At 39.5% G+C, this 115,343-nt stretch carries 103 protein-coding genes, 1 pseudogene and 1 riboswitch (1 of these 105 running past the window's edge); of the genes and pseudogenes, 46 read left to right on the top strand and 58 right to left on the bottom strand.

The genetic code is table 11. The annotated features are described in order from the left end of the window. Positions 1–584 carry the 3' portion of a D-alanine--D-alanine ligase family protein gene (locus V6C71_26945; GenBank protein HEY9772099.1) on the top strand. It extends 535 nt beyond the left edge of the window, so only the last 584 of its 1,119 coding nucleotides appear in the window; the start codon falls outside the window, past its left edge; the stop codon is at positions 582–584. Between the two features lie 86 nt (positions 585–670). Continuing rightward, positions 671–1,120 (top strand): nucleoside-diphosphate kinase, encoded by a 450-nt coding sequence (ndk, locus tag V6C71_26940; protein ID HEY9772098.1) that lies wholly within the window; start codon positions 671–673, stop codon positions 1,118–1,120. Positions 1,121–1,203: 83 nt separating this feature from the next. On the opposite strand, the gene V6C71_26935 is transcribed toward ndk, so the two are convergent. After that, entirely contained in the window at positions 1,204–1,602 is a 399-nt protein-coding gene (locus V6C71_26935) for a hypothetical protein (GenBank protein ID HEY9772097.1), read from the bottom strand. A 353-nt stretch (positions 1,603–1,955) separates the two neighbouring features. Here V6C71_26935 and V6C71_26930 point away from each other — a divergent pair, with 353 nt between their 5' ends. Next, entirely contained in the window at positions 1,956–2,588 is a 633-nt protein-coding gene (locus tag V6C71_26930; GenBank protein ID HEY9772096.1) for a M23 family metallopeptidase, read from the top strand. 81 nt (positions 2,589–2,669) lie between these two features. On the opposite strand, the gene V6C71_26925 is transcribed toward V6C71_26930, so the two are convergent. Both V6C71_26925 and rph read right to left on the bottom strand, forming a co-directional pair. Continuing rightward, positions 2,670–2,921, bottom strand: coding sequence for a DUF6737 family protein (locus V6C71_26925; GenBank protein ID HEY9772095.1), 252 nt, complete (start codon positions 2,919–2,921; stop codon positions 2,670–2,672). Between the two features lie 44 nt (positions 2,922–2,965). After that, on the bottom strand, positions 2,966–3,691 hold the full coding sequence (gene rph, locus V6C71_26920) for a ribonuclease PH (GenBank protein HEY9772094.1): 726 nt from the start codon (positions 3,689–3,691) through the stop codon (positions 2,966–2,968). Positions 3,692–4,042: 351 nt separating this feature from the next. Here rph and V6C71_26915 point away from each other — a divergent pair, with 351 nt between their 5' ends. Both V6C71_26915 and V6C71_26910 read left to right on the top strand, forming a co-directional pair. Next, positions 4,043–4,336, top strand: a complete 294-nt coding sequence (locus V6C71_26915; GenBank protein HEY9772093.1) for a hypothetical protein — start codon at positions 4,043–4,045, stop codon at positions 4,334–4,336. 138 nt (positions 4,337–4,474) lie between these two features. Next, positions 4,475–5,416 (top strand): methyltransferase domain-containing protein, encoded by a 942-nt coding sequence (locus V6C71_26910; GenBank protein ID HEY9772092.1) that lies wholly within the window; start codon positions 4,475–4,477, stop codon positions 5,414–5,416. Between the two features lie 218 nt (positions 5,417–5,634). Here the strand turns inward: V6C71_26910 and bamD are convergent, their stop codons facing one another. Next, positions 5,635–6,153 carry an outer membrane protein assembly factor BamD gene (gene bamD, locus V6C71_26905; protein ID HEY9772091.1) on the bottom strand — a complete coding sequence of 173 codons (519 nt, stop codon included), beginning with the start codon at positions 6,151–6,153 and terminating at the stop codon, positions 5,635–5,637. A gap of 85 nt (positions 6,154–6,238) precedes the next feature. Between bamD and V6C71_26900 the strand changes: the two genes are divergently transcribed. Further along, positions 6,239–6,652: a hypothetical protein gene (locus V6C71_26900; GenBank protein HEY9772090.1), complete on the top strand. Its 414-nt coding sequence runs from the start codon at positions 6,239–6,241 to the stop codon at positions 6,650–6,652. Between the two features lie 66 nt (positions 6,653–6,718). Here V6C71_26900 and argB read toward each other — a convergent pair whose 3' ends face one another. Then, entirely contained in the window at positions 6,719–7,612 is an 894-nt protein-coding gene (gene argB, locus V6C71_26895) for an acetylglutamate kinase (GenBank protein ID HEY9772089.1), read from the bottom strand. 75 nt (positions 7,613–7,687) lie between these two features. Beyond that, positions 7,688–8,209 carry a shikimate kinase gene (locus tag V6C71_26890; protein HEY9772088.1) on the bottom strand — a complete coding sequence of 174 codons (522 nt, stop codon included), beginning with the start codon at positions 8,207–8,209 and terminating at the stop codon, positions 7,688–7,690. Positions 8,210–8,839: 630 nt separating this feature from the next. On the opposite strand from V6C71_26890, the gene V6C71_26885 reads away from it, so the two are divergent. Further along, a complete protein-coding gene (locus tag V6C71_26885) occupies positions 8,840–9,043 on the top strand; it encodes a hypothetical protein (GenBank protein HEY9772087.1) in 204 nt (67 codons plus the stop codon). An 8-nt stretch (positions 9,044–9,051) separates the two neighbouring features. Here V6C71_26885 and V6C71_26880 read toward each other — a convergent pair whose 3' ends face one another. Beyond that, the gene (locus V6C71_26880; protein HEY9772086.1) at positions 9,052–9,609 is read right to left on the bottom strand and encodes a hypothetical protein; all 558 of its coding nucleotides are present in this window, start codon (positions 9,607–9,609) and stop codon (positions 9,052–9,054) included. Between the two features lie 121 nt (positions 9,610–9,730). Here V6C71_26880 and V6C71_26875 point away from each other — a divergent pair, with 121 nt between their 5' ends. Next, complete coding sequence (locus V6C71_26875; protein HEY9772085.1) at positions 9,731–10,576, top strand: metallophosphoesterase; 846 nt, start codon at positions 9,731–9,733, stop codon at positions 10,574–10,576. Between the two features lie 44 nt (positions 10,577–10,620). Here the strand turns inward: V6C71_26875 and V6C71_26870 are convergent, their stop codons facing one another. After that, entirely contained in the window at positions 10,621–12,072 is a 1,452-nt protein-coding gene (locus V6C71_26870) for a glycoside hydrolase family 13 protein (protein HEY9772084.1), read from the bottom strand. 89 nt (positions 12,073–12,161) lie between these two features. Next, positions 12,162–13,415 (bottom strand): ATP-binding cassette domain-containing protein, encoded by a 1,254-nt coding sequence (locus tag V6C71_26865; GenBank protein HEY9772083.1) that lies wholly within the window; start codon positions 13,413–13,415, stop codon positions 12,162–12,164. Between the two features lie 369 nt (positions 13,416–13,784). On the opposite strand from V6C71_26865, the gene V6C71_26860 reads away from it, so the two are divergent. After that, positions 13,785–14,960 (top strand): pyridoxal phosphate-dependent aminotransferase, encoded by a 1,176-nt coding sequence (locus V6C71_26860; GenBank protein ID HEY9772082.1) that lies wholly within the window; start codon positions 13,785–13,787, stop codon positions 14,958–14,960. 328 nt (positions 14,961–15,288) lie between these two features. On the opposite strand, the gene ilvB is transcribed toward V6C71_26860, so the two are convergent. The 3 genes from ilvB to thrS all read right to left on the bottom strand — a co-directional run bounded on the left by ilvB (position 15,289) and on the right by thrS (position 19,851). Next, complete coding sequence (gene ilvB, locus V6C71_26855; GenBank protein HEY9772081.1) at positions 15,289–17,142, bottom strand: biosynthetic-type acetolactate synthase large subunit; 1,854 nt, start codon at positions 17,140–17,142, stop codon at positions 15,289–15,291. A 214-nt stretch (positions 17,143–17,356) separates the two neighbouring features. After that, positions 17,357–17,887 (bottom strand): hypothetical protein, encoded by a 531-nt coding sequence (locus V6C71_26850; GenBank protein ID HEY9772080.1) that lies wholly within the window; start codon positions 17,885–17,887, stop codon positions 17,357–17,359. Between the two features lie 152 nt (positions 17,888–18,039). Then, complete coding sequence (gene thrS / locus V6C71_26845) at positions 18,040–19,851, bottom strand: threonine--tRNA ligase (GenBank protein ID HEY9772079.1); 1,812 nt, start codon at positions 19,849–19,851, stop codon at positions 18,040–18,042. Between the two features lie 243 nt (positions 19,852–20,094). Here thrS and V6C71_26840 point away from each other — a divergent pair, with 243 nt between their 5' ends. Together V6C71_26840 and V6C71_26835 are read left to right on the top strand one after the other, a co-directional pair. Continuing rightward, positions 20,095–20,436 (top strand): DUF2605 domain-containing protein, encoded by a 342-nt coding sequence (locus V6C71_26840; protein HEY9772078.1) that lies wholly within the window; start codon positions 20,095–20,097, stop codon positions 20,434–20,436. Between the two features lie 63 nt (positions 20,437–20,499). Continuing rightward, entirely contained in the window at positions 20,500–20,808 is a 309-nt protein-coding gene (locus V6C71_26835) for a DUF2973 domain-containing protein (protein ID HEY9772077.1), read from the top strand. A gap of 90 nt (positions 20,809–20,898) precedes the next feature. Here the strand turns inward: V6C71_26835 and V6C71_26830 are convergent, their stop codons facing one another. Both V6C71_26830 and V6C71_26825 read right to left on the bottom strand, forming a co-directional pair. After that, positions 20,899–22,293: a serine/threonine-protein kinase gene (locus tag V6C71_26830; GenBank protein ID HEY9772076.1), complete on the bottom strand. Its 1,395-nt coding sequence runs from the start codon at positions 22,291–22,293 to the stop codon at positions 20,899–20,901. Positions 22,294–22,491: 198 nt separating this feature from the next. Next, complete coding sequence (locus V6C71_26825) at positions 22,492–22,722, bottom strand: hypothetical protein (protein HEY9772075.1); 231 nt, start codon at positions 22,720–22,722, stop codon at positions 22,492–22,494. 123 nt (positions 22,723–22,845) lie between these two features. Between V6C71_26825 and V6C71_26820 the strand changes: the two genes are divergently transcribed. Both V6C71_26820 and V6C71_26815 read left to right on the top strand, forming a co-directional pair. Then, positions 22,846–23,940 (top strand): ABC transporter ATP-binding protein, encoded by a 1,095-nt coding sequence (locus tag V6C71_26820; protein ID HEY9772074.1) that lies wholly within the window; start codon positions 22,846–22,848, stop codon positions 23,938–23,940. 11 nt (positions 23,941–23,951) lie between these two features. Continuing rightward, on the top strand, positions 23,952–25,367 hold the full coding sequence (locus V6C71_26815; GenBank protein ID HEY9772073.1) for an amidase: 1,416 nt from the start codon (positions 23,952–23,954) through the stop codon (positions 25,365–25,367). Positions 25,368–25,404: 37 nt separating this feature from the next. Here V6C71_26815 and V6C71_26810 read toward each other — a convergent pair whose 3' ends face one another. Then, the gene (locus V6C71_26810) at positions 25,405–25,758 is read right to left on the bottom strand and encodes a phenylpyruvate tautomerase MIF-related protein (GenBank protein ID HEY9772072.1); all 354 of its coding nucleotides are present in this window, start codon (positions 25,756–25,758) and stop codon (positions 25,405–25,407) included. A gap of 117 nt (positions 25,759–25,875) precedes the next feature. Here V6C71_26810 and V6C71_26805 point away from each other — a divergent pair, with 117 nt between their 5' ends. Continuing rightward, on the top strand, positions 25,876–27,429 hold the full coding sequence (locus V6C71_26805; GenBank protein ID HEY9772071.1) for a phosphomannomutase/phosphoglucomutase: 1,554 nt from the start codon (positions 25,876–25,878) through the stop codon (positions 27,427–27,429). 473 nt (positions 27,430–27,902) lie between these two features. Here the strand turns inward: V6C71_26805 and V6C71_26800 are convergent, their stop codons facing one another. Then, on the bottom strand, positions 27,903–30,419 hold the full coding sequence (locus V6C71_26800) for an EAL domain-containing protein (GenBank protein HEY9772070.1): 2,517 nt from the start codon (positions 30,417–30,419) through the stop codon (positions 27,903–27,905). A 389-nt stretch (positions 30,420–30,808) separates the two neighbouring features. Here V6C71_26800 and V6C71_26795 point away from each other — a divergent pair, with 389 nt between their 5' ends. Both V6C71_26795 and V6C71_26790 read left to right on the top strand, forming a co-directional pair. After that, entirely contained in the window at positions 30,809–31,507 is a 699-nt protein-coding gene (locus V6C71_26795) for a DUF928 domain-containing protein (GenBank protein ID HEY9772069.1), read from the top strand. Between the two features lie 116 nt (positions 31,508–31,623). Continuing rightward, positions 31,624–33,000: pseudogene (locus V6C71_26790) on the top strand (CHAT domain-containing protein). A gap of 56 nt (positions 33,001–33,056) precedes the next feature. On the opposite strand, the gene glmU reads toward V6C71_26790, so the two are convergent. From glmU to V6C71_26760, 6 genes are all read right to left on the bottom strand, one after another. Continuing rightward, positions 33,057–34,406, bottom strand: a complete 1,350-nt coding sequence (glmU, locus tag V6C71_26785; protein HEY9772068.1) for a bifunctional UDP-N-acetylglucosamine diphosphorylase/glucosamine-1-phosphate N-acetyltransferase GlmU — start codon at positions 34,404–34,406, stop codon at positions 33,057–33,059. Between the two features lie 86 nt (positions 34,407–34,492). Continuing rightward, entirely contained in the window at positions 34,493–34,798 is a 306-nt protein-coding gene (locus V6C71_26780; GenBank protein ID HEY9772067.1) for a hypothetical protein, read from the bottom strand. A 186-nt stretch (positions 34,799–34,984) separates the two neighbouring features. Continuing rightward, on the bottom strand, positions 34,985–35,167 hold the full coding sequence (locus tag V6C71_26775) for a hypothetical protein (protein ID HEY9772066.1): 183 nt from the start codon (positions 35,165–35,167) through the stop codon (positions 34,985–34,987). A gap of 158 nt (positions 35,168–35,325) precedes the next feature. Then, entirely contained in the window at positions 35,326–35,610 is a 285-nt protein-coding gene (locus V6C71_26770) for an RNA-binding protein (GenBank protein HEY9772065.1), read from the bottom strand. 801 nt (positions 35,611–36,411) lie between these two features. Next, positions 36,412–36,843, bottom strand: coding sequence for a hypothetical protein (locus V6C71_26765; protein ID HEY9772064.1), 432 nt, complete (start codon positions 36,841–36,843; stop codon positions 36,412–36,414). 206 nt (positions 36,844–37,049) lie between these two features. Then, entirely contained in the window at positions 37,050–37,616 is a 567-nt protein-coding gene (locus V6C71_26760; protein ID HEY9772063.1) for a thioredoxin family protein, read from the bottom strand. 78 nt (positions 37,617–37,694) lie between these two features. Here V6C71_26760 and V6C71_26755 point away from each other — a divergent pair, with 78 nt between their 5' ends. Continuing rightward, positions 37,695–38,099 (top strand): NIL domain-containing protein, encoded by a 405-nt coding sequence (locus V6C71_26755; protein ID HEY9772062.1) that lies wholly within the window; start codon positions 37,695–37,697, stop codon positions 38,097–38,099. A gap of 46 nt (positions 38,100–38,145) precedes the next feature. Here V6C71_26755 and V6C71_26750 read toward each other — a convergent pair whose 3' ends face one another. After that, positions 38,146–39,456, bottom strand: a complete 1,311-nt coding sequence (locus V6C71_26750; GenBank protein ID HEY9772061.1) for a sorbosone dehydrogenase family protein — start codon at positions 39,454–39,456, stop codon at positions 38,146–38,148. 173 nt (positions 39,457–39,629) lie between these two features. On the opposite strand from V6C71_26750, the gene lysS reads away from it, so the two are divergent. After that, positions 39,630–41,354, top strand: a complete 1,725-nt coding sequence (gene lysS, locus V6C71_26745) for a lysine--tRNA ligase (GenBank protein ID HEY9772060.1) — start codon at positions 39,630–39,632, stop codon at positions 41,352–41,354. 218 nt (positions 41,355–41,572) lie between these two features. After that, positions 41,573–42,949 (top strand): MATE family efflux transporter, encoded by a 1,377-nt coding sequence (locus V6C71_26740; protein HEY9772059.1) that lies wholly within the window; start codon positions 41,573–41,575, stop codon positions 42,947–42,949. Positions 42,950–43,007: 58 nt separating this feature from the next. On the opposite strand, the gene V6C71_26735 is transcribed toward V6C71_26740, so the two are convergent. The 6 genes from V6C71_26735 to V6C71_26710 all read right to left on the bottom strand — a co-directional run bounded on the left by V6C71_26735 (position 43,008) and on the right by V6C71_26710 (position 48,445). After that, positions 43,008–44,084, bottom strand: a complete 1,077-nt coding sequence (locus tag V6C71_26735) for a glycosyltransferase family 2 protein (protein HEY9772058.1) — start codon at positions 44,082–44,084, stop codon at positions 43,008–43,010. Between the two features lie 363 nt (positions 44,085–44,447). Continuing rightward, positions 44,448–45,719: a GAF domain-containing protein gene (locus tag V6C71_26730; protein HEY9772057.1), complete on the bottom strand. Its 1,272-nt coding sequence runs from the start codon at positions 45,717–45,719 to the stop codon at positions 44,448–44,450. Between the two features lies 1 nt (position 45,720). Then, positions 45,721–45,900 (bottom strand): hypothetical protein, encoded by a 180-nt coding sequence (locus V6C71_26725; GenBank protein HEY9772056.1) that lies wholly within the window; start codon positions 45,898–45,900, stop codon positions 45,721–45,723. Continuing rightward, on the bottom strand, positions 45,897–46,715 hold the full coding sequence (menH, locus tag V6C71_26720; protein ID HEY9772055.1) for a 2-succinyl-6-hydroxy-2,4-cyclohexadiene-1-carboxylate synthase: 819 nt from the start codon (positions 46,713–46,715) through the stop codon (positions 45,897–45,899). The genes V6C71_26725 and menH overlap by 4 nt, the downstream gene beginning before the upstream one ends. A 72-nt stretch (positions 46,716–46,787) precedes the next feature. Next, on the bottom strand, positions 46,788–47,921 hold the full coding sequence (locus V6C71_26715) for a glycosyltransferase (GenBank protein HEY9772054.1): 1,134 nt from the start codon (positions 47,919–47,921) through the stop codon (positions 46,788–46,790). Between the two features lie 149 nt (positions 47,922–48,070). After that, entirely contained in the window at positions 48,071–48,445 is a 375-nt protein-coding gene (locus V6C71_26710; GenBank protein HEY9772053.1) for a DUF423 domain-containing protein, read from the bottom strand. Positions 48,446–48,580: 135 nt separating this feature from the next. On the opposite strand from V6C71_26710, the gene V6C71_26705 reads away from it, so the two are divergent. The 5 genes from V6C71_26705 to V6C71_26685 all read left to right on the top strand — a co-directional run bounded on the left by V6C71_26705 (position 48,581) and on the right by V6C71_26685 (position 51,148). Beyond that, positions 48,581–49,486 (top strand): amino acid ABC transporter substrate-binding protein, encoded by a 906-nt coding sequence (locus V6C71_26705; GenBank protein ID HEY9772052.1) that lies wholly within the window; start codon positions 48,581–48,583, stop codon positions 49,484–49,486. A gap of 272 nt (positions 49,487–49,758) precedes the next feature. Further along, positions 49,759–50,151 carry a response regulator gene (locus V6C71_26700; protein HEY9772051.1) on the top strand — a complete coding sequence of 131 codons (393 nt, stop codon included), beginning with the start codon at positions 49,759–49,761 and terminating at the stop codon, positions 50,149–50,151. Between the two features lie 227 nt (positions 50,152–50,378). Next, positions 50,379–50,621, top strand: coding sequence for a hypothetical protein (locus tag V6C71_26695; protein ID HEY9772050.1), 243 nt, complete (start codon positions 50,379–50,381; stop codon positions 50,619–50,621). A gap of 96 nt (positions 50,622–50,717) precedes the next feature. Next, entirely contained in the window at positions 50,718–50,921 is a 204-nt protein-coding gene (locus V6C71_26690; GenBank protein ID HEY9772049.1) for a hypothetical protein, read from the top strand. A gap of 2 nt (positions 50,922–50,923) precedes the next feature. Then, complete coding sequence (locus V6C71_26685; protein HEY9772048.1) at positions 50,924–51,148, top strand: hypothetical protein; 225 nt, start codon at positions 50,924–50,926, stop codon at positions 51,146–51,148. On the opposite strand, the gene V6C71_26680 is transcribed toward V6C71_26685, so the two are convergent. From V6C71_26680 to V6C71_26660, 5 genes are all read right to left on the bottom strand, one after another. Next, positions 51,141–52,043 (bottom strand): hypothetical protein, encoded by a 903-nt coding sequence (locus tag V6C71_26680; protein HEY9772047.1) that lies wholly within the window; start codon positions 52,041–52,043, stop codon positions 51,141–51,143. The two genes, V6C71_26685 and V6C71_26680, sit on opposite strands and share 8 nt — an antisense overlap. 2 nt (positions 52,044–52,045) lie before the next feature. Further along, the gene (locus V6C71_26675; GenBank protein HEY9772046.1) at positions 52,046–52,264 is read right to left on the bottom strand and encodes a hypothetical protein; all 219 of its coding nucleotides are present in this window, start codon (positions 52,262–52,264) and stop codon (positions 52,046–52,048) included. Between the two features lie 643 nt (positions 52,265–52,907). Next, the gene (locus V6C71_26670; GenBank protein HEY9772045.1) at positions 52,908–53,828 is read right to left on the bottom strand and encodes a CHAD domain-containing protein; all 921 of its coding nucleotides are present in this window, start codon (positions 53,826–53,828) and stop codon (positions 52,908–52,910) included. Positions 53,829–53,909: 81 nt separating this feature from the next. Further along, positions 53,910–54,047 carry a hypothetical protein gene (locus V6C71_26665; GenBank protein HEY9772044.1) on the bottom strand — a complete coding sequence of 46 codons (138 nt, stop codon included), beginning with the start codon at positions 54,045–54,047 and terminating at the stop codon, positions 53,910–53,912. A 258-nt stretch (positions 54,048–54,305) separates the two neighbouring features. Beyond that, a complete protein-coding gene (locus V6C71_26660; protein HEY9772043.1) occupies positions 54,306–54,557 on the bottom strand; it encodes a DUF4278 domain-containing protein in 252 nt (83 codons plus the stop codon). Between the two features lie 37 nt (positions 54,558–54,594). Continuing rightward, a riboswitch (Glutamine riboswitch) is annotated at positions 54,595–54,661 on the bottom strand. A gap of 311 nt (positions 54,662–54,972) precedes the next feature. Here V6C71_26660 and V6C71_26655 point away from each other — a divergent pair. Together V6C71_26655 and V6C71_26650 are read left to right on the top strand one after the other, a co-directional pair. Further along, on the top strand, positions 54,973–56,292 hold the full coding sequence (locus tag V6C71_26655) for a glycosyltransferase family 1 protein (protein HEY9772042.1): 1,320 nt from the start codon (positions 54,973–54,975) through the stop codon (positions 56,290–56,292). A gap of 100 nt (positions 56,293–56,392) precedes the next feature. Beyond that, positions 56,393–56,908: a hypothetical protein gene (locus V6C71_26650; protein ID HEY9772041.1), complete on the top strand. Its 516-nt coding sequence runs from the start codon at positions 56,393–56,395 to the stop codon at positions 56,906–56,908. Between the two features lie 35 nt (positions 56,909–56,943). On the opposite strand, the gene V6C71_26645 is transcribed toward V6C71_26650, so the two are convergent. Both V6C71_26645 and V6C71_26640 read right to left on the bottom strand, forming a co-directional pair. Beyond that, positions 56,944–57,582 (bottom strand): hypothetical protein, encoded by a 639-nt coding sequence (locus V6C71_26645; GenBank protein HEY9772040.1) that lies wholly within the window; start codon positions 57,580–57,582, stop codon positions 56,944–56,946. A gap of 142 nt (positions 57,583–57,724) precedes the next feature. Next, a complete protein-coding gene (locus V6C71_26640) occupies positions 57,725–58,243 on the bottom strand; it encodes a hypothetical protein (protein ID HEY9772039.1) in 519 nt (172 codons plus the stop codon). Positions 58,244–58,638: 395 nt separating this feature from the next. Between V6C71_26640 and V6C71_26635 the strand changes: the two genes are divergently transcribed. Both V6C71_26635 and V6C71_26630 read left to right on the top strand, forming a co-directional pair. Further along, the gene (locus V6C71_26635) at positions 58,639–59,175 is read left to right on the top strand and encodes a DUF2294 domain-containing protein (protein ID HEY9772038.1); all 537 of its coding nucleotides are present in this window, start codon (positions 58,639–58,641) and stop codon (positions 59,173–59,175) included. Positions 59,176–59,257: 82 nt separating this feature from the next. After that, complete coding sequence (locus tag V6C71_26630) at positions 59,258–59,929, top strand: hypothetical protein (GenBank protein ID HEY9772037.1); 672 nt, start codon at positions 59,258–59,260, stop codon at positions 59,927–59,929. Between the two features lie 131 nt (positions 59,930–60,060). Here the strand turns inward: V6C71_26630 and V6C71_26625 are convergent, their stop codons facing one another. The 6 genes from V6C71_26625 to V6C71_26600 form a co-directional block, all read right to left on the bottom strand. Next, the gene (locus V6C71_26625) at positions 60,061–62,013 is read right to left on the bottom strand and encodes a response regulator (GenBank protein HEY9772036.1); all 1,953 of its coding nucleotides are present in this window, start codon (positions 62,011–62,013) and stop codon (positions 60,061–60,063) included. A gap of 32 nt (positions 62,014–62,045) precedes the next feature. Next, positions 62,046–63,560: a circadian clock protein KaiC gene (gene kaiC / locus V6C71_26620; GenBank protein HEY9772035.1), complete on the bottom strand. Its 1,515-nt coding sequence runs from the start codon at positions 63,558–63,560 to the stop codon at positions 62,046–62,048. 383 nt (positions 63,561–63,943) lie between these two features. Next, complete coding sequence (locus tag V6C71_26615) at positions 63,944–64,237, bottom strand: circadian clock KaiB family protein (GenBank protein ID HEY9772034.1); 294 nt, start codon at positions 64,235–64,237, stop codon at positions 63,944–63,946. 847 nt (positions 64,238–65,084) lie between these two features. After that, the gene (locus V6C71_26610) at positions 65,085–68,573 is read right to left on the bottom strand and encodes a PAS domain-containing protein (protein HEY9772033.1); all 3,489 of its coding nucleotides are present in this window, start codon (positions 68,571–68,573) and stop codon (positions 65,085–65,087) included. Positions 68,574–68,941: 368 nt separating this feature from the next. Next, positions 68,942–70,588 carry an alpha-amylase family glycosyl hydrolase gene (locus V6C71_26605; GenBank protein ID HEY9772032.1) on the bottom strand — a complete coding sequence of 549 codons (1,647 nt, stop codon included), beginning with the start codon at positions 70,586–70,588 and terminating at the stop codon, positions 68,942–68,944. A gap of 489 nt (positions 70,589–71,077) precedes the next feature. Continuing rightward, positions 71,078–72,346, bottom strand: a complete 1,269-nt coding sequence (locus V6C71_26600) for an inorganic phosphate transporter (protein ID HEY9772031.1) — start codon at positions 72,344–72,346, stop codon at positions 71,078–71,080. A 563-nt stretch (positions 72,347–72,909) separates the two neighbouring features. On the opposite strand from V6C71_26600, the gene hemC reads away from it, so the two are divergent. The 5 genes from hemC to V6C71_26575 all read left to right on the top strand — a co-directional run bounded on the left by hemC (position 72,910) and on the right by V6C71_26575 (position 80,039). Continuing rightward, complete coding sequence (gene hemC / locus V6C71_26595) at positions 72,910–73,887, top strand: hydroxymethylbilane synthase (protein HEY9772030.1); 978 nt, start codon at positions 72,910–72,912, stop codon at positions 73,885–73,887. 163 nt (positions 73,888–74,050) lie between these two features. Further along, positions 74,051–74,311: a hypothetical protein gene (locus V6C71_26590; protein ID HEY9772029.1), complete on the top strand. Its 261-nt coding sequence runs from the start codon at positions 74,051–74,053 to the stop codon at positions 74,309–74,311. A gap of 163 nt (positions 74,312–74,474) precedes the next feature. Continuing rightward, on the top strand, positions 74,475–74,975 hold the full coding sequence (locus tag V6C71_26585) for a Ycf51 family protein (protein HEY9772028.1): 501 nt from the start codon (positions 74,475–74,477) through the stop codon (positions 74,973–74,975). Between the two features lie 38 nt (positions 74,976–75,013). Further along, positions 75,014–76,156: an iron-containing alcohol dehydrogenase family protein gene (locus V6C71_26580; GenBank protein HEY9772027.1), complete on the top strand. Its 1,143-nt coding sequence runs from the start codon at positions 75,014–75,016 to the stop codon at positions 76,154–76,156. Between the two features lie 508 nt (positions 76,157–76,664). Beyond that, positions 76,665–80,039 carry a substrate-binding domain-containing protein gene (locus V6C71_26575; GenBank protein HEY9772026.1) on the top strand — a complete coding sequence of 1,125 codons (3,375 nt, stop codon included), beginning with the start codon at positions 76,665–76,667 and terminating at the stop codon, positions 80,037–80,039. 73 nt (positions 80,040–80,112) lie between these two features. On the opposite strand, the gene V6C71_26570 is transcribed toward V6C71_26575, so the two are convergent. Further along, positions 80,113–81,801, bottom strand: a complete 1,689-nt coding sequence (locus tag V6C71_26570) for a DUF3685 domain-containing protein (GenBank protein HEY9772025.1) — start codon at positions 81,799–81,801, stop codon at positions 80,113–80,115. Between the two features lie 168 nt (positions 81,802–81,969). Here V6C71_26570 and V6C71_26565 point away from each other — a divergent pair, with 168 nt between their 5' ends. After that, on the top strand, positions 81,970–83,796 hold the full coding sequence (locus V6C71_26565; protein HEY9772024.1) for a tetratricopeptide repeat protein: 1,827 nt from the start codon (positions 81,970–81,972) through the stop codon (positions 83,794–83,796). Between the two features lie 62 nt (positions 83,797–83,858). Here the strand turns inward: V6C71_26565 and V6C71_26560 are convergent, their stop codons facing one another. Beyond that, positions 83,859–84,029, bottom strand: a complete 171-nt coding sequence (locus tag V6C71_26560; GenBank protein ID HEY9772023.1) for a hypothetical protein — start codon at positions 84,027–84,029, stop codon at positions 83,859–83,861. Positions 84,030–84,130: 101 nt separating this feature from the next. After that, complete coding sequence (locus V6C71_26555) at positions 84,131–84,952, bottom strand: thermonuclease family protein (protein ID HEY9772022.1); 822 nt, start codon at positions 84,950–84,952, stop codon at positions 84,131–84,133. Positions 84,953–85,731: 779 nt separating this feature from the next. Here V6C71_26555 and V6C71_26550 point away from each other — a divergent pair. The 3 genes from V6C71_26550 to V6C71_26540 all read left to right on the top strand — a co-directional run bounded on the left by V6C71_26550 (position 85,732) and on the right by V6C71_26540 (position 87,347). After that, positions 85,732–86,175, top strand: a complete 444-nt coding sequence (locus V6C71_26550) for a hypothetical protein (GenBank protein HEY9772021.1) — start codon at positions 85,732–85,734, stop codon at positions 86,173–86,175. 345 nt (positions 86,176–86,520) lie between these two features. Beyond that, on the top strand, positions 86,521–86,898 hold the full coding sequence (locus V6C71_26545; protein ID HEY9772020.1) for a hypothetical protein: 378 nt from the start codon (positions 86,521–86,523) through the stop codon (positions 86,896–86,898). Beyond that, a complete protein-coding gene (locus tag V6C71_26540) occupies positions 86,805–87,347 on the top strand; it encodes a DMT family transporter (protein ID HEY9772019.1) in 543 nt (180 codons plus the stop codon). Before V6C71_26545 ends, V6C71_26540 begins: the two co-directional genes overlap by 94 nt. Before the next feature lie 283 nt (positions 87,348–87,630). On the opposite strand, the gene V6C71_26535 is transcribed toward V6C71_26540, so the two are convergent. From V6C71_26535 to V6C71_26515, 5 genes are all read right to left on the bottom strand, one after another. Beyond that, entirely contained in the window at positions 87,631–88,221 is a 591-nt protein-coding gene (locus V6C71_26535) for a hypothetical protein (protein ID HEY9772018.1), read from the bottom strand. Positions 88,222–88,333: 112 nt separating this feature from the next. Further along, on the bottom strand, positions 88,334–88,813 hold the full coding sequence (coaD, locus tag V6C71_26530; GenBank protein ID HEY9772017.1) for a pantetheine-phosphate adenylyltransferase: 480 nt from the start codon (positions 88,811–88,813) through the stop codon (positions 88,334–88,336). Positions 88,814–88,842: 29 nt separating this feature from the next. Next, a complete protein-coding gene (locus tag V6C71_26525; GenBank protein HEY9772016.1) occupies positions 88,843–89,904 on the bottom strand; it encodes an AI-2E family transporter in 1,062 nt (353 codons plus the stop codon). 245 nt (positions 89,905–90,149) lie between these two features. Further along, positions 90,150–90,401: a LuxR C-terminal-related transcriptional regulator gene (locus V6C71_26520; protein ID HEY9772015.1), complete on the bottom strand. Its 252-nt coding sequence runs from the start codon at positions 90,399–90,401 to the stop codon at positions 90,150–90,152. 1 nt (position 90,402) lies between these two features. After that, positions 90,403–90,645 carry a response regulator transcription factor gene (locus V6C71_26515; protein HEY9772014.1) on the bottom strand — a complete coding sequence of 81 codons (243 nt, stop codon included), beginning with the start codon at positions 90,643–90,645 and terminating at the stop codon, positions 90,403–90,405. A 277-nt stretch (positions 90,646–90,922) separates the two neighbouring features. Here V6C71_26515 and V6C71_26510 point away from each other — a divergent pair, with 277 nt between their 5' ends. Together V6C71_26510 and V6C71_26505 are read left to right on the top strand one after the other, a co-directional pair. Then, the gene (locus tag V6C71_26510; protein HEY9772013.1) at positions 90,923–91,216 is read left to right on the top strand and encodes a hypothetical protein; all 294 of its coding nucleotides are present in this window, start codon (positions 90,923–90,925) and stop codon (positions 91,214–91,216) included. 105 nt (positions 91,217–91,321) lie between these two features. After that, positions 91,322–91,465: a hypothetical protein gene (locus V6C71_26505; GenBank protein HEY9772012.1), complete on the top strand. Its 144-nt coding sequence runs from the start codon at positions 91,322–91,324 to the stop codon at positions 91,463–91,465. Position 91,466: 1 nt separating this feature from the next. On the opposite strand, the gene V6C71_26500 is transcribed toward V6C71_26505, so the two are convergent. Then, a complete protein-coding gene (locus tag V6C71_26500; GenBank protein HEY9772011.1) occupies positions 91,467–91,613 on the bottom strand; it encodes a hypothetical protein in 147 nt (48 codons plus the stop codon). Between the two features lie 235 nt (positions 91,614–91,848). Between V6C71_26500 and V6C71_26495 the strand changes: the two genes are divergently transcribed. Further along, a complete protein-coding gene (locus V6C71_26495; protein HEY9772010.1) occupies positions 91,849–92,877 on the top strand; it encodes a bestrophin family ion channel in 1,029 nt (342 codons plus the stop codon). Between the two features lie 304 nt (positions 92,878–93,181). On the opposite strand, the gene V6C71_26490 is transcribed toward V6C71_26495, so the two are convergent. Together V6C71_26490 and V6C71_26485 are read right to left on the bottom strand one after the other, a co-directional pair. Continuing rightward, a complete protein-coding gene (locus V6C71_26490; GenBank protein HEY9772009.1) occupies positions 93,182–95,404 on the bottom strand; it encodes a glycosyltransferase in 2,223 nt (740 codons plus the stop codon). Positions 95,405–95,921: 517 nt separating this feature from the next. Then, positions 95,922–96,518 carry an ACP phosphodiesterase gene (locus tag V6C71_26485; GenBank protein HEY9772008.1) on the bottom strand — a complete coding sequence of 199 codons (597 nt, stop codon included), beginning with the start codon at positions 96,516–96,518 and terminating at the stop codon, positions 95,922–95,924. A gap of 344 nt (positions 96,519–96,862) precedes the next feature. On the opposite strand from V6C71_26485, the gene V6C71_26480 reads away from it, so the two are divergent. Then, the gene (locus V6C71_26480) at positions 96,863–96,988 is read left to right on the top strand and encodes a hypothetical protein (protein ID HEY9772007.1); all 126 of its coding nucleotides are present in this window, start codon (positions 96,863–96,865) and stop codon (positions 96,986–96,988) included. Between the two features lie 157 nt (positions 96,989–97,145). On the opposite strand, the gene V6C71_26475 is transcribed toward V6C71_26480, so the two are convergent. The 3 genes from V6C71_26475 to clpB form a co-directional block, all read right to left on the bottom strand. After that, on the bottom strand, positions 97,146–101,090 hold the full coding sequence (locus V6C71_26475) for an esterase-like activity of phytase family protein (protein ID HEY9772006.1): 3,945 nt from the start codon (positions 101,088–101,090) through the stop codon (positions 97,146–97,148). 117 nt (positions 101,091–101,207) lie between these two features. Next, positions 101,208–101,390, bottom strand: coding sequence for a hypothetical protein (locus V6C71_26470; protein HEY9772005.1), 183 nt, complete (start codon positions 101,388–101,390; stop codon positions 101,208–101,210). 369 nt (positions 101,391–101,759) lie between these two features. Beyond that, positions 101,760–104,378, bottom strand: coding sequence for an ATP-dependent chaperone ClpB (gene clpB, locus V6C71_26465; GenBank protein HEY9772004.1), 2,619 nt, complete (start codon positions 104,376–104,378; stop codon positions 101,760–101,762). A gap of 654 nt (positions 104,379–105,032) precedes the next feature. Here clpB and V6C71_26460 point away from each other — a divergent pair. From V6C71_26460 to V6C71_26445, 4 genes are all read left to right on the top strand, one after another. Further along, positions 105,033–105,737 (top strand): response regulator, encoded by a 705-nt coding sequence (locus V6C71_26460; GenBank protein HEY9772003.1) that lies wholly within the window; start codon positions 105,033–105,035, stop codon positions 105,735–105,737. Positions 105,738–106,183: 446 nt separating this feature from the next. Further along, positions 106,184–110,161, top strand: a complete 3,978-nt coding sequence (locus V6C71_26455) for a magnesium chelatase subunit H (GenBank protein HEY9772002.1) — start codon at positions 106,184–106,186, stop codon at positions 110,159–110,161. A 320-nt stretch (positions 110,162–110,481) separates the two neighbouring features. Continuing rightward, positions 110,482–110,958: a hypothetical protein gene (locus tag V6C71_26450; protein HEY9772001.1), complete on the top strand. Its 477-nt coding sequence runs from the start codon at positions 110,482–110,484 to the stop codon at positions 110,956–110,958. Between the two features lie 151 nt (positions 110,959–111,109). Then, complete coding sequence (locus V6C71_26445) at positions 111,110–111,703, top strand: transposase (protein HEY9772000.1); 594 nt, start codon at positions 111,110–111,112, stop codon at positions 111,701–111,703. A gap of 49 nt (positions 111,704–111,752) precedes the next feature. Here the strand turns inward: V6C71_26445 and V6C71_26440 are convergent, their stop codons facing one another. Further along, on the bottom strand, positions 111,753–113,180 hold the full coding sequence (locus V6C71_26440) for an HlyD family efflux transporter periplasmic adaptor subunit (protein HEY9771999.1): 1,428 nt from the start codon (positions 113,178–113,180) through the stop codon (positions 111,753–111,755). Positions 113,181–113,500: 320 nt separating this feature from the next. Continuing rightward, complete coding sequence (locus V6C71_26435) at positions 113,501–114,340, bottom strand: methyltransferase domain-containing protein (GenBank protein ID HEY9771998.1); 840 nt, start codon at positions 114,338–114,340, stop codon at positions 113,501–113,503. Between the two features lie 716 nt (positions 114,341–115,056). On the opposite strand from V6C71_26435, the gene V6C71_26430 reads away from it, so the two are divergent. Next, positions 115,057–115,343, top strand: a 287-nt coding sequence (locus tag V6C71_26430) for a hypothetical protein (protein ID HEY9771997.1), incomplete at its 3' end; no start/stop codon positions are given.

Raw genomic sequence — 115,343 nt, 5'->3', positions numbered from 1 at the left:
TTTACCCCAAACTCTGCGATGATCTAGAGGCAAAATTAGGCTATCCCTGTTTTGTCAAACCCGCTAATTTAGGTTCGTCGGTGGGAATTGCCAAGGTGAGATCGCGTGCTGAATTAGAATCAGCTTTAGATAATGCGGCTAGCTATGACCGTCGTATAGTAGTCGAAGCAGGAATTAATGCCAGAGAAATTGAATGTGCTGTACTAGGTAACGAGCATCCCCAGGCTTCTGTTGTGGGAGAAATCACCTTTGCCAGCGACTTTTATGATTACGAAACCAAGTACACCGAAGGCGCAGCCCAGCTACATATTCCCGCCAATGTTCCTCAAGCGATCGCCGATCGCATTCAAGAAATGGCAATTGAAGCGTTTATGGCGGTAGACGCAGCAGGATTAGCTAGAGTTGACTTCTTTTATCTCGAAGACACAGCAGAAATTTTTATCAATGAAATTAATACCTTACCAGGCTTTACTGCTACCAGTATGTATCCCCGACTTTGGGCGCACAGCGGAGTTTCCTTTCCCGAACTAGTTGACCGCTTAGTTGAATTAGCCATAGAACGTTATCGCGCGAACAATAATTAACCACCGATCAAACTAAAAGATAAAACAGCAGCAATCTGGGGTAATCTGAAGTTTGTGATTTTTTGTAACCAAATACCAAGGAGATTATGGAACGCACTTTTATTATGATCAAGCCTGATGGCGTACAGCGTCATCTGACAGGAAAAATTATTCATCGTTTTGAATCCAAAGGTTTTACCTTAGTGGGACTAAAAATGATGCAAGTTTCCCGTGAACTAGCAGAAAAACACTACGATGTTCATCGAGAAAGACCCTTTTTTCAAGGCTTGGTTGAATTTATCACCTCCGCTCCCGTAATTGCGATGGTTTGGGAAGGTGACGCGGTAATTGCTGCTGCCAGAAACATTATTGGCGCAACTAACCCTGTCTCCGCCGCCCCTGGTTCAATTCGTGGCGATCTTGGAGTTAGCATCGGGCGTAATTTAATTCATGGCTCTGATGCGCTGGAAACTGCTCAGACAGAAGTTGCGCTTTGGTTTGATGAATCAGAATTAATCAACTGGGAACCTGTAAGAAAATCCTGGCTCTACGAATAAGATAACTGTTGATCCAGCGATTTTCAATTAAGGTTTTTGCTGAATGGGGATTAGGAAACTAAAGAAAGTACAACTCTTGATTCTTAATCCTCGTCTTCATAATCGTCATAATCTTGATTAGCTAAAGCAAATAAGCTACAAATCGCACAGGTCATAATTCCTAAAGCGATCGCCCAACTACTGCCCCCAAAGCTAATATCAGTTAACCAATTAGTTAACACCCCTGCAACCAAAAAAGGCACAATGCTAAACACCGAAGCATAAAACGCATTCTGTGATTCTCTGGCAGGACGAGTTGCCTCAAATTCTTCTGTAGACGTGTATAGCCATCCCTCTGCGAAGTTAAACCATCGCTCCAATTGGTTACTAATCCATTTTTTGGTTGAATCTAAACCGATATAAAGAGCTAATGACCAAATACAGCTACCTGCTAAGCTTACCGTGTCTAGTTCAAAAGAAAAAGGGATAATATTTATTCGCATAATATTTATAGCTACCTATTCTAAATGTATCTTAATTAGTCTGAAGAATTTTAAACAATTTAAACAAAACTTTATTAATTGAGTTACCTGAAAAGCTGGACTACTTTTCTAGTATAAATACTTAGTTTTATCTTGCTAGTCTAAAAATTTCACAGTATATTTGGTTGAGGCAATTAAATTTAACTAGAAAACTGTTAACTTGAGTGATTTGTTTACCAGTTATTACTTAAAAATTATCTATTTTTTGCTAATTAATAGATGGAAACTTTTAAATTTCAATTCCATCAATAGGACGAGTAATCAAACATTAAAGCTAATAAGCGTAAATTGTTATATTAATTGAGCCAAAATACATGATCTACAGATTTAAAGTTCGATGGAGTCGCTGGTTAGCTTTTATTGCTACGACTTTATTAATTTCTCTGATAATTAATCATTGGGGAAATTTTCAATTACAGGCATCAAATGTACCAAAAGAGAATCTAATCGCCCAGGAGGTTTCAGCTATTTGGGATAAAGGTTCTTTTCCCGTAGAAAATTTTCAATCTTACACCTCTGGTTTCGGCTATCGCACTTCTCCCGTGACGGGAGAACGCCAGTTTCATAACGGCTTAGATCTAGCAGCTCCTCGTGGTAGCTATATTCGTAGCTGGTGGGGCGGAAAGGTTCTCGAAGTATCTGACAATACGGCGTGTGGCACATCAATCGCGATTCAGTCTGGTGAATGGCAGCACGTTTACTGTCATTTGGAAGGCTACGTTGAAGATTCTAGCAGCGGCACATTTTTACTCGATCGAGATGGAGGAATTCAGATTGCCGCAGGACAAAACATTCCCGTAGGTGCCAGAATAGGTCGTATTGGAATGAGTGGGCGCACTACTGGACCACACTTACATTGGGTACTCAAGCACAACGGTGGTTATGTAGATCCTGCTTTGGTACTTAAGGAGATGTTCAAGCGTCAAACCGTTTCTTCTACATCATAATTGTTGATTTTCCGTGCTTGGTAGCTGTTAGCTTAAGAATTGCTAACTAGATAAATTTTTATCATCTAGAAGTTTATCTAGTTAGCGCTCTAAATTCACTTTAGTTTGCTTAGTTGCTATGTATTCGGCAAATGCCTTGGGGTAAAGAATTAAAAAGTATACCCACCAGGTAATAATCGCCAAAGAAATAGCAATAGTCAGCCAAATAGTGTGTAACACTAGCCAGCTACCAGCAATGATTGTGATCCCGGTGAGCATAATTGACCAAGGTTGACACCATCGGGGTTTATAATCCCAAACGTTAGTTGACTCGGTATTAAATTCGAGCTTCATGATTATTGTTACCTCTATAGGGACGTTCGATTGAACGAACGTTTCTACCGTTTACTTAATAATGCAGTCTCTTGTGCTTGGAGTAATTCTTTAATTCCTTTCTCTGCCAAATCTAGCATCTTGTTTAATTGCGATCGCGTCATACTATTAGACTCAGCTGTACCTTGAATTTCAATCAGTTCTAGTTTGCCATTCATCACCACGTTTAAATCTACATCCGCTGCCACGTCTTCTGAATAGTCTAAATCCAAAAACGCTTCTCCATCAATTAATCCTACCGATACCGCCGCCACAGGTTCGATTAAGGAAGATTTTTTAATCTTTCCTGCGGCAATCAATTTATTAATTCCATGGGCTAACGCTACATAGCTTCCCGTAATCGATGCGGTGCGTGTTCCTGCATCAGCCTGAAGAACATCAGCATCAATCGTAATCGTTTTTTCTCCCAACCCTTGAAGATTTATTGCGGCTCTCAAACTGCGCCCAATTAACCTTTGGATTTCTTGGGTACGCCCTGAAAGCTTCATCAGTTCCCGTGAATGGCGCGTGTTAGTCGCTCCTGGTAGCATCCTGTATTCGGCAGTAAGCCATGCCTGACCACTATTGAGCAAAAATTTGGGAACTCGGTCCTCAACGCTTACAGTGCAGAGAACCTTAGTCTTGCCACATTCAATAATTACGGATGACAAGGGATTTTCGATAAAATCCAACTGAAAACTATGACTGCGAAGTTGACTTGGTTGGCGAGCATCTAGACGTTTCCAGGACAAAATACGGCTCCTAAACTGATCGATACTCAAGTCTGACAAATAGTGGTGAAGTTTAAATCGATAGTGTTGCAAGTTGAGACAGTTCTTAACCAATTTCATAATTAGATTAAAAATTACTTCTAGTCTGACTGAAAATAGCTAATAATCATTAGATTATTTAATGTATTTTTGGCTACAAAGCTTAAGAATAGTAAAGCTTACTCTGAACTAGTAATGATTATTTAAGATTTTTGAAATTCCCTGATAAAGACAATTTTTACTTATATTGTGTAAGTAAGTAGGTAGGTAGGGCATGAGCTCAAACCAGCCTTTGTTTGACAGATACTTTCATCAAAATCATTTATATAAGTTGTGTCAAATTTATTTCTTTCTTTGTTTTTAACTACTTTGATCAGCTTTGCTGCGCCAGTACTCGTGATTGGCAGTTTACTTGGACTTTTAATTTTAACTAGCTATGTTCCAGGATTTTTGTTGGTAAGCGAACAAGGAATGCTTCATATTTTAAATTTTTTAGCAGTATTTGGTGACGGGAAGCCAGTTCAGGGCGTATTAACTCTAGGCATTACCGTAAGCATTGTTGGCATTTTACTGGATATTTTGAATTTTTATCGCTATCAAAGCCTTCAAGACAAGGATTTTAGCTAAAGACTTTTAAGTTAAAATTAATCAGTTTTACCTGGTTAAGCCAGGCAGTATAAAACAGAAATGAGATAGCAAACGGGCATTACTATACATTTGCTATGCTTATTTATTCATCATCCTTTATTGTTCATTCTTTTATATATGTCTGGTAGCCAACTTAAAGCAGATCTATGGATCAACGAATATATAACTCCTTGGGACATCTACACTCATGGAGTGAGTAAGGTTCTGGCATATCAACAGACACCTTATCAAGAAATGTACATCGTCGAGACGGGGGCTTTTGGCAAAGGACTAGTTTTAGATGGCAAATGGCAGTCCTGTACCGTGGACGAGTTTATTTATCATGAATCTTTAGTACATCCAGGCTTAATTGCCCATCAAAATCCACAAAGAATTTTAGTTTTGGGCGGTGGCGAAGGTGCAACTATCCGTGAAGTTTTAAGGTGGCAAAGTGTTGAGCAAGTGACAATGATTGATATTGATGGAGAAGTAGTAGAAGCCTGCAAGCAGCACCTCCCTGAAATGCACCAAAACGCTTTTGCCGATCCTCGTGTGAACCTGATGATTGCCGATGCGCTTGAGGTTTTAGACACTACTACCGAAACCTGGGATCTGATTATTTCCGATCTCAGCGATCCGATTGAATCCGGGCCATCGTTTGCCCTGTTTACCAAGGAATATTTTACCAAATTAAAAAGAGTACTCAACCCTGGCGGTTTTGTTATGGTTCAAGCTGGCCCAATATCTCCGCCAGAAGTTAAGGATCATGCTCGTCTGATTAATACTCTCAAATCAGTATTTAGTAATGTAACTTCTCTATCGGCACCGACTCCTTCTTATGGTCGTGCTTGGGGATTTGCGCTTTGTTCTGACGAGCCGATCGATGGTCAACCCCAGCCAGAATTAGTAGATCGTTTACTTGAAACAAAAACCATTGGAGGTTATCGTTTTATCGACGGGATGACTCTTTTAGGTATTATGCAAACCCCTTTATATATTCGTCAAGCGATCGCAGCAGAAACAACTGTTTATACCCTAGATGAACCACCCAAGTTTTTTGGCACAGGGGTTGCCAGTTAGAAGTCAGCCAATATCGGGTATCGCTTCGCGACGCGTTTGCGAAGCGGTGACGCGAGGTAAGGAGCTAATCAGGCACGGAATCCGTAATAGACTAGCCCGTGCATGATTCCCGTGCATGGTATATCCGTAAGTGTATCCGTAATAGACAAGGGGATAACATCAGAAGAGTTATAGCTACTTTAAGTCAACAGTACTCGATCAATCGGATTTAGTGTTAATTAAACTTTACTTAGCCAGACCAAACTGCCAATAATTAAAATCACTAAGATTAAGGCAAACCAAACAAACTGATTATCTGGAGCATCAGTGGGAGAGGGTTCAAGATCCTCAAGTTCTAGTTCAACAGGTTGGGACGAGAGTTTCTGTTTGGCTGCAACATAACGAGATGCGCCTTCGTCTGCTTTGGCTAAATCGGGAATTTCGCTCATCCATTCTTTAGGTCGCTCCAGTACAGGAGCTTTAATAATATAAAGGATCTGCTTTGCCTGTTCGCGGGTTTGGGTGTCAGGATGAGTAATTAAGTCTTGAGCTAAAGCGATCGCCTCATCGATTTTATTGGCTGCTTGATAAGCGGTAACTAACCAAATTTTGGCTTTTCCACCCCGACGAGAATTAGGTGCAACTAATTCTTGGGCAGCTTCTAAATTTTCAATACTGAGGCGATATTGTCCTCTTTCTAAAGCTTGTTTTCCCGCTTGGTATTTTTGCTGAAACTTTTCTTGGTTATCTGCCGTCACGTTAATATATCAATATACTGTGGTAATTACTTAAATTCATTATTAAATAATTTACTTCTAGTATTCAAGATCAAAGCAACAGATTATGGGTAAACAATATCGAAATAAATTTAACTGGCGATCGCTTTTAGGTGCTTTAGCTATTTCTCTAGGAGCATTTAGCATCATAGAATCCTCAGCAGCACAGGCAACACCAGAGCTTATTCAGGGTAGCTTTGAGCTAGCTCAAGTCGGTGTCCGTAGCCAGATCGATGGGCCAACTCCTCTAAATCTCCGCCCCCGAACTCATATTCCTCTTCCTGAAAGCAGATACGATCGACGTGGTTATTATGGCGATCGAGAATATAGAGATCACGAATATAAATACGGTCACGACCATTACCATCCTCATCCTCGTGGAGATCGCCACAGAAGAGGTACTGTAATCATCATCAACCCATCAAACTATTCCGAAAGCTACCGCAACTCCGATAACTATATTCGAGTTATTCGTAAATAGTTTAATTAATAGTTTAATTAGCTCATGGTCTATCAACTGGCTGGGTTAACTGTTGAATAATAATTTTTAGTTCATCAATTCCGATGCTACGATCATCGAACCAATTCCTTCATCGGTAAGAATTTCTAGCAGTAATGAATGAGGTAAACGACCATCGAGAATGTGAGCTGCCTTAACTCCTTGTGCCAGCGATCGCACACAGCAAGAAACTTTGGGAATCATCCCTCCTGAGACAATTCCCTGTTGAATTAACTCTCTTGCTTTTTGGATATCTAATTTTTTGATTAGGGTTGATGGCTCGTGATAGTCATACAATATCCCTGAAGTATCAGTTAAGAGGATTAGCTTTTCTGCCTGTAAAGCTGCGGCAATTTCCCCCGCTACTGTATCGGCATTAATGTTATACGCCTGTCCATTTTCGTCCGCAGCAACGCTAGAAATTACTGGAACATAACCACTGCTAACTAATGTTTCAATTAATCCTGTATTAATGTTAGTAACTTCCCCCACAAAGCCGACTCCTTCTTTGCCAACTGGACGGGCTTGAATTAAATTACCATCTTTACCACACAGACCTACTGCCAAAGCTCCCGCACGATTAATTAGTGATACTAGATCTTTGTTTACTCTACCTGCTAGAACCATTTCTACTACATCCATGGTTGCAGCATCAGTGACCCGTAATCCATCCTTAAACAAGGGCTGAATATTTATTTTCTGTAGCCAGGTATTGATTTCAGGTCCTCCTCCGTGAATGACTACGGGGCGCACTCCGATACAGGAAAGAAAAACCACATCGTTGATTACCTTCGTCTTGAGGCTACTATCTTTCATTGCTGCACCACCATATTTAATCACAATGGTTCGCTTAGCAAATTTTTGAATATAGGGCAGGGCTTCACTAAGAATCCGAACGCGAGTCGCTGCTGCTTCTTGAAAATATTCGCTGTCGTTAAGCATAAAATTTAAGTCTTGAGAATCAGATTTCTAGTTTGAATGTCGGCACTGCACTAATTTTTAATTTTAATCGGCAGACTAAACTTGAGACTTGAGAACAGTTGGAATAATCTTAATGATTTGGGTAGATACTTCTTGGGGGGCTTCTTCTGGCTTAGTTGAGATGTGGATGTCTGCTTGAGCATACAAAGGACGACGAGTTTCTAGCAATAATTCTAGTTTCTCAGCCAATGGTCTAGTTCGATCTTGGGCTACTCTTTTTTTTAATGTCTCTAAATCTACATCGAGCCAGACAATTAAACCCTGTCTGAGATAACTCCAGTTAATTTGTTCTTGAATAATTCCGCCTCCGGTGGAAATTACTGAGCGAGTATAAACCGATAATTCGGCTAATACTTTAGTCTCTAGATCCCGAAAATATGCTTCTCCTTCTTGTTCAAAAATTGCCGAAATCGGTTTTTTGGCGATCGCTTCTATGGTTCGATCTGTATCTATAAAGCGATAGTCAAGACTTTGAGCCAGATGTTTACTAACTGTCGTCTTTCCTGAACCCATCATGCCAATTAAATAGATATTTAAACCTTGTAGTAAATTACTCATTATCGATATTATTTTCTGTAACTTAAGAATCTTATATTAATTAATCTGCGATCGCATAGACTAAGTGCTGCGCCCGCATCTACTTGTCGGCAGGCAGGCGACGGGAAATGTTATTTCAGATGTTCGCCAAAAAATGCGACGGTGTAACGTTGACCACAAACAAAATTGTCAGCTATTTAAATGCTCAATTTTGTAGTATGCTGAAAAATTTTTTCCTGACATAATCCTCACTAATATTACTGATGGCAAACTAACGCTATAATATTTAGATTTTAAATCTTTTTGAGTATTTATACGTATGTCGTTCGGATGGATACAGGCTTTTGCTGACTTTTGCACCAGAATTGCTGGTAAATTGTCTATCGTTAATAAAAGAGAACGCAGTAGAAATAGCTTTCTTTCATTTATGGCTCGAATTTTTAAATCGCTTTACCAAAACATTATATTTATGAGCTGACCACTGAAGCGAGGGTGATTTAAATTACAGAAAACATACACAAACTTAACTAAACTTTAATAATTAATCGGCAAATTTTTTGGGCAAGAACTCTGAATATTGAGGATTTTACTCACGCTCGCTCAGAATTCTTAAAGGAAACTTTATAATAATTAGAGGTCAATAAATCAATTATGAAATTAATTCGCGAAATAGTACACCAAGCTTTGACCACAGGGTATTTGAGCTTAGAGGCAGAAGAGAAGCTGAGAATGATGTTGAGAAATAAATACGAGCTTGAAGATTTAGAAGCATTTATCCATCTTCAACAAGCTACTATGGTTGGTATAGTAAAGCAAGAATCAAGAGAGATATTTACTGCTAATCACTATTCTTAAATCCAGTCTTAAATCCATTCTTCGTCATTTTGTTCCTGAGTAACGTTGGAATTAATCTCAGATTTAGCTGATGTTTTTTGAGAATTATCTTGAGTGGTTTCAGGGCGATCGCTAGCTTCTCGATATTTATAAGAATAAGTAGAACCCGAATGCTCTACATTTTGTGGCTCTTGCTTAACTTCATAAGTAGTAACATCAGAGAAACGACCTCGCTCTTTAACTGAAAAATCATCAATTTCAGCCGATTTTGAATATTTATTGCTACTATTTCTAGTGTTCCAGTTCTTTTCATTGGGATACAAATCATCGTCTAAAGGATACTTTTGCCTATTAGAGTTAGAGTAACCATAAGCACTGAGAAACTGTACCAGTAAATTAATGATCGCTCCGTTTAAAGTAAATAGACCAATCCAAATCGCCAGAGGTAATTGAGCAGTTTGATATAAACATGAGCTGGCATTATCAGGACAAAGCAGCTTGAGGGCAATTGGCTCTCGGTTTTGAATAAAGACAATACTTAATGCAGCGATAATCAATAGCAGTAAGAATATTTTGATTCGGCTCATAAATGCCTCACAGTATGATATAAACTCAAATTCTGGTGATAGTTAGCAAAACAAATACATGTTGTCATTCTACTTTGCCGTTCTCAAATCCGTAATTTTTTTTAATCAATAAGATTTGCTTTTGGATCTTAATAAACACAGCATGATTATTACCGAACCGATCAAAGTCGAGAAAATAGCGATCGCCATCAATAATTTATCGCCTCATTTATCGGGTATTAAAATAGTACAGCTATCGGATCTACATTACGATGGAATACGTTTAACCGCGCCAACTCTCCTAAGAGCGATCGCTCTTAGCAATGAGGTTAACCCAGATTTAGTTCTAATTACGGGAGACTTTGTTACCGATAATCCTCAACCGATTGACGAGTTGGCAACTCACCTGCAAAACCTCAAGAGTAAATATGGAGTCTATGGTTGTTTAGGAAATCATGACCTCATTCCTAAGAGCGCAGGGCAACAGATCATTCGGGCTTTAGGTAAAATTAAGCTCAAAATACTTTGGAATGAAGTTGCTTATCCTTTAGGAGAGGATTTGGCGATCGCTGGTTTACCTGATTTCGGGTCACGGGAATTTAAACCAGCACCAGTACTAGAACAAATTCCCCTAGATACACCTCGTATTGTTTTATCCCATAATCCAGACTCAGCTAGCGTACTCAAAAACTGGAGAGTAGATTTACAGCTTTCAGGACACACTCACGGCGGACAAATCGTCATTCCTAATTATGGTTCAGTAGTTTCGATTTTACCCAAAATCAGACAGTATGTACCAAAATCGCTACGCGATCGCCTACCGTACATCAAAGACTGTGCGAAAATTACTCAGCATTGGAATTGGTCGCAAGGTTGGCATCAAGTAGGCACTAATCAGCTATACATCAATCGTGGTTTAGGCTCTTATTTGCCTGGACGTTTTAATTGTCCGCCAGAAGTAACCGTAATTACCTTAGAATGCCGCTAAAATGGCAAACAATCGCCCTGCACCAGCCAACCCCTCCGCCAAAATTAAGCTACTATCATGCTGCTTTTAGCAGGAACAACAATTTCTAACTTTTGCTCACCACCAGTATGATGCCAGTCTAATCTACCTGAACCATAAATCAGTTCTTGAGGTTGAGACTGAATTCCTGTAATCGTCGAAATAGCTTTAGCCGTTTCTGTTCCAGTATTAACCGCTACTAAAACTTCTTGCTCGTCGAGAATACGAGCAAAAACATATAAATGTCGATCGGCGTAAAGAGTTTTATACTTTCCCGTACGCAATGCTGGATATTGGTGGCGCAACGCAATTAACGTTTTATGTTCTTTTAAAATCTCTACGTCCCAATTTTCAGGTTCAGGAAAAACGCGACGACAATCGGGATCTTTTCCCCCAGGCAAACCAACCTCATCGCCATAGAAAATGCTCGGCGCACCAGGGAAAGTCATCAGCAGCACTGTAGCCAACAGAAAGCTTTTTTTATCTTCACCCACAGTTGTGATCATTCTGGGAGTGTCATGACTATCGAGTAAGTTAAGTTGAGTCTGCTGTATTTCCCAATCATACTGCTTGAGCAAAGCCTCAATGCGGATGGCATATTCCACGCCAGAAATAGGCGGATATGGTCTGAGTTCACCCTGACAAAATTCAGGAATATAATTTTCTCCACCAGCAAAAGCAATAGTCGGTTCAGTAAAGCGATAGTTCATTACGCCATCAAACTGCGTCCCGTCTAGCCACTGACTGGCATCGCCCCAAATTTCACCGACGATATAGGCTTCGGGGTTGACCGCTTTGACGCGATCGCGAAATTCCTGCCAAAATCCTGGGGTATCTACTTCGTTCGGCACATCCAACCGCCAGCCATCAATACCTTGATACAGCCAATATTCAGCCACCTGCATAATATATTCCTTGACCTGGGGATTGTCGTGATTAAACTCAGGTAAAGCGCGATCGCCAATCCAGCTTTCATAGTTAGCTGGTTTACTGCCGTCATAAGCAGACAAAGGCCAATCGTGAATCTTGAACCAGTCTAACCAAGGAGAGTTAGGGCCATTTTCCAAAATATCGCTAAAGAAGAAAAAGCCTCGACTGGCATGGTTGAATACTCCATCCAGCACCAATTTAATATCTTTCTGGTGAGCAGCTTTAATTAAGGCATCAAATGCCACATTTCCTCCTAACATCGGATCTATCTCATAATAATCGTGGGTATGGTAGCGATGATTAGAAGCCGACTGAAAAATTGGGGTGAAGTAGATCGCATTTGCACCTAAATCTTTGATGTAATCTAGTTTTTCAATTACGCCCCATAAGTTGCCTCCCTTATATCCTTTAAAGGTAGGAGTAGCATCCCAACCCTCATAGGTAGAAGCTTGCCATTGTCCTTTAATAGTGGATTCACCTCTGGCAAAGCGATCGGGAAATATTTGATAAAAAACGGCGTTTTTGACCCAATCTGGTGTTTTAATCATCGTTAATAGTTATTTCGTTATTTCGTTATCAGTTAATGGTGCAACTCGATAATTGCGAACACACCAGAAAATATTGATTTTAACTGTTATTAGAGAGTGAGCGCTCGTCCATCATCAACTGTAAAAAGATGGATTTTATCAAGATCTACAGCCAACCAAAGGCGATCGCCAACTCGAACAAATGTATTTGGTAGCAGAGATACCGTTAGGGTAATATCAGGCTGTCTGATTAAATGAGCAGATATGTAGGTTTCATTTCCCAATGCTTCTACTAAATCTACCTCAATTTGAATACTGGATTTACTTTCTGTACCGATAAATAAATGTTGGGGACGAATACCCAAAGTTAATGACTTTGCTTGACTAGATTGCAGCGATTTTGTCCACGATTCAGGCAGATCGAGAATAAAGTCTTGATTAACTAGCTTGAGAGCAACTAAATCTACTGGTAAAAAATTCATGGGTGGAGAACCAATAAACTCAGCTACAAAGCGGTTTGCTGGTCGCTCATAAATCTCTAAAGGTGGGGCAATTTGTTGAATCTGACCGTTGTTCATCACCGCAATGCGATCGCCCATGGTCATTGCCTCTGTCTGATCGTGGGTGACATAGATCGTAGTTGTGTTTAACTGTCGTTGAAGCTTGACAATTTGAGCGCGAGTTTGCGTCCGCAATTTAGCATCCAGGTTAGATAAAGGCTCATCCATCAAAAAAACTTGAGGGTTACGAGCGATCGCTCTACCCAATGCTACCCGTTGTTTTTGTCCTCCAGATAGTTCTTTCGGTAAACGATACAGTAAAGATTCGATCTGCAATAAACTAGCCACGTATCTAACCCGATCACGCACGGCTTGCTCTTTAGCAGAAGTATAGCGCAGACTTCGGGGCAACCTGCGGGTTGTTGAAGTTAAAACATTCGCCAACAAACCAGAGTTAACTTTCTCTTTGCTGCCATTACCCGAATTTCTTCTTAAGCCAAAGGCAATATTGTCGTAAATATTCAGATGAGGATAAAGCGCGTAATTTTGGAACACCATCGCAATATCTCTGGCTTTAGGCGGGAGATCGTTGACGAGGCGATCGCCAATTTTAATATTTCCTCCCGTCAATTCTTCTAATCCCGCCAATAAACGCAGTAGGGTACTCTTTCCGCAACCAGAAGGACCAACTAAGACCAAAAATTCTCCATCTTTCGCGGTAAAATTAATATCCCGCAAGACACTAACCTGCTTAGATTTATCTTTGATGGGAGCGAGATCTGTTTTGCCTTCAGATGTGCGATCGTGTTCTACCTTCCCGCGAGAGTAGCTTTTATAGACGTTTTCGACTACAACCTTTGCCACTATTCAACCTAAATAAAGTGGATATATTTGAGCTTTGCTTAGTAATGTTACCATCAGGTTTAAATATTGGCTTATGCGAGTCAAGCGTAACTTAGCAACCAAAAACCAAGATCATCAAAAAACAATTCATCATCAAACCCACAGACAAATCCATCTGCGTTCATTTGTTTCAAATTCGATTCGCTGATACCTAATTCGCCAATGTATTGCCAATTCTAAATTAACGTTACTGTGCCTAGAATTTTGGGCAACTAAATCATCTTTTGCTGACAATTGAGCCAAATGTAAAGAAAAGTGCCAGGATATCAGTTAAGCTAATTACTCTTTGCGACACTATAGATTAACCTACTGGGTGCAACACAGAATATCTTGGGTTTGAATGAAATGGAACTAGCAGCAAGAGTCAATCGAGTATCACCATCTATTACCTTAGCAATTTCCGCGAAAGCGAAAGCGATGAAAGCACAGGGAATTGATGTTTGTAGCTTTAGTGCAGGAGAACCAGATTTTCCGACACCCAAACATATTTGTGAAGCTGCCAAAACTGCCCTAGATGAAGGAAAAACCCGTTATGGTGCTGCGGTAGGAGAATTAAAGTTAAGAGAAGCGATCTCCAATAAGCTCAAGAAAGATAATCATCTTAACTACCAGGCGGAAAATATTATTGTTACCAATGGCGGTAAATTTTCCCTGTTTAACCTGATGCAAGCTTTAATTGAGTCAGGGGACGAGGTAATTATTCCTGCACCCTATTGGTTGAGTTATCCAGAAATGGTTAAGCTGGCTGGCGGTACTTCCATAATTGTGGATACAACAGCCGAAAATAACTATAAAATTACGCCTCAACAGTTAGAGCAAGCTATTACCCCTAAGACGAAGCTGTTGGTGTTTAACTCTCCTTCTAACCCTACAGGAACAGTTTATGCACCTGATGAAGTTCGAGCTTTAGCCAAGGTAATCGTCGAACAAAATATTTTAGTAGTTTCTGATGAAATCTATGAAAAAATTCTTTATGATGATGCTCAACATCTAAGTATAGGTTCAATAGACGCAGATATCTTTGCCCGCACTATTACTAGCAACGGTTTTGCCAAAAGCCATTCGATGACTGGTTGGCGAGTCGGTTACGCAGCAGCACCTTCAAAAATATTACAGGCGATGGCGACAATTCAGGGACATAGTACCTCTAATGTCTGCACCTTCGCTCAGTATGGCGCGATCGCAGCTTTGGAATCTTCTCAAGAATGTGTCCAGGAAATGCTGAGTGCGTTTACTCAACGTAGAGCCTATATGCATCAAGCAATCAACGATATTCCTCAGTTAAGCTGTCCTAAACCTTACGGTGCTTTCTATCTCTTTGTGGATATATCTAAAACAGGTCAAAAATCTCTGGAATTCTGTAAAGATTTATTAGACACTAAACAGGTTGCAGCCATTCCTGGTGTCGCTTTCGGTATGGACAATTGCATCCGCTTTTCTTATGCCACAGATATGGATACCATCAAAGAAGGAGTTAAAAGATTATCAGAGTTTGTAGCTCGGTAATAGAAATAAGGGCTTTTTATAATTTCTGTCTGTTTCTGTGACTCGACCTACATTAGTTTTAGTCTATTTTTATTAGACCTCTGGCACGAATCAAGCGATCGCTATCTATCGGTGCAATTGATAGTTCTATATCGGATTTAAACACTGCAACATCCGTACTACGATCGCTTCCCAATAAAGTAACCGGTAATGGATCGGTATCGAATAAACTGGAAAACTAAAAAGCGATCGCCCTACCTAGAGCGATCGCTTGCCAGAAATATCAGTTACAGCAGGCTCGCGTGGAATATGCTGCATTTGCGCCCACTAAACCCCACTGAAACAAGAATTACAGTTGATTACCACATTCAGGACAGAACTTGTTGGCAATAGGATTAGTTGTACCGCACTCACGACAGTTAACAAACTCAGCCGAAGGCTGTTCTTTTTGGGGTAAACCCAACATATGAGCATTGCTTTTACCAGGGGCAATCATTGGATAGCAGTTTTCGTTTTTGGTAACACGCACGTCCATTAATACTGGCCCTTCATGAGCTAACATTTCGGCAATAGCACTGGATAATTCAGCGCGATCGCGCACGATCATGCCTTTGATACCATAAGCCTGAGCTAACATGACAAAATCTGGCGCACCCACTTCCATATTGGAGGAAGAATATCGCTCTCCAAAAAAGTTTTCTTGCCACTGACGCACCATTCCCTGCCAACCGTTATTAATAATTACGGTTTTGACGTTAATATTAAACTGCGCCAAAGTTCCCAACTCTTGAGGATTCATTTGGAAACTGGCATCACCACTGATACAAATAGTTTCTTCATCGGGAATAGCTACCTTAACACCCATGGCAGACGGCAAACCGTAGCCCATAGTGCCTAAAGCTGCGCTGGAAATCCAACGACGAGGACCATTTTTCAAAAACTGAGCTGCCCACATCTGGTGTTGACCAACATCAGTAGTATAAAAAGCCTGCGGTGCTTGGTTACTTATTTCGACAATTACTTCTTGGGGTGACAAACCCTGTTCGGGATGAGGTGCGGTCAAAGGATATTCTGCGCGCCAGTGATTTATCTGCTCTAACCAAGATTTAGTCATGCCAAAACTTGCGTCAAAGTCTTCTTCTTTGGCTCTTTTAAGAATCTGTTCTAGCACTTTACGTACGTCGCCCACAATTGGGACCTCAGGAATACGATTTTTGCCCACTTCAGCAGGATCGATGTCAATGTGGATTACTTTAGAACGACTGGCAAACTCATCTAACTTACCCGTAACGCGATCGTCAAATCTTGCACCAACAGCAATTAGTAAATCACATTCACTTACGGCAAAGTTAGCATAGGCTGTCCCGTGCATTCCCAACATTCCTAACGCTAGAGGATTATGTTCATCAAAAGCTCCTATGCCCATTAAAGTTGTGGTTACAGGAATCTGAAATTTTTCCGCTAATTCTTTAATCTGAGCATGAGCATCTGAAGCAACTGCACCACCGCCAACATACATTAGGGGCTTCTCTGACTGGGTAATTAGCCTAAGAGCGGCATTAATTTGACGTGGGTTGCCCTTAACTGTAGGCTTGTATCCCCTGAGATTAACTTTTCCTGGCGGTACGGGTAGATAATCAAATTCTTCATTACCAACGTCTTTAGGAACATCAATTAAAACTGGTCCAGGACGACCAGTACTGGCGATATGAAAAGCTTCAGCCACAATTCTTGCCATGTCTTTAGCATGACGCACCACATAAGAATTTTTGACTATGGGAGTGGTTATTCCAAAAATATCTATTTCCTGAAAAGCGTCAGTGCCAATTGCCGCGCGAGGTACCTGACCTGTAATTATTACCATCGGAATCGAATCCAGATGAGCCGTAGCAATACCTGTAACTAGGTTAGTAGCCCCTGGCCCCGAAGTAGCAAAACAAACTCCTACCTTTCCTGTAGCGCGAGCATAGCCATCTGCTGCGTGGGATGCAGCCTGTTCATGACGTACTAGAATATGCTGGACTTCTCCCCTGGCTTCAGAACGATATAACTCGTCATAAATTGGGAGTATTGCCCCACCAGGATAGCCAAAGATATGCTTGACACCATGACAGCGCAGGCTGTCCATTAAAGCATACGCGCCTGTGCGACGTTGGGGGATTTGGATCGATTGTGAGCTTTTGGAAATACTTGTAAATACCACGCTTGCTATCCGTCTAACTTGCTTATTCTTTCATTGTAAAATTTACTGTCTAATATGCAACAAAAATCAGCAGTAATTTTTAGGCTAAAGTTCTTAACTATAAAGTTAAATTGCTCTGGGTGTCGATAAACAGTTGCGAAAAACACACTAAAATATATAGTTTAGAAGATTTAGTGTCAGTTTTATCTGTAGCCATTATTATTCAGAGTTAATGTTAAGAATTTAAGACATTAGTTAAATAGTTGGTCAATGTATTACGAATTTTCCAACCTGAACTAATTATCTGCCATCCTGAACAATTTTCAGGCGATCGCCATAAGTCTAAATGTTCCACTAAAGGATCGGCGTAAAAGCCTCTTTGTCCTGCACCTAAGATTCCTGAACTCCAATGAGTAAAGTAATCATGACTAACGCGATAAATGGGAAAATCACCTAGCAAAGGCATTCCCCAACCGTCAAAAGCAATAAAGTGATTAATCTTGCCACCCTGCAACTGCCATCTTTTAGCTGCACCAATTCCCCCGACAACACCCGCACTAAAGGCAATAAAAGATAATGGTTGAGTTTTAGATAGCTGTTGTTGGTTTAACCATCGATTAATGGCGATCGCCGAATAGGGAAGATATCGCTCGGTTGGTAAAATTAAATAATTTTTTTGTCCAACACTGTTTTCGATTGCTCGAACAAAGCTTTCCGTTAATTGTGGGGAATGAATACCAGGACAAATTACGATCGACATAGTCATGGCAATTTTGAACAGCGGATTTAGGTTGTTTTTGATTAGTTTCTATTATTCTGGCTATCAGCCATCAGCTATTGGCAAATAAATAAAAGCTGATAGCTATTAGCTAATAGCTATCAGCTCTTCTAGTAATTAAATACGCAACAACCATGAAGCTAAAAATTGCTATGTTCTGAGATGGCTGTAGTTAACTTGTCGATCGCTTCTGATATGGCGATCGCTCCTAACTCCCCAGAAGCGCGGGTACGGATACTCAAAGTATTGTTTTCTACCTCTTGATCGCCTACTACCGACATCACAGGAATTTTTTGTTTTTCAGCATTACGAATCATCTTACCCAGACGCTCGCCACTAGTATCAGCTTCGGCACGAATGCCTGCTGCCTGCATTTTGGCTGCGACTTCTTTGACATAATCAAAATGAGCATCCCTGACGGGCAATAAGCGCACCTGCACAGGTGCTAACCACAGCGGAAAGTCTCCTGCGTATTCTTCAATCAAGATGCCGATCAGCCTTTCTAAAGAGCCAAAAGGAGCGCGGTGAATCATAATGGGACGCTGGCGAGAACCATCTTCGGCAACATACTCCAACCCAAAGCGTTCAGGTAGATTATAGTCTACTTGTACTGTTCCTAGCTGCCATTCTCTACCCAAAGCATCTTCAAAGATAAAGTCGAGCTTTGGCCCATAAAAAGCAGCTTCGCCTATACCTTCAAAATGATTCATCTCCATCTGTTCTACCGCCCGACGGATGGCACTCTGGGCTTTATCCCAAGCTTCGTCTGAACCCATGTATTTATCTGATTCTGGATCGCGGAAGCTAAGACGGGCTTTAAAGTTGGTAAGCTGCAAACTTTTGAAGACAGACAGGATTAGATCGACTACCTTCATAAACTCATCGTCTAACTGTTCTGGGGTAACAAATAAGTGAGAGTCATCGACGGTAAAGCCTCTAACTCTAGTTAATCCGCCTAATTCCCCTGACTGCTCATAACGATACACTGTGCCAAACTCAGCATAGCGTATGGGTAACTCTTTATAGGAACGTAACTCACTTTGATAAATCTGAATATGAAACGGGCAGTTCATCGGCTTGAGGACAAAACCCTGTTCTGCTGCTGCTGCGACCTCATCTTCCGCCATCATTGGGAACATATCTTCTTTGTAGTTTTGCCAGTGTCCTGAGATTTTAAATAAATCGACTTTACCCAAGTGAGGCGTAACTACTGGAAGATAACCCCGTTTAATTTGTTCTTGCTTGAGATAATCTTCTAATTGCGATCGCAAAATAGTTCCTTTTGGAGTCCATAAGGGTAAACCAGGACCAACGGGATCGGCAAAGATAAATAGACCTAGTTCTTTACCTAATTTACGATGGTCGCGTTTTAAGGCTTCTTCTTTACGGCGTTGATATTCGGCTAGCTGTTCGGGTGTCTCCCAGGCAGTACCGTAGATACGCTGTAGCTGGGCTTTAGTTTCGTCCCCGCGCCAATATGCCCCTGCCACGCTTTCAAGAGCGAGCGCTTGAGGATCGATCTCGGCAGTGTTTTCCAAGTGAGGTCCGGCACAAAGATCCCACCACTGTTCTCCTAAATGATAAATAGTTATAGGCTCTTGAATACTGTCTAAGACTTCTAGCTTATAAGGTTCGTTTTGGGCTTCAATCCGACTTTTAGCTTCTTCTCGGCTAACCTCTTCTCGCACTACGGGCAGCTTGCGATTAATAATCTTGATCATTTCTTTACGGATTTTTTTCAAATCCTTGTCAGTGAAGGGATCGGGATTATCAAAATCGTAATAAAAGCCATTTTCTGTCCATGGTCCAATCGTTACCTGTGCTTTAGGAAACAGCTTTTGCACCGCCATTGCCATGATGTGAGACGCGGTGTGACGGATTTTTTGTAACGATTTGGATTCACTAGTGCGGAGTAGTTTAATCGGTTGTTGTGCTTGTTCTGCTTCGGGCATCGGCTGTTATATAGAGAGGCAAGTAATATCGTTATATTTTAGATCGGTATTGGTATTCGGTTATCACATCAAGACTTTTGGCACAAACAAGAAATATTTAAAAAATATTGATTCAATAGGTTAATCCGATCGCAGCCAAATTTATCGATTCAATATAAAAAAAATGAAATCTATATTAATTTTTGTAAGAAACGCTAAGATAAATATTGAGATAATAAGCTGATTTTAAAATAATTATAATTAATGTCTACCGAACAACCTACTGAGAAGGAGCTGCTAAAAACGGTTCTAGAGCCACTCTTAGAAGATTTTCAATATTGGTTCGGGCGATCGCGCTCTTTATTAGAATCAGAGTCAATGTCTTTCTTTTCTGCTCAAGAGCAGGCTCAACTGTTGGAGAGAATCATTCATAGCCAACAGGAGGTTCAAACGGCTCAAATGCTTTTTAAGGCTACTGATGGTTTAGCAGGAATAGACTCGAAAATGTTACTTCCCTGGCATCAGCTAGTTGCGGAGTGCTGGAACGTAGCTCAGAAATGGCGGGAAATTAAAAATCAAGCAAATCAAAATCCTAAACAACAGTAAAAAAACTTGTGATGTTCGAGTTAACGATTATTGTGATGAGTTTATGAGGGAAAATTAGACCATATGTTGCATTTAATTTACATTCTAGTATTTACGGCTATTGCTCTTTTGGCAGTTAGTAATCTAATTAGGAGCTTAGTTACCTTGAGTGCAGAAACTCAAAAGTTATATCCTCCAAATTACAACAATTCAACGAAAAATCAATCTCGCTTTGACCAAAAAACAGTTCATCCTGAGTTGCTAGATGAGCAGGGTAAAGTGATTGATGAACCCTTGTTGGTAATGCGTTCAGTATCGGTAGATGATGCCCGTTCTAAATTAGACGCGCTGTATGATGCTTCTCCAAGTAAAACTATCGATCCTGAAGACTAGTAAGGCTTGGCAATAGTAAGTTTTGCTGACAACAAATCGCTTAGTATATTAATCAAAAAGTTAGTTAACTGAGCTAGGGTCGAGGCGTAACTATCGTCTTCTCTCCTGTTCTTTTAACAAGGTATTAGCGATTTGGTACCAAACTTTTCGATAGGGTTGATGTTCAGATTTTTCAGTTAACTGCACTCCTTTTAGCTGAGGGTGTTGCTCATGAAAAGCAAAATCTACTTGTTTATAAAACGCTCCAGCATTAAGGTTTAAAGATTTAACTCTTCGATATATTTTTTGTTGAAGATATTGCTCGTTCTGGCTTAAAACAGAATTGTTAGAATTGCGCTTTAAATCGAAAACAACTGTGGCAGCAATTCTACTTTTAATGATGGCAAAGCTAACCAAGCCAGGAATTAAGAGAACTCCTGCGGTAATTAGGCCCCATTGCCAAGGTCTAGCTTTTCTAAAATCAGCCCGAGATGGAATAAGCGTAATTTGTCGAGAAATACGCTTTGGCTCGCCAATAAAGCGAGAAACATGACTACTTATTATAGAAGAAAAGCTGCTCGGCTGGTAATCAGCTTGGCGATCGCCTGGTGCGACGATTAAAGTACGAAAATGAGAGATCAAGCTGTTCAAGCCTGAATTTCTCTCTTTGGATAACACCTGACGTACTCGGTCAGCCGACTGATAGCGATCGCATGGCTTATATGCCAGCATTTTGTTTAATAATTTTTTTAAACTAGGACTTACTTTTGCCTGAGACTCCCAGTCCCAGCGACCTTGATGACTATCATATAGTTCGTCTGGTTGCTTGCCAGTTAGTAAAACTATGGCAGTTGCTGCTAATGAATAGAGATCGCTACAGGCAAAAGCCTGACCACGGCGAATTTGCTCATCAGGGGAATAGCCTTTCTTGCCAATAATGGTAATTGAATGCCCTGTCGTTTTAGAAACCGCATTAGCAGCAATTTTAACGCAGCCAAAATCAATTAAAACAGTCTGATCATCTAGATTTCGACGAATCAAATTATCTGGAGAAATATCCCGATGGATTAATTTGGAAGCATGAATATAATCTAAGACAGGAAGTAATTCCCAGATCATCTTGGTAACTTCTGTCTCGGTGAGTTTACCCTGACGCTTCAGCAGTTGCCAATAGCTTTGTCCCTCAACATATTCTTGAACCAAAAAAAGCGATCGCCTACCATCAATGCGAGTTCTCAGCAGTGCCTCAAACTTAGGAATTTGCTTGTGGCTGAGCTTATATAGTATTCCCGCTTCGCGTTCAAACAAATCTTCTGCCTGACGTAATTCGCGATCGCTTTCTACTTGAGGAGCAAATTCTTTGAGAACGCATAATTCTCGATAGCGATGAGTATCTTCGGCTAAATAGGCTCTACCAAAACCACCTCGACCAATCTGCTTAACAATTCGGTAGCGATTGTTTAGAATAACTCCATCTCGTAAGGCAGAAACAGAAGTTCTAGACATCAGCAAATCTTGTATTTCCAGAAAACAAGGCTATTCTAACAACGGTGTTCTTAAATCAACAAGATTAACTTATATTTTTGAGCTTAATTGGCTTCGCTGGCGTTAACTGGTTATAATCTTTATGCCTGAGTATTTAGATGATTTTTATCATCTCTGTCGCTATTTTTTGAGTCTAGTCTCTTCACTTAATAATTAAAGCTAAAACATTTCATCCCAAAAATGCTCCCATTGTCGATCAGAACATAAGACACTCATCAACATTAAAATAATCAGCAGGGGAAAAGCTAAGATAATAGCTAGAATACGGAACAATAAATTTGGTTTAGCAGTATGAAGTAAGATTTGGTTTTTTTTATTTAACTTACTTTTCTCTACCTGAACCAAGAAGGCAGATTTTTGGTCAAACTGTATCTTCTCGGGAAAATTCATCGGCTTTAGAAAATGATAATTACCTCTTAGGAAATCAAGCCAACAATTAGCAACTTATTAGTACAACGTATCTTTAATTGACAGGCTGTAAAATCAGTCTAATGGTAGAAGTTTAAATAGTTTATGGCTCAAGTCAGTCTACAGGGAATTACGCGTCAATTCGATCGGGTTACAGCAATTGAAGATATTACTTTTAAAATTCCCGATGGCGCTTTTTGGGTACTAGTTGGCCCTTCAGGATGTGGTAAGTCAACTGTTCTGAGAACGATCGCTGGATTAGAATCTATTACTCGCGGTGAACTTTATATTGGCAATAAATTAGTCAACGACATACCGGCACGGCAAAGAGATGTGGCAATGGTGTTTCAAAATTATGCTCTCTATCCTCATCTAACCGTCGCTGATAATCTGGCTTTTGGTTTAAAAATGCGGCGAAAAAGCCAGCAAGAGATCGCCAGTAAAGTAGAAGAAGTAGCTCGTGCTTTAGATATTGAACATTTACTCAAGCGCAAACCAAAGCAGCTATCAGGAGGACAACAACAGCGAGTAGCTTTGGGTAGAGCGATCGCCCGCCAGCCTCAGGTATTCTTATTAGACGAACCTCTATCTAATTTGGACGCTCAGCTACGGGATGATACGAGAGCCGAATTAAAACACCTACATCAACGGGTTGGGATTACTACAGTTTATGTTACTCACGATCAGGTAGAGGCAATGACCTTAGCAGATCGCCTAGTAGTTTTAGCTGATGGCAGAGTGCAGCAGATTGGCAGTCCCCAGACGATTTATGCCAATCCTGTAAATAGCATGGTAGCTGGGTTTATCGGTAATCCACCGATGAATATTCTACCCGCAGCTTACGATGGCGAAAGGTTAATTATGTTCAACAATCAATCGATTAAACTTAATTCTACGCTAAAACAGCGGTTGCAGTTAGTTCCAGGGTCATTTGACCTGGGCATTCGTCCCGAACATATTACGCTGGAAAGTGATTCCGCGGAAGATAATGAAGACTGTTTATTGCTAAAGGTTGATTTAATTGAACCTTTAGGCAGAGAAACTTTAGTTAAAGCTATTGCCCTAGAAGGCAATTTTGGGCTTAATCTGCTTACAGATGCTGATTGGCAAGGTAAGAAAGGCGATCGCCTCAAGGTAAAATTCGATTTAGAACAACTATTTATCTTTGATTCTAATAGCGGACTAACTCTTAACACTTAATTAGCTACTTTATGTCTTTGAACAACTTAACCGCTCTAGCTTTTACTTCAGCATTAGAACAAGCCAGGCTGATTAAAGATCGACAAGTTACTCCTTTAGAGTTAACCGAACTATATTTATCTCGTATTGAACAATATAACTCCCGCTTAAACTGTTTTTATTATGTGGCAAGACAAAGCGCGATCGCCGATGCCCACCAAAAAACTGCTCAGCTAGCCCAGACTTTAGATACCAACTATCTGCCCACTTTTTTTGGTGTTCCGATTGGCATTAAGGATCTAAAATCCGTCGCTAATATGCCTATTACTTACGGTATACCAGCACTCAAGGATCAGATCGCTAAATATGATGAAGGAGTGGTGACAAAAATTAGACAGGCAGGTTTTATTGTGCTGGGTAAAACGGCAACTTCCCAGTTAGGTTCTTTTCCCTATACCGAACCCGAAGGGTTTGCGCCGACTCGTAATCCTTGGAATTTAGATTATACTCCTGGTGGCTCTAGTGGAGGTTCTGCCTCGGCAGTAGCGGCGGGATTATGTTCGATTGCTCTAGGTGGAGATGCTGGTGGTTCAATTAGGGGGCCGGCTGCTTGCTGTGGCTTGGTCGGAATGAAACCCAGTCGGGGACGAATTTCTTTTGCGCCTGTAGGCGATCGCCTTAGTGGATTGGGAACTCATGGCATCCTAACTCGAACTGTGGCCGATGCAGCTGCATTCTTAGATATTGCTTCTGGCTATATGACTGGCGATCCTTATTGGCTGTCAAAACCTAAAACTCTTTTTTTGGCAGCAGCTAAACAGCCATTACCAGCTTTAAAAATTGGCTTTATTACTTCTTTGCTGCCCGTAGGAGAACCTGCCCAAGAATGTCAGCAAAGTGTGGCAAGCATTGTTGAGCGACTAAAAAACATGGGTCATCAGACTATTCCTCAGGCGATCGACTTAACTCCTCTAATAGAACCTTTTAAAATCGTTTGGTCAAGTGCCGTTGCTGCTTCAGAAATTCCAGCCGAAGCCCTAAGTCCTATGAATCAGTGGGTACTAGCTCAATCTGGTACTGCGGGCGAATATGTACAGGCGGTAACTCAAATGCAGTTATTTGCACGACAGTTGGTTAGTATATTTGCTCAAATAGATGTGTTAATCGTTCCTACCTATATGCACCCGGCAATTAAAATTGGCGATTGGGCAAATCTAGAGCCAGAAAATACGTTTCAACGCATTGTTAATTGGATTCTTCCTTGTCCACCGTTTAACGTTACAGGACAACCTGTAATTAATATTCCTCAAGGATTTGACAACAATGGCATTCCTCTAGGAGTCCAGTTGGTAGGCAAACCAAATTCTGAAGCAACAATTATTGCACTAGCGGCTCAGTTAGAGCAGATTCAATCTTGGAGTCAACTTCGTCCTGATGAATTTGCTTAGAAATAGGCAATAAACTCTAAACTAGGGAAACTTTTGACTAGCCAAAAGTAGACTCGTTCCAGCCCCACATATAGCCTTTAGCATCAGCAAACTCGATGTAGATGCGATTGGCAGGTACATCTAATTTTTCGCTAATTTGACTACAAAAATCTTGGCTCATTGATTTAGTTTGCTCGGAACTCATATTGCCAACGCTTTTAATTTCAACATAGCAAACAGGATCAAACGTGCCAGCAAATGTCATGGGTACATCAGATTCAAAAGCCGTCATTACATAGGATTCTGGCTTGCCTAGATGCTTGGCTAAATTAGCAGATAGATTAGTTAGTAAACTTTCGACTGCTGCTGTTTCGGGTTGAGAGACAGAGGATTGAACTTTAATTAAAGGCATAACTGTTTTTTAATTTGATTGTAGATTTTAATCTCGCCATATCTATTAATATATGGTGTTGGCGTTTAGATATACTTCTGTGTACAGTTTTACTGATTTAATTATTTAGTTTCAGATATGAAAGCAATCAATAATATTGACGTTAAAAAACTACAAAATGGTTCTGATATACGCGGTGTGGCTCTAGAAGGTGTTCCCGATGAGCCAGTTAATTTGACTCCTGATGTAGTTAAAACTTTGGGAAATGCTTTTGTGGATTGGCTTACACAGCAGACAGCTAAATCGACTACGGACTTAACTATTGCTATTGGGCGAGATAGTCGTTTATCGGGAGAAACTCTAAGTCAGTCAGCAATCGAGGGAATTGCGATCGCAGGCTGCCAAGTCTACAACTTCGATCTTGCTTCGACTCCCGCCATGTTTATGAGTACCGTAACGGATGGGTTTAACTGCGATGGAGCAATTATGCTGACTGCTAGTCATTTGCCTTTTAATCGTAATGGTTTAAAGTTTTTTACGCCTCAAGGTGGTTTAGGTAAGTCAGATATTAGCGAAATTTTAAATATTGCTGAAGCTGGAAATCTAATTACTAATGCTGTCAAAGGAGAAATTAACCGCCAAGACTTTATCTCTATTTATGCAGCCAGGTTAGTGGCAACTATTCGTCAGGGGGTAAATCATCCTAATAATTTTGAACAACCTTTAACAGGTTTAAAAATAGTTGTGGATGCGGGTAATGGTGCAGGAGGCTTTTATGCCGATCGAGTGTTAAAACCTCTGGGTGCAGACACCACAGGTAGTCAATTTCTCGCTCCTGATGGAATGTTTCCCAATCATATACCCAATCCTGAAAATAAAGAGGCGATGGAGGCAATTTGCCAAGCGGTGATTAATAACCACGCTGATTTTGGCATTATTTTTGATACTGATGTCGATCGCGTTGCAGCCGTAGATCATTTAGGAAACGAGCTGAATCGCAATCGGATGATCGCCTTGGTTTCGGCAATAGTTTTAGCAGAACATCCAGGTTCTACTATAGTTACAGACTCAATTACTTCTGATGGTTTGACTCAATTTATTGAGCAAAATTTAAACGGTAAACATCATCGTTTCCAACGAGGCTATAAAAACGTGATTAATGAATCAATCAGGCTTAATAACTCTGGCGTAGCATCGTGGCTGGCGATCGAAACCTCTGGACATGGAGCAATGAAAGAAAACTACTTTCTTGATGACGGAGCATATTTGGCTACTAAGTTATTAATTGAATTGGCTAAAGCCAAGCTAGAGGGAAAGCTGTTAAGCGATCTAATTAGTGATTTACAAGAGCCAGTAGAAAGTGAAGAATTTCGTTTAAAAATTAAGACAGATGACTTTAAAGCCTATGGCAATAAAGCGATCGAGCAACTAGAAAAATTGGCAGTTTCCCAAACTGACTGGAAAATTGTTTCTAATAACTACGAAGGGGTCAGAATATCTTGTACATCTCCTGCTGAGGATGGCTGGTTTTTGTTGCGTTTGTCCCTCCACGATCCAGTGATTCCGCTAAACATTGAATCTAATGTTGCCCAAGGAGTAAGCCAAATAGCCACTCGATTGTTAGGGTTTTTTCAAGACTGGGAATTTTTAGATTTATCTACTTTGAGAAATTATCTTGAAGGTGATGTTTAGTAAATTGAAGATTTAGTAGTGGAGAGATCCGTCTGAGATCTTGCTGTATAAAAGTCCCCTAAAGGATATGCCCTTGCATGATTTGCGACGCGAAGCGGTATGAAGTAAGCATTTGCCAATCGCGGATTCACGGATAAACCGCACTCCGCCCTTCGGTCTCGGAGCGGTATGCTTTAGCACTAGCTTCGCATATCGCACAGATGAACGCAGATAATTGCAGATGATTGAATTTGCTTACCAACCACGTCTCAATATTTCTCGCTTAACAATTGCGCTCGGTAAATCTCAGCAAAGCGCAATGAGTAAGGAGGTTTAGCTATTGTTAGTTACTTACTACTTGCTACTTGAACAAAGCAAATGACGAAAAGTATTGAACCACGTTTAAGTTTTTGTAAGTTATCGATCGCGCTCTTTTAAGCTTTATCTCTCCAGCTAATGCGCGAGAATTAATATTATTAATTGATTAATTGAGTTCAAAATTGCCAATTGGTTGATCTCGAAGAACTATCGGCACGATTGGGAGCAAACTGCCGTGCCAAAAGATCTGTAGCAGCTTCGCTTTTTAAGGGTTTGGCAAAAAGATAGCCTTGACCATATTCGCAGTTTAAAGTTTTTAAAATCTGTAGATGGTTGTTAGTTTCAATACCTTCTGCAACTACATCCATATTCAGCTTATGAGCTAGAGTAACTATAATATCGACGATCGCCTTATTTTTGGAAGATGATTCAAGCTCACGCACAAACGACTGGTCTATTTTTAGGGTATCAGCGCAAAACTGCTGAAGATAGCTAAGAGAGGAGTAGCCAGTGCCAAAGTCATCGATGCTCAGTTTGATCCCTAAGGTTTTAAGTTGCTTTAGTAGTGCGATCGCTGCTTCTACATCATCCATCATTGCACTTTCGGTAATTTCTAATTTTAAACATTCAGAAGCAAGTTCGGTTTGCTCCAGAATCCGTGCTACCTGTTCGACTAAATCTGATTTAAACTGATGACTCGAAAGATTAATGCTGATAGTTATGGTTTGGCGGTTAAACTGTTGCTGCCACTGGTGCATTTGCCGACAGGCTTCGCGCAAAATCCAGTCTCCTAAAGGAATAATTAATCCTGTAGTTTCTGATACAGGAATAAACTCTCCAGGAGAGACAAACCCTCTAGTGGGTGATATCCACCGTACTAAAGCTTCAAATCCTGCAATGCGATCAGTTTTAAGATTAATAATAGGTTGGTAGTATAACTGAAACTGATTATGTTCAATTGCGTGACGCAGATCGCTTTCTAACCGCCATTGAGCCACCGTTTCTGAATGCATCCTTGGAGTAAATACCGCATACTGATTTTTGCCCAAAATTCGAGCGCGCTCTTGGGCTAGGTTACTGTTTCTGAGCAGTTCTTCGGCCTGAATTTTTACTCCAGGCTGATAAAAAGCAACACCCACATTGGTAGTAATAACGATTTCTTGCCCTTTGATATTAAATGGTTGAATCAGTTCTTGTTGAATTCGTTTGGCGATCGCGATCGCGTAATCTTGATTTTCGAGAGTAAATAAAACCAGAGAAAATTCTGCTATGCCTACTCTTGCTAGCTTGTCCTGGGAGCGAATACAGTTTTGAATTCTTTGACTTGCTAAAATTAATAGGCGATCGCCGATGGAATTACCTAAGCTATCGTTGACGGTTTTGAATCGAGCCAGATCGATTGCTAATACTGCGATCGCCGAACTTTTTGATTTAGCTACAGATTGTTGCAGCAGCCTAACAATTTGCTCCCGATTAGCCAAGCCTGTTAATTCATCAACTACAGAACTGTAAAATGTTTTATAGGCTAAAATTACGCCAGTTGTAGATAACAAGCCGATGATAGCTGGAATGGCAGGAATCCAAATCGGGATTGAGAAACTGACAAAACAAATTCCTGACAGTAATCCGACGGCAATGACAAAGCTTCCGCCCAAAATTAAGGGATGCTCGATCCGCCAAACTATAACTGCTCCAGCGATCGACCACAGCCAAATCCAGATAAATTCGCCCCACTCAGGCAAAAACTTAAACAAAGGTTTTCCATCCAGCACCGTACTCAAAATTTGACTCAACATCTGGGCATGAATTACTACTCCAGGCATTTTTTCGACATCAAAGGGAGTAGAAAAGATATCTTTTTTGCTGGGTGCAGTGTAGCCAATAATAATTACCTTGCCCTCAATCCAATCAGGATCGAAATCACCGTTCAAAATTTGGCTAAATGATAGCTGTCTCGCTGCTTTGTCTGGCGAGCGATAATTCAGCAATATTTGCGAACCTCTTACATCTGATGCAGACAATTGATAGCCACCTGAATTAGCTTTTAAAGCAGGGAAAACGGTTTGCTCTAGCTTTAAAAACTCTGGCTGCACCTCTAAAGATCCCGCAGCCAAATAACTCTTGCTTAATTGCAGCGCGAATGAATACATCAGTTGCTCTCCCATCTGAAACGACATCAAGTTGCGTCTAACTTTGCCATCACTATCCAGCAAAAGGTTATTGAAACCAACTCTTTCAGGAGGAACATTTGATGGACTAGGAACACCACCATTTTGCTCGATATTTCTAATTACAAATACGTTTTCGGCTTCTAGTTGTTTTAATAACTCAACATTTCCTGGCAGCAGAGGTAAATCGCGATAGATATCTAAACCAATAACGGCGGGATTGTGCTGCTGTATTTCTTGGAGCAATTGGGCAATCAAACGATCTGAAAAAGTAGATTGCTGCCAGGTTTGAATATCTGATTCGCCAATGCCAATTACAGTTATGCGAGAATCGAGTTCAGTTTCTGGGCGCGATCGCATTATTAAATCGAATACAGCTAATTCTAAAAATTCTAGGTTGACTAGCTGTTTAATACTACAAATAACCAGAACTATCAAACTAGTAATAAATATAGTAGAACGACAAGTTGAGCGTAAATTAAAAGCTTTGAAAAAAAGATTTACTAGCTGCTTGGATTTGACCATTTGACAGTAGGTATCGCCAATTTAATTTGATATGCGTACACCTGTTTTTTAGAGAATTAAATTTGATAATTCAACTAATAATTGCAATTAATTTTGATTAATATACTTGCTATTTGGTCAATAAATACGGGTTGTCAACTAAATAGATAGTCTCACGATCACAAATACTCCAGTAATCGCTCAATTAATCACAATTTCAATTGCTCATATGTATTAAAGAATAGTAAAGCGAGCGCAACTTGTAAATCAGTAAAACAACGGATAACATCTTAGTAAGCAATAAGTTATACAGGTAAATATAAGCAAAATTATTATTTAAAAGTGTTTTATTGTCTTACCGAAGATATGATTAAAACTAATTTTTCAAAACTGGCTAATATTCTCAGTTTATCTTTACTTTTAGTTCAGCAATTTCTAGTTCAGCTATTGCTAACGAAACAGATTACTTTAACTTTCCTACTGGAAGACATGAAGGAGGAGGCACTAGAGGTGAAATAAACAGTTGCGCTGTTGAAGCCCAAAATCCGATACCACTTATTTCTAAAGATACTTCTACTCTAACTGTATCAGATTCCCCTGAGCTGTTTTTTCATGTACCTGATGTAATACAAGCTTCGACTTTAAATATTGTTTTACTTAATCAAGACGATGAAGTAGTGTATCAAAATGAATTCGATCCTGGCTACAAACCAGGTCTTGTTAGCGTACATTTAACTGACAATAATAATTCTAATGTTCTAAAAATCAATGATTTATATCACTGGTATCTAGTTCAAGAATGTGATGATGTATCCACGCCTAAAATAGTTGCTGATGGTTCGTTACAACGTATAGAACTAAATCTAAATCTAGCTAGTAAACTAAAAAATGCTTCACCGTTAGAGAAAGTAAAGTTATACCGTGAAGCGAATATTGGGCATGATGCGATCGCAAATTTGGCTAATTTAAAATGTAATATTGCTGACCAAAGTATGATAGCCGAACAATTGATGCAGCTTGATAATTTGAACGATAATACTAATTTATTCTCGCAATTTTTAAATATCTGTCCCAGTGCTTCAGAAACAGACTCGATCGTAATCCAGTAAAAATTAGTTTTTCCATTTTGTTAATACCTAAGTAAATAATTTTAATTCAAAAAATATACTTAGGTATTTTTCAGTAGATATTAACTATTAGTTTGATTGTATTATCCTCGAAAAATATGATTAGTATTTTCAAAACTAGATTCAACCACTCAATTAATAAATTTAGGCTAATTCTTCTAGCTTTATTAAGTATTACAACTATAATTAGCTGGAACTTAATTTCAGCTCCTGCAATTTCGGAAAATGCGGTCAAACAAAATTTAACCCCTCAGCAGCTTGGTAAAATTATTAACAAGACAGAAAAATCTTGGGAATATGACTATGAAGAATATTTCCAGCAAGATTTTACTAACTATTCCCAAACCGAGAAGCAAATATCCCAGCAGCTAACCAAGCTTAGCAAAGCTACTGGAAGTAATTCTGGGGTTATGTGGGCTGTTCCCACGCCTCAACAGCTATATCTGCTTTTAATTACTCCAGGTTCAGATCCGATAATCAAAAGTGTTAAAAGTGCTAGAGGTGAAGCCTTAGCGGAAGTCGTAGATAACTTTAATCAGAACATTCGTAGTTCGCTTAAATATAACTCCAAATCTTATTTACCCTCAGCCAAACTGCTTCATAAATGGCTGATCGAACCGATTGAACCAGAGTTAAAAGCTGCTAATATTGATACGTTGATGCTCTGTTCGGGATCTGGTTTACGTACTTTTCCCTTCGCTGCACTCTACGATGGCGAGCAATTTTTAATTGAAAAATATAGTTTGGTTCGTCTACCTGGATTAAACCTGACCAACATTAGCTACGAACCTGACGAAAATGATGAGTTAAATGTTTTGGCGATGGGGGCATCAGAATTTATTGATTTACCGCCCTTACCAGGAGTAGAGGTTGAGGTGCCGACAATTACGCCAAAAATCTTGCCAGGAAAAGCGATGCTCAATCAAGACTTTACGGTCAAAAATCTTCAGGCGTAACATCAAGCAAGCAACTACGATTTAATTCACTTAGCAACTCATGCTGAATTTAATTTAGGTAAGGCTAAAAACTCCTATATCCAATTTGGCGATACTAAAGTTAGTTTGGATGAGATCGACCAATTAGGTTTGGATAATCCACCTGTAGATTTACTTGTATTAAGTGCCTGCAAAACAGCAGTGGGCAATAAACAGGCAGAATTTGGCTTCGCAGGATTAGCTCTTCAGGCAGGAGTCAAATCGACTTTAGCTAGTCTGTGGTCGATTGATGATGCGGGAACAGTAGCCTTGATGAGTGAATTTTACCAAAATTTGAAATCTGGTTCGATGAAAGCCCAAGCTTTAAGAGAGTCTCAAATAGCAATGCTGCAAGGCAAGGTTTATGTGGAAAAAGGTCAATTAAGAAACACCAGAGGAACAACAGTCGATCTACCTCAAGCTTTAACTACAAAGCAATACAATAATCTATCTCATCCTTTTTATTGGGCGGGATTTTCTTTGGTGGGCAATCCTTGGTAAAAAAAAAGACGCTGTATGTAGCGTCTCTTTCAATCATTAATTAATAATTAATTTATTTATCCCTGACTATGCCAGTCAGGGATTTCTTTTTGACGCGATCGCGCCACCACTAAAGCATTATCGTTAACATCTTGAGTAACCACAGAACCAGCTGCTACGGTAACATTTTCACCCAAGGTAACAGGAGCAACCAAGACGCTATTAGAGCCTGTTTTAGTACCCTGCTTGATGGTTGTGGGGTGTTTCTGCTTACCATCATAGTTAGCGGTAATTGTACCCGCGCCGATATTAACGCGATCGCCCAAAGTAGCATCCCCTAAATAAGACAGGTGAGCTATATTAGTATTTGAACCTACAGTAGTCTTCTTGATTTCAACAAAGTTACCGACGCGACAGCTTTCACCCAATTTTACCTCACCACGCACATGGGAATAAGGGCCAACTCTAGTATTAGCAGCTATTTCCGAATCAGTAACTACTGAATATAAAACAGTCACGTTTGAACCAATCAAGCTATTGTCAACTAGACTACCAGGGCCAATCCGACTACCTGTGGCTATTGTGGTATTGCCTCGCAGATGAGTCTGAGGTTCTAAAATTACATCTGGTTCTAGCTGAACGCTCTCATCAATAGTAATGCTGCTAGGGTCAATCATGGTTACCCCTGCTTTCATCCAGTTGTCTTTAATTCTGGTCTGCAAAATATCATAGGCTTCAGATAGCTGTCGGCGATCGTTAATGCCATTAGTTTCACGATAATCTTCGGTATCAAAAGCCATTACTGGACTTAAATAGTCAACGACTTCGGTTAAATAATATTCTTGCTGATTGTTATTGGTTGACAGTTTGGGTAATGATTCGGCTAATTTTTGCCAATTAAAGCAATAAATTCCTGCATTTACCCGTCGATTTTGTTTTTGGGCTATATTACAATCGCGATCTTCAATTATGTGGCTGACTAAATTGTCTCCGTTACAGAAAACCCGTCCATACCCTAAAGGATTAGGCAAGTTAGCAGTTAGAAAAGTTGCTGCATTTTGCTTGGTCTGATGGGTTGCGACTAGTTTTTGTAAAGTTTCTGGACGCAGTAAAGGTGCATCACCATTTAAGACCAGCAGATCTCCTTGATATCCCTTTAAACTAGACATTACCTGCTGTACGGCATGACCAGTACCCAACTGTTGATTTTGTTCGACAAATTCTAACCCCTGACGGTGACTTAAAGCCTGCTTGACCTTGTCTCCCTGGTAGCCGATAATCACCATCTGTCGATCGAGATCGAGTAGGCTACAACTATCAAGTACTCTTTCTACTAGCGATCGCCCCGCTAATGTGTGCAACACCTTGGGTAAATCGGACTTCATGCGAGTGCCACGTCCTGCTGCTAAGATTGCTACCGCTACCATGCTTTTTTGAGATTAATTACTATTTATTAAATCCGATTGGAGTATAGCTTTTATGGGTGCGATCTTGCAAAAAATGAGAGTGCCAACTAGGTCATCCGCATAGAGTGTTGAAGATAATTTACAGGGTTAGAAATTTTCGCCAGATCGGTTTCTACTTGCGGAGTAATTAAACAAATTAAGACAAAGCTCATTAAAACAATTGTCCTTTTAACTCCACCTTTGATCTGCCAATTGAAATAATGTTGTCTTAATTTGTCGGCAGGTGGCAACAGCACTAAACCCATTAAAGAAAACAACATGGCGATCGCAATATAACACAATGGGTTGATTATTGCGCCCAAAGCTGCTATCAAAAATAAAACTCCTAAAAACCAATTGCAATGAGAAATCATCAATATTACTGCGCTTTTCAACAGCACGGTTGGATATGCGCCCGCAGGTGGCGCATCCCCGCGCGCAAATCAGTAAACTACAGTAATAAAATTTAAAAAAGCTAATAGCTATTAACTATTAGCTTTTAGCTAATTAATTGAAAGCGAAGCAGCGGACGCGACGTAAGGAGGACGCGACGTAAGGAGCTAATCCTTTAGGGCTAATCCTTTAGGGCGGTCTTGGGGGTTTCCCCGCAGAGCTTCGCTCAGATCGTCGTCTTCGACGATATCCGAAGGTGTCCCTAAAGGGATACACTTCGATATATCCTTTAGGACTGGCGGGCGAATAGCCCGCGCAGCGACTGCTTCAAGAAACCCTAGTCTATTCAACTAAAAACGGCTGTAATATATTCCTAATATTTATATTTAAATTGTTTACACTGTTTTTAGTCGGCAAAAAACGCCTTTAAAGAGGGATATAGAACAAATCTAGCTGATTCTTAAAAAGCGTTTAATTTTTGATTTAGCCGTCAGATAGCTATTAGATATTAGAAGCGGTTGTTTCTACCACCACTAAATGAACTTCTGGTTTCACGAGGTCTAGCTTTGTTGACTCGCAACTGACGATCCATCCATTCTGCACCGTCTAAAGCTTCAATAGCTTTGTCTTCATTGGCTTCTGATTCCATTTCGACAAAAGCAAACCCTCTGACGCGACCTGTTTCGCGATCGGTAGGAATATGAACTCGCTTAACAGTTCCATACTCGGTAAAAACTTCGTTCAAGTCTTCTTGATTGACTTCGTAAGATAGGTTGCCTACATAAATTGACATAATTTGTTTGTCTTCTCAATGAGTGTTGTGTTTAGAGAGACAGGATTATTAGAAAAGAAATATCTCAATACTCTACGGAAAAACCTTCGATACTGAATAAAAACTTAATCGCTAATCTGTTGATTCTCAGCTCTTATATTAGCATCGTTGTTAAAAATTGGGGTATAAACACTGTGCCACGCGAGCGCATTTTGAACAGACTAATTGATTTTCTGAGCGCTCATCTACAGTACAAATGCAGACGCGCTTGGTTAATTACAACTAAAGATTAAATCGTAACAGCAAATCGCTAACCCAGTTATATCAAGACTCTGCTTTTGATCGTATCCCCACTGCTATCAAATAGTATTAGGTTATCTTTAGTGTCTGTATTTTGAATATCGGCTCGAATTTACGCTTGTAATAAGATTTAAAATGTATTTGTTAAGAAAATAATATTTTTATTGAGTAATATTATTTCTACGATAAATCTAGACCTTCACTGAGGAAATTAAAGGGTTGAAATATAATCTAAAGCTTGAACTTACTGTTACTAGAGTACAGCAATAATTGGTAATTTAAAATACATAATTTTAGAATTATTAGTATTCAACTAAAGAATACAGCTAATAAAAAGAAAATAGGTTTTTATCTATACCTTGCTGTTGGTTCGCTCAAAACGTTTAATTTATTTAATTTTAAGGCAAACAAAAACTAGATCGACTGAACAATCTTAGGCTGTTACTTGCTCGCGACAACAATAAGCGATCGCGTTTTAATCACTTATTCTACAGGTTAGCTTTTAGGCATATTTATAATTAATTAAATCCAATCATCATCATTATCAGAATCATGATTAATATTACTTTGAGCCGATGATCCCTGACCATATACAAACGAAGTTTTAGGTTCGGCAGATGTTGAATCTTGCGCATTATCGGGTTCTTCTTCTAACTCTTCATCCTCAAAATCACTGGTTTGTTCGGGGTAATTATTTGCCTCTTCGTAAATAGGTTCTGGCAAAATTTCGACTGGTTTTTTGCCGTTTATTTGCGTGACAACTAAGTCATCAATATAAGCTAGAAACATATTTCCTTGAACATCGCAAACAGTTGCCGAACAGGAAGCTTCTGACTTCTCTTGATTAAAAAGCTCACTAATAAAACGCGATGGATTAGCTTTACCTGCTTCACCGTTAATGCTTAGCAAAATATATTCATTTCCCGTTCTTCTGTGCTTAACAATTGTAGTCATTTTGCGTACGCTAATTATTTGTAAAACATAAAGTTGAATTGTTTTTGGCTATTAGCTTTTACCTGGGAGACTAGGGGACTGGGGGACGGGGTGACTAGGGGACTTCATACTTTTGAATGAGTGACTTTTGAATGAGTTAATGAAAGGAATTATACTGCTCTTTATTCCTTACTTTCTTCTGCCCCCTATTTTCAAGACAGGTCTAATTACTCGACCGTTGTTCCATGACTGCGAGTATCAGTAGTATCATTGGTAACCGTTACTTTGGCCTCAACCTGAGAAATTTGACCTCTGTTGTTAGCGTAGGGAATGGGGTTATTAGCAATTAGAGCCTCCAAATCAGCTTCTAGGATGCCACGGGGTTGTTCGCCAATTGCTTCAGCGATCGCTTGCCCCTGTTCGTTCATAAATAGAAAATGGGGAATACCATCAACTCGATAGCGTAGCATTTCAGGTAGCCATTTGGTGTTGTCTACGTTGAGCATCACAAAATTAAGCCGATCGCCATATTCTGCTTTGATTTGCGCCAAATCTCCTGCCATTGCCTGACAACTAGTACACCAGTCAGCATAAAACTCAGTCAAGGTAGGCTTATGGTTATTTAAAGCTACTGACAAAGGAGTAGATTGTTTAACCTGAGATTCTAAAGATGAGTCACTAGCCTCGGTTTGTAAACCCAAAAACAAAGCAACGCTTAAAATAATGGCGGCGAGCGCAATTATAATGTTTCTAATAGAATTATTAACTGATGGTTCTGGCTGTTTCTCGCTCATTAGTAAATTTATAGATCGATATATTTATTATATTTATTCACTCGCGCTTCTTATTCTATCTATAATCGATGACTATCTATGAAAAAACGAGTAACCATAACTGTTCCCAGGACAGCAATTCAAATTCCCCTTACTTATCGTTTAGCCAAAGAGTTTAATGTTGCTACAAATATAATTCGCGCTCAGGTTGCGCCTAATCAGATCGGTAAATTGGTAGTGGAGTTGCAGGGAGACATCGATCAGATTGATGCTGCGATTGAATGGATGAGGATGGGCGATTTTCAAGTTTTTTCCGCCAGTGGCGAGATTGCCATTGATGAAGCTAGCTGCGTGGATTGCGGTTTATGTACGGGGGTATGTCCAACTCAGGCTTTAGTCTTAAACCCAGAAACCTTTAGGTTAGATTTTCGGCGATCGCGCTGTATTGTTTGTGAACAATGTATTCCCACCTGTCCTGTGGCTGCTATTTCTACCAATCTTTGATATTTATAGTAGCAGGGGCAAGTAGCAGTGCCTTGCCCCTACAATGTTAGCTTCCCTGGTAGCTGATGCGATAAATCCGATTATTACCATCTTCGGCCAGCAGCAAACTACCATCTGGCATGACTTGTAAACCCACGGGACGAGCAAAAGTATCTGGTCCATCTGGTTTAGTCAAAAAGCCGGTTAAAAAATCTTCATAATATCCCAGAGGTTGGTGATCTTCGCCAAAGGGAACAAAAACAATCTTATATCCCGTCCCGCGATCGCGATTCCATGAGCCACGGAATGCCACAAACGCGCCGTTATGATACTTTTGCGGGAATTGCTGTTGAGCGTAAAACTGCACCCCCAAGGCTGCCGAATGAGCCTGAAACAAGACATCAGGAGTAATAGTTTTAGCTGCCAAATCGGGTTCTTCGCTCTTATTTCCCTGCATACGGCGCGGATCGAGTAAGTTAGGCGAGAGATAGGCATAAGGCCACCCATAAAAGCCACCCTGTTCGACCTGAGTCAAATAATCTGGTACTAAGTCATCTCCTAGCTGATCTCTTTCATTTACCGTGGCAAAAAGTTCTCCTGTAACGGGATGGAAATCTAAGCCAACGGGGTTACGCAAACCATAAGCATAGGTAGAACGTGATGAACCATCCAAGTTCATTACCTGAATTGAGGCGCGGGGTAGTTCTTCTGATTCAACATTAGAACGAGAACCAACTGAAACATAGAGTCGATCGCCCTTTGGAGAAGTAACCACGTTACGGGTCCAGTGTTGGTTGTATCCCCCTGGTGTTAGTTGGGTAATTTCTGTTCCTGTCCCGTCAAGCTTTAGCTGTCCTGGTTGATAGTCAAACCGTAAAACTTCGCCTGTATTAGCAACATAAAAAGAACCCCCAGCAAAAGTTATTCCTAAAGGCTGATCGAGATTATTTTGGCGATCGGCAAATGTCTGTTTAACTTCGGCAACCCCATCGAGATCCTTATCCTGTAAGAGAGTAATTGTATTTTGCTTAGACTGTACCGCCAATACGTCCCCGTCTGGAGTCACATTCATCCAGCGCACACCTGGTAAATTATCTGCAAATACATTGACGCTAAATCCAGGAGGAACTTGCAATACAGGATTATCGGGTACTGGAATTACGTTGGGAGAATTGCTAGCGGACTCGGTAGCATATGGTTCGGGTAAATCAGCTAAGGTAATTTTAATTGGGCTGGGAGTTAAAGGCTGAGTCGTAATCGTCGTCTGTGGTGATTGGGTAGCAGAATCGGCAACTGAGGCAGGAGGAATTAAATTACAGCCTGTTACAACGGCAGCCAATCCTAAAGTAATAGTTATGTTTCTGGGCTGGATAAACATCTAACAATTCAGCATAAAGGCGAAAAATCAAGTCAGTTAAAGGTCTTTGATACGTTATAATTCAATACTGTTTGTCAAAATTATAAACCGCATTTTCCTTCAATCACTCAAAGAGGAAGTGTAATTGACAATAGACAGCTAGATTAATTCTATCCTCATAAATTTTAGTAGTAATGGCAGAAGACAAATCACCCAACCAATCCCAGAGTGGTTCTAACCTAGAAGAAATTCGTGCCACCAGAATTGAAAAGGTAGCCCAAATCAAGGAGTTGGGCTTAAATCCTTATGCTTATAAGTGGGAATCGAGTCATCATGCTGCTGAATTACAGTCAAAATATGTCGATCTGGCTGCGGGAGAAGAGGTTGAAGATCTAGTGGCGATCGCTGGTAGGATTATTGCTCGTCGTGTTTTTGGTAAGCTGGCGTTTTTTGAACTGCAAGACGAAACAGGAAAAATCCAGCTTTACCTAGATAAAAAAAGAATCAACAATACCATGTCAGACGAGTTAGTCGGGGCGTTCAATCACCTGAAAAAGCTGTCGGACACAGGTGATATTTTGGGTGTCAAAGGTACGATCAAAAGAACCGAAAAAGGCGAGCTTTCCGTTTACGTCAACGAGTTTCAAATCCTGACTAAATCTTTGTTACCCCTGCCTGATAAATGGCATGGTTTAACTGATACCGAAAAACGTTATCGCCAGCGTTATGTAGATCTAATTGTTAACCCTCAGGTAAGACAAACTTTCCGCGTTCGAGCCAAGATCACGGCTGCAATCCGCCGTTACCTAGAAACTAGAGATTTTTTAGAAATTGAAACCCCTGTTTTACAAAGCGAAGCTGGGGGTGCAGAAGCTCGTCCTTTTATTACCTATCACAATACCTTGGAGATGGATCTCTATCTCCGCATCGCCACTGAATTACACCTCAAAAGGTTAATTGTCGGTGGTTTTGAACGTGTCTTTGAGATGGGTAGAATTTTCCGTAACGAAGGGGTATCTACTCGTCACAATCCTGAATTTACTTCGATTGAGGTCTATCAGGCTTATGCTGACTATCACGACATGATGATCTTAACGGAAAACATGATTAGCGATGTGGCGCAAGAAGTTCTTGGTATGAATAAAGTTACTTATCAGGGGCAAGAAGTAGATCTGACTCTTCCCTGGCGCAGAGTAACTATGCAAGAAGTTGTTCGCGATGCTACGGGAGTAGATTTTGCTCAGTTCGATGACTTCGACTCGGCGAAAACCGCAGCAAAAGAGGCAGGAATTGAAGTACCCGCAGACTGTCAAACTATTGGTAAATTGCTCAACGAGGCTTTTGAACAAAAAGTAGAAACTACTCTGATTCAGCCTACTTTTGTAATTGACTATCCCGTAGAAATATCACCCCTGGCTAAACCCCATCGAGATAAACCAGGATTGGTAGAAAGATTTGAGCTGTTTATGGTGGGCAGAGAAACCGCCAACAGCTTCTCGGAGTTAACCGATCCTTTAGATCAACGTGCAAGGTTAGAAGCCCAAGCCGCAAAGAAAGCAGCAGGAGACTTAGAAGCGCAAGATATTGATGAGGACTTTTTGGCAGCCTTAGAGTATGGAATGCCTCCTACAGGTGGTTTGGGTATCGGCATTGATCGCTTAGTAATGCTGTTGACTGACTCTCCTAGCATTCGTGACGTGATTGCCTTTCCTCTGCTCAAAAATCAAAGTACTGCCGTTAAATCTTTTGACTACGATGTCGCGCAAAAAACTCTCCGCCTTGTTTTTGGTAACGGTAGCGTTTATAAATACGCTGATGTTCCTGAATCTATTTATCAAGAGTTAAAAGAAACTAGTTCTGTTGGTCAATACTTCAATTCTCAAATTAAAGATAAATTTGGCTTTGATCGCGAGGTTTGATCGACACCTATTAAATCTAGATAATTATTACGTAAGTACTACGCGAGCCAATTGCTTTATTTAACTGTTTGATTTCTACTCTTGGTTTTTACCCACTCTATAAGAGAAAGCAAGCTAATTTTCGGTTGAAGGCGATCGCTTTTGTAGATCAGCGTTGTTAAATTTCCCATCAAATTTTCCAATTAATCAAAGCTCAAATATATTAGCCAGGTTTAATTGTGCAGTTCGATAAATCTTCTCTGCTATATCGGGAGACAAAACAATTGCTCTCCTTAGCAATTCCATTGACTGGCGCACAGCTAGCGCAAGCGCTTACGGGCTTTTTTGACACCCTGATGATGGGTCGTTTAGGGGCATCAACCCTAGCTGCGGGAGGTTTGGCTTCGATTACTTTAATGACTCTCATTGGTATTGCTGGAGGAGTGGTGATGGTGGTTACTCCTTTAGTTGCGGAAGCTTATGGTGCAAATCAAAAAAATCGCATTGCCTTGATAACCAGTCAGGGATTTTGGTTAGTCTTGCTGCTAACAATGCCGATCGCGGTTATAGTTGCCAAAGTTGATTCACTCTTGCTACAGCAAGGACAAGATCTTGTCGCCGTAACTTTAGCCAATACTTATTTAGATATCATGGTTTGGGCTTGCTTTCCCGCTTTGGGCTTTATGCTGCTGCGAGGAGTAATCTCTGGTTTGTCTCATGTCCGCCCAATTATGGTTATTGTTGCTGCGGGAACGCTATTTAACGTTACGGGTAACTATATTCTCGCTTTTGGTAAGTTGGGTTTTCCTCGTTTAGGAATAGCGGGCTTGGCGATCGCTAGCGTGATTACTTTCTGGGGGATGTTTTTTGCCTTAGTAATTTATCTAATTCGGCATCCTCAGTTAAAAACCTATCAGTTATTTTCTCGGCTAAATCAGTTTCAGCCAGCGATAATCTGGAAATTGATTAAACTTGGCACTCCAGTTGGCATTTTTATCGCCTTAGAGTCAGGACTATTTGCCATCATTACTTATCTCATGGGTGCATTAGGAACAGAAGCACTAGCTGCTCATCAAATAGTGTTGCAAACAATCGTTATTTTATTTATGATTCCTTTGGGGATATCTTATGCTGCCATGGTCAGGGTTGGACAATGGTTTGGCGAAAAAGATCTTAAAGGTATTCAAAGAGCGGGATATCTCAGTATTGCAGTCGGACTAGTCTTTAATATTCTGGTGGCGATCGCCATAATATTTTTTCCTCAGTCAATTATCGGACTCTATCTAGATCTAAATGATCCTGCTAATATATCCGTAATTAAGATGGCTTCCCCTCTGTTAACTATTGGTGTGATCGCCCTAATCCTAGACGGGATGCAAAAGATAGTTTATGGCGTACTTCAAGGACTTCAAGATCCTGAAATTCCTTTGCTGTTGAGCATTCCTGCATTTTGGGGTATTGGTTTGACTACAGGCTATATTCTTGGCTTCGAGCGGGGGATGGGAGGAATCGGCTTGTGGCTCGGACAGTCTATTGGATTAGCTATCGCAGCTATACTTTTTTTAGGTCGTTTTGTAGCTGTAGTAAATAAGTTGAGTCGAAATTACAAATCATAAGCTTACACCAGCCTGCTGCCAGAGCCTTAGATAATTATTAACCTACGCTGACTATGCCTTAAAGCAATTTAGCTGATTTTAGCTCGCTTTGAAGCGATTTTTTGGTGCTGCGATAAGCAGGCTGCACTTTATTTGCAGCAAAATTCACCTGACTATTTTTCTTGGTTTCCCGAATATTGAAGAGCTTTTTAGTTAAGACCATAATCAACTTTTGGGATAAATCTTGTAAGACCTCAGGACTGGCAATTATTTGTTGAATAACTTGCAGTAACTTTTTTTCTTTGGCACTTTCTAGCAACCGATAGTACGCCAGTCTTTTCTGAAAAATAATTAGATTTTGCCATAAAGCCTGAAGCAACTTTGAGTCAGTTTGTGAATTAACTTCTTGATAGATAAAGCTTTTAGTTATTTGACAAGACTGAGATAGGTATTCAGTTGGTTTTCTCGTCGAAAGAGATGAAACCCTGGTTCGATAATAGTAATAAGACTGACTAATTAGGTGAAAACGCGCTTTTCGTCTGAGACATTCCAAATAAAGCGCAAAATCTTCGCCCACTCTAATATTTTCGTCGTACCGAATCTTGTTTTTGAGTAAAAATTTGCGTCTAATTATTGGTTTGGTATAGCCCAAACTCCAATTTCGTTGGGCATTTATCGGCGGTAGGCGATCGCTGGCAACAAATTTCACCGCATCGATGAATGGGATCTCTAACAGTCGCTCTTGAGGACTCTCAGATAGCAACGTACTCCAGGGTTGCTGTTCACCGTCTCTAATCAGAAATAGATCGTCGGCAATCAAGTCTGCATCTTTTTCCTCGGCTATCTCCAGCAGTTTTTCGATTCGCTCTGGCGCATACCAGTCGTCAGAGTCTAAAAGTGCAATCCATTTGCCCTTTGCCTGCTCGATACCTCGGTTGCGTCCATAGCTTACGCCTCTATTGCGATTATTTTTGATGATTTTTAATCTTTTATCAAGAAAACTGCCTGCGATCTTAACGGTAGAGTCGGTAGAAGCATCATCTACGAGAATTACTTCCAAATTGGTATAGCTTTGGTTAAAAACAGATTTTAAAGCTTGTGAAACATATTCCTGGCTATTGTAGGCAGGAATGATGATGGATACTTCTGGATTCATAAATCTATTTAATTTTCCCTATGATACTTTTTCTATATTTAGGATGTAGCCTTATAAAATATGCCAATGATTTTAATCCAGCAATATTTATATAATATTCTGCTTGCTAATAATTTGACTGATATCTGCTAAGTTGCCTAAACACACTCGTTTTAGACCAATAGATAACGCAAATCTTTTTTAACGCGCAATACAGTATGCTGTTTCCAGGATTTATTGTTGATTGATTCAACCATCCCAAAAAAAAGTAAAAATTTGGCTACACTTTGAATATTGAATCATAGTTTGTTGAAATTACAAAGGGTGTAATATCGGCTGCTATGTGAAGCCAAATTACACCCTTAATTTAAATTAAATTAATAACTAAAAATTAATTATACTTAAGCTCGGGATCTTTGTATATGAAGCGATCGCTTCATATAAAATTGTATTTGCTTCATCCCCACTACTATTAACTGCAATCAAAGGTCGTCTTAGCTTAGCGGTAATAATTAATAGCTTTCTAATAATAATTTGAATTAATTTAGTATCTTTCTTTGTTTGTATCGAGGTGTTTTGATTAATTTGATTAATTTCGCGCTCTAGCAGTTTATTTAGGTTATTAACCTCTACTAAAATTTTGCCACTATACTCGATTGGTTGCTTAATCTGCTGAACTTTTGACTTTGCTATGACAATAGCATCTTTAACGTGATCTAGCTGACTCAATCCAGCCTCGATTGTCTGAAACTGTTCTTTGAGCTTGGCTTTTGAGAGAGATAAGCCCGTATGGAAAGCAATTTGCTTAAACTGTTCAATTTCTTCAGGTTGCCAGTCTTTGAAGCTAAAGCACTGATGAGCCACCAGCAACCCATATATTATTCCATTATCCCAATTAATCGGAGCGACTAAATTAGATCTTACGCCTATTTTTGCCAGGTTTTCAACATAGCAATCAGTCATACCTGCTTCGTAAATGTTAGGAAATGAGCTAATTCTACCCTGCTGATATTTATCAATGTAGCGAAATTCAAAACAAGGATCTTTAATGACGCTGCCCAAAATTGGGGCTAAAGCAGAGACGGTAGCCTCACAGACAATTTCTCCCATACTTTGGTCTTGCAAACAATAGACCACAACGCGATCGCAGTTTAAGATTTCTCTTGCGCGATCTACCCCCTGCTGCAATACTTCTGAGCTTGTTGTGGCACTATGTATTTTTTGAACGGCAGCAGCAACTATTTCCTGAGCTTGCTGAATATTCTCCAGCCGAGATGCTAAATCTAAGCGTGCCTGTTGCTGAGATATTTGCGCCATAAGCCAATTTGCTACCTGGAGTACAAATTCTACTTCTGATTGCTGCCACAAGCGTTTTCCCGAACATTGATGCATTACCAATAGTCCATACAGAGAATTATCTTGGCGAACTATTGGCACGACTAAATTAGATTTAAGCTCAATCTTTTCCAGATTTTCAATATGACAAGGATCAATTCCCGATTGATAAATATCAGTAATTGCTCGAACTCTTCCCTGGCGATATTTTTCAATATATCCCGCCTGGAAACAGGGATCTTTAATTGTTGCCCCCAAAGTTTCACTATAGCCAGCAGTTATGGCTTCAGCGACAATTTTACAATATGAATCTGACTGCAAACTATAGACTACAGCGCGATCGCCTGATCAAAATTTGATGTACGATCTCAACTCCAGCCTGTAGCGTCTCTTCTTCTGTTGTGAGGGTACGAAGCTGCTTAAAAATTTCCGTAAAGACACTGTCGAGCTGTAAACTATTAGCCGGAATTTGCGACAATGATAGTGATGGTTGAATAGTCATGCACGGGGACTTTTATACAGCAAGATCTGATTTATTAAGTTGGCAAACTGGGCTGGCTGTTCAAAATGAACATTATGTCCGCTATTTTCAACTACATTCAAACTTGCTTGAGGACATAAACTAGCCATCTGTTGATTAATCTCCCTAAATTTTGCGTCTAGCGCACCGACAATTAGTAACACAGGTATTTGAACTTCCGCCAGATAACTCCACAGTGAAGGCTGCATTCCCAAGCCGATTAGGCGTAAAGATTTAGCGAGCTTTAAAGGGTCATTTTTTAACCTGATGACGATCGCCTGGTGGTAATGAGGATGTTGCACCAAAGATCTAAATAAAGGATTGGCATACCATTGCTGGAGAAACTGAGCCAAATCCATAGATTCAAGCTGTTTGGCTAGCTTTAAGTCCCGTTCAATTCGGCGATCGCGTTCTGATTGAGTCTCTAATCCTGGGGAAGCAGATTCCAAAATAACTCCCTGAAAATATTGAGGAAAAAAAACGCTTAGATAAAGTGCAATCCTCCCGCCCAGAGAATAGCCAACTAACCAACACTGCTCGATCGCCAATGCTTCTAGTAATCCAATCAATCCTAGGGCGGTATTAGGCATTTGGTAATCAGCATCTTGCCCAACTTTTGTTTGACCATGACCTGGCAAATCGACTACTAAACAACAAAATTTTGATAGGCGATTAATTACTGCTAAGAATTCATGACAGTTACCCATAAAACCATGAAGCCACAAGATTATCGGTTTTTGGCGATCGCCGATGAGGGTATAATTAAAGCTACAGTCATGTAATTCAAAAATCGACATTTATCTTTCCTTTACCTCGCCACCTTGGCACAATCTCAATTAGCAAACCAGCACGATCCTTTGAGGAGTAGTTCAGGCAGCAGAAATGCTGTACTTGGCATTTAATACGTTGCGGTAATAGCTCTGTAGCTGTTTGGTTGCAGCAGCCCAACCCCATTGCTCTGCTTCGCTGCGGGCATTACGGCGTAATTCTTCTCTAGCTTGGGTAGCTTCTAATAAAGACTTGGTGGCGGTAATTGCACCATCAGGATCGTCTGGTTCAAACAAATAGCCGTTTACACCATTAGTCACAATATCAGGAATACCACCCGAACGAGCCGCTACTACAGGACAGCCAGCGGCCATTGCTTCTAGTAAGACTAAACCCAAAGTTTCGGTGCGGGAGGGGAAGACAAAAGCATCGGCAGATGCAAAAGCAGACGCTAATTCTAATCCTTGAAGATAGCCCACAAAATGAGTTTTTGTTCCAGCAAAATGAGTTTTTAATGCTTCTCGATTTGGTCCATCTCCGACAATTGCCAAATGTGCTTGGGGAATTGCTTCTAATACAGGCTTGATTTGATCGATTTGTTTTTCGGCCGAAACTCTACCGACGTAAAGCAACAAGGGAGCGTCAGGGTTGCCCTGTGATAAACGCGATCGCATCTGTGTCGAGGCTAAATGGGGTTGGAACATTTCTGTATCTACGCCTCGCTGCCAAAGATCTACCCTTTCGATACCATGAGTAATCAACTCTGTAACCATCACGCTAGAGGTGCAGAGATTTAACCGCGCTTTATTATGAGCAGCCTTTAATAATTCCCACAGCAGCCCTTCTAATGCTCCTAAACCGTAATGCTGGAGATATTGGGGCAAATGGGTATGATAAGAAGCAACTAGGGGAATATTCATTATTTTGGCATAGTAGATGCCTCCTACCCCTAAAAAGGCGGGATTTACCACATGAATTAGGTCTGGTTGAAATTCTTCGATGGCATTTTTAGTTCCAATGGGAGGCAAGGCTAATTTTAGTTCAGGATACAAAGGTAACGGCATACCAGGTACGCCATAAATTTTCGCTCCTTTATATTCTGTCAAGCCTCCTTCTGGAGCAACTACCAAAACGCGATCGCCGTTACGTTCAAGATGCTCGATGGTATGGCGTAGGCGAGTGACAATTCCATCAACCTTGGGTAAAAACGTTTCTGTAAATAAGGCAATACGCATAATAAATATTTAAGCTATAAATTCAGTCGGTTATAAATTTTGAAGAATTAAAAAATACATGGTCTGATTAATAAGCTATGTAAGATTTTACCGCTAGTTTTAACCAAGTTTACTCATAATTCTTTCTTAGGGCTGGCTTAACTATTCTTTTACTCAATTCCCCAAGCTGCAACTGCTAAACAAATCCAGCCGATAATAAATGCTACTCCGCCCAAAGGGGTAATCGCACCGAGCCATTTTATGCCGCTGAGACTTAGGGCATATAGACTACCGCAAAAGAGCAATATTCCCGCAATAAAAGCATATCCCGCGACTAATAAAGATGTTGAAGTAGGCAAACGGGTTATAAGTAAGGCAATTAAGATTAGAGCCAGGGCATGATACATCTGGTATTTAGTTCCAGTCTCCCAGATTTCTAGAGCGCGATCGCTCAATCGCTCTTTTAAGGCATGACTAGCAAACGCACCTAAAATGACGGAGATACCGCCCAATACCGAAGCGATCGCCAGAAAAATTCGAGTCACAAGCTTAGTTTGGTTAGTTATTAACAAATAATAATATTTTTTGGAGAAAATCTTAAATAACAGTGATTAAACTGGTCAATTTACGATTTTTGGCTTAACACTGTTAACGAACTTAATTGAAGCTAGGCAAAATTTATGTTGCGATATTTATGGGCGAACAAAACGGCTATTTCTCTCTTTAGTTTAAGTCTGTTAATTGGCATTATTCCTCATGCTGTTGCCGAAACGGTAGCCGAAAAAATTGCTCGTACTGGAAAATTGACTGCTGGTACGAGTAAAGATGCTTTACCTTTTGCCTATCGCAATGCCGAGGGTGAGTTAGTCGGCTATTCAATTGATATTTTGCAATTAATTACCAATCAGCTAGAAGAGGAATACGACCGAGAAATTAAACTAGAATTAGTTGCCTTAGAGCCTAAAGAACGTCTGCCTAAATTGATCGACGGTGAGGTTGACATTGTTTGCGATGCGAGTAGTTTTACCTGGAAACGCGATCGCGTCGTGGATTTTTCCTTTAGCTATAGTTCTACAGGAACAAGGCTATTAACTAAAAAAGGTAATAATTTTTGGGATGCTGACTCTTTAGTGGATCGACGTATCGGGGCTTTAGCCAAAACTACTAACGAACAAACCATTAGACGCGTCCAACCCTTAGCGGAGATGGTTATAGTAAAAGATCGTGCGGCTGGGTATGAAGCATTACGACAGGATGAAATTGATGCTTTTGCCTCAGATGGACTTCTACTGGAAACCTGGTTAAGCAATATTCCTAATCCTGAAGACTTTCAAATAGTCGGGGATTATTCTCGTGAAGGAATTGGTTGTATGGTACCAGAAAATAATTCTCAGTTTTTAAATACCGTTAACTATACTTTAGTTGAATTTATGCAGGGGTTTTTAAATGACAAACCCGAATACGTCACCATTTTTGAGGAGTGGTTTGGCGCACAAGGAGTACTTCCTCTGACTCAAGATTTGAGAAATATTATGATTGATAATATGCAATTATTAATCGATTTTAGCGATCAAATCATCGATTAGAGCCAGCCCAATTGTCAATCGATTTTCTGCTGTGGATTAAAGCGTTTGTGTTGCTGCGATCGGCACAATAATATAATTGAAATATAATTGAGCAAAATACCTACGCAATATTGCTTTGAACACCAATTAATCATCTAAAGCAGCTTATTTTTTTAAGTATTTATAAACCTAATGCTTTAGTTTTAGATTCTATCATTAGGTAGACATATAACTAGATTGGGTTTTTGTAAAATAAGTTAGTAAGAATAAAGATATGCAGACAAGTTTGAAAAATGGGCGTAACGCGATATAAACAAGAAAAATGTATTTTAGTAGTAGATGATTCCACGGATAATTTATATTTAATGCAGTTAATTCTTGAGAATCAAGGATACAGGGTAAAAACAGCAGATAGCGGAGAAATAGCTCTTGATCGAGTTAAAAGCTATCAGCCAGACCTCATTTTTTTAGATGTAATGATGCCCAAAATGGATGGATATGAGGTAGTTCAGCAACTACGAGAAGATGATAACTTACCATTAATCCCGATTTATTTTGTTACAGCCGATAAATGCACCGACTACGATCGAGCGATCGCGGCTGGTGCTAACGGGATAATTTACAAGCCGATTGAAATTGACGAGTTGCTATCACAAGTTGCACGTACCTTGACTGCATCCAAATGATAATTAAATCAGTTAAACTGACTTAGTCGCAGTTTTTAAATAATCAATAATTATCAATAGTTTTGCTTGAAATTTTTCTTGTATATAATGCTACTGATTGCCCCTATTTAGCATCAAATTTAACAGTCACTTTACAATTTGTAAGATTAAACTTTTGATAGATAAATTATCAAAAAAAAATAAATAGCATGATTGTAAATACAAAAAACTAGGAGCAACTTTAAGTCATGAAAGAAATGTGCTGGCTACCATGCAAAGAAAACCAATTAAACATGGCACTTCATTTGAGAGAATATCCTCATCAGCCTTGGAAAGTGTATAAAGCCACTCCTCATGCTGTACCAGATCATCAAATACCTAAAGGTTCAAAAGGTTGGGCAACTTTCCAGCATTTACGTCAGAATGGTTGGAGTTTAATTAGTAGCGAACAAGCTAAGTCTTTTGTATCTCCAGCAATAATAAAACGTTAGGTTAAAGTTAGGTTCTAATTGCTTAAAACCAACCGCTTAACCTATTAAAACCAAGAGCTTTACACAATTTTTTTAGACAATTCCAATATTAACTAGATGAGTAAACAGAAAAACGGAGAAAATTTTCCTCAAACTTTAAAAAGAGGTATTTGGGTATTAGGAACAAGTTCTTGGGTATTTGGTATAAGCGATCGCAGCATTGCATCTTTAGCTGACGGCTATATTTCCGCTATAGATTTGATTCAACTTTTTACGGCTTCATTTTTCTTTATTAGTTGGTTATTTTTGAGACCAGAATAATTATGAGTATCAATTGTTTAAATCAACCTAAATTCAAATGCAATCAAATAGTTAGCTTTATCGGCGGAAGTGGTAAGGTTAAATCTATTCAAAAGCAAGATAACTTCTGGTCATATACTATCGAAATGAGCCAAGGAGCAAAACCTGAGTTTGGACGAGTAGGTGCAGAGACAACTATTGTTTTAGAAGAACAAGATATCCGCCAGGTAAATAAAAAATTTAATTGAAAGGTATTGTCTTAATCGCCCATTTAACTAGTGGTGGCACAAACAAACAGCCTTCAATTAAAATACTATAAACCCAACGAGGCGTATCGATATTTACCAGCCAAACATAAGTAAGATTGACTAATGTAGCAATAATAATTTCTGGCTCATAGGGAAAAACATTGGCAATCCAAGCACCAATTATAGTTAGCAACATTAATAAATTCATTCCCATCAAGATAATTTTTGTTCCTCTAATTCCCACCATAATTGGCAAAGTAACTACTCCTTTTTGGCTATCGGATTCTACATCTCGAATATCAAAAGTATGAGAATTAGTCACAATAAAGACAAACATAAATAGACTTGTCAAAGCTGTAACTAAATCGAATTGAGCATCAGTATAAGCTAGAGGTAGGGCAATAACAGCATAAGTTAAGACACTGCCGACAATCCAAGCTTTTGAACCAGGAATATCTTTTAAGCGATACCATCGCCAGGCAAATTGATCTTTCCTAGGGAACAAAGGTATGCCGTAAAGTAAGGGAATAATTCCCGCAATACTCACATATCTAACTCTTAAAGGTGCATAGATAAGCAAGCCAATGGTAGCTGCGATCGCCATCAACAATAAAGCCCAAATACAAGACTGGCGGAAAAATAACTGCGCTTTGGCATCAGGTATCTCTTGAAAATAAGAATCAAAAATACGATCTAAATTATAAGGAATTAAGGCGGTTACAAATATTAAAGCAATTGGCTGCCAGTTATGAGTTAATCCTAATATTTTTTGAACGTATATTCCCAAAAAAGCGATCGCAGCGGCAACCCAAATACTTGGGTAAATAATTAGTTGTATAAAAAGGTTGTAAAACCATTTTGCAATAGAAATTTTTGACTCTTGTATTCTGTCCAATGCTAATTAATTAAATGTTTAATTGATTGAATATTTGAAATTAATTCGGACTTTTTCAGCTTTAATTTTGCTATTTTAAGCTTACTAGTCAGATTTAATCCATCAAAATTTAATTCCTCAATATTAGGCATTTCTTGATGACAGCTAGGACAAAACCAATAAACTCGATGATGATTTATATGTCTCAGTAAATGATCGTGACAACAAATACAAATATTCATCAAATATCCTGTTTTTTATAGATCAGCCGACCTTGAAGATTAGGGGACTGGTTAATTTGTATCATTAAAGTTTAGTAGTGCTAGTTAAAAATGTTTATTTTTAAGTGGCTTTAAGACAATTGTAAGGTCGCGAATTTGCTACTGTCTCTCTCTTTTGATATACTTGCGCTGAAAATTGTCAAAGTTTTCCACAGCGAAGGTTTTGGTGAAACTAACCAAATATCACCAAAAAATGTCGAATCTAATACCATTTCTCAAAAATAATCAAAGACTTAGTAGGTAGGGGAGCCACTGGGTTGCCCGTGCATGATATGCCCTAAAGGACTAGCTGAGTCCGAAGGACTTGCTTCGCGACGCGGAGGTATCCTCCGTCTTCTGCAAGTGGCGTTAGAACGATAGTCAAACGCCAACAGAAATCTTTTAATCGTTGGCTTGATGCACGAAACTTAACCTACTAATACGTCTAGATTAATTTGTTGGGTATTGAAAATTTTTTTAGCCCCCTAACCCCCAAGCTTGGGGGAATCAACCCAGTACTTTAGCCTAGAAGTGGTACTACTACTGTCGAACCCGAAGGGCTAATAGCCTATAGCTAAAAACAATACTTAAATCAGCAACGCCTTATATATATAATCCAATTTTCTCAGCGAGCAACCTTTTGATTATCTTCTTGCCAAACCTGCCAGTAATTACCTAAGCGACGAGCAAAGTTTTTCGGCTTTTCGGTATAAATCTTTTTACCCAAAGATATTGCTGCTGTTCGTAGTTCTTTCTGGCGGCGTTCGATCAAAGGAATTAAAAAGTCTAATTCGCGATCGCGATCAAATCTTTTTGGTTGACTAGAAACAAACTCTTTTAATACTGCCAAATCATGATCTTCACCCAGATAATTAGATAAAACATGAGTTTGCTCAACCCATGTTTGAACTAAATCCTTCCAGATAGGATTAATAACTTGTAATTGATAGCGGAGATATTTAACTCGCTTACGCCATTCGTGAAAATTTTCTGCTGTTGGTTTAGATATAACTTTAGCTAAATCTTTGTAACCGCGAGCGTAAACTCGGTTTAAACTTTGATCGACTGCTGACCAACTGTTCGACTTAATTGTCCAATTATTAATGTCGTCTTGGGCATCTTTTAATTCATTTTTAACCAAGCTCAACACATCGCCATCCACAACACGCTGATACTCTTGGCGATAATCAACATAAAGTTCTCGACGAATATTGCTAAACAACTCTGGAGAAAATGGATCGGCATGGGCGATTAAATTGTCCAAAGTTTTGATCCCAACCTTGCTATCTCTTAACTTCGATAAATTACGTCCTATATCTCGAAAGGACTGATTGTTTTGTTCATAAATCGAGGGAGGGAGGCTATATCGTACTAAGCGAAGCACTGCTCTCGTTTTTTTCAACCGTGTGCGAGCTTGATGGACTGCTTCATCAACCCCAAGCTTACCAGTACAAGTTAATTCCGTAATTGCTTTTTTTGTTTGTTCTGAGGCAATTCTTTTGATTCCTGTCGATACAGATTCTTTGCCCTTCAATTTGTAGCTCATTATCTAAATTGATTAATATTAGTGTACTCAACCGGGCTGTAGTATTTGCCTCCAGGGGTCAAATTCAAATCTTCTTCTAACTCAGAGGCGATTTTTGCCAATAAAACGAGCAATTGCCGTGGAGTGAAATAAATGCTGTTTTTTAATAGTGACTAGATTGATAACAGTATTTCCGACAATGCTTAAAGATAATATTAAAAGTAACTTGATTAAAATCATCTATAATTCCTCTGGTGTGTAATATTTTACTTCGCTAATAGAAGTAATTTAGTTATTTACATACTAGAGAAAGTAAGCGCGATCGCTATTCATCCTTAAGATAGAATATGTATGGAAAATTGCCCCAGTTACGGAGCAAAATACAAACTGTTTCGCTGTTTAATTTAATCAATCAAAACTAATAATCAACTAACCTTAACCTATTTTCTTGTATAGATGGCGTAGTAAGAAATTATGGTTATTACTAACCAGTTTCTTTTAATTTACGCCTAAATTGCGATCGCGCTTTTCCAGAGTAACATTGGATTTTCCTAACGGTGCAGATACAGGTTGGCTGTAGTATGGCACGCCCCGATAAGTTAAATTAAATTTTGGTTGAAGTGTTAGGTTAGTCTTCAAATTATGGTGACGCCAATCTAGTCCCCGATATTTTCCTGCTACCTTTCCTTCTGCAAACGTAACCGTTGGTGGGTTATAGTCGTAGTCTATTCCGCGATAACGTAATTTCATAATTTTCGCCTCCAATTGTAATAACAAATAATCGCGAGGCGCGTTCCTTCAGGAGCTATTCCTTACTTCCGTCTCTCTATTTTTCAGTTAGAGAAATGAACGATATTTATATATATATATATTAAGTTTAGAGCGAACAAATAAAAATTACCTAGAATTTTAGTTCGGTAAATACGATTTTTTCGGCTGGTTTCCCAGATAAGTAGATTAATCGAGCAAACTACGACTCAAGAAAGATGTATATTTTGGCGAATTTTAATAACTTCAAAGATAGTAGTTCTATTTGGGCAAAAAAAAATTAGTCTCTAAAGATACTGGTTGTGAAGTTTAATTGTTGTAGATTATTTCTCAGCTTTAGTGAAGTTGCTATATTAGAACATCGATTATTAAATAGACCACAAATAATGCCAAGGTTATGTTACCTAACAATAAAAGAAAAATTGCTCTTATCTCGGTTCACGGCGATCCAGCTATTGACATTGGAAAGGAAGAAGCCGGGGGACAGAATGTATATGTTAGGAAAGTAGGAGAAGCCCTGGCGCGTTTGGGTTGGCAAGTAGATATGTTCACCCGTCGCAGTAGTGAGGAGCAAGCAAAGATTGTCGAGCATGGTCCTAACTGTCGTACGATACGTTTAAATGCAGGTTCACCAGTATTCATTAAAAGACAAAATATTTTCCAGTATTTACCAGAATTTGTCACAGCTTTCTTAGAATTTCAAGAACAGCAAGAAACTATTTATCCTCTAATTCATACCAACTACTGGCTTTCTGCTTGGGTAGGAATGGAGTTAAAAAAACGGCAGCAAAGCAAGCTTGTGCATACATATCACTCTTTAGGTGCGGTTAAATATAAATCAGTTAACAAAATACCTGAAATTTCGCAAACTCGCTTAGAAATAGAAAAGCAATGTTTAGAAACTGCCGATATGATAGTTGCTACTTCTCCACAAGAGAAAGAACATATGCGATCGCTTCTATCAGAACAAGGGAATATTACCGTAATTCCCTGCGGTACTGACGTTGAAAGTTTTGGTAGCGTTTCTCGACTAGATAGCAGAGTCAAATTGAATATCAAGCCAGAAGCCAAAGTTATTTTATACGTAGGACGATTCGATCCGCGTAAAGGTATTGAAACTCTAGTAAGAGCGGTAGGCTGCAAAGAAGTAAAGCTACATCCCGATTTAAAATTAATTATAGTTGGCGGCAGTACCCCAGACAGAAAAGACGGCAAAGAAAGAGAACGAATAGAAGCTATCGTCAAAGAATTGGGGTTAGAGGAAATAACTACTTTTGCTGGACGTATCGAACACACAGACTTAACTTATTATTATGCAGCAGCAGATGTCTGCGTTGTTCCCAGTCATTACGAACCTTTTGGCTTGGTAGCAATTGAAGCAATGGCTTGTAGCACGCCAGCTATAGTTTCTGAGGTTGGAGGTTTGAAATTTACCGTAATTAACGAACTAACTGGATTATTAGTGCCACCACAAGACGAAAAGGCTTTTGCTCAAGCGATTAACCGAGTACTATCCTATCCAGCCTGGAGTAGACAATTAGAAAAAGATGCCCGCAAAAGAGTCGAATCGATGTTTAGCTGGGATGGTGTGGCACAACAATTAGAACAACAATACCTAACTATACTAAATCAAAAACAACCACAGCTTTTAACCGCAAAAATTGGCATTGCTGATTTAAGTAATGACATACAAAATAATACTGTTCGTAGTTATTGACTATTAGCTCTTAGCCATTAGCTCTTAGCTTTTAAGTAGTTTCTATTTGCAGCCGAGACAAACGCATTGCCCATCAAAACTTCATTTAATTAAAATTATCATGAATTATTTAGTTACAGTTTTAGCAGACAAACAACAGGCTGAAGAAGCGTCCTCTATTGTACGTCAGGAGGGTATCCCAGAAGACAAAGTTACTATTCTGGGAGAAGGCTATCAGAGTGCCGATCAATTTGGCTTAATCGATCCTAATCAACAGGCTGGCAAAAGAGCCAAAAAGCTGGCTTATGGATTAGTTCCATTTGGTTTTGTTGCGGGATACGTATTTAATGTACTCACTGGTATCGAACTTTTTTCTTTTACCAATTCTATTACCGAACATATTATTGGTGGTATTTTGGGTGCAGCTTCTGGATTACTAGGCGCGATTATTGTCGGCGGTGGTGTTGGCTTAACAGTAGGCAGCGGAGATGCTTTAACCTATCGTAATCGTCTCAATGCGGGGCAGTATATTCTTATTATCCAAGGAACAGATAGTACAATTCGTCAAGCTACGAAATTATTGCGTCAATTTGAGCCTGAATATATTCAAGGATATACAGAACCAGTTAATGTTTAAAATGCGAAGCTTTTAGCTTTAGTTGAATTATCAAACTAGTCAAGCGTCGTAAATTGATTTTGCCAACTGCTATAGCTGTAGGAATTATGGCTCAACAATTTTGCCCCTTGATAACTTCTCGCAGCCTGTTCTACTACTTCTCGTAGATGCTGTTCACTCAACTGGTTTTTACTATCTAGAGCCATTTCAAAAGCGATACTCCACCAGCGATCGCTTTTAACCTTTAAGTCGGTTAACTCTATTTTTACGTTGCGATATGTTTTTTGCTCGCGCCGCTTATGAACAGAAAGCCAACTCGTTTGATTCACTAAATCAGCAGTAAGTAAATTAGAGTCTTGTAAATCCTGTTGACTATATTTACACCACTGTTCGATCTTGCCTGACCAAATAGCTGAATCGTCAATCTGACCAAATTGATAAATTCCCAGTTCTTGCTGTCTCAGCTTCAGTTCTAAATTTCCTTGACGTAATTTAAGATTAACTGCTTCGGGATCTACGGTACGAAATAAACAGGCTTTAAGGCGATCGCTAGGCAGATTTTGCTCGGCATATAAATCTTCTCTGTCAGGTTCATCCTCAAGTAATTCCCCTGGGCATTCAAGTTTAAACCAACGCTGCACTACTACTGATGGCATTCCTGCGACAAACCAACGTAGTTCTAAGGTTGTTTCCATAATTGGTACAATAACGTTCGCTTAAGCCCCCCAGCCCCCAAAATTGGGGGAGCCAGATTTAAATAAGTCCCCTAGAGTTGGGGGATTTAGGGGGCGGACAAAATGTAGCGACTAACCGAACAGTATTGCCCTGCACCTCTAGTTACCGTCTATCTGCTTCTTCAACTACACCGCCCTGTTGGGCAATAATTTCTCTGGTGAGGGATATTTCTGCTGCTGTTCCTTCAACCACGACCAAATATTTTTTAGTTTCAGTATGTTCATTTTTGCCAGCATTAGCTTTAAGTACGCTAGCACCACTTAAACCCGAAATTAAACTCATTCCCGCAGCACCAACTATTGCACCCATAACAGGCGAAAAGTAGTGTATTGGTCGAAAATTACTGATTGCAGCTAATCCCAAGTCAGCAAAATTAGTCAGAACTAAGCTAATAGATAAACCAATTAAAGCTCCTAATACTGCTCCTGCGATCGCGCCTGCTTTGAGATTGGAGATCGCTTCCGTATCTTCTAATTGAACTGGCTCTTGAAAGTTTTCAGTTTCGACGACAATTTTTTCTGGCTTAATACCAGCTTCTTTCAGCTTGGTTACTGTCGTCTCCGCTGCTTGTTTGGTTAAAAATTTCCCCCAAGTGGATTTGATGGCTGAGGATGATGACATAGTTAAAGAATTAAGTTAGTTAAATATCGGTAAATAAACTTACTTGTATTAAATAACAATTGCCTAAAAAATTCATCCTTCAAAAGATAGGCAAATAATATTAATTTTAGTGAATAGAAATGGTAAGTTTTTTTAATATCGACTAATAGAATTTGATATTTAAGGTGATACGATTGCCACTTTTTAGTCTTAAGTCACTAGTTAATAAATACTTAAATTATCTATATCCAAATAGGGATGTTATCTGCCGCTGAGCTGATTAATCTAAACTTAAATTAAGTTTATTCCTGCATTGACGACAAATAAATTTTTGATACATTTTCATGGCTAAAAGAGATTAGTATCGATGTAGTTTTAGTTATTTTTACCAGGAGCAAAATTATCAATTTAGAGTTATGAGTTTCGAGCGCCAAATAAATTCTTACCCTACAGTTGGACAATTAGAACGAGAAATAGCCCAAAAAATTAATTCTCTGTATTATATCCAGTTTTCTCACCGAGCCAGCCGAGTCGATTGCCATTTATTCGACAGGAAATTGATTATCTTTTTTGAGGATGTGATAACTGCTGTCGAGCAGACTTTAAGAGGCGCAGCCACATCTACTGTTAACTTAGATCAGGTTCGTACTTTATTAGATGCTGCGATCAAACCGAAAATGGAACAGTTGATTCAAGACATTACCCAAGTACAGGTCAATCGATTCATTTACAATACAAATAGTGAAACTGGTAGTGCCATAGCAATTGTCATATTAGCAAGTGCGCCTCAAGTTCGACACAAAAAATCAAATCGTCGCAAAAACGTACTTCAATTCAATAAACAAAAAAAAAGATTTGACTATGGCGATCGAGATCACAGTGTAGCGAGTTCACAAATCAAAGTTAGTTTAGAACATGAAGACATACATAAAGACATAAAATCCAACATCTGAGATAACCCTGGGCCAAACACTCGTCCAGGTAAAATATTTAATGTTTAATGCTCAATGTCTAATGTTATAAGTACACAAAGCAATGAAAGAAACCAGCCAAAAAAATATTCAACGTCAAATCGCCAATTTAATTCCTCTTATTGAACTTTGTCTTCCATTTGCCAAAGAAGCCAATCAAACCCAAGATAAATTGAATGCGTTACCAGATAGAGTGGAACGTTTAAAAAAACAGGCAAAGTTATTGGAAGTTGAGATGTCTTGTAAAAGTTATCTTGATTCACGTATTGTCGATTCACGATTACGTCCATTGGAGTACAAGACCTTTGGGAATGCTTCGCGATCGCAAATAGAAGCGGTAGAATCGGAATTAGATTCTTTGGTCAATGATTTAGACGAAATTTTAGTTCATCTTGCTAATTTTAAATATAAAATTGCTAATTTAATTGTATTAAGAGAAAGAGTTGAAGCTCTCCAAGAAGAAAGACTAGAAAACATTACACCAGAACGTATTGATAAATTGCTCGAAAAGCAACGGCTACAAAATATTCGCCAATCAAGCAGCAAGTTATCACCAAAAAAAACCCCGCTGCAAAAATTATTGCAAAAAATAGCAGGCGATAGCCGTTATCGAAAAATTGCTACTAGTACCGCAATTTTTACAGGATTTATCTTGTGTTTAAGTACAATTTCTTATGTTTCAATGAAGTATCAAATAATTGAACGGGACAATATTCAACAAAGCCAAGAATTATAGCCGTACAAAATTAGATTAGGACACAAAACGGACATCACGAGCTTTTGAGGTTTCCTCAAAAGACGTGTGCTCAACTATTGGCTTATAAGTAGCAAGTAGCAAGTAGTAAGTAGTAGAGTTGGCAAGAGAATTTAATCGATTTTTATTAATTGAGTAACAGTTTGAATAAAGGTATCAACGTCAATCGGTTTATTGAGATGAAGATCGAATCCTGATGCTAGGCTTTTTTGGCGATCTGGTTCTGAGGCGTAACCACTGATAGCGATCGCTCTTATATTTGCCATTGAGGGTAATGCTTTGATTCTTTGAATTAACTCATAGCCATCCATATCGGGCATACCAATATCACTGATTAATATCTGGGGAGAAAACTGTTCGACGACTTTCAAGGCTTCTGTTGCTGATGCCACGCTTTTAGCCTCTGCACCTTCGGTTTCTAAGATTAAAACTAACAAATCTCTAGAACTATCATTGTCATCTACCACGAGGAACTTGACCCCATCAAAATTTTCTGAATGGCGAGCGAGATTTTGTGCTGTTGTTTGATTTTGGTTGTTGAGTATTGGCAGAGTAATGGTAAAAGTTGCTCCCCATCCTAACCCTGAACTGCTTACAGTTACTTCCCCTCCATGCAGTTCAACCAAACGACGCACAATTGCTAGTCCTAATCCTAATCCACCTTCAGTTCTACTTTTGGTGCTTTCTGCCTGGCGAAAATAATCGAAGACATAAGGGAGAAATTCTGGAGTAATTCCTTTACCTGTATCGCTAATTTGAATTTGAGCATAAGGGAAAGATAATTTAGTTTCAGAATTATTTTCTTGTTGAACTGCTGTGTTGACAGAAGCCAAACGAATTTCTACCCTGCCACCATTAGGCGTAAACTTAACCGCATTAGAAAGCAAATTCCAAATCACCTGCTGGAGACGAGTCGGATCTCCTTGAATTAAAGCAGCATTAGGATCTAAATCGGTATTGATTTGAATTGATTTGGCTTGTGCTGCCAAACTTATCGTTTCTAAAGCATTGTTGATAATCTTAATTAAATCTAAAGAAGATGGCTTTAATTTGAGCTTGCCCTGAATAATTCGCGAGATATCTAAAATATCGCCAATTAATTGAGCTTGCAACAGAGCGTTACGTTGAATAATTTCTATACCTTTTTTGATTTGACATTCTGCCAGATCACCCTTAACTAGTAGTTGTGACCAACCGACAATCGGGTTTAAAGGCGTTCTCAATTCATGAGACAAAATCGCCAAAAATTCATCTTTAGCGCGGCTGGCAGATTGAGCTTCTTCTAGAAGTCGGCTAATATCTTCTTCTGCCTGCTTGAGTTGAGTTATATCTCGTAAAGAAACCACAAAAGCTTTTGCACCTTGCCATTGAATCTGACTAACGCGCATTTGAGCCACCCGCATTTCGGTTGAACTCAAAGGAATATCTACCTCTAAAAAATCACCGTTAACTACAGGAAAGCCAAAAGGCTGGTCAAATAATTCGCCTCTGTCTTTACCTAAGAGTTGTAGGGCTGCAGGATTAACAAACCTGACAACACCCTGTTGGTTGACAACCAAAATACCATCAGGATTTTCGGTAATTAGTTTTTGCAGTTGTTGTTCGCTTTGGGCTGCACATATCAACTGAAGACAAAGCCAGGATGGTTCGGTAATCGCTTTGGCGATCGCCTGGGGTAATCGTTCGTCGAATTCTTCTGAGGATATATAATCAGTTGCTCCAGCTTTAATCGCTGCTATTGCTGCGGGAATGTTACATTCTCCGTTGACAACTATTAAAGGGATGTCTGCATCTTTAGCCGATAGAAGTGCGATCGCTTCGGTTAATTCTATTTCTGTTGAATGGGCATCCCAGAGAATTAAATCTAATTGCGCCTTCAGGCGATCGCTATATTCAGTTTGATTTACTGCCTGTTGCCAGTTAACCTGCAATTGGGCTGACTCCAAAACCAAGGCAATTGAGTTTACTACTGAAACACAATCAGCTAGAATCAGCACCTCAATATTTTTTGAGGTTGCTGTGGTTTTGAGTGAAGATGCTGGTAAATTATTGATTTTTTCTGGCATTTTCATCTTTAGTTACTCTGCGATCGCACTTGTTATATCTCAGTTTGTAAGCCATCTAAGCGATCGATTCCGTTAGCATTAATGTAAGCCAAGTTTCCTGACAGTATACCCCCAATATTGCGAAATGCTTGACCTATGAACATACCGTCTTGATCGATCGAGAATTCACGAATTTTTTGATCGTGTTTAGAACCACGCATCTTCAGAATTGCTAACCCCCGCTTGATCTCGCCATATATTTCAACATAACGCAAGAGAATAATTAAATCTGTATTGGTAGAAATATTTGATTGTGTGATCGAATCACTCTCCAGTGAATTAGGTGTACTAGCAGTACACAAAGTCGTAATTCCTTTTTCTTTAAACAAAATATTTAAGGTAAGTAAGAATTCGCGAAATCCTCTAGAGCTAGAAATTCGCTCTAAGGCAGAAATACTGTCAATTGCAACCCGTTGAGGTTTAAATTGCTCGATCTCTTGTTTCATCTTAACAAAATGAGATTCTAGTCCCATAGTTTCGGGATAGCGACAGATAATTTTAAATTTGCCTGCGATTTCCATTGGTTCATAGTCTATTCCCCAACCCAAAGCATTGCGCAAAAGCTGTTCGTGACTTTCTTCAAAGGCAAACAAGAGACATTTTTCATCGTTTTTGATGCCTCCGCCGATAAATTCAGTTGCCATGAGGGTTTTACCCGTACCCGTTGCTCCCGATACGAGAATTATTGAGCCTTGAAACCAGCCTCCGCCACACATGCGATCGAGTTCTTCGTTTCCTGTGGTAATTCGCTGATTAGAAGATTTGCTTTTGAGAACATCTGTCGCAAAAGGGATTACCACAATGCCTTGATTGGGAACAATCGTAAAAGGGAACTCGCCATGTTGATGAGAGACTCCCCGATACTTAAGAATTTCAATAGTACGTCGCCGTTTGTCTTCGAGCAAAGCATTGCGCATAATAATTACATTATCAGCCACAAACTCTTCAATTCCATAGCGACTAATTGCTCCATAATCGATAGTGCGTTCGCAAGTGAAGATCGCCGTAATTTCCATTTCTCTCAGAATCTGAGCTAGCTTGAATAAGACAGCTCTAACCTGAGACACGTCTGGTACATAGCTAAAAACTGAACTCAACGGATCCATGACTACTCTTTTAGCATTAACCTTGGTGATGGCGTATTCAAGGCGGGAAATCAAGGGATCTAAATCGTATTCACCACTAATTAAAGGCATATTGCGATCTAAAGGAGAAGCATCGACAAAAATCCATTTATTCTCTGCTTCCCATTGTTGAATATCCCAATCAAAACCCAGCATATTTTTGCGTAATGATTTGGGTGGTTCTTCAAATGTTACAAAAACTCCGTTTTCCCCTCGTTTAATTCCTTCGATTAAAAATTGACTAGAAAAAATCGTTTTACCGCTTCCCGCAGTGCCAGCAACTAGCGTTGTTCTTCCCTTTGGTAATCCTCCTTCGGAGAATACATCAAAACCCGAAATTCCCGTAGCTATTTTAGCTAGTAAATCTTGTTGAGATTGATTCATTAGTATAATATTTATGCTTGACTTTTAATCAATAGTGATATCAATAATTAAGGGGAAGCTAGAGAAGAAATAAAGCTAAAAATTTGATGCTTAGGAAATAGTAAACACTTAAAAAAAATACCATATTGCTTTGTTTTTATAGGTTTAGTATTTGACCTTAAAGCTTTAGTTATTAAACTACTAACGTTGATTAAATTTTAGTACTTTTTAAGTGAAAATTCAATTTAGCTACACAAAGGCAAGTATTTATACTTAGAGTTGTTTTCATACTTAATAGACTACATTGTTGATTAGCTAATAGCTTTTAGAGTTTCTCAAGCAGAACAATGTGACTTGTGTGTTCTACTCAACCGAAAAGCGCAGTAAATATTTTCCCGCAAATTTTACTTAGTTTTTGATGGACAATGAGGAAGATTTAGCACCAGAGATAAAACTTCGGTATTAGATAGATCGCCAATGATCCTTTCTTGAGGTTCAGGAGATAGTTTAACTAAAGTTGGTGTAATTAAAATCTTCTCCAATTCGGCAATTTTAGGAAACTTCATCACATCAATAATTTCCACAACACTTTTGTCTGGCAGTTCCCGATCGCAAAATTTCTGCAAGTTAACGATCGCCCGCCGACTCCTCAGTGTATTGCCACTGATATATAGTTTCAGAAAAAGTTTTTGAGCCATTAAAAAAGTTTTTAAAAATCATTCAACGTCAATCATGATGGTTAAAGCCAAGTTTTATAGTTTTAGATATTCTCAATCTGCCATAGAAAATATTGCGATCGCAATGTCTTCTGGATGATTTTTGCTCGGTAAAACTCGGCACGGCAAATCTAACGTAAGATGGTTGCGTATAATCATAAAATGTTCTCATGAGATAATTAATAATAGTTGGAATAGCTAAATCCTCAACAAAACTATCACTACAACAAAACTGTTTGGTATTAATTAAAGACTCGAGCGAGCTTAGCCTCGTATATACTTTTACAGATTTGTTAAACAAAATATTATTCAATTTTAAACTGAATTATTCATCTTATAAATCTTGCAAAAGTTAGAGAATTTTGCCAGAAGCGGGAGTCAGCCAATATCGGGTACACTCAGTGCGATAAGTGCGACACGAAGTTAGTCTATTACGGATAAGCTTCGAGACCGAAGGGCGGAGTGCGATTTATCCGTGAATCCGTGATTGGCAAATGCTAAAGCATACCGCTTCGAGACCGAAGGGCGGAGTGCGGTTTATCCGTGAATCCGCGATTGGCATATCATGCACGGGCAAGCCGCTTCGCGTCGCAAATCATGCACGGGCAACGCAGTGGCTTCCCAACCTACTAGCTAAAGTACTGGGCTGATTCCCCTAAGTTTGGCGAGCGACCCCCTAAAGGGTTCAACAGTTTGCTTATGTCGGGGAACCCGCCCACCGCAACTGTCTCACCGCGCCGACGAAAGGCGCAAGGGCCTCGGTGCGGTTTAACCGTGAATGCGCGAGAAAGGTTAGGGGGCTGAAAGAGCTAACAGCTAGAAATCGTCCCTACCCTAACTGAATTAATTGCACAATAGTAGCGATCAACTTGGGAATATCGATCGGTTTACAAATATGCTCTTGAAACCCAACATTGAGAGAATGTTGTCGATCGATGTCGCCCGCATAAGCAGTAAGCGCGATCGCGGGGATGTTTTTCCCCTGGGGAAGTTGGCGAATTTGCGACAGCAGACTGTAGCCATCCATTTCTGGCATACCAATATCGCTAATTATTAAATCGAAAGCCGATTGCTCAAAGATCTCTAAAGCTTGTTTTGCCGAGGTTACGGGGGTTACTGTTGCTCCTTCTTGTTCTAGAACTAGGGTCAATATATCCCGTGAGTCTACTTCATCTTCTACTACTAAAATTTTAATTCCGCTAAAGCGATCGAGTTCTATAGATTCGTTGGTTGACGTATTGTCCAATTGCTTTATTGTCGGTTTGTTCATCAATGGTAGTTTAACGCTAAATGTAGCCCCTTGACCCAAACCAGGACTTGATACTGCTACTGTTCCATTATGTAGTTCGGTTAAGTGGCGGACAATAGCTAGCCCTAAGCCTAAACCGCCATACTCTCTAGTGCTGCTGCTTTGGCTCTGACGAAAACGTTCAAATACATGAGGTAAAAACTCGGGTTCAATTCCTCTACCCATATCTTCGACTTGAATCTGCACGCGATCGCCAATACGTTCCAGCCTAACAATTATTCGTCCTCCTGATGAGCTAAATTTAATCGCATTGGTCACTAAATTCCAGATGATCTGCTGTAATCGACTAACATCCCCTAAAACCAAACCGATGTTAGGTTCAAACACAGTTTCAACTTGGATTGATTTGGCTTCGGCTGTCAACTGTATTGTTTGTAGTGCCGATCTAATTACCGCCTCTAGATTAAGCGGAGTCTTTTTGAGATTTAGTTTGCCTCGCAGAATACGAGAAACATCGAGCAGATCCTCGATTAGCTGGCTTTGTAATTTAGCATTACGTTCAATTGTCTCAATTCCCACCGCTGTTTTTTCGGCATTTAATCTGCCCGAAGCAAGTAGCTGTGACCAACCTAAAATAGGATTGAGAGGAGTACGTAGTTCATGAGAAACGATCGCGAGAAATTCGTCTTTAAGCTGGTTGGCACGAATTAAGTCTTCGGTTTGTTGCCGTAGTTCTTCCTCTAGCTCTTTAATACGGACAATGCTGGTATTTGTACCATACCACTTAATAATTGTGCCTTCCTCATTGCGTAGCGGTCTGGCTCGACTTAAAAACCAACAATAAGAGCCATCGGCTTTACGTAAACGAACCTCAAGATCGCATTTTTGACCCAACCTGATTGCCTCGATCCATTGTCCTTTAAGGTTATACAAGTCATCTGGATGAACAACTGATGCCCAACCATATTGTTGAATCTGTTCTAAAGAAACTCCCGTATATTGCTGGCAGCGTCGATTAATATAATCGATTTTGCCAAATATTGTTGCCGTCCAAATGTGTTGTGGAATAACTTCGGTAATTAGTTCTAGTTCGTATTCTCTTTGTTTTAAAGCTGTTTTGCTGGCTTCGCGATCGGTTACATCCATGCCGAAGGGAACTAAGTATTCAACCTGTCCTTGGGCATTAAATTTGGGAACTATCCCAAAATCCGTCACAATAAATTTCTCTTCACTTACTTTAGCAATAATGTCAAATCTGACTGTTTCTCTTGCTGCGGCACGTTTAATCGCGTCATCTATCCTAGCTTGAATTTCAGGCGAGTAAGACCACCAGTAAACTTCGGCAAAGGGTTTATCTAAAATATCTTCTGGTTGTAAAGTAATCGAATCTAATGCGGTTTGATTAATTTCAATTACTATGCCGTCGGTGGATAAAAATCCAGCAAAGATCGGCAGACTATCCACTAAGATTCTCAGTTGTTGCCTGCTTTGGCGTAGAGCTACTTCAGCTTGTTGGCGATCGCTGATATCTAAATTAAGCCCGCTCAGGCGCAATGCTTCACCGTTTTCGTTGCAGGTAACATCCCCAATTCCCAATAGCCAGCGAACTCCTTTTTGGGGATGAATAATCCGAAATTCTGTGCGAAACTCCGCCGATTCTCCCGACAAAACCTTGGCTACCTCTCGGTTAGTTCGCTCTAGATCCTCGGGATTTATCAAGTTTTCCCAATCTTGATATTGCAAAGGCTTAATTTGCGGATCGATACCGTACAAATCATAGTTTTCTGGCGACCAAATTACTTCATTCTGTAATATGTCCCAGCTCCAAGAACCTGCCTTAGCATTCGCCAGTGCCAGTCTCAGTAATTCTTCGTTTTCTTGGAGCTGCTGTTGTGATTGTTTTAACTCAGTGATATCTCTAGAAATAGCAATCACGCCAATAATCTTTCCTGTATCATCACGCCAAGGACATTTGCTAGTTAGCAGCGATCGCGGTATCATTCTGCGCCCGGCTATTTTCTCTTCAAAAGCAATAGTTTCTCCACTCGTCATTACCCTTCGATCCATTTCCCTAATCACCCGAGCAACATCAGGCTCAAATAGGGCAGTATCGTCTTTGCCTAATATCTCCTCAATGGTCAGATCAAAAAAGTCCGCCGTTGCTTGATTGGCTATGACATAACGTCCCTCTAAATCTTTAATAAAAATAAAATCAGCGGTTTCACTGACAATTGATTGCAAGATACTGTTACGCTTAGCCAATTCCGCTTCAGTTTGTTTGCGATCGCTGATATCTTTGGCAATGCCTAAGATCTGCTCTGTATCCCCTTGAGCATTACGGCTATATACTCGCTCTTGACTACCAAACCAGCGCCATTCGCCATTTTGATGACGCATTCGATATTCAAACTTAGACACTTCTTTGGGCTTTAAGTTTTCTAGCCTTGCCAAATGAGCGGGAAATAGAGCTAAATCTTCGGGATGCATTACCTGGGAAATAAAATCTTCACCCATTGCTAAGACTTGCTCGCGAGTATAGCCTAATAATTCGTAGGTTTGAGAATTGACGTAAATATTCTTTTTAGCGATCGCATCAAACAAATACATCACTCCAGGAATAGCATTAGCTAAAGCAATAAAATCTCGACCTGGTTGCCATGTATAGGTTTCAAGTTGAGTCGAATCTCTTTGCTCATCAGCGATTTTTTGAATAGTTGTAACTACCCCATAAGGTTGACTACTATTAGTCTCAAATATTGGCTGAGAGCTTAACCACAGCCAAACTAGGCTGCCATCTGGTCGATAAAACCCCATCTCAACCTCAGAATACGGCTGACCTGTTTTGATTGAGGCGATCGCCGGATGAGTATCTAACGGAAAAGGTGAACCATCACGATGAATTGTCTGCCAGGGTAGTTCCAGATAGTTAGTTGCCATAACCTGTTCGGCAGTATAGCCCAGAATCATCGCAGCATCTGCATTACAACTTTGGACAGTTCCATCGCTAAGTTGAAAGATTATTCCTACAGGTGCAATTAAGCTTGAAGCACGATTTGAATCTGTCCTCATATCGATCTTTTTACCATCTACAAAATGCTATTGGAACTAAAACTTTATTGTTTTGTAATCTGAGGTATTAAAAATACAGGAAGGTATGAAGCATAAAAAACAGGCTGATGCTGAAACAGTTAAACAAATCTAAACAATTTTTCTTGGCTGACCAGATCGACTTAACCATAATTTTAAACAAAAAAGCCTGGAAGACTCAATAAATTAAATTTAAAAAAAACTGAGCGCATTAACATTTATCTATCACGGACACACTTCGTTATCATTCATAGGACAAGGAAGTAGGCGTAAAGCCTATCCTAAACCTCGCCAATCTCTTAAGGCAGAGGCTTGAAACCAAAATGTTTAATGTTCGCTTCAATGTTTGGTCAGCGATCCCTATGAACCAAAACCTTGGCCTCATATTCTCCAATATCGATAACTAGCTTGTCTGACTGCGCCTCCACATCATAATTTTGTGTCCATTCATGCCAAGTACCTGATTGAGGGCAATGGTTAATCTGATAATCTTGTAAGAAATTAGCGGAAAAGTTGATGATAACTACCACCCGTGAACCTTCATCATTCCAGCGCGTATAAGCCAAAACTTTACTTTCAGGATCTTCATGGATAAATTCAATATTACTAGTACGTAAGGCGTGGTTTTCTTTTCTCAAGGCGATTAGACCACGATAAAAGCCTAATAAATTCTGATTATCTTCATTTTTTAATAATTTCCAATCAAGCTTGGCCTCTTCTTCTGAGTTGTATTCGCCAAACTCATTACCCATCCAAACTAAAGGTACGCCAACAGCAGTTAATAGCAAAACAGCACCTAATTTGGCTCGTTTGTAGGCCTCATCGCCAAAAATCTCTCGTTGCCCTAATTCGGCAAAAATATATTGATGATCGTGGCTGGTAATATAGTTAATCACGCTAGCAGCACCTTCATAATCTTGACGCTGACAGTCAATCACCTCTTCGAGAGATTCCAAAGCGAAACCATCACCGCAGATATGTTTTAAAACCTGTTGATAAAAACTTTCATGCCAACAAGCATCCATTGGTCTACCGTATCCTACCAAATCAGGATTTTCGGGAATATATTCAGCCGTGTTAAAAAATGGTTTGTTCGCAACGGCTTCTCTAGCTTGCTGGGTAATCCAAGACATAAAATCATAGTTGCCGATTTGTTTGGCTGCATCAAAGCGAATACCATCAATGTGATATTCTTCAATCCAAAACCGAACTATATCACCAATAAATTGCCACGCAGGTTTGATCTCTAAATTTTCGTCGTACTTTTCGTAGTCAAATTCAGGACCCCAGCTATTGTCTGGGTCATCGGGTTCGCGACTATACCAGTAGTCAAAATTTATTTTAGTTAGGGGTGCTTCGGCCTCAGAATGATTAAAAATAAAGTCCATCAAGACTCGAATACCTCTACCATGACATTCATCAATTAAATGTTTTAAATCGGCGGTTGAACCGTAACTAGACTTGACGGCAAAATAGTGACGGGGTGTATAACCCCAACTCATCTCCCATGGCGATTGGGTAATCGGCATTAGTTCGATCGCATTAATTCCCAGTTCACAAAGATAGTCTAATTTATTCACAACATCTTGAAAACTACCCTGTTGGCGATCGCTTTCTCCACCAAAACCGCCGACAAATAGTTCGTAGATGACCAACTCTTCATTACTGGGTAAAGGCTTGTCATCATGTTGCCAAGCGTAAGTATCGACAACTTTTTTGCCGTCTTGAACCTGAACAATGCTATTTTGATTCTCAACCGCGATCGCTGTTGCATAAGGATCGTTAACGTCAATCCATTCATCGGGTTCTAAAAACCAAGATTGAGACTGGACGCGAAATTTATACTCATATACCCCGTCCTCTAGCTCAATTGAAGTACGAAAGTAACCGGGCTCGTCTTTTTGCATCGCTATTTCTGACCAGTCGGAAAAGCTGCCTTTTAAACTAACTTTGTTGTTATAGGGAGCAAATAACTTAAATTCAATTGAGCTAGACATTAATTGTGTTTCAGTTGAGAATAATTACAATAATATTACGGAAATTTGCCAAACCGACTGTCTGTCTTGAGAGATAAATTACAGCCAGCTTGAGCATCTAAAATTGAGCGACTGCCAGATTTTATACTTTGGATATAGGCAATATGAGTATATCTGCTTACTCATAAAGAAAATATAAACTTGTATTGTATTTAACAAAATAACTTAAATTTAGTTACAATAAATATACAAGTCAATACCGTCAGCCGAAATATATAAAAGAGCTGACTTATAAATACCGCACCCAAAGCTAATTTAAATTGGGTGCTTATTATATTTTGAGCAAAAATTAAACTATCTTAAAGATTGGCCAGAGAAACTAAGACCAATCAACGAATAAATCAAAGAAGCCATAACCTAGAAAGCATATCTTTTAGGGGACTTTTTTAAAACCACATTGCGCGCTGTAAAAACATTTCCGTTCAGCTATCAATCTTGATTGACAATCGCTCAAAACCAAGGCAGCAATAACAACAAAGAAAAAATCACCGCACTTAAAATCGCGGCTACAGGAAGAGTAACTACCCAAGCCAAGACTACCGACTTGATCGTCTCCCAACGCACATCCTGATTACGAGACAGCAAACCAATTCCAATTACGCTACCGACTAAAGCATGAGAAGTAGAAACGGGTAGACCAATACGAGAAGCAATCAAAATAGTACTAGCAGTAGCAATTTCGGCACAAAAACCAGTACTGGGAACTAAAGAAATAATATTTTCTCCCACAGTAGCAATTACATTCTTCCCCTGTACTGCCAAACCCGCAACGATACCCAACCCACCCAACAGCAAAATCCAAACAGGAATATCTAAACTGCTAATCGGCACTGCATTTGTATTAAAAATAAAGACAATAACTGCCAAAGGCGCGATCGCGTTACCGACATCGTTTGAACCATGGGCAAATGCCACAAAACAGGCACTAAGTACTTGAAATTTTGCCATGACTCTTTCTAAAATACGAATCTCAATTTTTTGCTGCCGATAAGTTTCAAATCGATTCCACCCATAATAAGTAATTCCCCCAGTAGCCAATAGCCCAATACCCAAGCCGATCGTTTGTTCGGGCAAGGTAACATAATTAAAAATTGGCAGGTGAATTAGCGTAGGCAAAACAATAATGCCAAAAACGCTAACCAAAGCTGCGCTTAACCAAGGAATCCATTCTAATAATTGCTGTAAAATATTATCTTGTTCAAATAACCAGTAACGCAGTAAGCTATATAAACTAGCTGCTACAATCGCGCTGATTATAGGAGTAACGATCCAACCCAAACAAATCATGCCCAGATTGCCCCAGGCGATCGCCTCGGTGCCGATAGCTATCCAACTAAATCCAGCGATCGCACCTACCACTGCATGAGATGAAGCTACGGGTAAACCTTGACTAGTAGCAATCTGTAACCAGATGCCACAAGAGAGCAACACCGCAATCATCCCCACTAAAAATGTCTGAGGAGTGTCAACAAATAAGCTAGGATTGGCAATTTTTGTCGCTAATGTCGCTGATACCTGCTTGCCGAATACCACCGCCCCCGTAAACTCTAAAATTCCTGCCACAACAATTGCCTGAGTTAAAGTAATCGCTTTTGAGCCAACCGAAGTCCCCATTGAATTAGCGACATCATTAGCACCCAAATTCCAGGCGACATAAACAGCCAGCAGAGAAACTAAAATGAGAGGAAGCGCAAAGTTATTAGTCCAGAATAAGTTCATTATTTTCGAGGTTAAGCAAAAAGCAATAAAAATTTTGGCGTTGGTGATTTGATGTATGACTTACAACAGCAAGACTTGCACTAAAGCCCTAAAGGATTAGCGCCTCCAGGCGCGTCCTTCGCGTCGCCCTTGTCGAGGTTTCCTCGACGGGTTTCCTTGCTCAAAATGTTTCTTTTGTAGTGAAGCACTTTCTTTGCGGAGCTTTCCCCCGTTAAAGAAACTGTTTCAAGAAGTGCTGAACCCGAAGGGCTAATAGCTATTAGCATTTTTAATTTGATTAAAATATGACAAGATTAAAAATCATAGCTTGATTCACCAACGCCAAAATTAGAATAGTAGGAAAATAAGCTATGAGTAATAGACTTCTGGCATAAATTTCTGTTTAATCGGCAATCTATTAAATACGCAATCAGAAGTTAAGAATTGAAACGTGGTCAAAATCTTGACTAATCCTCAGTCTCTAACTTTTAGCCTCCAAATGAAAAACAAAAATTCATCAATACCAATCGGTAACTGCGATACCCTAGATCGAGTGATTTATTAAACTTTTTAAGATACTTACTATGACTATGACATCCACTGTTGAAACTAACCGGCGTACTGTTCGCATCGGCACTCGTAAAAGCCAGTTGGCTTTAGTACAAACTTACTGGGTAAAAGCCGAATTAGAAAAACATTTTCCCAAGATCGAATTTCAAGTTGAGGAAATGAGTACCAAAGGCGACAAAATTCTTGATGTTCCTCTGGCAAAGATCGGTGACAAAGGATTATTCACCAAAGAATTAGAAGAGGGAATGCTCAATAATCAAACTGATTTTGCCGTTCATTCTCTGAAAGATTTGCCGACTAACCTACCAGCCGGATTAATGCTAGGCTGCGTTACCAAAAGAGTCGATCCTGCTGATGGTTTGGTAGTCCACGAAAAGCACAAAGATAAAAAATTAGAAACTTTACCCGTAGGTGCAGTAATTGGCACATCTTCCCTCAGACGCTTGGCGCAGCTACGTCATCATTTTCCCCATCTTGAATTTAAAGACATTCGCGGTAACGTTAATACTCGTTTGGCAAAGCTGGATACAGGAGAATATGACGCGATTATCTTGGCTGTAGCGGGATTGCAGAGACTTAATATGAGCGATCGCATTCATCAAAATATATCGCCCGAAGTTTCGCTTCATGCTGTGGGACAAGGGGCATTAGGCATTGAATGTCGTGAGGGTGATGCAGAAATTTTGGCAATCTTAAAAGCGATTGAAGATGCGGATACTAACGCTCGTACCATAGCAGAAAGAGCGTTTTTGCGAGAGCTAGAAGGCGGTTGTCAAGTGCCAATTGGTGTAAATACTAGTATTGATGAAAATAATATCCTAACGCTTAAAGGAATGGTTGCCCGCCTGGATGGGAAACAATTAATCAAAGATACAGTCAGCGGTAACCGAAACGAATCAGAGCAATTAGGTAAAGATTTAGCAGCGAAATTACGAGCACAAGGAGCAGGTGATATATTAGCTGAAATTTTTGCCGAAGTAGGACGTGATTAAGCAAACAACGTTGGCAATTGACAATTTGAAGTACGAGGTATAAAGCGATAGTGTTCTTACCTAGATTTGAATCGTCGCTTTTTTCTTTAGTAAACAATTCCTTTGACTCTAGCTCAATTATCGAGTATCACATAGTAGTCTAATTAAATTTTTTGAATTGTTAATGATGAATATTAAAACTTTCGCTGTTCCACTATTTGTAGCTCTATCTTTAATTTTCGGAGCTTGTGCAGAGCAGACAGAAGCTCCTAATACTGTAGATGATACAGTCCAAGAAGGAGTAGAGGGTACTGAGCAAGGTGCAGACGATGCTGGTGATGCTATCGAAGAAGGTGCAGACGATGCTGGTAACGCTGTCGAAGAAGGTGCAGAAGATACTGGTGATGCTGTCGACGGTATGGGAGATGAAACGCCTGCTCAATAATTAAAATCAAAAGATGCGATCGCATCTAGTAAATAAAGAGCAAATTTAGGTTAACTGTGATTAATTAAATAAAATAGCTGATATATTTTTATCAGGAACATAGGTATCAGATGGCTTGTGCTATCGATGCCTATTTTTTATATTATTTAACTGCGGATCGCCAATGACTAATCTTTTTACTTATGCCAAATGGTCGGGAATTGCCACTATTATCTGTCTTGTTGTAGCCATCATCTCATTTGTCGTCGGTTGGAACTTTCGCTTTCGACTGGTTGGGGTAACTAGCTTTATGGGAGTGCTTACCGTAGGAATTTTTGCTCTGGGCTTAGGTTTGTTTTCCCATACCGAAATTCCAGGAGCGGTACGCTATTCTGTAATTTACGATAGCGGTGCCAATCAAGCAGTAGTAGCCGTACCTCCTGATATAGATAAATCCGCTATTGAACCGACATTAATTCAGGCTGCGACCGATCTATACTCTTATGGTAGAACAGGCGCAGGCGGAAATAATCAGTTTATTGTTAAATTAAGAACTGTACTGCACCCTCAAGCAGGAATATCTCAGCCTCTGTTTTTAGGCGAAGCTAAGCGATCGCTGATTGACCGAGGTAATAAAGATATCCAGATTGAGGTGTTCGAGCAGAATTTAGCCCAGCTAACTTAGTCTCTAGCAACAGCAAGAGTATTGAACCATCTAAAGATATGAGCAAAAAAGCCACCACAGCATCAACTACAATAAGTAGTTACACACCTTTGGCGATCGCCCCTGCCAGGGTATTACGGGGCGAAAACTGTCTAGCCAATTCGGGCAGGGAAATTGCTAGATTGGGTATTCGTCCCCTAGTGGTGGGCGGACAAACTTTAAAGGTAATCGAGCCTGTCTTAGAGCCTGTCTTTAAAGCAGAAAAGCTAGTTAGTCAGTTGGCTAACTATAGTCCTGACTGTGCAGAAACTTCACTCGCCAGGTTAAAAGATGCGGTTCAACAGCATCAAGCTGATTTAATCATTGGTGTAGGTGGTGGCAAAGCTTTGGATCTGGCAAAATTACTGGCCGCTCAGAGTGACTTGCCCGTAGTTACTGTTCCTACTTCTGGAGCTACCTGCGCTGCTTGGACAGCTTTATCTAACGTTTATTCTGAAGTGGGAGCATTTCAGTACGACGTAACTCTCAGTCGTTGTCCAGATTTATTAATTCTCGATTATGGTTTGGTACGTACTGCTCCTCGACGAACTTTAATCGCGGGAATTGGCGACGCGATCGCTAAATGGTATGAAGCTTCTGTAAGTAGTGGCGATTCGACTGCTACGTTATTAATTTCAGCAGTACAGCAAGCTCGAATCTTGCGCGATATCTTATTGCAAAAATCGGCGATCGCCTTAAACCAGCCTGATAGCGATGAATGGCGCGAAGTAGTTGATGCGACAGTGTTGCTTGCTGGTGTAATCGGTGGCGTTGGTGGCGCAGACTGTCGCACAGTGGCAGCCCATGCGGTTCATAACGGTTTAACTCATTTACTTGAAGCTCACGACGTGCTGCATGGCGAAAAGGTAGCTTACGGTATTTTAGTCCAGTTGCGCTTGGAAGAAATGGTACAGGGAAATCAGTTAGCTGCCTCTGCGAGAAAGCAGTTATTACAGTTTTACACCGACATCGGGTTACCCAAAACTCTAGAAGACTTAGGATTAGCAGATATTAGTTTGGCTCAACTGCGACAGGTTACGGCGATCGCTACTCAGCCCCAGTCAGATATACATCGACTACCTTTTCAGGTGTCTCCAGAACAGCTAGCAGCAGCAATGGTATCTACCGTAACCGAAAGCACACCAGCAGGAGCTAAAAGGTAAATACATTCAGTTAATAGGTCATGCTTAAATTACTATTTGTAAAATAGCGTTGCTGAATATGTAATGCTAACGCATTATTTTCCTTACCCATCTGCCAACAAAAACTCTTAAAAGCTATATGCGTAGCGGTATCCTTTAGGAAAAGCTACAATTGCCAATTTTTCTTGTTCTAGCTGATTAATATATCTTTGTATGTAGAAAAGCTTATTTTGGTCAAGGATTAAAATTAAAATATTGTCTTATTTTACTGTTCTTTGTTTCCACTTCATAAATCTGGCAAATCAATAAAATAGGTTGTCTTTCATAACAACTTATCTTAAAGATTGATGTTCAAAATTAATTTTTGTGGAAATAAATTAACGTTTTTGATAGTATGTGTTAGCCAAAATAAAAATAAGTGTTTTTATCGAATTACAAATACTTAAAACAACATAACCCTTATTCAATATCTCGGCTGCCTCCCCGATATAATTAATCGCCAAATAATTAAATAAAATTTAAACCTGAAATGTTACATAAAAGACATAATCCTTTAGTTACCTTAGCCATATTACTAGCCTTGTTTGGAGTATCTAAACCTGCTAGGGCTTTTTTAATAGCTCAGTCAAATACAGCCACTACAACTTTTACTGTTCCTGACAAGCTTAATCAGAATGCGAAAATACAGATAGCAGCTTCTGATAGTAGCAGTAGTATTAACCAAACTTTAACCGAAAAGTTCATTGCCAAATATCCTCAGGCACAAGTTAATATCGAAACTCAGGCTTCAGACAGTGCCTTGGAAAGCTTATTAGCAGGAAAAACAGACCTCGTGGCAATTAGTCGTTCTTTGACGACCCAAGAAAAAGCGCAAGGATTGCTGGCAATTCCCGTTAGTCGAGAAAAAATTGCGATCGTTGTCTCCAATAATAATTCTTATGATGGCAACTTGACCATCGCTCAATTTGCTCAAATTTTTCGCGGAGAAATTACCGACTGGTCTGAGTTAGGTGGTACTCCAGGCAAAATCCAGCTAGTAGACTTACCCGATAGCAACGACACTAGACAGGCTTTTCCTAACTATCCAGTCTTTCAAGCAGGAGAACTTAGTACAGGTTCTAATACGGTAAAGTTGGAACAGGATAGTACTGACGATATGATTGCTCAATTAGGCGATAACGGAGTTGGTTATGCTGTTGCCAATGATGTGATTAACCGTGATGATGTCAAGATCGTAACCATGCATCAAACTCAGCCTGACGATCCAAAATATCCTTTTTCCCAACCTTTTAGCCTAGTATATCAGGGAACTCCTAGCGAGGCGGTACAGGCATATTTAGGCTTTGCCACCGCAGAAGGCGGAAACCAGGTTATTGCTAGTCGAATAGGTTCTTTGACAGCGACTAGAAATGTAGCAATTGCTAATGGGTTGGCAAATAACACAGAGCGCGATTACCCTTCAAGTACCCTAAAGGACTCGCTTCTTACAAAAGTTGCTCATGGGGGAAACCCCCAAGACCGCACTTTTGCGCTTCGCGTCGCGAAGAGCGATCGCACTATAGCTAACGCACTTGAAACTAACCCCAATGCAGATTTAAATGACAGTGGCGAGATTACTCCTGATGTAGCAGACAGTGGCGAGATTACTCTTGATGTAGCAGACAGTGGTGAGATTAACCCTGATGTAGCAGACAGTGGTGAGATTAACCCCGATGTAGTAGACAGTGGCGAGATTACTCCTGATGTAGCAGACAGTGGCGAACCTCTTTCCTCAAATACGGTAGATGGGTCAGCAGCCTCAGAGATAAAGATTGCTCAGAGTGACGTGGTCACACCTAGTGCCATCAATGCAAATGGTCAAGCAGCCCCAGACACCAAGATTGCTCAGAGTGACGTGGTCACACCTGATGCTGTAGACGGGGATACTCCAGAGGCACAGAAGAGCGAAAACGAGAACAAATGGTGGTGGTGGCTACCGATAATCATTGGAGTTCCATTACTAGGAGCGATCGCAGCTTCAGCTGCAAGACGTAAAAAGAGCGATCGCGAACCAGCGCTCGGCAATATTCCCGATGATGATTCTCCAAATGGCAACAGGGGTGGATCGCCTACTCCTGGCGATGGCGGTCTGTCAGCGGTAGGTGCGAATGCATCAGACGAGCTTGGTAACAGTAACGCTACGGGAATTGGCAATGCTGCTATTGCTACAGGAGGTGCTGCTACCAATTTTGTGGGTGGTAGAAACAAAACTGAAGGCGATCGAGTTAACGAAATACCTTCTAACCCTGTTAGTGAGTTCACAGGGCAAGAAACCAAATTACAAATTACCGATCAGCCAACCCAACTACAAACTAATGCTGACGATGAGATCAATTTTACTAGTTCTGACGAAGATCTGTCCCAACCAAGTGGGATAGGGATGGCAGGTGGTGCAGCATTATTAGGTGGTACAGCAGCTTCAGGATTATTTAGCGACCGGGACTCGACAGATGAGATGACGACAAATCTCAGAGAAAACGACGCTGTAGACTATTTTGAAACTGATACAGACGTTTCACAACGGCAGACTAATCCTCAAACAACAGATCTAAGCGCTCCAAGTTTGAGCGAGGTTAAATCTGGTGAAGTTATTGAAGCCGATCGAGGAGCAGAAAGCAATATTGCTAGAGAGTTTAGAGGAGATTTTGTTCTAGATGAAGAAACAGAAAGAACACCTTCGGTTGAATCACAGATCAATACTTCCACTGGTATAGACTCAACAGAAACGTTGACCAGTATTCCTGAAACAGTTTCAGATGAGATAGCTGACTCAACTACCCCTGAGCTCGATCTATTGGATGATGAAGACACTGTTACCAACACCGATGTAGAAGTTGCGGAGTCCTTTAATCGAGGACAAGATGTTGAGCAGTCTGTAGATGAAGAATTTAGCTCAGAGCAAAACACCGTAATTGATCTAGGCTTAACCGAAACAGTTTCAGATGAGATAGCTGACTCAACTACCCCTGAGCTCGATCTATTGGATGATGAAGAGACTGTTATTGACACGGATTCAGATCTAAATATTAGCGATCGCACTATCCAAAGCGGTGCAGCGATCGCGGGAGGTGCAGCAGTATCGGGATTTTTCAATCGAAGACAAGACACTGAGCAATCGACCGATTTTCAGGAATTAGATGATCTTGATACTTCCCTAGAAACTACTCGTGATGACTTTAGTGATAATGTTATCGCCGATGCCGATATTGAAGCTATTCCTAATGGTGTGGATGACAGTCTAGAAGAAATTACTTTTGATGAGGCTGAAATCGCCACGGATTTTAGTTTAGATGAGACAATTGTCGATACGACTCAAACTACTTCAGCAGATCTTAGCTTAGATGAAATTAGCTTTGATGATGAGGATAATTTCTTTAACTCCAGCCTCGATGAAATTACCTTTGATGAGGCTGAAATCGCCACGGATTTTAGTTTAGATGAGACAATTGTCGATGCGACTCAAACTACTTCAACCAACAGTTTTGTTAATAACTTGGATACAACGACTCAAAATCAAGAGATAGATTTGGATGATTTGGGTTTTGATGAATTAGAATCGACAGACAGCTTGTCTTTCGATTTATTAAGTGACAACACGGCTGAGATTACTAGTTTATCTGACGACCAATCTAATGATATGAACAATATCTCAGAATGGTTAGATAGCTTGGATACTCGTAATCAAAATACTGACAACATTTCAGAATGGCTAGATACGCTAGACACTAACAATCTTGACCCTATTTTAGAAGATGGCAACCAGGAAACAGCTTTTGAATCCAGCGAAGAAGATGAGGATATTTCATTTCAATTTTTAGAAGATTTATTGGAACGCGATGCTAACCCAAACCGTGATGATCAATAGTTTATAGCTAGTCTAATTTAATTCGAGCGACATTTATTCATTAAAACCCTGTCCACACATAGCTAAGTTAAGGTCAGGGTTTTCTTTTGTTGTAAGGAACATCTTTAATTGTGCTACCAATTCCTTGAATAATTCCCTTCCCAACTAACCCCAAACCTTTGCCAATTACCTGGGTCAAAACAAACACTACTCCACTACCAGCCAAGGCAATAAATTTACGTACCAAAGGCGAGATCGCATCACGGGTTTCAATCACTATTGTTGACAGCCAAGGTATACCCGTAAGTTGCTCTAGTTCGTCTTTACGGGGAGCATACACATACATAGTTCTAACTACACCACTGCTCAAAACAAATAGTCGATGACGACTTTCAAAAATGTTTTGGGGATGAGTAAAATATGTTTCCTGGCGATATCTCCAAGATAGTTGGTTACGAAAACGAGCCAGTGAGCGATCGCTGCGATATTCAGATTTATAGAGCTTATATTTGAACACTTCTAGGTCATAAAAATTATTGAGCAACACCTGCATTACCCCGTTAGCTAGGTGAATAATCAAATTATGGAGCAAAAATTCGAGTCTGGCGATCGCTTCTGGATCGTCAGACTGATAAATAATATTATCTACGGCTAAACCTGGTTTTCCTAATAGGTATTCAAATAGTTCAGCAATGCCATAGATATAGTTGAAAATATTTTGATTAACCGCCGAAAATTCCTGTTCGGACAATATTGCTAGCTGCTGTTCTTCTTCTTCGGCTAGTTGACCATAATGTTGAGTAAAAAAATAGTTAGTACTCCATGACCATAAAGCTGTTAAATAAGCAGTATAGTTTTGCTCTAAAGTATTAGCGATCGGAATTTGAGCAATAGTTTCGCTCAGCCGCTTTAAGATTAGATGACACAGACTCTTCTGAATTTCTGACTGAAGAATATCAATTTCCAAAGGTATATTAGTTCTGTTAGTCAAACCAAGTTGAATATCAGTTACTACCCGTTCAAATATAGTTTTATTCGCTGAGTCGCTAAAAACTGGCAAAAAGGCTAATTCTGTAGCAGGAGTAAGTGCAAGTTTACCCGCGGCTTTTGGTTCAGCTGCCGAGCGATCCTCGATTAAAGTTATTTCCTCGGCAACTAAACGATTAGATAGCCAACGAGCCGTTAATAACTCTCGTCTACGCCCAACTAAAAAGACTCGTTCCCAATCTGATAAATTAGGATTGGCTAGCTGCTCGTCAATGCTTTGTAGCGTTTCTTCTAGCTCTATTCTTCCAGACTTGCTAATTCGAGATAGTGCTTTTTGCCAGAGTTTAGGTGAAGAGGGGTTAATCCGCCAGTAAGTATTGCCGTAGGCGACAGCGTGCAAACCTTCGATAACGGTATTAATTCCAGCTCCGCGATCGCAATAACCCTTTACTCCCCAAGACTTGAGCTTAACTAGCTGTTTAGCCGAAAAACTAGGAGTAAGCAAAAATAGCGGTAGCTGGGGATATAGCTGTCTTAACTGTTGGCAAAATTCCAGGCTAGAAATTTCCGACTCAGCCGAATGAGAGCTGATCCCAATAACCAAAACATTAAGAACTAAGCCTTGAGTTAGCTCCCGTAAAGTATTGTTGCTAATATTTCCCTCGCCGACAACTTCAAAATCGGCATATTGTGCGATCGCTGTTCGCAAACCCAAACGAAAGATGGAGTCGCGATCGACAATAAACAGCTTTATCTTGTCTTTGGTCATTTCTAGCCGATAATTTGGCAGTAACAATCAATTATATGGCTCATTACAATATTGAACTAGTGTCTCTGAATAAAGTACCAAGCGAGCGCCATTTTTTCTACCTTCTTTACTTTAAATCCTAGTTCTTAATCACTGTTACTCAGTCTCTAATCCTAAAAAGGTATAATATTTTTTTGCACCAGTAAAATATTCATTGTGTCTGAATCATTAAGCGATCGCTACTTTGCCCTCATCGATGAAATTGTTGAGCTTACTCTTCAGGGAAAGATTAGTTCTGTAGAGCGAGTCTACAGAATACTCGTGGAAAAAGTAGAGACGGGCACAGGAGAAATATTAGAACGCTGTCTCAATCAGCGTATTGAAGCAGCTCAGGCACAGTTAAAAACCAAACTAAAGGCAGCACGAGTACTAAGAGCGTTACAAACTATCGAAAAGCAGTGGGAGCGTTGGCAAGAAGAAAACCAGGTAGATGCCGAGATTTCCGAAACTGCTCAAATTATTTTAGCTGGCGAACCCGAAGACTATTTCTTAAGAACTGTGGACGTGATCGATCCCAACCAAGAAAACCCCTTAAGCATCGATCAACTGGTTAAATTGGCTGAAGAACTTAAATCCGCTGCCAAGTCGCAAGAAGATGCTCAACTAGCCCAGGATTGGCAACAGTTGGCTGATGGCATTAGCGAAGGCTTAAAGACTTTTACTGCCTTAGAAGAAGATTTAGTGAGCTGGATGTATGGTTCGTCCAGTAATTTCTCGGGTTTCGATGCCCAAAGACCAAATCCTTGGCGGATTTGGGCGCAGAAAGTTTCTAGTGCCTTGCCCAAGCAGCTATTTCAAACCTTAGCTCAACAACAATCAACCTTAGCTTTTGCGAGAGTGGCAAACAATTTAGAATTAAGAGGCTGGATTGAGTTGGCGATTCTGCTGCAATATATTCAGCGAGGTTTAGTCACCTGGTTTGATCGCCAGCCCTATAACTCTAAGTTTGGCAAAGAACTATCTTATAGTACTCTATTGACCTTTGCCTCTATCTGGTGCGAACTGTGGCAAGCATTGGAAAATAGTAACCCTGCTTTGGCTGATGGTTGTTTTCTCATGATGCTGCAAATTTTACGTACTTTTGCCCAACGAGAAGATTTTCCTCTCTACAGCGGCGTGTTTGCCTCTTTCTCAGGAGAATATTTGCAGGATACCCTAGATTATTTTGATGAACCTCTCAAACAGGTGGAAGGGACTGAAGAAAAAGCTCGTATTTTAACTTTATTAGGCTATTCTCAGCGGACTGCGGGAGCTTATGAAAAAGCTATTCTTTTTCATCAAGAAGCGTTGGAAATTGCTATTGATGCCAATGACTACCACTGCGAGATTGCCAACCTCAATCATCTCAGTCGCACTAACGTTAATCTAAAAAACTACAGCGAAGCAATAAACTATAGTCAGAGAGCCTTAATTGCTGCCCGTCAGGTAGGTGATAAGTTAGGAGAAGCCAACGCTTCAGTTAACTTAGGCTATGCTCAGGTGTTTGCAGCACGAGAGCTAGATAGTATGGCAGCAGAAAGCTATAGTGAAGCAATTCGTTATCTCGAACAAGGAGTTGAGCTGGCCAAGAAGCAAGGAGATTCTCAGAGTCAATCTTTTGGCTACAGCAGTTTGGGTATTGCCTATGTAATCTTAGAACAGCCTACCGCAGCGATCGCATCTTTGACTAAAGGCGCGGAATTGGCTCAGTATTCTCGGGATGTCTATCTTCAAGGATTGAGCTTCTCTTATCTAGCAGAAGCCTATTACAGCATTGACGATCGAGCAGCGGCTATTACTTACGGCAGCCTAGGAATGTATCTACTGAATCAAATTAATTCCCTTGAGTGGCGACAGGTAGCAGGTTTGCTGTCAATTATTCAAGGGCAGATCGGAGCTGAATTTAACAATATTTTAGGACAACAGCGATCGCAAATTATCGGTTTAATTGGCGTTGATGGTTACGATTATCTACCAACATTGTTAGAAGATTATCGCTCTTGAGTGAAATCCCAGGTGAATTAATCAGGGTGTTACTAATTTATCTAATAAGGTATAAAATACTACTACCAAGCCAATATTCCTAACGCAAACATATTTTTATTACTTGCCCAAGCAATCGCTAAAATAATTGCGGTGACAATCAAAGTTCTTACTTTAGCTAGTCTATTGTAAATAATGCGAAAAACAGAATCAAGCTGATGGCGATCGCAAATTGCTTCAGCATAATTCACCAAGAGAAATCATTCATAGTATAGTGCGATCGCGCAGTTAACCAAAGATGTTATTTTTTTGTTTTTTAAACTTAGTTCTGGCTTAGTTATTCAACTTAACTAGGCTAAGACATAAATATAAGTTCTTCGGGTTGAAACAACAGCTTTATGGTGTTGCCATTGACTTCAATAACATTATCAAATCCCGTAAAACGCGCCTGAGCAAGCACTAGCACTCTTTCTGAACGCTTGATTTGTAGGTAGTCAATAAACTCATCTAGCGTCTGTGAATCGTCTCTAAAATCACGATCTAAAGTATATTCCTGTAGCCTTCTCCATAGTTTAGGAAACAAAGGTGGTAGTTTATCAAGAGAACTAGCTCCTTTCCAAGTAACGCCTTCAGTAGTAACATCATCTTGCCAAATACCTTTTTTAGCTTTTCTGGCAGTCTGCACCATATTAGTTATTTCTTGGCGCAGATCGTAAAATAAAGTGTCATAAAATAAAGGGTAAGCATTTCCGTTGGCGATCAACTTATAATTTATGCTGGTTTTCAGCCGTTCTGGAGTCAGAAAAATACTATTTCCATCAGCTTCGCCGTCTTTAGGCTTACCCGTAAAAATGAAAGAGATTGCTCTGCCGTTAGGGTCTAGCTGATTTGATAAAATATAACCTTGAGTTTCGCCAACAGTATCGGTAATACCGAGCAGATCTAAGTTCTTTTCTGTAGCGTTTGAAGATTCAGGTGTTCGTGCGCCATTTTCCATCGCATCTATACCTTCATAGCGTAGAGATATTGTTTTATTATCCTGGTTGATTCTAGGTGGTCTACCTCGGCGATTTAGCATAAATACCAGCATTGAATTGTCGGGCGCAAAACGTACCGTATCTCCGTCGGGGTTTCCCGTGTCGGGTTGGAAAGTTCCTTGAATCAGGGTAAAAGGCATATGGTTTCAATTACATGAGCTTTATTTCCTCATACTCCGTTACTTAGACTAACTTTTCGTTAAGAACTACTCAAAAAATATGATATATCAATGTAGGCTAATTGCTTGGACATAAATTAAGATTTGTCTTTTTGGTAAATTAATTGTCAATACTTTAAATAATCTTCAAAATTATTTAGCTGACAGTGCAATAGATTATAAATATATGCTCTGATATTTTTAAATGCTGGCTGATAATTTTATTTTAAAACTAGACCATATAGAACTTAAGAACAAGGATTTACTTCCAGATTGTTCGTGTATTTATTACGTAATAGATGAACAGCAAATAGTTGGGTACGTCGGAAGGTCGATAAACTTGCGCAAGAGGTGGAATGGAGAAAACCCTCATCATAGATATAATCAGTTAATTTCCATTTCAGCCAAAGCAAATCAAAATTTTTAATTTATTACTTTGAAATAAAGAAAAACCAGCTCTATAAACTAGAAAAAATAGCAATAGCAAAATACCAGCCACGTCTAAACTATACTCCTGTAATTAAACATGGTTATCTAACTAGAAAAGTAAGACAAACTAATGTAACTATAAATAATTGTAGCTACAACCTAAATACATCATTAAAAATTTTTCAGATATTAAACAATATAAAAATCAGTATTCTCCAACAAAAATGAATAATATAAAAACCGTTACAAATGTATCTCAAAATAATATTTGATCTTCTAAACAATTCAAACGTAAGTTTATTAATCTAAAAAATCCTGAAATCGGATTAAATTTGGAATTGGAAGTTTGTCTTAACTCAGAAAATAGATTGTTTGTTAGGCATTATATGCTTTTTATTATTTACTGCGATAGCATTAATGCTTTTATTCTAGAAAATCAAAACAAAATTGAAAGTTCCCTATCAACTTTAGAGTCACAATGCCAAAATTTATATAAACAATCCTTAAGGTGGTTGGGGTATAAACTAAGCTGTGAAAAAATTTTACTTATTGACGAAGAAGAACAGTTTGAGATAGAAACGCCAGCAATTATGCTACCTTGGCGGATGTTTGTCGAGTTAGTCGAATATCAGTGGGCAACTAGAAGTAATATGTCTCAAATTCTTGAAAAGAAAGAGCTGGAGTGGTTTGAAAACCAGAGTTTATCTATAAAAATAGCCAAACATTTACATGAAAATGATTTAACACTTTACAAGTTAATTGAACAGATAAATTAGCTTTTATAACTTGTTTTAACTAAATGCTTCTTGAGTAACTTACCTACAAATGGCGATACCTTTATCGATGGTTTCGGGAGGCTGAGAAAAGTTTAAGCGCAAAGCATTGTAACCCTTTTGCCCTGGAAAAAATGGCATACCTGGATAAACGAATACGTTCTCATTCCATGCTTGACGCGTTAGGGATACTAAAGAAATGTCCGCTGGTGGCTGCACCCAAAGAAATAAACCGCTAATTTTTAAATATTTAATACTGATAGTTAATCAGTAATAGTTTCAGACTAATTAATTTAATCATCGAAATAAATGAAGCAATATTCAAAATCTTAGCAAGAATTAGTAGGTTTGGGATACGGCTTCTTAGGTGTTGTAATTTTTAGCCTTACTTTACCTGCTACCTGTGTTGCGGTTACAGAATTAAATCCAGCTTTTGTTGGTTTGGGAAGAGCAATTATACCAGCAGGTTTAGGGGCAATTTTGTTAATCATAACTCGTCAACCCATACCGCCTAAAAGATGTTTGCCTAGATTTATGATGGTTGCTGCTGGAGTAATAATTGGGTTTCCTTTATTAACTGCGATCGCCATGGATAAAGCTCCTGCTTCTATGGAGCAGTTATTGTCTGACTTTTGCCCCTTGCTACTGCTTTGTTTGGTGTTTGGCGCGGTAAGGAACAGGTTTCTCGCCCTTTCTGGATTTTTGCCCCGATCGCAAATGGGTTAGTGATTTGCTATGCCTTAATATCTGGTACGAAATCAATCAGCACAACTGATTTTGACTTGTTTGGTGCAGTAGCTGCCGCTGGCATGACTTATGCCGAAGAAGCTATTTTAGCTCGTACTTTTGGTGCATGGCAGGTTATTTGTTGGTCGCTCGTACTATCTTGTCCGATTTTGTTACCTATTGTGTTTAGTTATTCTCCTAACTCGTTTAGCTCTATTTCAATGAATGCTTGGTTGGGTTTTTTATACGTCAGCATTTTTAGTATGTTTTTGGGGTTTTTTGCTTGGTATCAAGGTCTTTTCTTAGGAGGAATCGCTCATGTTAGCCAAGTACAGTCGATCCAACCTTTTTTAACCATCTTAGCTTCAGCAATCTTGCTGAATGAACCCTTTATCAATTCGCACCTTTGGTTTTGCACTCGGAGTAATTATTTGCGTGGCATCGAGTAAACGTTTTTAGAACATATTTAAAGATCATGGCGAACAATATTATTAATACTCTGAAACAAATCGGACGATATCTCATCGCTAATAGAATTGAGCCTCATGTTCGACAAAAATGCGCTCGCTGTGGTAATTCTTAGAAGTAAGAACCTGACTCGATCATCGCTATAATCAAGGTTAAAACGCGATCGCCCTCGCTTATACCGTGGTACTTCCCAGCCTAAACGTTCAACTAAATATGGTTTAATTTTCTCTATTTAGCTTGAAAAAGGTTTTTACCGAGCTATTGCTATTGTCGCTCTAATTGCTGACGACCATTGTGAATAATCTCTAGCATTTGTTGGAGTCTTTGTTCAATGTCACCCAAAACATCATCAGCATAATTGTCTGCACCTATCTCAATTGCTCGACTCTGGGCGATCGCACTTTGTCGCAATTGTTCTATTTCGGTTAAAGTTGCTTGTTTTAGTTCTTCACATTCTCGTTCGGTTTTTAATCTAATTTTTGCCCCATCTAACTCTGCTTGACGCACAATAGCCGACTCTTGCAAAATTTGACTGGCTTTTTCTTCGGCTGACTTAACTATTAAGCAGGCATAACCTTCGGCTTCGGAAATTATTTGTTGTCTACAATTAGCAATTTCAATTGCCGTAGCTAAATCTACAGGCAAATTCTCTTTGATTTGATCTAGCTGATGCAGTAACAAATCCCGATCCACAATATATAAGTCGGTCAGGGGAATATGTGTACTATTAAAAATTAGCTCTGCTAAATTGTTCAACTCAATTTCAATATTAAAACCTAGTTGGGAGCTAGTAGTTATATCTTCTGCTGCATCAGCTGTAGTGGCGGTTTTCTGAATATGATTTGATGTCAACATTATTATATTTGATTATTTGAGTCTATTTTAAACTCAAATAACTAACAATTGTCAACCTTTATTTTATATTTAAAAGACTAATTGTTTTTAAGTCTTACATTGCACAAGAATACTAGTTCTTTTGATACTTTAAATACATATCTTGAGCCACATTATCAGAAACTAAATGTTCAATTAACCCTCCAAATTGAGCGATTTCTTTAACAATACTACTGCTTAAAAAACCGTATTCTTTAGTAGTAGCTAAAAACACTGTTTCAATTTCATTATTAAGAGTTTTGTTCGTATGCGCCATTTGCAATTCTTTTTCAAAATCAGATAAAACTCTTAACCCTCTAAGTAAAACTCCTGCCTGGTGTAGTTTTGCGTAATCAACAGTTAAACCGATAAAGCTATCAACTTCTACATTAGCAAGATGTTTGGTACATTCAGTAATCTGTTCAATTCGTTTGGTAACGGTAAATAAAGGTTGTTTACTGGTGTTAGAAAGAACAGCAACAATAACTTTATCAAATAGTTTCGCTCCTCGTTCAATAATATCAATATGTCCTAAAGTAATTGGATCGAAGCTACCTGGATAAATGGCAATCATAGTTTTAATGGATCAACTACTAAAATTTTTCAAACATTTTGGGGAATTTTATTATGCTCAGGTCTAGATTTAAACAGAGTTAATAAAGCATTAATAAAGCTAGCTACTGGTACAGCTAAAATTAAGCCTAAAAATCCTCCTAACTGGGCTCCAACTAATAAAGAAACTAGAACTAATACAGGGTTCAAACCAGTAAATTCTCCCAGAAGACGAGGCGCAATAACGCTTTCGACTATTTGCTCAATTACAAAAGCGACCGCTAGAACTCTCAATCCTAACCAAATACTTTTTAACGCCATCAAAAAGCTAACTAAGCTAATGCCCAAAGCTGCGCCAAAAGGGAATAAGGCCATAACACCTACCACTAGTCCAAATAATAAACCAAAGGGTACTTGAATAATTAGAAAAGTAATAGTGATGGAAACACCCATAACTGAAGCAACCGTAAGTTGTCCCACAAAATAGTTATTGAAAGTTCGTTTGAGAGACTCGCGAATTTTTTCTCGAGAATCGTCAGGAAAAATTTGAAACAGAGATTGCCATAGTTCAGTACCATGAAGCAACATATAAAAAGTTAAGACTACCGTTAGCAGTAAATCTAACAGGCTGCCAACTACCGAAAAGAAACTGCCAAGAATTTGACCGCTTAACTGCTGCAATTGATAAGAAACACGACTTAAAGAATCTGCAACTAAGCTGCTAATACTTATAGGAAGGTTGCGTTCATCCGCCCAAGCTTCAAAAACTTTCGCTTGTTCGCTACCCGATGCGACATAACTAGGTAAACGTTCTAATAAACCGTTGAGCTGCTCGAGGAGAATCGGAATTACGGTAACTCCAATAACGCCCAGAAGTAGTATCCCAATCAAAAGTACAATTAATATGGCGATCGCTCTTGATATTTTACGCTGCTCAATAAAGCGTACGGGATAATCTAAAATAAAAGATAGCAAGGTTGCAGTCAGAAATATTGTCACCAGAGATTGAAAATATTCGCACACCAATATTAGTAGCCAGCCATTCAATACCAATAAGGGTAAAACCAAACCTCTGGTAAGCCATTTCGGTAATTTTGCAATTTTGTCGATCATATTTTTGGTATAGATAGCAGGGTTAAACGTAATAATCTATCTCAGAAACATGATAGTCGACCTCTGACAGAAGTCAGAAGTCATAAAGGCAGGGAAAGCTCAGCTTTGCCGCTTGCACTCAGAAAGATTTTGGCTCTTTTGGGAAAAGAATAATCATCATTTGCGGGGAACTTTTCTTTCAATTAACTCAACTTATCAGCTAAGTAGTTTTTTCAAATTCATTTTAACTGTTGTTGGCTTTTGATTTAGATGCGTTTGCTTTGGTCATACCCCATGAGCACTAAATTCTGTTGAATTGCCATAATAGCTGCCGAAGTGCGATCGCGTACTTCTAATTTTTGTAAAATAGCAAGGACATGAACTTTAACCGTACCGATAGTAATATGCAGTTGTCGAAATATTTCACTGTTGCTTTTTCCGGCGGCAATTAAAGCTAAAATTTCTGTTGCTCTAGTGGTTAAAGGATTGTTTTCCTGCTTTTCTTTAACTGGCTTCAATTTAAACGCTGTCGGAATTTCTGCGGTTGTTGCTGCATCTCACCAAGAAGCACCCGCAGCAAGAACGTAAGGCTAAAATCAAGGTTTTGGCTTCAATTGCTTTAAGACAGTAACCCGACGCACCCACAGCAATTAATTGTTCGATTAGTTGTTTTTTAAAATGGGAAGTTAAAACTAAAACGGGTATCTTGGGATGTAATTGCTTGATTTGACGACAGGCTTCAACACCTTCTATTCCTGGCAAACCTACATCTAGTAGAACTACATCGGGTAGATATTGATTGGTTAATTCTGTGTCGATCGCTTCTGCTAAAATTTCTCTTCCTAATATCTTGTTGTAACCTTACTACAAGTCCGAGGCGAAATAGTTCGTCATCTTCTACTAAAAAAACGCGCAGATTATCCCTGAAAAAGTTAAATTTTGTAGAATCAATCAGTTGATGATGTAATCAAAACTATTAAATAAAATTGTTTTTATTGGGCGCACGACTAATAACAATTCATTATTAGGAGTATAACAAGTGAGCATACAAATTGAATCAGATCTCAAAGAAATTCTGACTATTGATAATAAACTAGACAAACTTAGTGAAGACGTTACAGAACTCAAAATAGGTCAAGCAAGGCTAGAAGGAAAACTTGAAACTGTCGATCAGAGATTATCAGGACAAATTAAATCATTAGATACCAAAGTAGACCAATTAGATAAGCGAGTAGGTAATCAAGAATTTACTAATCGTGGAGTGTTGGTAGGATTAATTATAGTTATCTTAGGTGGTGCTGCTAAATTCTTCGGGATGATAGGCAATCCTTAATTTTTTATTTATTTAAGCCTTATTCATAGCAAACCTTTAGAAAATTGAATTTACTCAGAAATCGCTGGTAAACGAAACCCAAACACTACTTCTTTGTAGTAGCGATTGCGAATACTCAACCAACCTCTTACTGCTAATGCTATTACGGCAATGAATCTATTAGCGATAGTGGAAGAATTATGGGGTTTAAAATTGGCAAAGAATAAGTTGAAGATGGTTAAGGCGATCGCTGCAAAAGTGATCCCCTAAATTATTTTTTTTCTAAACCATAATTAGCCAGCAAAATCACTACAATAAAAGTCAAAGCAATTAACCAAATTGTTGAATAACGCCGATCTTTGAATTTGCTACCATAGAGAGCGAAACCTCCGCATTTGTCTAAAAATTTATGCCACATAAAAATAATCAAATCTAAAGCTCTAAATGTTAGCGCAAATTTTCATTAAATTTTAATTAAAACTCTTTTTTGAAAGATTCTTCTGTAATAACTAATCAGTAGTTGTGTTTTTAATTAATCACTTTAGCAATTTTGTTCATTTTTCTGTTTAAAAAGCGGACAAGCTAAATTGATAGTTAAACAAGATACTAATCAATAAAGTTTATCAAATTAAGTTCATTAAGGAGTTATACAAATGAGTCTTCCACCTCATCAGCAAAGATACAAAAGAACCAAAATTAAGAAAAATTTAGCAAATCGCCGTAATTATTCTTCGAGTTCGTGGGAGAAAAAATTTCGCGATCATACAGGAAAAAATCACAATCGATTCCAGATAGTTTTACTACTTCAAGGTTCAGTTGTTACATCTATTATTCCTTGGATAATTTTTTTTACTGGATATGGTTTTTTAATTTCCTGGCTAGAATACCATGAAAATCATTTGGTAAAGCACTTGGCATTACCGGATATAACTACCGCAGTGCCTAGCCTTATTTTGAGTTTTAATTTAATTCTAAGTTTGTTATTAATTTTTCGGACTAATGCAGCCTATGAGAGATATTGGGAAGGTCGTAAACTTTGGGGAGCTTTAGTTAATGCTGTTCGTAACTTAGCTCGTAATATTTCTATCATAATTGCAGCGGAATCGGAAACGGAAAAATTAGAAAAAGAAATAACCCAAAAGTTAGTAATTGCTTTCGCCATGGCAATGAAATTACATTTGCGCCAAGAAATTATCAATAAAGAGCTAGCAGCTTTAATGTCACCGTCAAATTATTCAAAACTTCAAAATACGAATCATCCTCCATTAGAAATTGCTCTTTGGATCGGAGAATATTTGCAAGAATCCTATCATCGGAATCTAGTTAATGTTTACCAATTAAATACTTTACATCAGTTGGTTGATGAATTAGTAAATATTTTAGGGGGATGCGAACGAATTTTGAAAACACCAGCCCCGTTAGCTTATTCTATTTTTCTCAAGCAATTATTAGTAATTTATTGCTTAGTTTTTCCCGTTGGATTGGTTAATAGTTTGAATTGGTGGACCGCACCGATCATGACTCTTCTGAGTTTAATTTTATTTGGAATTGAAGAAATTGGTTCTGAACTAGAAAATCCTTTTGGACGCGATGCCAACGATTTACCCTTGGATCGAATCTGTGACACTATATCTGGCAACGTCGGGGATTTAATTGCTCCTAACGTTAATCTGGATGATTAATTTGAGTACCATTCTCTTTTCCGCAGCAGTTTCCTTAGTATCTTCCACTCGATCGCCAATTGCCACTGCAAAATTTTGCTCTAACAAATGGTCTTACAATCGACACTAAGCATTGAGATTGACAAGTCAGCGATCGATTCGGCAGATAATTTCCCAATATAAGATATAGAACTAGCAATTTGAGTACCTGTGACAGGGTTACGAAGCTCTCCAGTACAAGAGTTGCTTAAAGTTCTTCTCGATATCAATCTACATATTATTTCAGATTATTTCAACCAAAAAATGAGCTTGAATAAACACCAGCCTAATACTGTAGTTTCAATTGTCTAACCTTCTTAGCATTTAAAAACATTAATGGTCTGAGCAAAAGCTTGAACAAAATTAGTGCCGACTGAAGTTCATTAGGAGTATCGCGTTTGTGCCATTGACCAGGGCGACAATATAACATCTCAATTAGTTCGCGATGTTGCTCGATACTAACGTTTTGGAACTTCATAACTGCTCTTAAATCACCATCTTGGACGTAGCTACGGGTAATTTTACCTGAGAGGAGCAAAATTTCTGGTATAAGTTCTACTATGACGTTGGTAGCTAAATCGACTTGTCCATCTAACAAGATTTCGACTCCTTCTTCGGAAATCTTTTGAGTGCTACCCTGATAACAGGCGCGATCGCTATAAATGTTAATTTCTTTTTTGTGGTTATACCATTCATAAAAGCTTGGCTTGGGTAAATCCAATAACGTCATCATCGCTACGCTAATTGTCAGCAAATTGTAGGTACTCCAATACAAGTTTAGATTAAAACCTGTTTGGCGAATATTTAGTAAGCTAATGCTAAAGGTAACTATGGTTGCTACAAACATAATTGTCATCGGGAAAGCCAGTGACCAGTTGTAGTTAAACTTATTGTGGGCTACTCCTTTAGGCGTAACTTTAAATCCTTTACCAAAAGGACTCAAAAATACTTCAATTACCGTAATAGAGACAGGAATAGCCTGAATTAACGAATAAACGTCACTTAGCAAGATGGAGCGCGATCGCCTGTTTAACCAGGCAAATATGGTTAGTAGTAAAGCGTAATAAGGCACAAAGATATAGATAATTTCAGATGACGTAGCCAAAACAGGAGTTAACTGACCAAAAATGCAGACCATAGGCACAAGAAGAAAGAATACGCGGGGTAAACAGGTGAACCAGTGCAATAAACCTTCTAGATGTCCCAACCTTTGCCATAGGTTTAAACCTGGAATAGTCAAAGGATTAGCCCGAATAAAAAAGGCTTGTAGAGTACCTCTTGCCCACCTCAATCTTTGATCGATATGTGCGCCAATGCTTTCTGCTGCCAAACCAGCGCTGAGTTTTTCATCGAGATAAGCCAGTTCATAGCCTTTAGCCGCTAACCTAATTCCAGTGAAATAATCTTCGCTTACCGAGTCCGTCGCAAAATAACCAATCTCTTTTAACGCACTACGTCTAGCAATAAACGAAGTTCCCGCACAAACCACGCTACCTGCACCATCTTTAATCGGCTGTAAATAACGATAGAAAACTTCTTCTTCAGGAGTTAAAATTCCTTCCAATCCCAGGTTACGAGCAACAGGATCGCAATTATAAAAGCTTTGAGGAGTTTGAACCAGAGCCATTTTTTCTTGTTGAAAGAAACCAACGGTACGTTCTAAAAAGTTAGTTGTCGGGACAAAATCGGCATCGAAGACAACTACTAATTCACTATTTGTTTGTCTAAGAGCGTTGTTTAAGTTACCTGCTTTGGCATAAGAATTGTCAGAGCGAGTAATGTAATGGCAGCCTAATTCTTGAGCAAGCTGTTTGATACTTTGTCTTCTAGTGTCGTCTAGTACATAGACTTGTTTGCGGTCATAGTTTATTGCCTGACAGCCGATAATAGTTCTTTTAACTATAAAGTCAGGCTCATTGTAGGTGGGAATAAATATGTCTACGCTTGGTCTGTAGCGATTTTCTCGAACTGCAACACTGTACTTATCAGCTTCGCGATCGCGATTTTTGGCGGTAAATATCAACAACATCTGAAATGCAATTCCAATCATTGCCAGTAATTCCATGGCAAACAAAGAGATGCTGAAGATACCGTCTACTGGATTTGTGAAGTTGAGAGTAGACAGAGATCGCCATAAAAAGTAACGCACAAATAAGGCTAGTAAAATAGTCCCAATTAAACGTTGTGACCAAGCTTGAGGATCGGGGGAGACTTTCATCACCACCTGCGCTACGCAAAACAGCAACACCGTTGGTATTAATAGATAATACTGGTTGTCCAGCTGTGGGGGCATCAACCATTGAGGAGGATTTGATTGAATTAAATGTAGCTGAACAAATAATTCTGTCACTTGACTATTGCCCAACAGCCAAGAAGTTGCGATCGCGCCGAAAAAACCTAATACCGACAAAATCAGCAATGTAGGAATGCGAATGGGGAATTTTTGCCTACATTTTTGAGTATTATAGACCCCTCTTCTTTTCCCTGATGCTGGCTTAATGGTTTGCATTATTAGTTAGAGTTGTTCCACCTGTCCGAGTAGAGCCAGCTTAACAAAGGATATGTAAATTTCTCGTTAACATAAGGTTCTATTGTTGGTTTGTTGTGATATTTTTTGAAATTATTAATAATCTAAGATTTAATCAATCGAGTCATTAGTAAAAATGTAGATTTGTGCTATATAGTAAGTAAATTCTAGGAAATATATGACCAGATAATCAATTAACTAAAAGGGGTAAAGCCACCAATTATTATAAGATCGCGCTTTATCCAAGATTTTATGATCTGGTTAAATTATTGGTATAAAAAAAACTAACGTAATCAGCAAATCTAAGGTTTATACTGATAAATACTTACAGCTATCCGAGCCTTATCTTTAGCTGAATCTGCCAATATTTTGCTCTGAATTATTGTTTGTTTAAAGACCAATCTTAATCTAAATACTTAACCTGATAATCTCCTTGCTCAAGAAATCTTGGCGACTGGGAATCCAAACTGGGGCTAAAAAAAGCAAAATAATATTACTGTTAACTGACTAAATGCCAGTTATTAATATGTAATCTTAATTGGGGAAAAAATTCTTGAAAGTCTTTTTCTAATGCTAAATAGTTGAAAGTCAATTCCGCGATCGCAGGAGTCAAATCATAGTTACGCTTACTGCGTCTATTTAATCGCCAGGATATTCTAGCTAAAGTATCTTCAATTCCTGCCAAAGTACTGTATGAACCAAGCCAATCTTCGGCGATTAAACGGCGAACAACTCCTTGCGGATAAAAGGGCAAAGCTTCCAAGTAATCTGACCAAGAAGCATATACGGTAGTAGTAAATTCAGCTAAGGCTATGTCTGAATAGTCTTGCCAGTTGTTGGCTAAAACATAATCATAAAAAACATCAATTAAGATTCCAGCAAACCGACGATACTCAGAATTAATTCTGTATTTACTACGTTTAACTATTAAATGTCGATCCGTAAAAATGTCGATCGCCTGATGACATTCTATTCCCCGCTGTAATCTGGGATTTAAAGCTTGTCTTTGTTCTCCTTTGACTAAGTCCCCTAGTAAATTTCCCAAACGAGCTTCAGAATTAGATTCGGCTAATAATAAATGAGCTAGCCAGTTCATAAATAAATTGTGTCGCCATGCAAATCGATCGCGTTTGATTCAGCTTTTAGTTATACCACAAAAACCCTATAGGGGAAGGAGCTTATCCCCAACTAAGTGGGACAAGTAAACTCTGAAGTCAACCTTCAGTCTCGGCGCGCTCAGCTTTGCTGAGCGCCTTGAAATAATCAAAGCTGCGTTACTTTTGTGAGTAACCAAATCTCATCTTTATTTAGAAAAAAGAGGTATTGAGCCAGTGATTTTAATGTGCGATCGTTTTGCCAGAACTGTAGCTATAGATCCAAAAGATAATGCTATTTTTCCTCACTATGACCAAGACAAACTAACTGGCTTCACCGTTAAAAATGACAACTTTACTGGGTTCAGTAAGGGAGGAACTAAAGCATTGTGGAGATCTAACTAACAACAGAGCGATCGCCCTTTGGCGATCGCAAAAAGTGCTATTGATGCTCTGTCTTACCATCAACTAAAGAGTAATTAGAGAAGTATAAGTTGGGAACTATAGAGCTTTGTTAAATAAAAGGCTTAACATTATCCTGACAATAAATGGGTAAAGGCAATACTTCAGATTCATCAGTTCGGATATTATCCATAGCGTGTTGCCAAACTTCTTCTAATTTATCAACCCTATAAGTAGTGTGTACTAATTTCTCCAGGTGCTTGTGTAGTTAAGAAAGCCAATTGACCACCCTGAACTAAATTAGCATCTGCAATAATGCCATCTTCAAGACTGTGAGCTTGAACACCATAGATAAAACGTGTACCAGAGGCTCGATCGAATAAGTGAGAAACATCAAGAATCCCCGAAGATTCCCAATTGCCAACATCGTCTGGTTCACTATCAGTTTGACCTTCAGGCAAAGCAGAACGATCCATCTGCGCCACGCGAGTTAATTGACCTGATTCTGGAGCTAATTCCCAGATGGAACTTTCTTCGCCAGATGTGCCACCAAAGTCCTCGTCAGCAAAAGTAGCACGGTCTTCCTGAATTAAAATTTTGCCATTATCAGCCCAATCTAAGTTATCAGGACTGCGTAAACCAAAGTCAGAATCTTTAAATTGACCATTACCTGCATCGTCGCCATCATAGAGGATGTCAATCTGTCCAGTCAGAGGATCGCCTGATTGACCAAACTCCACATCAATCTTGTAAGTAGTCCCCCAGTTATCTTCTGCAAAACGTCCACCACGCCCAGTAGAAGCTAAAACTGCTTGAGTGCCATCTTCAGGATTGGTAGCTACATCTTCAGGACGAGAAAATTGGAAACCGCTAGCGTCGATAACTAACTCGTCTTGTTGAGCTTGAGTGGCAAACCCTAATTCGTCATAACCCAAGTCGTCTTGAATTTCGCCGTCATCGTTGGTATCTATAGCTGAACCAGCCAAGTCAGGACGATAATAATCCAATTCAACCCAACTACCAGCTTGACTATTACCAGTACCACTAAAGCCAGCGGGGTCTGGTGCATTGTCATCATCAACTGCTTCACCCTCTTCATCGGTAAAAGTGGGAGTATCGGCAAGATCGCCATCAGGAACCCAAGCGTAGAGTTCACCGTTAGATAGACCATTGCGTTCGAGTAAGCCAGCATCTTGGCTAGGATCTTTTTCCCCAACATACATTAATAAAGGTGCAGCCTCGCGGTCGTCTCCTACCAAGAAAGCAACTTTATCAGTCGTACCAGTATCTAATTCCGTAACATTTTCCCAAGCAGCGCGACCCATCCAGGGAACTGCATGAAGAGTATTGGTAGCAGAATCAAGAACAAATTCCGTACCGCCATCAGTTTCTTCCCCAGTGAAGAACAAACTATCTTCTAAACCACGACCATCACCAAATTGGTGCGCTGCAACATATTGTGCAGAACACGCGCGATCGATGCCTTCAAATTCTAAGTCGCTAGCTTCGTCTACTTCTTCACCAGCACGATTAAAAATCTTGTCATAAGCCAGACCACTATCTTCTAATTCCAAAGTTTCTTTATTGATATCAAAGTAACTAACTCTTGCGCCCGTTAATTCTGTACCATTAGCTAGAGTATAGGCATAACCTTCATCAGCACTAAATTCGTGGTTGGATAGTATTCTTACAGTGTCATCGTCTAAAGCAAATGCACCCAAACCATCAAGAACTCCTGGGGGAACATAATCATTAACTTCTTCACCAACGGTAAAAATAGGATCTACTTGATAACCGTTTAAACCTGTCATTTGTGCAGGTTGTTCGGTGTCGCCAGAATTGGTCAAGAATTTAGGGGTTACAGTGCTGCCTCCAAGATTAGGATCGAGATTTAAGGGGACTTCAAGGTTAATTAAAATTGCTTCGTTGTTGTCGATGTCGTCTTTTCTTCCTTGAGAAAAGGGATAGTTATTGTCGTTGGCAACCAGGATGGTGTTTTCATCGACGACGACGATGTTTTCAATCGTTTGAAAAGGGAAATCAAAAGTAGTCTTGCCATCGCCATTTAAGTCATTGGGGTCATCGATGTTTAATAAGTCAACAACTTCTTCTTTGGCGACAAAACCGTTTTCATCTACTTGGGAAATATCGATTTTGAAGATCTTTTTGAATTGTGCTTCTTCCCCTTGGTTATTATCCCGTTCGATGACTAAAAATTCATGGTCGTTGATAGGGGTAAAGTCACCAATGGGATTACCATCGGTGGTGGGATAGTAACCAACTAAACCAGCGTAGGACGCTGACTCGACATCGAATTCATAGATGCGTAGGGCATTTTCACGATCGCCAGCTACTGTTCCTTCTAGTAGAGGATAGATAGTCTTGCGGTCAGGACTAAACGCCATGCCTTCAAAACCTTGCGATCGCTCTAAATTAGGTAAGCCATCTCCTAGATCGGGGTTTTGAGGAGACTGAACAAACTCCCCAGTAACCGAATCGACTACCGCCACACCAGTGGCAGGAAAATCTGTAAAAAATCCATCGACACCTATTTCAATTAATTGCTGAATTTCGCCCTCTGGAGTTTGAGGAGTTCCATCTACTTCTAAAGTTAAGAAACGTTCTTCGTTACGATGGGTATAAGGGTGAACCTGTAAACCAGCAGCGTGAGCATCATCAATAAAAGATGTTACTTCTCCTGTTAACTGGGTGGTAATTTCAGCATTACCGTCACCATCTCCGTCTACTGGTTCGTCAAGAGATTCGCGGAGTAAAATATTGTTTTTCCAAGGCCCAGCACCTTCTGCATATTTATCACTAATAATTTGCAGAAATTCTGCACTATCCAAATCGCGGTAGGTAATGTTCTCAGATAAACCGTTTTCTACCCCATCGACAAAATCTTGACCGTAGATTGCAGCCAAGTCATTACCTTGTTCAAGGTTATAACGAAGGTCGTAGGGTACGGAAAAAACATCATCAGGACTGGCATCTTTGGTGGCGTCACCGTAAAGCTGAACCAGAGGAATATCTCCTAACCCCTCACCATCTAACATTCCTTGGAGTTCAATTAAATTTTGGAACTCAAAAGATTGAATAAAGATGCGGTTAGGGTCGGTAAATCCTGTTGCTTGGAGAGTTTCAATTAAGGGTTCTTCTAAAGATAAACCCTGTTGAGCGAAAAAGGTAGGATGTTTGGTTTCTGGATAAATGCCAACTTTAATTCCTGTTTCGGCTTCAGTCTCTTGGACTAGCTGAATAACTTCCTCAAAGGTAGGAATCTCAAAAGCACCATTAAACTCTTGGGAACGAAACTCCTGGGATTGAACGGCTCTTAATTGTTTAATTTCTACTAAAGTAAAATCTTCGGCAAAGTAGCCTGTTACTTCTTCTCCATCGAGGATTTTGGTAGACATTCTGTCTTCACCAAACACCTCGGCAACATTAGTGGTGTCATCTAATAAAGGCTCATGACGAACAATTAAAACCTCATCTTTAGTAGTTACTAAATCAGGTTCAATAAAATCTGCACCTTGGGCGATCGCAACTTTGTATGCTTCTAATGTATGTTCTGGTAATAAGCCACTCGCGCCACGATGTCCAATAACTAGTGGGTCTTGACCATTAAGAGTATCTAAATTAGTAACATTAGGAGTTGCAATGGGTGCTTCAAGTAATTTTCCTTCAGAATCGAAGTGCAATAAGTAAGGACCAAATTCATCCCCACTCCAAATATCACCATTTTCGTCAATTACAAAAGATTCGACATCAAAGTCTCCCCCTGTAAGTAGACGATCTTCGCTATCTTCGTTAACAATATCAAAAGGAATTAAGTTCTCGGAGTCCCAAAGCTGAATGAAATTCTCTATGGCTACATTTCCGTCACCGTTTTCCACTCCCATAAAGTTGGGATCTACTTGATATATGCGTAATAAATAATCCGTACTATTTTCTTGTGTACCAAAGCCATTATCAGACAAAAACCAAAATGCCCCTGTATTATCTGGAGCAAACTGTACCCCACTAAAACCCTGGACTGGTTGTCCGTCAAACGGACCTGTTCGTCCATTGGCATCTATAGGATTACCTTCACCGTCATTGCCCCCCGCAGGAATGCCTTCAGCCAAAGTATCTGCTGGTAAAGAGGCAAAACCAACTAGTTGGTTAGTCATGTTTTAATTTTTCTGCTTTAATGAAAACATTGCGCTAGAAGTAATCTGGTAAGAAAACTTCTAATTACTATTTCCTAATTACTTGTAGGATTTCACACTCGTATTAAGACTAGGTAATCAATGATTTAATATTGTGGGGTCGTAGGAGTTATCGTAACTCAAGCTAGTTTTGCTGTTAGTATCTTCAATACTGAGTAAATACTGACCAGTAGAATCATAGTTGTAATTACTAATTTGTCTTTGGTCTGTTATAGTGCCAATGCGACCTTGAGTATTGTAAGCAAAATCAAAACATATCATCGTTACTAGCAGAAAGCTTAATTAGTAGGTAGCTAGCAGCCAGACGATAATCATTGCTATCTTCGATCTAGTTTAATTGACCGGCAAATCTCTTATTAGATTTGAGTGCATAACATCTTTTCCCTTTGAAACTATAACCATAACCATAGGGATAAGCGTCAAAGAATTGACAATAAAAAAGGCAGGTCAGGATCCCCGCCGCTTGCACCGCATAGTTTGGTGTAAAACGACGGGGCCTTCTTACGAAGTTTGCTCAACGGAGGAAACCTCCGCAACGCAACTTCGCGCTGCCCTGACCGTTGGTCAAAACGCAACCTACCTTAGCAATTTACTCTGCGACAAGGCAATGTCTTGCCCCTTCTTGTCTATTTATTTAGTCAACATCTCGGCTGACAATTTTTTAAACACCAGTCTTTCCCCTTCGACATCAACAAAGATAGTATCCCCGCCGTGATATTCTCCCCGCAGAATCGATTTGGCGATCGCTGTTTCTAAATAACGAGAAATCGCTCGTTTTAATGGTCTAGCACCATATACTGGGTCATAGCCCAAATCAGCCAAGTAGTCTAAACCAGCATCAGATATTTTAAAGGCTAGTTTTTGGTCTGACAAACGTTGTTCTAAACCGCGAATCTGTAATTGAACGATCTGGCGTAACTGTTCTTTGGCTAAGGCGTGGAAGATAATTATCTCGTCAATACGATTCAGGAATTCAGGACGGAAGCTATCTCGCATTGCAGCCATAACCCGCGAGCGCATTTCTTCGTATTGGCTATCATCACCTGAGACATCTAAGATGTACTGCGAACCAATATTACTGGTCATGATAATAATGGTATTAGTGAAGTCCACAGTACGACCCTGAGAATCTGTCAGTCTGCCATCATCTAAAATTTGTAGCATCAAATTGAAGACATCAGGATGCGCTTTTTCAATTTCGTCAAATAAAATCACCGAATAGGGACGACGGCGAATTGCCTCGGTTAATTGTCCCCCTTCGTCGTAACCAACATATCCTGGAGGCGCACCCACCAAACGGGATACAGAATGTTTCTCCATATATTCCGACATATCGATGCGTACGATCGCTTCTTGAGTATCAAACAGACTTTGCGCCAAAGCTTTAGCTAATTCGGTTTTACCAACTCCAGTTGGACCTAGGAAGATAAAACTAGCGGTAGGACGATTGGGATCTGATAGTCCAGCGCGCGATCGCTGAATTGAATCCGCTACGGCAGTTACAGCCTCTTCTTGTCCAATGACTCGCTCATGTAATTCCGACTCTAAATTAAGCAGCTTGGATTTTTCCGACTCAATTAATTTTCTCAGAGGAATCCCCGTCCACTTGGCGATAATCTCGGCAATATCCGACTCTAAAACTTCTTCTCGTAACAGAGATTTACCTGTGGTTTGCCTTTGCGCTAGTTTTTGCTCGATTTCGACAACTTGTTCCTGAAGTTTGGGCAATTTACCATGACGTAATTCCGCAGCACGGTTGAGATCGTAAGCTCGTTCTGCCTGTTCAATTTCCAGGTTAACTGCGTTTATTTGTTCTTTAAAATCACGAATTTGGTCAATTACTTCTTTTTCCGACTGCCATTGAGCGTTTATTTCTGATTGCTCTTCTTTTAGGTCTGCCAGTTCTTTTTCCAGCTTTTCTAATCTTTCTTTAGAGATCGGATCATTTTCTTTCTCTAAAGACAGTCTTTCCATTTCTAACTGAAGAATTTTGCGATCGACTTCATCTAACTCTTCAGGCTTAGAAGTAATCTCCATTTTTAGTTTGGCTGCTGCTTCATCCACTAGGTCGATCGCCTTATCGGGTAAAAAGCGATCGCTTATATAGCGATTAGACAAAGTTGCCGCGGCAACCAAGGCTGTATCTGTAATCGATACTCCGTGATGTCCTTCGTAACGCTCTTTTAATCCTCGCAGAATCGAGATAGTATCGACCACGTTGGGTTCACCAACTAGTACTGACTGAAAACGCCTTTCTAAAGCTGCGTCTTTCTCAATATACTTGCGATATTCATCAAGAGTGGTTGCGCCAATACAGCGTAGTTCACCCCGCGCTAACATCGGCTTGAGTAAATTTCCTGCGTCCATCGAACCCTGGGCAGCGCCAGCACCAACAACTGTATGGATTTCATCGACGAACATGATGACATTACCTTGAGACTCGGTAACTTCTTTTAGTACCGCTTTAAGACGTTCTTCAAACTCCCCTCTTAGCTTCGCACCAGCAATCAAAGCACCCATGTCAAGAGCGACTACAGTGCGATCGCGTAAGGATTCAGGTACGTCACGGTTAATAATTCGTTGAGCTAATCCTTCGACAATAGCTGTTTTACCTACACCTGGTTCACCAATCAATACGGGGTTATTTTTGGTACGGCGGGATAAGATTTGAATAGTACGGCGGATTTCTTCATCTCGACCAATTACTGGATCTAGTTTACCTTCTCTTGCCAGTTGAGTTAGCTCTCGACCATATTTTTCCAGTGCCTGATACTTCCCTTCAGGGTTTTGATCCGTTACTTTTTGGTTTCCACGCACCTGTTTTATAATGTCCTTTAGTTTGTTTTGGTTTAAACCAACGTCTTGTAGTAGTTTACGTCCAAAGCGATCGTCTTGAGCGAAGCCTAATACGAGATGCTCAATGGAAATATAGTCATCGCCAAATTCGCTGCGATATTGTTCGGCACGATCTAATAGACTATCTAAACTACGTCCCAAAAAAACGCTGCCGTTAGAATTACTAACTTTCGGTTGACTATTAATAAATCGATCGACTCGATCGCGCAGCAACTGTACACTAACATCAGCTTTATTAAAAATGCTGCTGGCTAATCCTTCTTCTGCAATCAAGGATTTGAATAAATGTTCTGTCTCAACCTGTTGCTGTTGGTTTTGTTTAGCGATATCTTGAACATTGGCGATCGCTTGCCACGCTTTTTCCGTGAACTTTTGGGGGTTGTTTGGTTGCATATTTTCTTCTCGCTTAACTGGGGTATAAAAAACTTGTTGTAATAATTTGATTTATTGTTTACTAATATTGATTTAATTCAGCCATAATTTGGACATTGCTGAGAGTAATCGTCCCTTTACATCAATAAGACAAAATTTGTTTCGCTTTCTTGATTGATTTAATAGTAATTGTAGCGACAACAGAACTAGCTAGTTAGGTAGGATACCCCAACCACTCAATTCTGGTTTCCCCAATTTTTGATAGCTTTAGTCTGGAAATGCTTTGCGGTTGTCAAGCCAGCTTAAAATTAACGAATATCTAGATTAATTAATTGAATTGATGTCAGCTAAATAACAATAACCTAGTTAGGCGATCGCTTACCAAGTCTTTTCACTAAATTTTTGCGTATTGTTTGGTTACATATTTTCTAGCTGTACTGATTAATAAAAACTATTATTTATTAATGCGCTCAATTAAATTAAATTTATGCTCATATCTTAAAAGCTTAGCCAGTCAATCCATTGATTTGTTTATAGCGATCGAGATATTATTAAATGAATATTGAATTCATCGTTAACTAAATAAAAGACATTTTTCAGACACTTGTAGAACATTTGTCAGACATTTTTTAGATCCAAAAATGTTGTCCTTGGCAAGTAATATTTTAGCTAATCATGATTACTTTAGTAGTAGCGAATGCTCAACAATGTATGATTAAAAATCTGGCATTGTACTTTGATCGCGTACCAGATATATCTTTAATCTCTTATGCCTACAATGGCATTGAAGCAATTAAATTAGTCGAAGAACATCAGCCCAACGTAATCTTAATGGAGCTTGAAATGCCTGTGATGAATGGCATTGAAGCCTCAATGATTATTACTCACCGTTTTCCTTATACCAAGATTGTCTTACTAACTAATCAGGATAATAGACAGATATTAAGTCTTGCTCTAGAAGCAGGCGCAAAAAGCTTAATTTTTAAGAATACAAGACCGCAAGATATGGAGCAAATTATTCGTTTAGTGATCCAAGGTTTCTATCAATTTGGACCAATATTAGGCGAAGATAATCGAAGAAAGTCTCTTGCAATCTTAGCAAATAATGATGCTAGCAAAATTCTTAATGGCATCAATGAGATAAAGCAAAATATTGCTTTAAATCAAGAAACAATGGCGAAGATAAATAAACAGAGAGAAAGCAGTAATACTAATTACAGTCCGCTGAAAAACCTAGTATTTAATAGAGATAATTATCGTCGCAGATATTTAATCGATTTAGCTCAATTAGGAAACGATTCTTTCTTTATTACTGGTTTTATTATGGGCGTATTCTGTTGTGCGATCGTGTTTTACATTTTATCTGGTTTTTCAAATTAGATATTTGCCCAAAATAGCTCTAAATTTAATCAGCTTAAAATTAGCAAAAAATTATCAAACAAATGATTATAATCGTTCATCAAAACGGTTAAGAAAAATACCGCCGATCATCGCATTAGTCTGACTCAGTATTTAAAATGCCACATTTAAAATGCTACAAGTAATTGTGGCCAAACTAAATAATATTTTTTGCTAATGATATTTTTATTTCATTAAGTATTGTAAATAAATTTTCAAGTGTACACTAGCGAAATTTGTTAAACTTTGTTACGTAATATTTCATTATTGTTATCGAATTGTGTCAAATCACGCTTGAGTCAGATTTTCAGCAGCGTTTTTTGATAAAAATACTTTACATACATTAGCTTATTGTTTGAGCAAGTAAAGAGCGAGCTTGCTTTAAATACCCCGTTAAAATCGCCATTTGTAAAGGAGAATCTAATTATATGTTCACCCAGGTTAAGTCCACCGTTCGTCACGTTAAGCCAGATACCGTTAACGGACGCGATCTACTTAGGGTGGTCTATGTCGTGCTAGAGCCTCAGTATCAAAGCACCCTGACTGAAGCAGCTAGATCGATTAATAGTAATAATCCCCATTTAGCCATCGAATTAAATGGCTACTTGATTGAAGAATTAAGAAATGAAGAAAACTACAGCAACTTCAAAAACGACGTTGCCCAAGCCAATATTTTTATTGCCTCTTTGATCTTTGTCGAAGATCTAGCTCAAAAAGTCGTAGAGGCGGTTCAACCTCATCGCGATAATTTAAATGCAGCGGTAGTTTTTCCCTCGATGCCAGAAGTGATGCGTCTCAATAAAATGGGTAGCTTTTCTATGGCACAGTTAGGACAGTCCAAAAGTGCGATCGCCCAATTTATGCGCAAGCGTAAAGAAAAGTCTGGAAGTTCTTTCCAAGATGCGATGCTCAAGCTATTACGGACTCTGCCCAAAGTATTAAAATATCTACCCGTAGAAAAGGCACAGGATGCCCGCAACTTTATGCTGAGTTTTCAGTATTGGTTGGGTGGTAATGCCGATAATCTAGAGAATTTCTTATTAATGCTGTCGGATAAATACGTTTATCCAAACAAACAAAACAGCGAGGTTAATTATGCAGAACCGATCGTTTATCCAGACATGGGTATTTGGCATCCTCTATCGCCCAAAATGTTCGAGGATATTCAAGAATATTTAGATTGGTTCAACAGCCGTTTAGATATTGCTGACGATCTTAAAGATCCCCTAGCACCCTGTGTGGGTCTCGTATTACAACGTACTCACTTAGTTACCCAGGATAATGCTCATTATGTGGCAATGGTGCAAGAGCTAGAATGTATGGGTGCAAGAGTTATCCCCGTCTTTGCTGGGGGATTAGACTTCTCTAAACCCGTAAATGCTTATTTTTGGCAAGAGAAACAAAATCAAGCCATAGTTGATGTGGTAGTTTCCCTAACAGGTTTTGCTCTAGTTGGTGGCCCTGCCAGACAAGATCATCCCAAAGCGATCGAGTCTTTAAAACGCCTTAACCGTCCCTACATGGTGGCGTTGCCTCTAGTGTTCCAAACTACTGAAGAGTGGGAAGAGAGTGAACTAGGCTTACACCCCATTCAGGTAGCCTTACAAATTGCTATTCCCGAACTTGACGGCGCGATCGAGCCAATTATCGCCTCTGGTAGAGATGGTGCAACGGGTAGATCGATCGCCCTTCAGGATCGAGTAGAAGCGATCGCCAGACGAGCGATGAAGTGGGGTAGCTTACGTAAAAAGCCCAAGCTAGACAAAAAAGTAGCGATTACTGTCTTTAGTTTTCCCCCCGATAAAGGCAACGTGGGTACTGCCGCCTATCTAGACGTATTTGGCTCAATCTACCAAGCCATGAAAAGCTTAAGAGATAACGGCTACGATATCCAAGACTTGCCCAACTCTCCCAAAGAATTAATGGAGGCGGTAATTCATGATGCTCAAGCACAGTATGCTTCCCCCGAACTCAATATTGCCCATCGGATGTCAGTAGAACAGTACGAACGTCTGACACCCTATTCTGTGAAGTTAGAAGAAAACTGGGGTCCACCTCCAGGACATCTAAATAGCGACGGCAAAAACCTGTTGATCTACGGTAAGGAATTTGGTAACGTCTTCATTGGCGTACAGCCTACCTTTGGTTACGAAGGCGACCCCATGCGCTTGTTGTTCTCTCGTTCGGCGAGTCCGCATCATGGTTTTGCTGCTTATTACACTTATTTAGAACAAATCTGGAAAGCCGATGCAGTACTGCACTTTGGTACTCATGGTTCACTAGAATTTATGCCAGGCAAACAAATGGGTATGTCTGGGGACTGTTATCCCGACAGCTTAATTGGTAGTATTCCCAACATATATTACTACGCAGCCAACAACCCTTCTGAAGCCACTATCGCTAAACGCCGTAGTTACGCCTCTACTATTTCTTACCTAACTCCTCCTGCTGAAAACGCTGGACTGTATAAAGGTTTAAAAGAACTAGGCGAATTAATTGGTTCTTACCAAAGCCTCAAAGATGGCGGACGGGGTATTCAAATTGTCGATACGGTGATGGATCAGGCGCGGATCGTCAATCTCGATCAAGATATTGATTTTCCCGATCGCTCTGCCAAAGAAATGACTCAAGATGAACGAGATACGATCATTGGTTTGGTATATAAAAAACTGATGGAAATTGAGTCTCGTCTACTTCCCTGTGGTCTGCACGTCATCGGTAAACCGCCTACTGCTGAAGAAGCGATCGCCACTTTAGTCAGTATTTCTAACCTTGACCGTGAAGAAGAAGGCATTATTTCTTTACCTCGTATCCTTGCTAACAGCATTGGCAGAGATATTGATGAAATTTATGCTAACAATGACCGAGGTGTTTTAGCAGATGTTCAACTTTTCCAAGACATTACTCAAGCAACTCGTGCTGCGGTATCGGCTTTAGTTCGGGCTCAAATCGACGCAGATGGTAGAGTGTCTATGGTGTCTAAACTTAACTTTCTCAATATTGGCAAAAAAGAGCCTTGGATTGAAGCTTTGAGCGAACATGGCTACAACAAAACTGACAATGAATCACTCAAACCCTTAGTAGAATACCTTGAGTTCTGTTTAGAACAGATATGTGCCGATAACGAACTTGGTGGCTTGCTTCAAGCCTTGGAAGGAGAGTATGTCTTGCCTGGTCCTGGTGGAGATCCGATTCGTAACCCTAATGTACTACCTACTGGCAAAAACATTCACGCTTTAGATCCTCAGTCTATTCCTACTCTGGCTGCGGTCAAATCAGCCAAAATTGTCGTAGATCGTTTAATCGCTCGCCAGAAGCTAGATAACGGCGGGAACTATCCCGAAAGTATCGCTTGTGTACTCTGGGGAACAGATAATATCAAGACCTACGGTGAATCTTTAGCGCAAATCATGTGGATGATTGGTGTACGTCCTGTACCAGATGCTTTAGGTCGAGTTAACAAACTAGAACTGATTTCTTTAGAAGAATTAGGTCGCCCTCGGCTTGACGTAGTAGTTAACTGTTCTGGTGTATTTCGTGACCTGTTCATCAACCAAATGAACTTATTAGATCGCGGTGTAAAAATGGCAGCCGAAGCCGACGAACCTATCGAAATGAACTTTGTGCGCAAACACGCCTTAGAACAAGCAGCAGAAATGGGTATCAACGTGCGTCAAGCTGCGACTCGTATTTTCTCCAACGCTTCTGGTTCATATTCTTCTAACATCAACCTCGCAGTAGAAAACAGCAGTTGGGAAGAGGAAAAAGAACTACAGGATATGTATCTTAACCGTAAATCTTTTGCCTTTAATTCCGACAACCCAGGGGTAATGGATGAAAATCGTGGCTTGTTTGAGTCTTCTTTGAAGAAAGCCGATGTTACTTTCCAAAACCTAGATTCATCTGAGATTAGTCTGACTGACGTATCTCATTACTTCGATTCTGACCCCACTAAAATTGTGTCTAGTCTGCGGGATGACGGTAGAAAACCTACTGCCTATATCGCTGACACCACTACTGCTAACGCTCAAGTCCGTACCCTTTCAGAGACTGTCCGTTTGGATGCTCGTACTAAGCTACTTAATCCCAAATGGTATGAAGGTATGCTAAGTCATGGTTACGAAGGTGTCCGTGAACTTTCTAAGCGTTTAGTCAACACTATGGGTTGGTCAGCCACAGCTGATGCGGTAGATAACTGGGTATACGAAGATGTAAATACTACCTTTATTGATGACCCCCAAATGTGCCAACGTTTGATGGATATGAATCCTAATTCTTTCCGTAAGATTGTCGGGACTCTATTGGAAGTCAATGGTCGTGGTTACTGGGAAACAGACGAAGAAAACCTCGACAGACTGAGGGAACTCTATCAAGAAGTCGAAGATAAGATTGAAGGTATTGATTAATAGTTAATTCAACCTTTAAAACTCAGATTAAGAGATGTGGTAATTCACATCTCTTTTTTTATTGGTGAATAACTTAAGCATTATTTCGTGAGTCAAGTCACACATATACTATTTTTTCAAAATTATATTAAATAATAATTAATGATTTTAGTAGAAAATAATCAATGGCAAAAACTAATGATGGAAAGAAAAAGGTCTATGTTAAGCCACATACAAAAAATGTGAACTGTAAAAAAACGGACGTAAAAAGGCACTATCGCTCTACACCCAATAAATAATTTAAATCGTTTTGATAAAAAAATTATTAAGGTAACTCAGTCATGGATATAAATTGCATTGTCAAAGATGGTGATTATTTACTTAAAAATAATCTTTTAGATCCTCAAAGTCGAGCTTTTTTAAAAAGATATGCAGAAGCTAAAGCAATCGAATTACCTGCAATCAGTGATTACAATCGTAATTTGGCAAAAACTAAAACGCAAGATGATGTTAAAAATAATAAAGCTGCAATATTTGCTGTGGGAATATTTTTGATAACAATTTCCCTGATTCTTTCGTTTATGGCTTCTTCGATAGAAATTCCCAATCTTAAGAAAAAGCTCTATACTGCCAGTACCCCAAGTTTATTACTAGGTGCTGTTCTTACTTTTTCCCCTCTAGTATTAAAGTCTAAGTATGACAACAGTAAAGATGCAGCTATAGCCAGAGAAGCCAAAAAGCAAAATGAGCTAAACGCTAAACAATTTTATGGTAATTGCATTTTTTCTTTGCAAAAAGAATACGAAAAACATAAATAAAATATGAAATTTTAGAACGAGTGGGAATATTATGTTTGGAAGGCGCGATCGCATTGGTTACAGTCAGGCGATCGCTTTCAGATAGTAGAAAAATGTTTAATATAATCTAATAATCTGGGTAATTTAATAATGTAACCCGTAGGGACGTTCCATGGAACGTCCCTACGGTATTTGTGGACAAACTATCATGACCTTAAATGGAAAATTTGGTCGTAAATACACCAGATTAAAAAACTATAATTATGCTGCCAATGGATATTATTTTGTAACCATTTGCACCTTTGAAAAACAAGGTTTTTTCGGCAATATAACCCATGGCAAAATGCAATTATCCACTGTAGGAAAAATTGCCCAACAATATTGGTCGGAAATACCCCAACATTCAAAACATACGTATTTGGATGAATTTATAATTATGCCCAATCACGTCCACGGCATAATTATCATTGATAATCCAGATAATTCCCGGAGGGTCGTTCCATGGAACGACCCTCCTGATGTTGAACGGGATCTGTCACAAACAATGTCCAAATTATCGCCGAAATCAGGCACATTGAGCGTAATTATCCGTTCCTATAAATCATCAGTCACACGATGGTGTCGCCAAAATGGTGATATTGTTTTCCAATGGCAATCTAGATTTTACGAAAATATCATTCGGGATGAAAAATCCTTAAACAATATCCGTCGATACATTATTAATAATCCTGCAAAATGGACAAAAGATAAGAATTATGTAAATTAAAAAGTGCGATCGCCATACTTAATAACCTAGAAAATAAAATGAACCGAAATTAATTTTCTTCACGTCTTCTGCTTTCCTCTGGCAAATCGATAAACACTTTTTGATTAGCATCAATTCCTTCAAGGATTTGAGTTTGATCGCCTACATATAAGCCAATCTTGACGGGCTGAAACTGTGGTTGATTATTTTCATCGGGTATCATCACTCCCTGCTCACCATTTTCCGTAAAGATTGCCACAGTAGGAACGACTAAACTATCGCTTAATTGTTTGCCGATAAAGGTAACATCGGCGTTCATCTTGGAGCGTAATAGATTTTGACCAGTAAGCAATTTAATTCGTACCTCAAAAGAAGTAACGTTCTCTTCAATAATTGCTTCAGGAGCAATCCGCGTAATTTCTCCTGTAAATTCACGATCTGGATAAGCATCAGCAACAATCTTTACTTTTTGCCCTGGCTGTAGTTGTCCGATATCTAATTCTGTAACTTTAGCAACAACTTCCAATCCTTGAGCCAACGCCAAGATAGAAGTAGCTGAAGCCGATGCGGTGCTAGAACCTGAAGTACTCGGTGCCACAAAAGAGCCTTCGACAGCATATCTTTGAGTCACAATGCCATCGAAGGGAGCTTGGACAATGCTATCGTTATATTGAATTTCGGCTTGCTCCAGGGATACTTCTGCTTTCTCTAATGAGGCTTCTAACGCTGCAATCTCATCGGGTGCAGTTGTCTGCTTTTGCTCTAGGGCAATTCTAGCCTCGTTTATTTCTGCCTCAATTTGTTCTACTTCTGCGCCGCCAGTGTTTTGAATCTGTTGTAGTCGTTGACGTAGCTCATTGATACTAGACTGAGCGTTTTGATAATCGTTACTAATTTCATCAAAGGCATCTTGCGTAATTGCCCCCTGCTGTAGCAGATATTTGTTACGTTTAATTCTTTCCTGCACCAATCTTAACTGAGATTCAGCAGCGCTAATTTGTGCTTTAGTTTGATCGATGTCCCTAGGAATTCTATTTTGAACCTGATCTAACTTAGCTTCTAATTGCCTTAATCTAGCCTGAGACTGAGCAACCTCAGCATTAATTGTCGCTTTACCTTCGGCAAAACTGGCGCGGTTTTGTTTTAAATCTGCTGTTGCCTGAGAGGTTTGGGTAGACAGTTCGGCATTTTCCATAATAGCTAAGGTTTGTCCTGCTTTTACGCGATCGCCTTGTTCCACGAGTAACTTAACTAACCGCGCTGGTTCTTTGGGACTAACGTTAACGCTTTTGACTGGCTCTATCCTACCGCTGGCTTCGATCTCGGCATTAAGATCTTCTTTTTCAACTGGTACGGTTAATGCTTCTATATCTACTTCGGATCTCGATCCCTTGACAACTGTATAGGTAGCAAACCCGATTAAAGCTAAACATAATGCTAATAGTCCTGTAACCAAGACAGAATTACGCTTGGACTGACGATTTATCGATAATTTCATGTATATATAATGTATCTGTATTTCCTAACCTAAACGTGCGGGCTGACTATCTAGTTATCGATCAACAAGGTAGTGCAAATAATAATTAACCAGAGAATTGCTGCTTGAGTAAGTCAGATATCGAACTAAATGAACTAAATATTTGATTACCGATCCCCTCTAACTTTATGGTAGCGTTGTTGATTCTTAAAAAGCTCTACATCCTTAGAAAGATGAACGTTAATCATCTTTTTGACGATCTGTGACAGCAGAGAAGCAAAGTAATTTTGAGTTACCCAATTTACCCCTATTTTCTATAGTTCCCCAAAAAATTTTTATGTTTAGCTTTTATAAGCTATTTGCAATAGAGAAAGATAGGAAAGTTCTAAATCATTGCCGTAATTAAGCTCCAGCACGCGTTTTAATTCAGCCAACAAAAGATGCCGCTGTTTCGATTCAAGGCTGATATATGGGGAGAGTGTACTAAGTAAACCTAGATAATCATTGATCGAGTAAGTCACCCTGCTAATTAATTGTTCAGAAGTTAAATTTCTCAAATAGCCAGAATTGATTACCTCTTCACCTATTTTTGCCAAATGTTTCGCCGAGTCTTGATGTTCTTCGTATATAGCTAAATTTGGCGCGTAATTTTGATATACCTCCACCAGACTTTGAAATACCTCGTAACTAGTTTGAGGCGGAGTATTCCACAGCAAAATTAATAAGCCGTTATCTTTTAAGGCTGCTGCGGCTTTAGCAGTCCTAACCTCTGGTGCTACCCAATGAAAAGAGGTGGCGGCAACAACTGCATCAAATTTTAGTTCGGCTATGTCCCATTCCTCAAAGGTAGTGGCGATAAACTCAACGTTAGGATAAGCAGCGCATTTAAGTCGAGCCAATTCACAAGCAGAAGAACTAGGTTCAAGACAGACTATTTTCGCGCCTGACTTAGCTAATTCAATACTAGCAACACCTGGCCCCGCACCGATTTCTAAAACTGTTTTACCTGGCTGTAACTGAGCTGTTTCTTGCATCCGAGCCAGAATTTTGGCAGGATATCTTGGTCTGGTGCGATCGTAAGCATCGGCAACGGAACTATACCAGCTACTTCGATCTGCGCAACGGTAAATATTTTTCCAAAAGCTTGATATTCCTGCATCCCAGGCTTGGCGATCGCTCATTAACTTGTTATTTAAGATAATTTTACAAAAGTTAACATATTTTGCTATACTGCATTACATAAGTTAACAAAAGGCTTTTCCTTTAGTTTACTGGATATTAATTCTCAGTGGCGTTAACTTATGGCAATAGTTTTAGATGTAATCAACAGCTTATATATTTAGTTTTTATATCGAATTACTAGATTATTTTTCGTCGATAGTAGCGTCTAGAGCAAACAATCTTCTCATAGTCAACCTCAGTCTGGTAGCTGAGGTTTTTTTATTAGTATTTAACCTTAGTTCGGGTTAAGCAGATTTATTAGTTGGGCTAGTTATCAGCTATCAAGAGATTTATGAGTGTCGTTATTCAGAATACCTTCAGTATTTACGTTGATATAGTCCTTACCTTTTAACGGCTGAGCTAACTATGAAGATTAAATCCTTATAGCCAGAGATTTAATGCAGCTTGAGCAATTAGTTTGACGATAATAGTTGTTTCAAGATGGAACAATTTCGACACAATCACTATAGCTGCAAATCCTCGTTCGCCATCTCAGCGATGGCGAAATTTGTCTTACTGGCGATAAAAGTATTCGGTTTCTCATTATTCTGCACCAAGGCAATCTCGAAAGTATTTTTACTAGTCCTAACTCCCAATTGCATATTTTGTTTTCTTCAAACCTATAAGTTAGTCAACAAAACAAATAAACAAATTAAATCTTTTAAAGCTTTAGATTATGACTAACTATAACGATTATTCAGTAGGCACAACAGGTAACGATTCTCTCTCTAGTGACAGTGGAACCGATGCTCTTATCGGTGACTTGGGTAACGATTCCCTCGACGGGTTGGAAGGTTCTGACTTGCTCAAAGGCAATGCCGGTGATGACCAACTTTGGGGCTACAGTGGTGATGATATTTTGGTAGGCGGAGCCGGAAGCGATAAACTTTATGGCGAAGCAGGAAACGATCTTTTAGTTGGTATTGAAAACGATATCGTCAGCGATGGTTACAATGAGTTCGA

The sequence above is a fragment of the Coleofasciculaceae cyanobacterium genome (assembly GCA_036703275.1).
Classification (GTDB): domain Bacteria; phylum Cyanobacteriota; class Cyanobacteriia; order Cyanobacteriales; family Xenococcaceae; genus Waterburya.
This window is presented reverse-complemented; position numbering and strand designations above follow the sequence as displayed.

What these genes read in the sequence shown, in the direction of transcription:
- ndk (HEY9772098.1), top strand. Translation starts at nt 671, where the DNA reads ATGGAACGCACTTTTATTATGATCAAGCCTGATGGCGTACAGCGTCAT.
- V6C71_26935 (HEY9772097.1), bottom strand. Translation starts at nt 1,602, where the DNA reads ATGCGAATAAATATTATCCCTTTTTCTTTTGAACTAGACACGGTAAGC.
- V6C71_26930 (HEY9772096.1), top strand. Translation starts at nt 1,956, where the DNA reads ATGATCTACAGATTTAAAGTTCGATGGAGTCGCTGGTTAGCTTTTATT.
- V6C71_26925 (HEY9772095.1), bottom strand. Translation starts at nt 2,921, where the DNA reads ATGAAGCTCGAATTTAATACCGAGTCAACTAACGTTTGGGATTATAAA.
- V6C71_26910 (HEY9772092.1), top strand. Translation starts at nt 4,475, where the DNA reads ATGTCTGGTAGCCAACTTAAAGCAGATCTATGGATCAACGAATATATA.
- V6C71_26900 (HEY9772090.1), top strand. Translation starts at nt 6,239, where the DNA reads ATGGGTAAACAATATCGAAATAAATTTAACTGGCGATCGCTTTTAGGT.
- argB (HEY9772089.1), bottom strand. Translation starts at nt 7,612, where the DNA reads ATGCTTAACGACAGCGAATATTTTCAAGAAGCAGCAGCGACTCGCGTT.
- V6C71_26890 (HEY9772088.1), bottom strand. Translation starts at nt 8,209, where the DNA reads ATGAGTAATTTACTACAAGGTTTAAATATCTATTTAATTGGCATGATG.
- V6C71_26885 (HEY9772087.1), top strand. Translation starts at nt 8,840, where the DNA reads ATGAAATTAATTCGCGAAATAGTACACCAAGCTTTGACCACAGGGTAT.
- V6C71_26880 (HEY9772086.1), bottom strand. Translation starts at nt 9,609, where the DNA reads ATGAGCCGAATCAAAATATTCTTACTGCTATTGATTATCGCTGCATTA.
- V6C71_26870 (HEY9772084.1), bottom strand. Translation starts at nt 12,072, where the DNA reads ATGATTAAAACACCAGATTGGGTCAAAAACGCCGTTTTTTATCAAATA.
- V6C71_26850 (HEY9772080.1), bottom strand. Translation starts at nt 17,887, where the DNA reads ATGACTATGTCGATCGTAATTTGTCCTGGTATTCATTCCCCACAATTA.
- thrS (HEY9772079.1), bottom strand. Translation starts at nt 19,851, where the DNA reads ATGCCCGAAGCAGAACAAGCACAACAACCGATTAAACTACTCCGCACT.
- V6C71_26840 (HEY9772078.1), top strand. Translation starts at nt 20,095, where the DNA reads ATGTCTACCGAACAACCTACTGAGAAGGAGCTGCTAAAAACGGTTCTA.
- V6C71_26835 (HEY9772077.1), top strand. Translation starts at nt 20,500, where the DNA reads ATGTTGCATTTAATTTACATTCTAGTATTTACGGCTATTGCTCTTTTG.
- V6C71_26830 (HEY9772076.1), bottom strand. Translation starts at nt 22,293, where the DNA reads ATGTCTAGAACTTCTGTTTCTGCCTTACGAGATGGAGTTATTCTAAAC.
- V6C71_26825 (HEY9772075.1), bottom strand. Translation starts at nt 22,722, where the DNA reads ATGAATTTTCCCGAGAAGATACAGTTTGACCAAAAATCTGCCTTCTTG.
- V6C71_26820 (HEY9772074.1), top strand. Translation starts at nt 22,846, where the DNA reads ATGGCTCAAGTCAGTCTACAGGGAATTACGCGTCAATTCGATCGGGTT.
- V6C71_26815 (HEY9772073.1), top strand. Translation starts at nt 23,952, where the DNA reads ATGTCTTTGAACAACTTAACCGCTCTAGCTTTTACTTCAGCATTAGAA.
- V6C71_26810 (HEY9772072.1), bottom strand. Translation starts at nt 25,758, where the DNA reads ATGCCTTTAATTAAAGTTCAATCCTCTGTCTCTCAACCCGAAACAGCA.
- V6C71_26805 (HEY9772071.1), top strand. Translation starts at nt 25,876, where the DNA reads ATGAAAGCAATCAATAATATTGACGTTAAAAAACTACAAAATGGTTCT.
- V6C71_26800 (HEY9772070.1), bottom strand. Translation starts at nt 30,419, where the DNA reads ATGGTCAAATCCAAGCAGCTAGTAAATCTTTTTTTCAAAGCTTTTAAT.
- glmU (HEY9772068.1), bottom strand. Translation starts at nt 34,406, where the DNA reads ATGGTAGCGGTAGCAATCTTAGCAGCAGGACGTGGCACTCGCATGAAG.
- V6C71_26780 (HEY9772067.1), bottom strand. Translation starts at nt 34,798, where the DNA reads ATGATTTCTCATTGCAATTGGTTTTTAGGAGTTTTATTTTTGATAGCA.
- V6C71_26770 (HEY9772065.1), bottom strand. Translation starts at nt 35,610, where the DNA reads ATGTCAATTTATGTAGGCAACCTATCTTACGAAGTCAATCAAGAAGAC.
- V6C71_26765 (HEY9772064.1), bottom strand. Translation starts at nt 36,843, where the DNA reads ATGACTACAATTGTTAAGCACAGAAGAACGGGAAATGAATATATTTTG.
- V6C71_26760 (HEY9772063.1), bottom strand. Translation starts at nt 37,616, where the DNA reads ATGAGCGAGAAACAGCCAGAACCATCAGTTAATAATTCTATTAGAAAC.
- V6C71_26755 (HEY9772062.1), top strand. Translation starts at nt 37,695, where the DNA reads ATGAAAAAACGAGTAACCATAACTGTTCCCAGGACAGCAATTCAAATT.
- V6C71_26750 (HEY9772061.1), bottom strand. Translation starts at nt 39,456, where the DNA reads ATGTTTATCCAGCCCAGAAACATAACTATTACTTTAGGATTGGCTGCC.
- lysS (HEY9772060.1), top strand. Translation starts at nt 39,630, where the DNA reads ATGGCAGAAGACAAATCACCCAACCAATCCCAGAGTGGTTCTAACCTA.
- V6C71_26735 (HEY9772058.1), bottom strand. Translation starts at nt 44,084, where the DNA reads ATGAATCCAGAAGTATCCATCATCATTCCTGCCTACAATAGCCAGGAA.
- V6C71_26725 (HEY9772056.1), bottom strand. Translation starts at nt 45,900, where the DNA reads ATGACTATTCAACCATCACTATCATTGTCGCAAATTCCGGCTAATAGT.
- menH (HEY9772055.1), bottom strand. Translation starts at nt 46,715, where the DNA reads ATGTCGATTTTTGAATTACATGACTGTAGCTTTAATTATACCCTCATC.
- V6C71_26715 (HEY9772054.1), bottom strand. Translation starts at nt 47,921, where the DNA reads ATGCGTATTGCCTTATTTACAGAAACGTTTTTACCCAAGGTTGATGGA.
- V6C71_26705 (HEY9772052.1), top strand. Translation starts at nt 48,581, where the DNA reads ATGTTGCGATATTTATGGGCGAACAAAACGGCTATTTCTCTCTTTAGT.
- V6C71_26700 (HEY9772051.1), top strand. Translation starts at nt 49,759, where the DNA reads ATGGGCGTAACGCGATATAAACAAGAAAAATGTATTTTAGTAGTAGAT.
- V6C71_26695 (HEY9772050.1), top strand. Translation starts at nt 50,379, where the DNA reads ATGAAAGAAATGTGCTGGCTACCATGCAAAGAAAACCAATTAAACATG.
- V6C71_26690 (HEY9772049.1), top strand. Translation starts at nt 50,718, where the DNA reads ATGAGTAAACAGAAAAACGGAGAAAATTTTCCTCAAACTTTAAAAAGA.
- V6C71_26685 (HEY9772048.1), top strand. Translation starts at nt 50,924, where the DNA reads ATGAGTATCAATTGTTTAAATCAACCTAAATTCAAATGCAATCAAATA.
- V6C71_26675 (HEY9772046.1), bottom strand. Translation starts at nt 52,264, where the DNA reads ATGAATATTTGTATTTGTTGTCACGATCATTTACTGAGACATATAAAT.
- V6C71_26670 (HEY9772045.1), bottom strand. Translation starts at nt 53,828, where the DNA reads ATGAGCTACAAATTGAAGGGCAAAGAATCTGTATCGACAGGAATCAAA.
- V6C71_26665 (HEY9772044.1), bottom strand. Translation starts at nt 54,047, where the DNA reads ATGATTTTAATCAAGTTACTTTTAATATTATCTTTAAGCATTGTCGGA.
- V6C71_26660 (HEY9772043.1), bottom strand. Translation starts at nt 54,557, where the DNA reads ATGAAATTACGTTATCGCGGAATAGACTACGACTATAACCCACCAACG.
- V6C71_26655 (HEY9772042.1), top strand. Translation starts at nt 54,973, where the DNA reads ATGTTACCTAACAATAAAAGAAAAATTGCTCTTATCTCGGTTCACGGC.
- V6C71_26650 (HEY9772041.1), top strand. Translation starts at nt 56,393, where the DNA reads ATGAATTATTTAGTTACAGTTTTAGCAGACAAACAACAGGCTGAAGAA.
- V6C71_26645 (HEY9772040.1), bottom strand. Translation starts at nt 57,582, where the DNA reads ATGGAAACAACCTTAGAACTACGTTGGTTTGTCGCAGGAATGCCATCA.
- V6C71_26640 (HEY9772039.1), bottom strand. Translation starts at nt 58,243, where the DNA reads ATGTCATCATCCTCAGCCATCAAATCCACTTGGGGGAAATTTTTAACC.
- V6C71_26635 (HEY9772038.1), top strand. Translation starts at nt 58,639, where the DNA reads ATGAGTTTCGAGCGCCAAATAAATTCTTACCCTACAGTTGGACAATTA.
- V6C71_26630 (HEY9772037.1), top strand. Translation starts at nt 59,258, where the DNA reads ATGAAAGAAACCAGCCAAAAAAATATTCAACGTCAAATCGCCAATTTA.
- V6C71_26625 (HEY9772036.1), bottom strand. Translation starts at nt 62,013, where the DNA reads ATGCCAGAAAAAATCAATAATTTACCAGCATCTTCACTCAAAACCACA.
- kaiC (HEY9772035.1), bottom strand. Translation starts at nt 63,560, where the DNA reads ATGAATCAATCTCAACAAGATTTACTAGCTAAAATAGCTACGGGAATT.
- V6C71_26615 (HEY9772034.1), bottom strand. Translation starts at nt 64,237, where the DNA reads ATGGCTCAAAAACTTTTTCTGAAACTATATATCAGTGGCAATACACTG.
- V6C71_26610 (HEY9772033.1), bottom strand. Translation starts at nt 68,573, where the DNA reads ATGAGGACAGATTCAAATCGTGCTTCAAGCTTAATTGCACCTGTAGGA.
- V6C71_26605 (HEY9772032.1), bottom strand. Translation starts at nt 70,588, where the DNA reads ATGTCTAGCTCAATTGAATTTAAGTTATTTGCTCCCTATAACAACAAA.
- V6C71_26600 (HEY9772031.1), bottom strand. Translation starts at nt 72,346, where the DNA reads ATGAACTTATTCTGGACTAATAACTTTGCGCTTCCTCTCATTTTAGTT.
- hemC (HEY9772030.1), top strand. Translation starts at nt 72,910, where the DNA reads ATGACTATGACATCCACTGTTGAAACTAACCGGCGTACTGTTCGCATC.
- V6C71_26590 (HEY9772029.1), top strand. Translation starts at nt 74,051, where the DNA reads ATGATGAATATTAAAACTTTCGCTGTTCCACTATTTGTAGCTCTATCT.
- V6C71_26585 (HEY9772028.1), top strand. Translation starts at nt 74,475, where the DNA reads ATGACTAATCTTTTTACTTATGCCAAATGGTCGGGAATTGCCACTATT.
- V6C71_26580 (HEY9772027.1), top strand. Translation starts at nt 75,014, where the DNA reads ATGAGCAAAAAAGCCACCACAGCATCAACTACAATAAGTAGTTACACA.
- V6C71_26575 (HEY9772026.1), top strand. Translation starts at nt 76,665, where the DNA reads ATGTTACATAAAAGACATAATCCTTTAGTTACCTTAGCCATATTACTA.
- V6C71_26555 (HEY9772022.1), bottom strand. Translation starts at nt 84,952, where the DNA reads ATGCCTTTTACCCTGATTCAAGGAACTTTCCAACCCGACACGGGAAAC.
- V6C71_26535 (HEY9772018.1), bottom strand. Translation starts at nt 88,221, where the DNA reads ATGTTGACATCAAATCATATTCAGAAAACCGCCACTACAGCTGATGCA.
- coaD (HEY9772017.1), bottom strand. Translation starts at nt 88,813, where the DNA reads ATGATTGCCATTTATCCAGGTAGCTTCGATCCAATTACTTTAGGACAT.
- V6C71_26525 (HEY9772016.1), bottom strand. Translation starts at nt 89,904, where the DNA reads ATGATCGACAAAATTGCAAAATTACCGAAATGGCTTACCAGAGGTTTG.
- V6C71_26500 (HEY9772011.1), bottom strand. Translation starts at nt 91,613, where the DNA reads ATGTGGCATAAATTTTTAGACAAATGCGGAGGTTTCGCTCTCTATGGT.
- V6C71_26495 (HEY9772010.1), top strand. Translation starts at nt 91,849, where the DNA reads ATGAGTCTTCCACCTCATCAGCAAAGATACAAAAGAACCAAAATTAAG.
- V6C71_26490 (HEY9772009.1), bottom strand. Translation starts at nt 95,404, where the DNA reads ATGCAAACCATTAAGCCAGCATCAGGGAAAAGAAGAGGGGTCTATAAT.
- V6C71_26485 (HEY9772008.1), bottom strand. Translation starts at nt 96,518, where the DNA reads ATGAACTGGCTAGCTCATTTATTATTAGCCGAATCTAATTCTGAAGCT.
- V6C71_26480 (HEY9772007.1), top strand. Translation starts at nt 96,863, where the DNA reads ATGACAACTTTACTGGGTTCAGTAAGGGAGGAACTAAAGCATTGTGGA.
- V6C71_26475 (HEY9772006.1), bottom strand. Translation starts at nt 101,090, where the DNA reads ATGACTAACCAACTAGTTGGTTTTGCCTCTTTACCAGCAGATACTTTG.
- V6C71_26470 (HEY9772005.1), bottom strand. Translation starts at nt 101,390, where the DNA reads ATGATATGTTTTGATTTTGCTTACAATACTCAAGGTCGCATTGGCACT.
- clpB (HEY9772004.1), bottom strand. Translation starts at nt 104,378, where the DNA reads ATGCAACCAAACAACCCCCAAAAGTTCACGGAAAAAGCGTGGCAAGCG.
- V6C71_26460 (HEY9772003.1), top strand. Translation starts at nt 105,033, where the DNA reads ATGATTACTTTAGTAGTAGCGAATGCTCAACAATGTATGATTAAAAAT.
- V6C71_26455 (HEY9772002.1), top strand. Translation starts at nt 106,184, where the DNA reads ATGTTCACCCAGGTTAAGTCCACCGTTCGTCACGTTAAGCCAGATACC.
- V6C71_26450 (HEY9772001.1), top strand. Translation starts at nt 110,482, where the DNA reads ATGGATATAAATTGCATTGTCAAAGATGGTGATTATTTACTTAAAAAT.
- V6C71_26445 (HEY9772000.1), top strand. Translation starts at nt 111,110, where the DNA reads ATGGAACGTCCCTACGGTATTTGTGGACAAACTATCATGACCTTAAAT.
- V6C71_26440 (HEY9771999.1), bottom strand. Translation starts at nt 113,180, where the DNA reads ATGAAATTATCGATAAATCGTCAGTCCAAGCGTAATTCTGTCTTGGTT.
- V6C71_26435 (HEY9771998.1), bottom strand. Translation starts at nt 114,340, where the DNA reads ATGAGCGATCGCCAAGCCTGGGATGCAGGAATATCAAGCTTTTGGAAA.